A 115,343-nucleotide genomic window follows, 5' to 3' on the forward strand; every position below is an offset into this window, starting at 1 on the left:
AGCGCATTGCCGAAAAACAACGCGTCCGCGAACAAAAACTCCAGGCAAGAGAAGAAAAGCTCCTGAAATCAAAAAGAGCCAAAGAGAACCGCATCGCGGAAAAACAACGCGTCGGAGAAGAAAAACAGCGCGCCCGCCAGGAAAAAATAGATAACGCTATAGAGCTCAAGAAAGACCGCCTCGCCGAAAAACAACGCGTCAGGGAAGAAAAACAACGAGAACACCAGAAAAAGATAGATGAGGCCAGAAGAGCAAAGGAACAAAAACTCCAGGCAAAGCAGGAGCGCATAGAAGAAAAGCAGCGCCTGAGAGAAGAAAAGCGAAGAGCCAGAGAAGAACGCAATGCCAGAAAAAAAATCGAGCGTCAACAAAAGCTTGATAAAAAGAGGCAGAACGCGAAATGACCAATATAGTATTTAAAAAAATAAAAGTCGCCTGTAAGGTTGTTTTATCGATCCCTTTATGTCTTTTACTGGTAACCGGCAGCGCGTATAGCAGTGGAACGGAAACAGGAGATGATGTTTCCGCTCTTATGCAGGAATTTAAGGAGCTCAAGCAGAAGTTTGGAGAAATGGACGATCTTAAGAAGAGGGTAGGCGAACTTGAGAAAAAGGTCTCCAGTCAGGAAGAGATAATAAAACGCCAGAAGAGGGCATTGGAAAAGGCGGGAGAGATCGCGCCTGCCATAAAAGAAGCAATGATGCCTCCGGAGAAAAAGGTCCTTGTAAAGAGTTTTATATTAGAGGGCGTAAATTTATTTGACGCAAAGGATTTCGAGCCGATCCTTGGCAGGTACCGCAATAAGGAGCTAGGCCTGAGGGATCTAAAAAAGGCAGCGGATGAGATAACTAATTTTTACCGCGGCAAAGGTTATATTACGAGTTTGGCATACGCGCCGAATCAGGAGATATCTGATAATACAGTCGAATTCAGGATCATAGAAGGCCAGGTCGGTGAGATAAAGATCGAGGGCGGCAAGCATTATAAGGAAAAGCCAATAGCATGGAAGTTTAAGGTGGAAGAAGGCCAGATACTGGATTATAACCGGCTTGAAAAGAATGTAAAGCGCCTGAATAAACAGCCTGACAGGACTGTAAAAACAGTACTTTTGCCCGGCAAGGAACAGGGGACCTCGGATATAGTGGTAAAGATGCAGGAAGAAAGCTCACCCCAGCATGTTTATCTGGAATACAAAAACAGCGGAACAAAGGTTACAGGCAAGAACCGTTTTGCCATGGGCTATGTTAATAATAATTTATTAGGACACGAGGATATGTTTTCTATAAAAGGCCAGGTAGGTCAGAATTATGATAAGGTAAACGCGGTAGTAATGGATTATAACTTTCCTATAAACACTTATGACACGCGTGTTGGTGCATACGGACTTTACAGCCACGCTGATATAGGCGGGCAGTTCCAGATCATCAGTCCTGAAGGAGAGGCAGCTGCGTTCGGACCTTATATAACACATCCTCTTTTTGATAAGAATCTTTCTGATCCTGTCGCAATGAATGTAAGCGGTAATATTACAGCTGGATTTGACTGGGTAAGCGTGCGCAATAAGATACTAGGTAATGAAACCAGCCACGACGAATTACGCGTTCCCAAGATCGGCTTAGGCATCGATGAAAAAGACAGCAGGGGAAGGACATTCCTTTCAAACGAGGTTCGTTTCGGCATGGATAATTTTATGGGGTCGCTTGACGAATATGATGAGAGCGCGAGCCGGCTTAACGCGGGAGGCGAGTTCGTGAAATACACAGCTTCATTGAGCAGGATCACCAAGCTCCCGTTTTCAAGCATGCTGATCTCATCTTTTAAACTTCAGCTCACTGATAATCCTCTGGTTAATTCAGAACAGTTGAGCCTTGGCGGAGTAAATAGCATAAGGGGCTTTCCTGAAAACGACTACCTGGCTGATTACGGCTGGTTCTCAAATATAGAGTTTAGGACGCCGGCGTTTTTCTTTCCTTCAGCGCTTAAGGTGCCGTATGATAAAAAAGCTACTTCTTTAAAAGACGCTGTCCAGCTGGTATATTTTGTCGACTTTGGAAAAGGAAACCTTAAATTCGATAGGGCCGGAGAACAAAGAAATGATATCATGATCGGGGCAGGTATTGGCCTGAGATTTGATTTATATAAACATTTAAAAGGCAGGATCGACTGGGGATTTCCTGTAGGTAATGAAGAACCTAGCGACAATTCCTCGAATACTGTATACATGAGTATTCAGTGCGATTTGTGGTAATTTATAACGTGTATTGACTGAGGTCCCTGAGCTGTACCTCATTGAAAATAGTTTAATAGCCATATATTCTCAGGGAATATATGGCTATTAAAATATATAATATAGGCTAGATATAAAAGAAAGAGGGGAAAACATGAAAAAGATCATTATGAAATCCTTCCGTGGCATTTTAATCTTTACATTAACAGGAATGATGACTTTTTTTAATGTGCCGATCCCCGCGATGGCAGGAGATCTGCCCTCTGATCCGGATGTCCAGATCGGAAATCCTATTATCACGGTCGATCAGAACGAAATGACTGTTGACGCGGGCCAGTTTGATAAGACCTGGATAGACTGGATGGGCGGGTTTAATATAGGCGCTGAGAATATAGTCAATAATCTGGGCCCTTCCGCGGCCGCCGCGATATTACATAATGATCTAAGCGGCGCTATATCTAATATACAGGGTATATTAAACGGTAATTGTCAGGTATTCCTTATGAATCCTAACGGAATACTCTTTTCTCCTACCGCGCAGGTCAATGTAAACGGTTTTGTCGCGTCTACTCTTCAGATGGCTCAGAATGATTTTATAAATGATAGCTATATACTTCAGACAGGCGCGCTTCATGATCCAGCGCTTATCATAAACCAGGGCGAGATCAACGCGCTTAACAGAGGCAGTGTTACACTGGCAGCCGGGGCGGTCAGGAATACAGGAACTATCAATGCCAATCTTGGCACAATAAACCTGGTATCAGGAGACAAGGTAACGCTGAATATAGCAGGCGATGGGAGCATACAGGCGGCAGTGAGTGAAGGCGTATTGGATAATGTATATGACCATAATGGAAGTAAGGTGGATATAGGCGTTGATAACGTTGGAGCGCTCAATGCTAATGGCGGCACAATATACATAGAAACAGATGCTGTAAATGATGTATTTGATACACTCATCAACCAGGAAGGTATCGCGCGCGCGGGTTCTATGGTAGAGCGCGATGGGAAGATCGTATTAGTTTCCGATAGTGACGGTATAGTGCAGAATACAGGGACTATTGATGTATCGGGTATAGAGGACGGCGCGTCAGGTGGTGATATAGAAGTTACAGGCGATATGGTCGGCCAGTTTGGTGAAGTTTATGCTGATGCAATGGGTGACGCGGATGCGGGAAATATAGATATATGGGCGAGCGATGTTGTGGCGTTAAGTTCTGACAGTTTAACCACTGCTAATGCGGATGTAAACGGTGATGGCGGCGAGATAATAGTATTTTCACCTGATACGGCAGTAATTTGGGACGGGGCAAGACTTGAGGCAAAAGGCGGCGTAAATGGCGGTGATGGCGGATTTATCGAGACTTCAGGCAAAGAGCGTTTAATCGTAGGAGATGTATATGTTTCTACAGCTGCTCCAGCGGGAAATTCAGGTCAGTGGTTACTTGACCCGTGGGATGTTACTATAAGCGACTCCGCAACTGGTGCCAATATAGCAGGAGACCCTGCTTGGGTTCCTACCGGCGCTGACGCTAATATCAATATAGCAGCCATAGAAGCTGTCCTTGATAACAATGCCGGCGCTGTAACTGTTACTACCGGAGTAACTGGCGTGGAAGATGGCGATATTACTATAAGCGATCCAATCGATGTCCATCTGGAAACTCACGGAGGAGCTACAACTTCTTCCCTTACTTTAACTGCTGCTGAAGAGATCATGTTTATGGGTGATGGAAATGTTACTGTAACCGGTGATAATGCAGGTGATCAGTTCACTCTTGATCTGAATGCTGGAACTACGGTTACTGTTAATACAGATATTACCGCGTCAACAGGCATATTAGTATTTGACAGCACAAGCAGCGGCACTTTCGCAGTGTCTTCAACAGGAACTATAGTGACTAATGGCGGCAGTGTTACCATAGTCGCTGATGATAGAGTTCAGCTTAATGCCGCGAGCGCGATCAGTTCCGGCGCGGGTAATATAAATATTACTTGCGCTTCAGGATATCTTGATGTCATAAATTCCGGAATCGTCACTACATCAGGCAATGTAGATATTGACCTTACAAGCGGTTACATTGAATCTGTTGAAGTGTCTGACGCTACCTCTAATATTACGACAACAGGAGGTTCTATCACATTGGAAGCCAGTACTGGAATTTATGATTCAGCGCATAACGCTGGTTTAGATATAGACTCCGCAAGCGGAGCTGTTAACCTTACCAATGATGGCACAGGTGCCGTAGAAGTAGATTATGTATCAGCGGATGCTGATACAGTGACATTGACGATGTCTCAAACAGGCGCGGGCAATATTACCTATGACAGTTTGTCAACCGGAATATTAACGCTTGCCGCATCTGCATCAGCTAATGGCACTTTTGTAATTAGTAATGACGCAGGTATAAGCGTCTCAGGAGTATTAAATACCAGTGCCGGCGCAACAGATCATTTACTTTTAGAAGCCCTGACAGGGAATATAGCTTTAGGAAATGTGGATAATATTATAACAGCAGGTACTGGCGAGGTTACTGTAAGCGCGCTCGCGGGCAATATTACGGTAGCTGATGCCGCGGCTCAAGATGAGATTGTAACTACAGGTACAGTTGTTCTTACAGGCGCGGCTATAGGCGCTACAAATTCGCTTTCTTTAAATGGAGCGACAGCTCTTACCATTACAGATCTGGATGGCGCAGGAAGTCATATTCAAATCGAAGAATTAACAGGAAGCACCATTGCCGCGACTACTATAACAGCACCTACAGCTACTTCAGGCAATATTGACATAAACTATTCCGGGGCCAATGTTGTTGATATCAATAATGGCCATGTTTTAAATAGCGTAGATCTTTCCAACGCTACGAAATCAACTTTTACTTATACAGCTACAGTGGGGAGCATAAATGCTGTTTCAGTTGATACTGACACCGAGGATACTACGCTTACGGCCGCAGGCAATATTACGACCGGCGCGAGTGGTTCTATAACCGCTGATACGTTGACTTTGGTAACAACTGGCGCCGCATCCAGCATCGGTACAGTATCGGCAACACCACTTACTACTGTGCCGCTTCTTATAGACGCGGTGACAGTTAATGCTACGACGAATTTGGGGCACATAAGTATTAAAGATACAGCCGATGGTATTGCCGTAGGCGCTATAACGACAGCTGGAATTAAAGATGGTTCTGACGCGACACGTATAATTTTAGAAGCTGTAGGTGGGGATATTACTGATTCTGTAAGTGATACTACAGTTGACATTAATGCCTGGACCGCAAATCTTATTACTAGTGAAAATACAGGTAGTTCAATTTACGGTGGGGCTATTGGAGCTACCGGAACTGCTGCTTCAATAGATACTGATGTAAGTGTTTTAAATGCTACTGCTGATAATGGCGGTATTTATATTTATCAACCTGACGATGATGTTGATATTATTCTGGGTAACATTACTGCACAATCAGAAGGTAGGACTCCTTATAAAAATGATAATGGATATATTGTAATAGCAACAACAGGCACTACTACAAGTGATTTTGATATTGAGATTGTTGCCGACGGAGATGTTTTTATGGGTGGCTTAGTTACCTCTCCTGATTCTCTTTCGTTAACTGCAGCAGATAGTATTTCTGATAGTCATGACGGTAATGATTTTGTTGCTGATACATTAAATTTAGTTGCAGGAGGCGGTGGAAGTATAGGTATTGGTCAGAGTGCTAATCCTCTTGAAACAACAGTAGAAACTATAAATGCTACATCGAGCAGTGATGGTGTGTATATTACTGAGGGCATAGGTACTACAGTTGGATTGATAACCGCTAGCGGGTCTAATAATGACGTAACTATTGTTGCAAGTACTGGTAATCTTGTACTTGGACAGATTGACGCCGATGCTATTACTGATGCGGTAGTGACAGTTGAAAGCACGCACGGAGCCATAACTGATAACAATGCCGCCACTGCAAATATTCTTACTGATGGTTCAGCTGGCACGGCAATATTTATCGCCGCGGATGGCATAGGCACTAGCGCTGCTGATGCTGATGTTGATACAACAGTAGCAATTCTTTCGGCAACAACTTCTACAGCAGATACCGCGGGAATCTACATTGATGAGACAGATGCTTTGACTTCCATTACTGTTGAAACAAATAGTAGCGATGTAGGTATTAATTATGATCCTGGAGTGGCTAGAACTGTAAGTTTTGATAGCCAGGAAGATTTATCTCTTTCTTCTGCTGACACTGGAGTGACAACTTTTAGTTTTGAGAATACAGGAGGATTAATTGATTTAGAAGGTATAGGAATTAATACAGGAAGTGGAGTAATAACTCTTACTGCTTCTACTGCAATAACTCAAGCATCTGGCGTTCTTTCTGCGAATGCGGCTACTCTAACCGCGGGGACAAATATTGGTGCGACTGGAGCTGATGCAATAGATACAACTCTTACTACTCTAACATCAGCGGTTACAACCGCTGGTGGAGTGTTTATTAATGATACGGCAAGTGACCTTGCGGTAACTACTGTAACAGCCGGAGGCGATAGCAGCGATGTTGAAATTACAAGTGCGAATAATATTGCTCTTGGAGCAGTTACAGCAACAGGTGATGACGTTACACTTACCGCTACTGATGACGCTATTACAGATGGTAACAGTGATACAGTTAATATTACTTCCGGTACATTGACTGTGGCTGCCGGAAGTTTTGGCGCGACCGACAACGAAATAGAGACAGATGTTTCTACAATGGCCAGTATAATTACAACCGCTAATGCTGGCGGAGTATTTATCAGCGATACAGCAGGCGATGTTACGATCACTACCATAACAGCTGGTGGTACCGGAAGCGATGTTGAATTTACAAGCGTAGGCGATGTTACGCTGGGAGCGGTTACGGCAACGGATGAGGTTACACTTACTGCTACCAGAAAGGACATTACGGATGGCAACGCCGACGTTGCTGGCGATAACGTTACCGCCGTCACTTTGAACGTAGCTGCCGGAAGTTTTGGCGCCTCGGGTAATAAAATAGAAACAGATGTTACTACACTTTCTAGTGTAGTAACATCTAATGGTGGTGTATATATTGATGAAAATGACGGTGTTACGATCACTACTGTGACAGCCGGCGGTAATGGTGATGTTGATATTTTAAGCGGAGGGACTATTTTGCTGGGAGCAATCACAGCATCAGGCGATGATGTTACGCTCAAGACAACAAGTGGCAATATTACAGATAATAATGCCGGTAGCACAAACGTTACTGCAGACACTTTAACTATATCTGCAAGTGGTACTATAGGAGTAGATGGTGATGGTATACTAGAACTTGATGTTGGCCAAATTGTTGGCGATGGTTCTGGAGGAGGTGTTAATGCAGCCGTTAGCGGTAAGCTAGCACTTTCAACAAATTCTTTTCAAGGAGTCACATCAGCAGTAGTCCTTTCGGCTGATGATATAACCATACTTGATGGCACTACCCCTACAATGGGCGCTGGCGGCTCCATAGACCTGACAGCAAACTATGGAAACATTGTTTTTATTGATAAAACCGACACCATTAATTCAAATGGCGGAACAATTATTCTGACAGCAAATTATACTGGTACTCCACCTGATGAGACCATAGATAATGTTTTACCCGGCCGCATTACAATAGGAAATTTGACTTCGGGTGGCGGAACTATAACGCTCCAAGCTTATTCTGATATTACTATTGGGCATTTAAATGCGACAGCTGGAACTGTAAATGTTACAGCAACTAATGGACTTATTCTAGATGGTAATACTGGAACTACTAATATTACAGCTGGTATAGCAAACTTGACAGCGAAAATGCATACAGCTGCGGCAACTGAGCTGGACCGAGAAAACGCCATAGCGGATTATTCCGCGAGCGTAGCGGAGGCAAATGCCAAAGAGTCGCTTAAAAATACATGGGATAGTAACTACACAACTCTTGCTGCTCTTGTAGCGGATACGTTAACGACAAAAAATGCAAGTCAATCTGCTTATGATTCCGCGGTTGCTACTAACACTACAGAGGGCAATCTATATTCCAGCTATTTGTCGACAAGTACTACATATCATGCTGTTAGTACGGCGGCTCAAATAGTTAAGGATATTGCGTCATTTCCTTCGGCTGTTGCTCAAGGTGTACCTCTTACAGGTGATGGCGGAGCGGCATCAGTATTCGCCGGCATTGATTTGGCGTTTTCCGTAGCTGATGCTGCCGCACAGGCTTACGATGCAGTTTTTTTAGACCCTCAAAGTCTAGTCGCGACTACAGCCGAGATTGATCTTAGTACGGCAAACTCGAATCTGGAGTCAGCCACTTTGGATTATAACAATGCGGTAGACATTGCTAACGCGGCCAATGGTTCGCTCAGCATTGCTACGGCTGATTACAATGCCGCTGTTATTGCCCGTGACCATGCTCAGGAGATAAGAACTCAAGCTCTCGCGTCTTTTAATGCGGGCGAGGCTATTTCCGAGCTTGAAATAATCGCCGGGACAGTTAACTTGACGACATCAGGCGAGGCTACCGGAGCCGCGAATGTGACCCTTACCGGTGCGACTGCTGTAGGATTAAACACCATTGGAGATATATCTATAACTAATGCCGCTAGCGCACATGCGACATTAGACCTGGTTACTAGTGATGGAGATATTACCTATACACAAACAGGTGCTGATTACGATGTATTGATAGATGTAGTTACAGCTGATACTACAGATGATACAGTAACTATTACTTCAGCCGGCGCAATCCATGATGATGTCAATGATGGTACTGTAGATATCACAGCAGCAACGATTACTTTAAGCGCTGGATCAGACGGCGTAGGCCAGACAAACGGTTCTCTTGATATAAATGCGACAACAGCATTGAATGTATCTATCTCAGGCGCTGGTAATGGAAGCATAACAATAAATGATACTGCCGGCGACTTACCAATAGGCACGATTACGGCTGGCTCAGGTACAGTTGCCTTGACAAGCGCCGGCACCATTGATGATGCTACTTCTGACACTACTGCTGACATTACTGCAGCTAATTTAGCTTTGACTGCTGCAACTGGCATTGGTGCCGGAGAGGGAATTGAAACGGTAGTGTCAATATATGCGGCAACAACAACAGCTGGCGACATGAGCGTTGATAATGCAGGAACACTTTCAGTAGGCACTGTTGCTGGTGTTACTGGGGCAAGAATTACCGCGGGTGGTACGAGTGATGATATCTTTATAATGACAGCGAGTCCTTTAACAGTAGATGACGCGGTGCTTAATGATGGCGGCGGAAATATTACTCTTATAGCGGATGGTACGGCCGCGTCGGATAAGCTTACCATTGATAACACTATAACTGCTTCCGGTGGCAACGGAAACATTACTCTTTACGCAGGTGAGGATATCGCGCAGGGCGCTTTCGCGATTACAGCCGCGGGTTCAGGTACCATTAATTACTACGCCGGCGTGGATTACAATAGCGGCACGCCTCAAGCAGGGCTTTCTACAGGTTTGAGTGACATAACCATGAATGGAACTCCAGCTACAGCGGTTTCTACCAGCGGGAATATTACAATGACTGCTCCAAGGAACATCGTGCTCGGCATAGTATCAACGTCGGGTAATGTATCAATGACAGCTGATGATTCTACCTATATTGCTTCTGATTCCAGTGGCGGGATCTCAGAAGTTACAGCTGACGGTACAGCGAATATTACCGCTGCTACTGCAACACTCCGCGCCGCAACAGGAATAGGCTCAGGTGATGATATTGAAACGAATATTACTACACTTGATGTTCTAAATTCAATTTCTGGTAACATAGATATAGCTGAGCTGGCTGCCGGCGGGGCATTAGGTATTAATCGGGCAACCCAAAGCGCGCTTGGCAACATAACGATTCAAACACTTGATGGAACACTCACAGTGACAGCGGGGCAAAGTGGTGTAAGCTTAACTACTGGGGCTTTACTTCTTAATGCCGGAGATTCCGGCGCAAGCGGTAATGATAATTTGGCTGTGAACGCGGCAATTGCTTCAACAACAGGCAAAGTAAATCTCGATGCTACCAATGATGTGATATTTGGCGCTGCCGGAGACGTAACTACTACCAGTGGTGAGATCGAAGTCGCTGCTACTGACGCGATCACTATGGTGGATGGGACAGTTCTTGATGCCGGAAATGATCTGATCGACTTAGATGCCGACGAGAATATCGCGCTTGGCAGTTTAGTAACAATTAATGATACAGCAACAGCCATAGATATTAATACCGCAAATGGCGCGGTTACAGACGCAAACAGTACATCAGTAAATATCACTTCTGCTTCCGGTGAGGCAACGATCAAGGCTCAAACCGGCGTAGACACAGACACAACGCTTGGAACTATAGATGTTATAAACGATGCTTCCGGAACAATAAACATAAATGAAACAGACGGCCTTTTGATCAATAGAATCGTACAGACTTTAGATGGCCCGATTGTTGTAACAACAGCAGGAGCGACAACTGTGGTTGCTGCCGGAGGAGGCGTAACAACAGATGCTTCAGGTGCTACTGGTGACAGTATCAGCATTACAGTAGCCGGAGATAGCAGCTTAACCGTTAACGATGCTGTCCTCGCTGATAATGGCACGATTACCTTGGTTGCGGATGATGACGTTATCTTTAGCGCTGATGGTGATGTAGATGCAGGTGTTGGCGCGGCGGGAACAGACGGTGATACCGTCACAATTACCGCGGATAATGACAGCGATGCTAGTGGGACCGGTGGCGCCGTGACATTGGTCGATGGCACACTTATTGATGCAGGTGATGGAACAATTGATGTAAATGCAGATGAGAATATCGCGCTTGGAGGTTTAGTAACAACCAATGCCGCGGGTTCAGCCGTAACTATTACCTCGACTTCTGGCGCGGTAACCGATGCCGGTAATACTCACACGGATATTGACGCTGATGAAGTTGGCGCGTTAGTGACGATTGACGCGGTAACCGGTGTTGGTAATGGCAATGCCCTTGAAACCGAAGTAGCTACGATTGATATAGATAATGACCCCGGAGTAAGCTCAACGAGCGTAACAGCAAATATTGAGATTGTTGAGCTGCTTGCCGGCGGCGGTTTGATCGTAAAAAAAGCAGTTCAAGGTGATATTGGAGTTGATGCTAAAAATTCAGGCGACATAAATATTAGCACTCAAGACGGCACTCTTACAGTAATCGGCAGTGGTACCGGAATAACCGCGCGTGATGGCGGTACAATTACGTTAATTGCGGCGAATACAGGAGCGGCAGCGGATTATGACGTAGTAATAGGAAAGGCAGTTACTTCTTCTGTCGGGCTCAAAGACGTTGGCGTTGATGTAGTTTACGCTGGAAATATTACACTTACTGCTGATAATGATGTAGATGTAGATGCCAAGGTAAGCACTGCTAACGCCAACGCGGACTATACCGCAAACGGAGATATAGATTTGACTGCTACTAATGGCGATGCCTTGATTGACGCGGAGATAGAGGTCGTTGGTTCAGGCAATATTACTATTGACGCAGCTAATGACGCGTTATTCGGAGCTGATGGTGATATTACGGCTGTTACCGGCAATGTTACAGTAACCGCGGATTCTGATGGTGGTGGAGCTGCTAGTGGCGCTTTGACCATGAATGATGGTGCGTTGATAAATGCGGGCAGCGGCACAATAGCTTTGAATGCTGATGAAGCTATTACTCTTGGAGGGCTATTGACCACAAACTCAACCAATACAGCTGTGGTATTGACCAGTACTGAAGGCGGGGTAGTTGATGGCGGCGCGACATTTGTTGATGTGGTAGCGACATTAGGCCGTTTGGTGATAGACGCGGTGACTGGCGTGGGTTCCGGCGGAAATATTGATACTACGGTAGCTTCAATAGACATAGACAATACTACTTCAGGTAATATAGATATAAATGAGACTAACGCGATCAGCGTAAATCAGATCGACCAGGATGGAACAGGTACGGTTAATCTTGATGCCGCCGGTATAATCACTGTTACAGCCGGCACTGGTTTGGGCGTGACCGCGACGAGCGGTACGGTTGAACTGGACGCGAATGGTACTGCCAGCGATGTGATAGTAAACGAGCAGGTCATAACAACTACAGGCACGGTAAATGTGCTTGCCGACAATGATGTTACCTTTGGAGTGGACGGGGACGTAACCTCCGGCGGCGCGGGCAATATCGCGGTAACGGCGGATGCGGATAGTGTTGCCGATGGCAGTAGTGGCGCGATCACCATGGCTGATGCGAGCAGCGACTCAGCTATAATATCTGCCGGAACAGGAACGATTACCCTGCTTGCCGATGAAGACATTACTTTAGGCGGTTTAACTACAAATAATATTGCTAATTCATCGATCATAATCACGTCCGGCAATGGAGCAATAGTTGACGGCGGTGATACAGCAGTTGACATTGACGCTAATACTACAGCTGATACCTCAGGCGCCAGGATTACCGCGGAAACAGGCATTGGAACAGACGCTGATTCGCTTGAGACAACTATCGAGACCTTGTCGGCGACCACGGTAACAGGTGATATCCATGTAGTCAATACCGGTGATCTGCAGATCATTAACAGCACAGTTAATGGCGCTCAGATCACAGGTGGAAGTTCAAGTGATAATATTACGATCCTCGCGTCGAGTCCGTTAACAGTCGCGGCGGATGTCGTAGACGCGGGCGGAGGCAGCATTATTCTGGCGGCGGAAGGCACTACAGCGGGGGATGACTTAACGATCAATGATGTCATAACAGCCTCTGGTGGTAATGGAAATATAACTCTTTACGCGGGAAATACCATTACTCATAATGGTGTTGCTGTTACGGCCGCGGGTTCAGGAACTGTTAATTATTACGCTGGCGTGGATTATAATAGCGGCACACCTCAAGCGGGACTTTCTACAGGCTTGAGTGACATAACTATGGCAGCTGCAGCTACAGCGGTTTCCGGCAGTGGAAATATTACAATGACCGCTCCAGGGAGTATCGCGCTTAGCGCGATATCAACGACAGGCAATGCGACGGTAACAGCTGATGATACCACTTATATCGTTTCCAATTCTATCGGCGCGATCACTGAAAGCGCGGCTGAGGGCACAGCGAATATAACTGCCGCTACAGCGACGCTGCGCGCCGCGACAGGAGTAGGCTCAGCCGATGATATCGAAACAAACATCACTGCTTTAGATGTTTTAAACTCGATTTCCAGCAATATAAACATAACTGAACTGGCTGCCGGCGGGGCATTAGGTATTAATCGGGCAACCCAAAGCGCTCTTGGCGACATAACGATTCAAACACTTGATGGAACACTCACAGTGACAGCGGGGCAAAATGGTGTAAGCTTGACTACAGGGGCCTTACTTCTTAATGCCGCAGACGCTGGCGCAAGCGGTGATGATAATTTAGCGGTAAACGCGGCAGTTACCTCAACTACAGGCAAGGTAAATCTGGATGCCAGCAATGACGTAACATTTGGCGCTGCGGGAGACGTGACTACTACCAGCGGTGAGATCGAAGTCGCTGCTACTGACGCGATCACTATGACAGACGGGGCAGTTCTTGATGCGGGAGATGATCAGATTGATATGGACGCGGATGAGGATATTACACTTGGCGGCTTGACAACAGTGCATACCGCGGATGACGCGATAGCGGTTACATCAGTTTCCGGCGGTATAGTGGATGGCGGCGATACAGATGTTGATATAGTCGCTAATACCGCTTCCGCGACAGTCGATCTGGATGCCGCGACGGGAATCGGCTCTGCCAATGCCCTTGAGACAACGATCTATAATCTTGAGGCAAACAATACGACATCCGGTGATATAAAGATCAATGAAACAGACGCGATCAATCTGGTCGAGGTATTGGACAATATCACGGGCGGGGATATCGAGCTTGAGTCAGGCGGAGATATTACCTCGACGACTGTAACAGCGGGCAACGGTGTAACGCTTTATGCTAACGGCGGCAATATATATGATACTGCCGGAGGGCTTATAACAGCTGGAGCAAGTTCAAGCTTGAAGGCAACAGGTATTATAGGTACTGCCCTTGTGCCGTATAATCCCGTAGATGTTGATATAACAGGAGATCTCTGGGTAGGCGCTGGAGAAGAACAAAATGGTATCTCAGTGATCCTCCAGGGCGCGGTCAGATCACCTACGCATACTGAAAGGGTCGAGATATACAGTGATCCTATTGTTCCTCCCGGGATCGTCATGTTGAATAATCATTTAATGGGAGGCTCTAATTACGGAAGCGGCAGCGCTAATGGAAGCATATTGAGCGTGGGTTATGGGGCCTTACAACAGAGCGTAAATGATACTGTTGGTTTCTATAACTCGAAAAATCTTCAGCCATGGGGTTATCAGAATAGTTCACCCTGGATCAACAGCATGATGCCTGTCATAGACAATAATTTCCTGAACGGGCCCATGGTTATCGTCGATGGTTCACAGGTGGGAGTCATCGTAGTGCCTGAAGCTTTACGTATTCTTCCGCCAAGATTTTCGCCCGATAGTTATTATGTGATCCGAAGCAGTAAAAAGTAGGCAGGGTTTCCTTTTTCAGAAAAACCTTGACAGAATAGTTGAAACGAATGTATAATTTCTACATATTGTGAAAAACGGGACAGAAAATAATTCCAGCCTATATAAAAAGCCGGTCCTTACTACTAAGGAAGCCGCGAAGTTATTGAAGGTCGGCGTCCAAACCATTAAGAATTACATCTACCAGGGAAAAATCAAATCTTTTAAGACTCCGGGCGGTCATCACCGCATTCTTCGCTCTGATCTGCCTGCCCAGCTCGAAGAGACTTTTATGGCAGAGCTGAAAAACGGAACAGAGCAACTCATCAGGACCAATGGCGCTAAAGCAGCCCATGATACTCACGAGAGCTATCTTGTCATTATCAAGGCGCTGGTAAAGGCACTGGAGATGAGAGAGACACGCGATGACTCGCATCTGGATTTCGCGGCAAAGTGTTCTTTAAAAATGGCTCAGCGCCTGGATCTTCCTGAAGAGGAAAAAAAGAATCTTGAACTCGCGGCGCTTTTACGTGACATTGGAAAGATCGGAGTGAGTGAACAGATCCTTGGAAAACCGGGAAAACTCACTGAACAGGAATTCATGGTTATAAAGGAACACCCGAAGATCGCGGAACGAATAGTGAGTGACATAGAATTTTTAGAAAAGACAAAACCTTTAGTAAGGCATCATCATGAAAGAATGGATGGCAGTGGATATCCTGATGGACTTAGCGGAAAAAATATTCCTTTAGGCGCGCGCATAATCGCGATAACAGGGGTGTATCAGGCATTAATATCTGACCGGCCTTACAGAAAGGCATACAGCGAAGAAGACGCAAAGGCCATAATAAAGAAAAGTTCTGGATCCCAGTTTGATCCAAAACTGGTTGATCTGTTCTTTGAAGTAACATAAAAGAGAATTTTTTTTGAACAAATACCGTCTAAAACCGATAGTTTCGATAAGAAGCGACATAATTGTGCAAGTAAGTAAATCGTATAAAATCGATAATGCCCAAAAAGAAACATTTAAAAAATAGTTGACACCCAGAGCAACCAGTGCTAATATCAGAAACACAATACGTAACATTAAACAATTCGGATTTCATGAACCTACTATCTAAATATATTTGGACAGTAAACTATAAGGCGAAGATTTCTCTAAAGGAATCTCCGCCTTTTTTATTTATAAAAACAGAAAGCGTTTACAAGTGATTCAAAAGGAGAATACCATGAAGAAATTATTCGCAATTATGCTTACAGTATCAATTAGCTTATTTCAAATAATGCCGGTTCTAGCTGAACCGGTTTTTTTATCTGATAAGGACATGGATAGTGTAGTGGCAGGCTACATTGAAGAAAACACCCTGACCATGACAGATGATAGCCAGCGCGATTTAAAAGCTCTTAGCAATGTAAATGATGTTGACTCAGCAGTAGCAGCGCAGTCAAACGTCACGTTTGGCGGATTTGATGTGGAAAGTTACAACAGCGCCGCAGTAGAAAATAATGATGCGGATCCAGGCATAACATTATTAGAAAGTATAGAATCTAATAATTCCCTTAGCCTAACTGATTTTGCGCAGGCTGAACTCCTTGCGCTCAGCAATGTAAACTCTGTTGACTCTGCAAACGCGGTCCAGTCCAATATCACAGTGTGCTCACAGTTTCCTTTGAGCGAAAATAAAGCAGACGTAGTTAACATAGATGCTGATAGCGAAGAAGAGATAGACGCCATTAACACCCTTTCACTCTCAGGCAGTGCTCAGACTTCACTGCATGCCCTTAGCAACCTTAACTCAGTAGACTCAGCAGTGGCAGTACAGTCGAATGCGAATTTCTGCGGAGAGAGCGTAGTAAATTCTAACATCGCTTGTGTAGATAATTTTAATGGTGATGCGGGTGATGTAGATACCTTGGATGATAACCCGCATTCACTCTCGATCATAGACAATGCACAGGAAAACCTGGCAGCATTCAGTAATGTCAATGCAGTTGACTCAGCTGTGTGCGTACAGCTCAATACCTCTATTAATATAAGAGAGGACGCCACTAACACAAATGACGGCTATGCCACGAATAACTCCACGCATCAGGCCAACTACATGGATCGCGACAATGACCTTTATATAGCTGGCAATGGCCAGGCAGGCACAAGCGGCATTGTAAGCATAAACGCGGTAGACTCCGCGGAACTCGCGCAGGTAAACATTACAGTCTTCAGCGGCACAATAGGCGTGATGGACACAAACATCGTGCGCATAGTTTTAAATGATGACGGCGTTACATCAGGAACAGACTGGGATACTGACACCAACACCATGACGCTCACTGGCAATGCTCAGCAGGGCCTTATAGCGCTCCACAATGAAAACCTCGTGGACTCAGCAGCCACCATAGAAGGAAACTACGGCGCGTTTGGCTACAATGACTTTAGATTCAACGAGGCCTATCTTATTAATAAAGACAAGGACTCCTATATATACGCGTCAGTCAATAGAATGGATCTTTCAGAAAATGCCCAAAAGGATGTCCAGGTCGTAAGTAACCTGAACGCAGTAGACTCTGCGCCTGGCGTACAGACAAACATTACTTATGATGCGCACTGGGCCATTGGCGAAAACTATGCTGAGGCTACTAATAATGACGGCACATCCAGCTATTGGACTGATACAGATAATTCGCTTACCATGTCTGGCAGCGCACAGGAAGACTTAACAGCGCTCACAAGCACAAACTCAGTTGACTCTGCGTCTATGGTGCAGACAAACCTATTTGCCTTAACTGCCAGTATGTCAACCGCTGTGAATGAAGCAACTATCCTAAATACAGACGGCAGTGCCAATGGCGACTCCTGGGGCATAACCTATAATGTACTGGATCTCTCAGGAGATTCCCAGAGAGGCCTTGTAGCACAGAGTAATCTTAATGAAGTAGATTCAGCTACCTTGGTCCAAACCAATATTACTGCTGAAGAGGAGCAGGGTACACTTTCTGTAATAAGCTCCTCAAATACAGCAGACGTGGATAATCTTGATATAGTAACTGAGGATCAAAATGGCTTGCGTTCCTATAATAAGCTTACCATGACTGATAATACCCAGAGATCTTTACATGCCTTGAGCAATATAAATAGCGTTGATTCTGCTAGTGCTGTGCAGTCTAATCTAACAGTTAATAGCTCCCTGCCACCTATTGACTCAGAGCTAGTAGGGCTCGAGCTTACTGGTTATGCGCCTCTAGCGCCTATCCAGACTGAGATAGTAGCGCTTGAACTAGCTGGTTTTACTCCTGGCGATGATATTGAGATCGCCTTTCCTATGATCACAGGTATTGAGCTAAGTGATTATACAGAAATAGGAGACGACATAACCTCTACTAACATTGCTACAGTAGACAATATTGATGGTACAGCATACTGGATGGATGTGCCTGAAGGCGAGATAATGAATCTTTTGAAACTCTCAGGCAATAGCCAGAGGAATCTCAGCGCGCTCTCAAATCTCAACACAGTTGATTCAGCCAATGCAGTCCAGATCAACATCGTATACGGAAATGGCGCAGGTATCGCGTCAAGCAACACTGCTACAGTAAAGAATGACGATGGCTCTACTAATTTTATGGGTTCACTAGAAGACGGCGGCGTGAGTGATGACACAAATAGGCTTAGACTTGTAGATAATGTACAGAGAAAACTCGAGGCATTAAGCAATGCCAATACAGTAGATTCAGCTACAGCAGTGCAGGCAAATCTCGCTGTAGGCGTATCAAGCTCTACGCAGACCAATACCGCGGATGTCTTAAATCAGGGTAGAGATATCCTGGGAGAAGACATGACAGACCCGAAGAATCGCTTGACCTTAAAAGACAATGCACAGAGAGGACTAACTGCGCTAAGTAACCTTAACTCAGTTGACTCTGCTAACACAGTCCAGTCCAATATTACTATAAACAATACTGAAGGAGAAGCAGGAGGCATTACAAATGTGAGCGTGAACAAGACATATGCAGCGTTTGATATAGACTGCAGGATATCTCGCGAAAGACGTCATGCACCTGATATTGAACCTTGCGTTGACATCTCTTGCTGCCCTATATGGTATCTTGGAATAGAGTCAGAGCCTGGCACAAGAAACTATGGTAATGATGCAAAGAATACACTTAAGCTTGAAGGTGAGGCCCAGATGAAACTTACCGCGCTCAGTAACCTCAATGCTGTTTCCAGCGCCAGCGCAGTGCAGTCAAATATCACTGCGAATAAGATAGGTACAGTCACAGGCCCGATTGAAAATTTCAGCCTGAACATAGCTTCTGTTGAGAATATAACTGAAGATGGAGATAATACACTTAAGCTGCAAAACAAGGCCCAGAAAGACCTGTTAGCGCTCAGTAATGCTAATAGCGTTGACTCTGCCAATGCAGTGCAGTCGAATATCAGTATCAATGGCTCAGAAAATATCAGCATAAACAAGGCTGATGTGTATAATTCCAGCGGGGACAATCTCTGGCCAGAGAAGAAAACTGATAAGCTCACTATCAAAAACCACGCCCAGGAGGATCTAACTGCGCTCAGTAACCTTAATACAGTCTCATCAGCTAATGCAGTACAGTCTAACATTACCGCGAATAATGTTACAGGCAGCGCCCTTAATGTAAGCGTGAACATTGCGCAGGTAAAAAATGCTCGCGGCACAGGTGAAAATAAACTCATACTTAAAAACAAGGCGCAAAGAGGACTCACAGCTCTCAGCAACGTAAACTCTGTAGAAAGCGCAAATGCTGTGCAGTCCAACATCAGTGTCACCTCAACTGAGGATGTAGAAGCATGCGTTTCCAATATCAGCGCGAACTTCGCGAATGTCGAGAATAAAGATGAGGACGAAAATGAAGCGGATAAGCTCAATACCTTGAGCCTATCTAACCATGCGCAGCAGAATCTCATGGCACTCAGCAACTTAAATACAGTAAGCAGCGCAACAGCTGTGCAGTCCAACGCCGCGGTATCAAACGCTGCAGGTATAAATATCAGCATGAACAATGCCCGAGTAGTTAACTCAGGCAGTTTTAACAACATAAGCGATTAATCGTAGACCCCTGTCATTGCGAGGCCCAGCCTTGTGTCATTGCGAGCGAAGCGAAGCAATCTCAATAACAGGACGTAAACTCCCTATACCAGGCCTAAAAAGGTGGCCTTTAACCACCAACATGGGAGAGAGGCCTTAAAATAGATCGGTGAAACATGGTGAAGTTAAAAACAAGGAGGAGAAAGTAATGAGAAAGTTAGTATCGATTATCGCAGCTTTAAGTATCATTTTCTCAGGCGCTATTTCTCCAGTATTAGCAGCTGAAGTCCTGACAGACGAAGGCTTGGACTCTATTGTTGCAGGCGACCTTCCAGTCGGCGCTACTTTAGAGAACAATACCTTAGATCTAAAAGAACAATCTCAGAGGTTCTTCAAAGGTCTAAGCAATGCAAATACTGTAGATTCAGCAAATGCAGTACAGTCAAACGTTACTATGACAGGTGGCGGTCTGGCTGTAAGTATGAACGCAGCTGATGTTGACAACTTGGACGGTTTGAATGATGATTATTATGGCAGAGAGCAGAACAATGATCTGAAATTAAAAGATGATGCACAGAGCGGTTCATCAGGGTATCCACCAGCTGATGTTGGACAGGATTTCTTCGCAGCTTTGAGCAATCTCAACACTGTTGACTCTGCTAATGCTATCCAGTCAAACATCACTGCTGGTAATGATGACAAATTCAGCGGCAACAATGCTGATGTATTGAATGATGATGGTACGACTACTTGTCACGTAGAGACTAACAATCTGATGATACTCAAAGACCAGGCACAGAATAGGCTTTGGGCACTCAGCAATGTTAACACAGTTGATTCAGCAAATGCTGTCCAGTCAAACATCACTGTGAATACAGGTGTTACTGGTGATAATGTAGCTGATGCTACAAGTCGTAACTGTGCTATAGTAGAGAATGCAGATGGCACATCAGTTGCAGAACCACTGCCAGAAACTGAACCTGCAAAACTGGTTAACAACAAGCTGGTCATAGACAATACTGCTCAGGCAGAACTCATGGCACTAAGCAACTTAAACACAGTTGATTCTGCTAATGCAGTTCAGTCAAACATCAGTATTCATGGCGCAGATAATAACAATCAAAACCAGGCAGAGGTGCTTAATGAAGATGGTATAGCACCAACTGGTCAGAAGATTTTGAACAACACCTTAAAGATCAAGGATCAGGCACAGCATGATTTAATTGCACTCTCGAACTTGAATGCAGTTGATTCAGCAAGTGCTGTTCAGTCTAACATTACCTATGCTCATTGTAAAAACATCAATACTAACAAGGCTGATGTTGAGAACAATGATGGTGGAGTTGGAGTGGGTGTAGTAGATTCAAGCGGCAACCCAATGGATCCAGTAGTAGATAACAATGACGCACTTTCTCTTGGGACAAATGTCCAGGGTGGCCTTACTGCGCTTAGCAATATCAATTCAGTTGATTCTGCTAATGCAGTTCAGTCAAATATCACTGTTAATGACAGTGATTATGAAGGAACAGCAGGGCCAACAAAGGTGTTGAATATTAACAAGAACATAGCTGGTGTTTTAAACACTGATGCTGATCCAGAGACAGATGGTGGAAATAATTCCATACTGCTCGGAGGCTTAGCTCAGAGCGGACTTATGGCACTCAGCAATATTAATACCATTGATTCTGCTAACACAGTCCAGTCCAATGTCACTGTAAATAATACAGTTGGCGATGTTGGAGAGATTCACAACATAAGTAAGAATGAGGCCTTTGCATCATTTGACCTTTACTACCATGGTGGTTGCTGTGGCGGAAATGGTATAGATGATGGCGGATGTGTTGACATTAACTGTCCACCAATAAGTTGCATAGGTATAATTTCTGAACCTTGCACAAAGAACTATGCAGGTGATGGGAATAATATCCTTACACTTGAGGGTAGTGCACAGATTGGCTTAATGGCACTAAGTAACCTCACAGCTGTTTCCAGTGCAAGCGTTATACAATCCAACATTACTGCCAATGGTATTGGTAAGGAAGATGATGGATCTGGAACAATGGTTGGAAGCGCAAATAATGTCAGAAACTTCAGTGAGAACATAGCTTCTGTTTGGAATTCTAGTGGAACAGGAGACAATACTCTTGAGTTAATGGACAATGCACAGCAAGGTCTTTGTGCGCTCAGCAATGTTAACACAGTTGATTCAGCAAATGTTGTTCAGTCAAATATTACTGTAACAGCAGATGATGTGAATCTTTGTGCTGAAGTTGGCTGGAATGTGGACTTTGATCGGCTTGTTTTAGGTCTTTGCCCGCAGGGCGACTCATTACTTGCTATTCAGTATCCTGATCTAGGAGAAATAGGACCAGATCTCTTAGGTGCTCTTAACAATAACATGTTTACATCTGCCACTATCAATGGTTTTGCACCTGATACAGAAAGCTGGATTTTCTTCAGGAGTTCATTAGGCAATCCGTCATGGGTCAATTGCTTAAAGCATATGTTTAAAGGTAAAGCGCTTTTAAACTACAGCATGAACGCAGCTGATGTCTATGATGCAAGCGGTGACTCTCCGGAAGACAGTACAACTGATTTACTTACCATTGAAGTCAGCGCTCAGAAAAATCTAAGCGCATTGAGCAATCTCAACACAGTTGGTTCTGCAAATGCAGTTCAGTCAAATATAACTGTAAACTGGGTTGGCGGTGAGCTTAACAATGGACTTGTCAGCATCAATGCAAATCTTGCTAAAGTCCAAAATGCTGCTGGTATTGGAGAAAATAAGATGAAGCTAGCAGGCAGTGCCCAGGAAGAGCTAACAGCATTGAGTAATCTTAACACGGTTGAAAGCGCAAATGCAGTTCAGTCCAACGTCACACTTACCAGGGCATCAGGCGCAAGCGAAACATGCTTTGGTTGTGAAGGTGCTGCAATGGCATGTACTTTCAATTTGAATTCTGCTGAGGTTAGAAATTATGATAAGGTTAGAGATGTTGTTCAAGAAACTCCTATAGATGTACCTGATAGGGTTAATTCTTTGAAACTATCTGGTATGGCACAGCAAAACCTTATCGCATTAAGTAACCTTAATGCAGTAAATTCAGCAACAGCTGTTCAGTCAAACATAACAGTGAGCAGCGGCATAGGCATGAATGTTAGTGTCAATACCGCATGCGTATCAAACGTAGGTAGAAGTTTTGCAGATTAATTAGCACCTAAAGTAACATTGTGTAGGGCAGGTTTAAACCTGCCCTACACAAGCACACATAACTTTACATTTGAAGCAAGACCTTAAATGTAAAGTTAAACATTGAAATAGAGGTGAATTGACATGAAGAAGTTAGTAGCATTAACAATTAGCCTATTAGTAGTTGCGATGGCTATACCTTGTTTTGCTGGAAGCGCTCGTATCCTCAGTGATGAGGAGCTTGATATGGTTTCAGCTAAAGGTGTTGATCAGCCAGAGGTGATTTGGGAGATCCTCCCTATGGTCTCAGGCAACATGGAAGATTTCTTTGCTAATGGCGTACCGTATGACCTTGGTAGTGGTAACACAGTTTTTACCATGGGCGGGAACGCGCAGCAGAATCTACAAGCCTTAAGCAATATAACTGCGGTTAATAGCGCAGTCGGAGTCTTGATAAATATCACTGTTGTTAACGGCAATCTTACTGGGACAGTTAATCAGACCAACAACGCCCAGATAACCAACTTCGTATTCTAGTAGGCCAGGTTTAAACCTGGCCTACGTGGCACCAGGTGGAATATTATGAGAAAGCATAACAGTATATTTATATTTGTCTTTATTTTAGCGATGTCTTTAGTAGCAGAGCCTTGCTTTGCTGCTAGTATTGGCATTGCAGGCAGGATAAACAAGAACGTAAAGAGTCTCAAAGAGATACGTCATCAGAATATTGAAGCTCAGAGTCTGGATTACTCCTGTGGTCCGGCGTCTCTAGCTACTCTTCTGAGCTATTACTTCGGCGATAAAGTCACCGAAGTAGACGTACTCGAGACGCTCCTTACGACCTGCGACATTGAAAAGGTAAAGGCAAAGAAGGGCTTTTCGCTCTTAGACCTGAAACGTTTTGCCCAGTCCCGCGGCTACGATGTAGTCGGCTATAAGATGGACCTGGAGTTTCTCGTTGAGCTCGATAAGCCAGTCTTGATCCCCGTGAGTATAAAGGACTACTCGCATTTTGTTATATTCCGGGGGCTAGAGGGCGATCGCGTGTTCATAGCTGACCCAGTACTGGGCAACATGACCATGCGCTACGAGAAGTTCGAGAGGATCTGGGAAGGCGGCATAGGCCTGGTGCTTAATGGCAGAGACGATGAGAAACTAAAAGACTCTCCTTTAAGGATAAGCGGCCAAGAAGAGGCAGTTTTCGCGGACGCTACGACTGTACGAAGGCTATTCGGAGTAAATTCCCTAGGCACCATCTTCGCGGATGGCGAGTTCTAAACTTTACACTTTAAGTGTAAAGTAGGCCAGGTTTAAACCTGGCCTACAGTTACTGTTGTAATGGATTCCCGCTTTCGCGGGAATGACAAAGTTAACGGTTGACATATACCTATAATTTGTGGTATAAAGTCTATAGCCATGAGACATTTGATGGTATTTTTTATTCTCTGGAGTAGTATGTTTCTTGCTGCACCCATCAGCATAGGCGCTAGCCTGGCTGAAGAGCAAAGGGAAATAGAGGGGGTAGTAGTAGGGTATTACTCTGCCAAGATCAGCTGGGCAACAGATGAGCCAGCTACTTCACAGGTAGACTATGGCACATCAGGGTTTATATATGAACAGAGTTCCCCAGAGCGCAACAGCCTATTAATCAATCACGAGATAATCCTGAGCAACCTCAAGCCATCTACCCTATATCATTACAGGATAAGGAGTAAGGACGCTTTTGGCAATGAGGGTGTGAGCCAGGACCTTACATTTAAGACTCTGGATTTCTCCATAGCTGATAATAAAGCACCCACTATATCTAATATAAAGGTAGCCTCTCTTGCAGGCGTAAAAGAGCCTACCTATTTATCAGATGAGGAGGCAGCTGCTATTATAGGTGCAGGCCCGGCAGCGCCTAAAGGCAATTTCCCGGGTGGTAAGATAATTGCAGTAGCAAAGGCAAAACCAAAAGCAGAACCAAAGGCAGAGACAAGGCATATACAGGAGGGATCTGAGCCTGCAGCTTCAGGCATGATCCATTCAGCAGGTCAGCTTACTAAGCACGAAGCGCCAGTGGAAAAGACGCTTGTGCAAAAGGGCGGATTACTCATGCCTAAAGGCACATGGCAGTATGAGCCAAGTTTTGCCTATGCTCATACATCAGCAAATCGTATTGCCATAAGCGGATTTACAGTGCTGCCGGTTCTAATAATAGGAAGCATTTCCGTAGACGAAGTAAAAAGGGACATACTTATACAAACCAATACCTTTCGCTATGGGTTATTTAATAATTTCCAGGTAGAAGTAAAGGTCCCATCCCATATAGGTATCAATACGAGCGTATAACCACAGCAGACAATATAGAAACTACAGATAATCTGTCTGGACTTGGTGATATTGAGGCAGGATTATATAAGCAGATAGCGTTTGAGCATGGATGGGTACCAGATCTAATAGCTGGGGTCAGTGTAAAGTCAGACAGCGCCGATAAAAGCCCTTATGAGAATCCAGGAGATATTGGCTTAGGAACAGGGCACTGGGCAGTAAAAGGGAGCCTGGTGTGGGTAAAGTCAAGCGACCCGGCGATTGTCTTTGGTGGATTGAACTATACATGGAATATGGAAGATGATATTACAAATTACGGCAAGATAAATCCTGGAAATACTATTGGATATTCTCTTGGAATGACCTTTGCCTTGAATTACCAGGTAGCATTAAACCTGGGCGTGGACCAGAGCGTTACCGAAAAGATGAAAATAGATGACACTCCAGTAAATGGCTCATTTACTAATGTAGCCAGTTTTAAATACGGTTTTGTCTGGTCTGTAAACAAGAACTTTTCCTGTGATGTATCCGCAACACACGGCCTAACAGAAGACTCACCTGACATGGTCCTGGAAGTCCGCTTCCCGTATACCTTCTAAACCCAACAAAAAAAGCCGAGGCTGGACCTCGGCCATTGGCCGAGGTCCAGCCTCGAAAGTTTAAACCCGGGCTACAGCTTTACACTCGTGCAAGTAGGCCAGGTTTAAACCTGGCCTACTTGTTTTGCTTTGTTTCGTTAAGTTTTAAAAAATATTAAAAAAGTATTTGACAAGACAGCGTTTACATGGTATACTTTCGTTCAATACCGTATAAAACCGTAGTAACTAAACGAGAGGTGGTTCATGAAGAAAGTATGTAAAATTGTATTAAGTTTGTGCTTTTTGGCTTCCATTCTTGTAATTAACTCCACATTATATGCTGCAGAAGGATTAAAGATAGGCGATGCAGAGATCATCCCTTGGGGTGAAGTGCGACTTCAGTATGATGACAACATATTCCTGGATTCTGATGATGAAAAGGATGACATTATAGTCACGCTTGTGCCAGGTGTATCTCTTGAATGGCCATTCAGTGATAATCTTCTAAAGCTTGACTATCACGCGGAGATCACAGAGTTTATGGATTATGGCTCAAATGATGCCACGAACCATTATTTCTCCGGAGACCTGGAGGTAGAATTGCAGGACCTTACCTTTAATATATATGATGACTATAAGCATGTATATGAAAGGGCGTCCACAGAGGATACCTTAAGGATCAAGAGGGAAGACAATACTATAGGTATCAGGGCTGGCCTGGAAAAGGATCGGCTTGGTGTACAGCTTGGTTATGAGCATTTTACTCGTGATTACAAAGACGAAGATACTTATGATATTTATGACAGAAAAGAGGATATTTATTCCGCGGTCCTTACCCACCAGACATTCGCAAAGACAAAACTTCTGGCAGAATATGATTTCGGGCAGATCAGGTATGATAGTTCCACCCGTTCAGACTCAGACTACCACCAGTTTCTTGTTGGCGCAATAGGCGAACTGACTCCAAAAACTACAGCTACTGTAAAAGCAGGTTATCAGTTCAGGGAGTACGATGATAGCACCCAACCTGATTTTGATACAGGAGTGCTTTACGCGGATCTGACACACGAATTTTCAGAAAAAGATGCTCTTAAGCTTTCACTGACCAGGACAGCTTACGAGTCCACTTATGATATAAATAATTATTACACTGTAGAGAATGTAACCGCGATATACGACCACTATTTCACTGCAAAACTACTTGGTTTTGTAAACGGCATATACCAGGTCAATTCCTATCCTCGAGAGACTACAGAAGGGACTGAGACACACAAGAGAGAAGACAGGTATGCTTCTTTGGGCGCTGGTTTCAGGTATTATATGCAAGAATGGCTGACATTTACTATGCAGCTCGAGCATATAGACAGGGATTCTAATTTTGATACATTTGATTACGAACAGAATCTAGCCACACTTACTGCAAAGGCGGTATTCTAACTTGCGATATTTAACCTTTCTATTAGCGCTAACTCTAGTACTGAATCCTTTCACACTCCTTGCTGAAGAGTACAAGGTCGATACAGGGGATGTGCTTCTTATCACTGTGTATGAGCAGGCAGACCTTACTACTAAGGTGCGCGTTAGCTCAAAAGGCGAGATCACCTTTCCTCTGATTGGTACTGTAAATGTAAAGGACCTCACAGTGGAAGAGATAGAGAAAAAGATAATGGTCTCACTTAAAAAAGACTACCTCGTAGACCCTCAGGTCAATGTCTTTATAGAAAAATATACAGAGAAGAAGGTATTTGTAATGGGTTTTGTAAATAGGCCAGGCGAATATGAGCTTTTTAAAGACCGTCCTACCACAGTGCTTGAGGCAATTACTATGGCAGGCGGTTTTAAAGAAGGCGCAGCTCAGAACGGAACCAAGGTACTGCGCGTAGATAATGGCCAAGAACTCACCATAGCTATAAAAGTAACAGACATCACGAAAAAGGGCGATAAAGAAAAGGACATCCCTGTAAAACCAGGAGATATTGTTGTCGTGCCAGAGAGTTTCTTTTGAACACAGATGATCGCAGATGAAAGGATATAGATGATCACAGATGTAACTAAGAACATACATATGCGTGATTACCTTAATATAATAAGTCGCAGGAAATGGCTCGTCATAAGCTTTTTCCTGATCACTGTTACGCTCGTGACAGTGACATCTTTCATGCAGAAAAAGGTCTACAGGGCCACTGCCACAGTAATAGTGGATGTGGAAGGCCCGAGTGTCCTGGCGGTAAAGGATGTTGTTAAGCTCGGTGAGACCAATTATTTTGCATACCGCGATTACATAGAGACCCAGCAGGAGATAATAAGGGGCAGGCGCACTGCCTACCGTGTCATGAAGAACCTGGGATTGATCAAAAAAGAAGAGTTTAGCGAATCCAAAGACCCTATACAGACACTTCTGGAAAAGGTAAAGGTAGAGCTATTGCGTGATACAAGGATCATCAATGTACGCGCAGAAGATAACGATCCTAATCTGGCCAGCCGCATCGCGAATGAGTTTGCCAAGGTCTATGTTGATTCCAACATAGCTATGAAGATGAAGATGTCGCAGGATGCTCAGGATTGGTTAGGAAAAGAGGTTGATATCCAGAAGAAAAAGGTAAGAGAAGCAGAACTGAAACTTCAGGCTTACAAGGAACAAAATAGTATTGTTTCCATAGAGAACCAGGAGGCCATGATCGATGATGGCCTGGCTAAACTGAATTCCAGTTATCTGGCAGCGCAGGAGCGAAGGATAGGCGCAGAGACTACCTATAATAGCCTTATTGATAGCAGTGGAAATGTGGCCATGGAAAATCTGCCATCGCTTTTAACAGACAATAAGTCCTTACAGTTATTAAAGGACGATTACCTGAAGCAAGAGGCGCTTTTAGTCGAATATAAGAAGATCTACAAGTATAAGCATCCTAAGATGATAAAGCTCTCAGAGAATATAGATTATCTTAAATCTCGCCTGAAGAGCGAGATAGGGAATGAATATAATAGCGCAGTCGCGGAGGAAAAAAAGTTTAAGATGGCTCTTGCCGAACAAAAGAAAGAGGCCCTGGGATTAGAGCGTAAGATCATAGAGTACAGTGCCTTAGATAGAGAAGTAGAGACCAATGACCGTATTTTAGAGATCGTACTCAATAGACTCAAAGAGACATCTATCTCCAGCCAGATACAGGCGAATAATGTACGAGTGCAGGATCTGGCAGAGCCTCCCATAAAACCAATAAAACCAAAGAAAAGAATAAATATCATACTTTCCATGATCGTGGGTTTGATGGGCGGCATAGTCCTCGCGTTTTTCAGGGATTATATGGACATCAGTTTAAAAAATCCCAATGAGATAGCCAGTGTGCTTCAGATACCTTTACTAGGGTCTGTGCCTAAGGTTAAATTAGACGGGAATCGTATCAGGAAAAAGGCTGATATCGACCGTGTTGTTGAAAAGGATTCGGCTTCACTGGCTTCAGAGGCCTACCGTTCAATAAGGACAAATCTTTTATTCTCGCTAAACCATTCAGGCTCTTCAAAGAGTATAGTTGTAACAAGTTCTGTACCCAAAGAAGGAAAAAGCATTACTGCGGTGAATCTCGCGCTCATGATAGCTAATAGTGGAGAAAGAGTGCTTTTAGTAGACGCTGACATGAGAAGGCCAAGACTTCATACAGTATTTAATGATGATAATTCAATAGGCCTTACGCAGTTTTTATCAAAAGAAGCGGACTTTGAAAGTGTAGTCAAACCTTCCGGCATAGATAATCTAAGCATAGTCACTTCAGGAGGCACTATTGGCAGTTCCGCGGAATTGATCTCTTCAGAACAGATGAAAATTTTCATAGAAAAGGCATCATCTGGATTTTCAAAGATCATCTTTGATACACCACCTATAGCCTTAGTTACAGACGCGGCATTGCTCTCGAGTATCTGTACAGGGGTGCTCCTGATAGCTGAAGGCGGCAGGGCAACAAAGGATTTATTGATAAAATCCAAAGGACTCTTAGAAAAGGTAGACGCGAAGATCTTAGGCGTCATAGTCAATAATATATCTCTTACCAGCGATAGTTCCTACCAGCAGTATTACTACGGAAAGACTTACGGTAAAACTTAATTTCTGATTTTTGCATTAGAGAACAAGGGGGATCGTCTTAGCATGAAGCGATTAAAAAAACATAAAATCAATTAAAATCGAAAGCATAATGGATTCCCGCTTTCCCCGTACCATTCGCTTCGCTCAGGTACGGGGCACGCGCGGGAATGACAGCAACAATAGTAGCCCAGGTTTAAACCTGGGCTACCAAAAAGGAGAAAAATCATGAAAAAGAAATTCGAAGGAGATGTTTATTTTACACCAAAGCAGGCTGCAGAGTATTTTAATCTGAGTCTGTCTACTATTAAGAATTACATCTATGCGGGCAAGCTTAGGACGCTAAAGACGCCAGGGGGCCATCACAGGATCAGCAAGGCTGAACTCTTTGCTACCCTGGATCACGGGGTCGCATCCAGCGACTCGCTTTCTTCAGCTATATTCCTGTCCAACATCACCATGGCCTTATTCAATGCGATCGGCCCTGCAGGAAAATCCCTATCCCTGCATGTGCAGAATGTCTCTGAGCTATGCAGTCAGATAGCAAAGAAGCTGGGCTTAAGCGATCTAGATCTAAATCGCATAAAAATAGCAGGCCTTGTCCATGACATAGGGCATATAGGCATAGACAAGAGCATACTTTTAAAATCAGGGCCATTGAGCGCCCAGGAATATGAATTAATAAAGAAACACCCGACACTGGGCCACCAGACATTGAGTTCGATAAAAGAATTGAACGGCATCGCGGACCTTGTGATCCAGCATCATGAGAGGATAGACGGGACTGGTTACCCAAAAGGCCTTAAAGGAAGTGACATCCATGTGGGCGCGCGCATTATAGCTATTGCAGAGGCGTATGATTCAATGGTCTCAGAGCATTCGTATAAGACGCCTGTTTCAAAGAACAAGGCCATAGCTGAGCTTATGCAGCATAAGGGCACGCAGTTTGATAAAGATATCGTGGAGATCTTTACTAAGATCATATGATGAAACTTTTCTTGATCTTAATCCTGGCATTCGCACCTATAGCAAGAGGAGCGGCTCGTGTATGGGCATTTGCGCCTATACAGATCTTTACGCTCGCTGTGCTTTTATATTCTATATTCAAGATGAGTGTAAATAGAGAGATCAGGATAAAAAGGACTCCCTTAGATATCCCTATAGTATTATTCTTATTTGTTTTTATAGTATCATGTTTTAATTCCAGCTATGCCTATGCCTCAATAATGGAATTTACGAAACTATTTACCCTGGCCTCTATCTTTTACCTGACAATTAATTTTGTAAAGACAAAAGAGGATATAAAGAAAGTATTAAACGCGGTTTTGATCGTAGCGACAGCCATTGCCTTATTTGGCATATTACAGTATATAGGCGCAGTAGACAGGTCCTGGTGGGCCAAGGAAAACTTTTTATCAGCCACCTATGTAAATCATAACCATTTTGCCGGGCTGTTGGAACTGACCATACCCCTTTCAATAGGCATGTTTTTATCGGAAAGGACATTAGGCAAAAAGTCTTTATACGTATACTCGACCCTGATCCTTTGCGTCGCGTTTTTACTTTCTATGTCAAGGGGAGGGTGGCTGTCTTTATCGATCTCTATGCTTTTTATGATCATGTGTATTTCAATAAGCGGAAGATTACGGCTTACGAAAAAAACAGGCATCGCTATTTTATTGCTAATGATAGGTGTCGGCGTATTTGCGTTAAAGGCAGCTGGTAAGGATGCTTTAGTGGGCAGGGTATCCAGCTATAGATACTTGGATTTTTCAGGAAGGCTTGACATATGGAAGGCTTCCTTAAGCATGATAAAAGATAACTGGTTCTTAGGGACAGGGCCAGGCACATTTATATATAGTTTCCCGAAATACAGGCTGGCAGGCATGAACATGCTTGTCAATTACGCGCACAATGACTATCTTCATGTCTTATCTGAACTGGGTGTATTCGCTTTAGGCATTATGGTCTTCACCATCTTTACCATAGTCAAAAAGGCTATAAGGACATACAGAGTGGCTAATTCATCTTTTAAGATGTGGATCTCTCTTGCCCTTGCTACAGGCATCTTAAGCATTGCCATACACGGTATCGGAGATTTTAATTTTTATATGCCGGCAAATGCTATTTTATTTACTGTGTTTTCCGCATTTATCTTTAATCTATCTTCCAGGAAGGAGAAGAAGATCGAGCCCCTGGTCATAAAACACGGCCCTGTTTTTAAACCTCTTGTATTGACAGCAGTTATTGCCTTGATCATTTTTATAACTAGCTCTCTTGCGGCAGATGTGTGCCGGTTGAGCTCTCAAAAGGCGCTATCCAACAATGAATTGAATAAGGCAGAATACATGATGTTTTTGGCAACCAGGATATGCCCTTTAAATTACAAATATCATTATGAGCTCGCCAAGATCTACGATAAGAAAACTGATGTAAAAAGATCAGCGCAGTCCTACGAACGCTCCATAGCCTTAAATCCCCTGGACGCGTGGTCGTGGATGGGCCTTGCTGATAATTATTACAGGCGCAATATTGGCCTGGCAGATTCGGCGTACAGAAAGGCCGTGGAATTAGACCCGTTAAATTCATATTATCTTAAGAAATTTGGCAAGTTTTTGGTAGAGACAGGCGATTCAGGGCTTTCAAGCAGTATATATAAAAAGGCATCTTACGCGGAGTCTAAGTCTGAGACGCTTTCGATTCTGCCAACAGACTTTGCAGATGGAGAGACTTATCAGGAAAAGGCGGCCCTTTCATTTTCCGCGCAGAATATAAACAAGGCCCTTGTATTTTATGAGATGGCAGAGAATCTTCTTGAAGAGACTGACAAGGCAAAGCTGGGCCAGGTAAAGTGTTACCTGAAGATGTCTTTGTTAGGTGAGGCACTTAATAGATTTAGAGAGATACAGCCTTCTATATCAGCCAAGAGCACATTGTTTGCCTGCATGGGAGATTATTATTTAAGAAAGGGATCCATTGATACAGCAAATAGGTTTTTAGAAAAATCAATAACATTAGATCCTGAAAACCCGGAACCCTACCAGGTACGTTATAAGATTTCAAAGGCAAAGGAAGATAGCTCCAAGATATTGAGTTTTAACAGTCTTCTTACCTCAACAGAGCTGGGTGAAGATGGCCTTGAGATAACATTCGAACTCAAAAAACAATTTGCCTCTGAGGGAAGATTGAGTGTAGATCTCATCCTGCCAGCAGGCATATATGAATTTAATGTCAAGGCAAGGGGCAAAGATGCGCTGGATATCTGGCCTCACATGGAGGTGTGGTTTAATAATAAAAAATCACTGGATACTCATGTGACAAATATATATTGGAATTTCTATCCAGGGATCGTAGTGGTGGATTACCCGGTGAACAGGATGGATATAATATTCGATAATGATTATTATGACGAAAATACGCTGGAAGATCGTAATCTCTGCGTACACAGCATAAGTTTAAAAGCCCTTTAATCGGAGTGTTTATGTCTTTAAAACTATTATTTACACCAGAAACGATAATTTTATTAGGGGTAGTATTTACAGGGATGATCTTTTTGTTTCTTCTGGTGAATAAGAATTTTGTTATGGGCATATATCTGTGGTTTTTAATAGACCTGTTTTTAAAATATCAGAAGTTAAATTTCGCGGGCTCTATAATGCCGGCCATATCTATGGAAAGGATATTATTCGCGTTCCTGATAGGGATCTTCATCATAGAGGTCTTTTCAGGGAAGCTAAAGATTTCCAGGTTTACAGGCATAGAGTATGTGATGCTTCTATTTTGCCTCTTTGCCCTGATCTCGATGTTTTGGACAGGCTCTCTTATCAGGGCTGGCGGAAAACTGAACATAGGGCAGTTATTGACCGGATATATATTTCCATTTTCCATGTTTTTTATAAGCAAAAATGTCTACGATAACGCGAAAAAAAGAGAAGGGTTTATAAAGTTTGTTATGCTGATAGGACTGTATCTGGTATGTACGGCATTTTTAGAGCATTTTCATATAAACAGACTGATCTGGCCCAGGTATATATTAGATCCTTCCTTTGGGATACATTTTGAAAGGGCAAGAGGGCCATTTGTCCAGGGAGCAGTCAATGGTACAGTGCTCGGATTTGTGCTCGTAAGCTCGTTCTACTTCCTCCTTCATCGCAATAAGAGGGACTTGTGGAGGACCTGTTCACGGGTTCTATTGATATTGTCTCCTATCGCTATATTTTTTACATATACCAGGGCTGCGTGGGTAGGCGCTCTGGCAGGTTTTTCACTGATCCTTTTATTTATTCTTAAGCAGGGAAAAAAGATGTCCACTCTAGTCATAATTATCTTATGCATAGGTATTTTTATAGGACTGGGATTTTTCCTGGACGATAGCGTAGTCTCTCTTTCGTCCGAGAGGGCTTTTGACGAGAGCCCTGTTCACGATAGATTAAATCTGTATATAGCCATGATAAATATGTTCAAAGAGCACCCTATTTTAGGCGTAGGCTTTGGTAAATTTACAGAATTTTCAAAGAATTATTTTAAGAACGTAGATGGTATACATTTTCAGGCAGTGGGCCTGAGCGGACATGATAGTTTCGCGGGCGTATTAGCGGAGATGGGAATTCTGGGTTTTTCGTTAATAGCCTCTGTGTATCTTCTGATCCTGCGCAGCAGCATCAGATTATATAAAAATTTAAAGAAGGACGCAAAGGATACGCAGCTGGTAATAGTCTTTTGGGCATTTATGATCGTATTTATAGTCAATTCGGTTTTTATAGAGATGAAGTTTTTTGAATTCGTAAGCAGCATGTTTTTTGTATTTGCAGGTATCATATGCGCATGGGAGAGGAATTATGCAGCAGCGCGAGCTTGATAGAAAAAATGTTATAAGGGATACGTCTTTCTTTTCAGGGAGTGTCTATATCTCCCAGGCGATGTTTTTTATACGCGGGTTCCTGAACGCGAAGATACTCGGGCCGGAACTTTACGGGGTTTGGTCTTTCTTGAATATAATCCTGCGATATAGCGTATTTGCTCATCTCGGCAGTTTTAATGCCATGGCCAGGGAGATCCCTTATGAAAACGGCAAGCGCTCAAATAAAGGCATGGATAGAGTCAGGAATGTGGTTTTTACATTCTCACTCTGCACCATCTCCATATTCGCGCTCGGGGTGATAATAGTGGCGATTTTATTGTGGAAGAGACTTCTTCTGTATGAGGCAGTGGGCCTTATAGTGATAGCCGCCCTTGCTGTTTCAATGGCATTGTATGAATTCTGTCAGACCTCTCTGATAGGAGTAAAAAGGTTTGTGCTGATAAGCAAGGCGAATGTGCTATTTCCGATCTTAAGCGTGCTTCTTACATTGCTTTTTGTCCCCAGGCTTAAGATATACGGAGTTTATATTGTCGCGCTAGTAATACCCATATTGACAGTCACATATCTTTACATGAAGGAAAGCTTTAAGCTGAAGTTATGTTTTGACCTTAAAGAAATATACAGGCTCCTTAAGATAGGATTTCCAATAATGTCCAGCGGGTTTTTGCAGGGCACTATCACGAATATCGCGGGGATAATGACACTCAGCTTTTTAGGAAAGACGAATATGGGATATTATTCTGTGGCAGCGCTCGCGACTAATTTTCTGATGTATTTTCCTATGAGCATACACCGCTCTTTTGAACCGCATATCTATCAGCGTTACGGGGAGACGCATGATATAGGTTCGCTCAAGAAGTATCTCTTTAAGCCGATGCTGGTAATGTCTCTGTTATTTCCAGTGGCGCTCGCGTTTTATTATACAGGCGTGACATTTTTCATACGACATTTCCTGTCGAAGTATACTGTGGCTATTTATCCTTTTTCTATCATATTGATAGCGAGGTTTTTTCTCGCGTTTTCTCCAACAGCTGTCGCGATTATAACAGTTTTGAACAAGCAGAGGTTTCTCGTACCGGTCTATCTATCGGGTATTGCTATTGCGTTTGTCTCAGGCCTTGTATTTATAAATCAGGGTTTTGGTATAGTAGCTGTCGCGCTGGGGCTTTTATTATCATTTTTCTTCGTAGGGACCGTTATATTTATATATTCTATGAAGCAATACATAAAAAGCCCGCTTACATGCATAGGTTATTTAGTAACTATGTCTATCCCGCTTGTGTATATGATTGGAGTGATATTTTTTAATGAGATCATGATACCTGTTTCTGTGGAGATCCTTCCGGATATCTTTGTTCTTGTCATGAGGCTCCTGACAGTGGCAGGTTTTTCTATACCTTTAATATATATCGCGCACAGGAAGACAGGGATATTGCATGATGTGGCAGGGTTTATAAGGAGAAAAAGATGAAGTTAGTAATAATAAGCCCATACCCGCTGGACAATGATACCGATAACATACATGGCGGGGTCGAGGCAGTGGCAGTTAATCTACTGAAAGGACTTTTAAGGTTTAAAGACCTTGATATACATGTCCTTACTGTAAGTCACGTTATAGACAAGGACAGGGATTTTAAGTCCAATGGTCTTACCATACACGCTGTAGCCGCAGACAAGAGATTTGGAAATATTACGCTTTACTCAAAAACAAGAAAGAGGATATGCAGAAAGATAAATGATATAAAACCTGACCTGATACATTCGCACATGCTTGGATATCATACGTTAGCAGCATTAGAGAGTGGTCATCCAAAGGTAGTTATAAGCACTCATGGCATAACTGAAGGCAACTGGGGAGTATCCTGCACGCTTATGGATAAGATGAGGCGATATCTTCAGGACTTGATACGCGAGAAATGCTTAAAGAGGGCTAAAAACATTATAGTAAATAGCCGGTTTTCAGAGGATTTTCTGAAGAGCTATAAGATCAGAAATCTTTACAGATTAAACAATCCGATCTCTGACCCATTTTTTAATATAGACGCGGATAAGGAAGAAGAAAACAGGATCTTATTCGCGGGGAATATCTCTGAGGCAAAAGGCGTAGGTACGCTTATAGAGGCAGTGAGGATTTTAAAGGGTTCGTTTAAGGATATAAGGGTCATGGTAGCCGGACCTGTAAGCGACAGTAGTTTTTACGCGAAGTTAGAAGGATTTATCAGGGAAAATAATCTGACCGGAGCTGTTAATTTTTTAGGCCATCTAAATGAGAATAAGCTGAGGGAGGAGTACGCAAAGGCCTCTATATTTGTTTTTCCTTCACAGCAGGATGTGGCCCCGCTCGCGCTTTTACAGGCAATGGCCTGCGGCAAGGCCATAGTCAGCACCAGGGTAGGAGGTATACCTTATATCGTGGATGACAGCGTAAACGGATTTTTGGTCAATAGCAAAAACCCTAATGCCCTGGCAGACATGGTAGCGGTATTATTAATGGACAAATCTCTACGTAAGGATCTGGGAGATAACGCGAAAAAAAAGATCTCCAAGGGCCACAGGATAGATTCTGTGGCAGAAGAGCTTTACGCGATATATAGAAGGTTTGAGGATAATTAATATGTTAAACATAAAGCAAGTTTCTAATCATGGGGAGTTCGAAGGCTATAAAGGCATGTGGAATGGCTTGCTAGAGAAGAGCAATATAGACAATGTCTTTATGACCTACGAGTGGGTCGATACATATATAAGGCATTTCTGCGTCTCTCAAAGATTATTGATACTGAATATCTTTGAAGGCGATAGATTAATAGGCATAGCGCCCCTAATGATAAGAAAATATAAATATCTTGGCTTACCTGTGAGGGCCGTTTCCTTTATAGGCGCAGGCGCGTCAGACAGGATGGATTTTATACTAACAGGCGACAAGGAAAAGGCCATATACCTGGTATTAGATCATCTGATGGGAATAAGCTCAGAATGGGATCTCATAGACCTTGAGGAGATAACAGAAAAGAGCGCTACCGTAGAGATCATTGAAAAGTGGCTACAGGAAAGGAATATCCTGAATTTTTCAGGGCCCCAAAAGAGATCGTTCCTTATACAGTTCGATGGTAATAGAAAGTCTCTTGTGGAAAAATTTTCCGGAAAGCTCAAAAAAAGACTGACGAAGCTGGACAATAAGAATATACAAGTGAACCTGGACTTTAAAAGATACAGGGTAAGGGCCAGCGAGGTAGAAGCCATCTTTTCAGATATATGCGATATAGAGGATCGCAGCTGGCAGGGAAAAAAGCAGAAGGGCATCTTTACAAAAAACCCCAGTAGGGATTTTCACAAGGAGATATTTGATAGATTTTCAAGAAATGGACAGTTGGATATCTCGGTCCTGATGTTAGAAAAAAAGCCAATAGCTTATATCTATAATTATCTGTATGGCGGGCGTTCCTATAATTACAATGTCGCTTTTGATAACGCGCATAAAAACCTTTCTGCCGGGACCATGCTTATGTTCTGGATGCTGAAGGATTCTGCTGTAGGCGATATTTCAGAGTTTGATTTTATGAGGGGCGAAGAACCATGGAAGAAGAGATTGACAAGTTCTTTTAAACTCCACAATCGCGTGAGGATCTTTAAAGGCAGTTTTTATTCCAGGAGCCTGTATGTACTACAGTCAAAGATCATGCCTTATTTTAGAAAGAAAAACGCGCTTCGCAAAATATGGATAACTATCAAGGAGAAACTGGGATGGTATTGAGAAGATCTTTTAAAGACATGGCAAAAGATTTATATTGTCGGCTGGGAATACCAGGGTCTTTATTGCGCCTGGCAGGTCTTTCAAGGCGGCCAAGACTTTTTATATTTACATATCACAGGGTATGCGATGCCTCAGGGAGCGCCTCATATCTTGCAGTGCCAAGCAGTGTATTTGAAAGTCATATGAGATTTATAAAGAATAATTTTAAAATAGTATCTCTCTTGGAAGGTGTAGAGATCTTATCTAAGGATACATCAGGCGGTATGTACGCTGCCATAACCTTTGACGATGGTTATATGGATAATTATCTTAACGCATTTCCCATACTGAAGAAACATAACGTACCTGCCACTATATTTCTTACAACAGATTTTATTGGCAAGGATAGTCTTTTCTGGTGGGACAGGATTTTTAATGTAGTGTCACAATTTCAATTGAATGGCAAGACAAGAGAAGAGATGGCAGATGACATAAATAGCACTCTATTAAGAAAAAAAGAGTCTGAGATAGAATCCCTTGTCAGTGGCTTAGAGGCAAGGCACCTTAATAATAAAGATATAAGACCCTGCGCCATGCTTGGCTGGGATGAGGCCAGAGAGATGCGCGATAATGGGCTTATAGATTTCGGATCACATACAAAGACACATCAAAATCTCTGCCTGCTTAATGACACTGAGGCGTTAGAGGAACTAAGAGGTTCCAAAAAGAAGATAGAACAGGAGTTGGACATAGAGGTCAATGTATTCTGCTATCCCTACGGGTTGTTTGATAAAAGGGTCAAGGATCTTATCTCTCAGGCTGGTTTTAAATGCGCCAGGAGCGCGTCGCAGGGATCCAATAGCAGAGAAACAGACAGGTTCTCATTGAACTATATCGGCGTAGGATCTCTTTTAAGGACAGATTTTCTCGCGGCACGAGTTTCGTCAAATTTATTTAAGACCAGAAATGGAGTCACAGCGTGAATATCTTTACTACTCGATTTTACATAAATAGCCCGTTATGGATGCAGGAGTGTATGGTTTCTCTGCGCGGCCTGAAGTTTAAATTACTCAGGGAAGGCAGGATGTTCCAGAGGCTGGTCTCTGAACTGGAAAAGAGCCAGTACTATTCAGAAGAGGAGCTCAGGAACCTGCAGAATGAAAAGTTCAGGATCATCATAAAGCATTCGTATGAAAATGTGCCATATTACAGGAGGCTCTTTAAGAAGCTGAATCTAAAGCCGGAGGATTTTAAGGATATCTCCGATATCTCTAAGCTCCCGATGATCAGTAAGCCTGATGTAAGAGTGAATCCAGATGATTTTCTGGCAAAAAACATAAATAGGCTCTTTACAAGGACTGTTTTTAGCAGCGGGACAACAGGCTCACCCTTAAAGATATTTAGAGATATGTACTTGATCAATTTTGAAAATGCCATACTCACCAGGCAATACAGGTGGGCAGGGTTTAATCCCGGGGATAAAAAGGTGATCATACGCTCCAGCCCAATAGTGCCTTCGCGTGTAAAGAGGCCGCCTTTCTGGAGGCACGATGTCTTTCAGAATAGTTTATGCGCCTCATCATACCATCTTTCAAAAGAGAATGTAGATTCTTACGCAAGGGAGATCTCCAGATATAGCTCAGATGTCCTGGAGACAGTGCCATCACAGGGTTATATATTTGCCAAGCTCGCTTTTCTTAAAGGCATAGACCTGAATTTTAAGAGTATATTTACCTCTTCAGAGGTCATGATGCCAGAGAAGAAATTATTTATAGAAAAACAATTGAAAGGCAAGGTTTTTGATCATTACGGGACAGCTGAACGCGTTTCTGCTATAGGTACATGCGAAAGAGGGACTTATCATGTGTATCCTGAGTATGCGATAACAGAGTTTTTGCCTGTTCCCGGCAAAAAAGGCCAATTCGAGATCGTAGGAAGTACTTTAAATAGTTTTGCTATGCCGCTTTTTAGATACAAAACAGGGGATATTGTGACCCTGTCTTCTAAAGTATGTTCCTGCGGAAGAAATTTCCCGATCGTTGAATCAATAGAGGGCAGAAACACAGACCAGTTTTTCATAACAAAGGACGGCCGCATGATATCGCTTTTTTGCTCGATCTTTTCAGCAGATCTAAAGGATGTCATCGAGGCGCAATTTATTCAGGAAGACATGAATATGCTTAAGGTAAAACTGGTAGCTGGTGACAAATATGACTCGTCAGACGAGGAGCTAATAAAGACTAATATAAAAAACTATCTCGGAGAAGATGTAACAGTAGACATAGAGAAGGTCGATTTTGTACCAAGGACAAACACAGGCAAGTTCAAACAGTTTATTTCAAAACTAAAAGAAAAGGAGCTCTAAGATGAAAAAACTAAATTCTGATCATGAGGCAATGCTGTACAAGAAACTATCAGATGATAGGGTCCAGTGCAGTTTATGCCCGAGAAGGTGCGTGATAGCTGAAGGCGAGAGAGGATTCTGTAAAGTAAGAGAGAATAAAAAGGGCACGCTTTACGCTATCAGCTATGGCAAGGCAGTGCATATAGCGGAAGAGCTCATGGAGACTGAGGCAGTGTTTCATTTTGAACCTGGAAGCCGCATACTCTCTCTTGGAAATGTAGGCTGTAATCTTTCTTGCCTGTATTGTCAGAACTGGAGATTTTCTCAGATAGAACATCTGGATGAAAACGTCATATTTGACTATACGCCTGAGCAGGTCGTTAAGACCGCGCTGGAAAAGGGCATAAAGGTGCTTTCATGGACCTATAACGATCCTGTTATATGGTTTGAATTTGTCATGGATACAGCCAGGCTTGCTAAGAAACACGGCATTATTAACCTCTTTAAGTCAGCCATGTTTATAAACCCAGAGGCCCTAGAGCAGTTGATGGATGTGATAGATATCTTTAGCATCTCTGTAAAGAGCCTGAACTCTGAATTTTACAAAGAGTTTACCGGGGGCTGGATAGATCCAGTGCTTAAGGCTGTTAAGCAGGTTTTCGATGCAGGCAGGCATCACATAGAGATAAGCAATCTCGTAGTCACTGGCGCAAATGACAGTGAAAAGGATTATTTACAATTTATTAATTGGGTAAAGAAGGATCTTTCCGCGGATATCCCGATTCATTTTGTGCGTTTTCATCCGAATTATAAATATACACACGTTGCCCGCCCTTCCATAGATACCCTTGAGAAGGCAGAGAGATTAGCAAAGGCCTCTGGCATAAAACACTGCTATCTCGGCAATGTATTTATGCACGAAGGCGCGAATACATACTGTAGTCATTGCAGCAATCTGCTGGTTGAAAGAAGGGGCTTAAACGCAGATGCGGTTGGCTTAAAGGCCTCTAACAGCGGCTATATATGCAGTAAATGTAAGTCGAGTACACCGATAAAGATGATAAATATAAAGGAGGGCACTCATGAAATCACTAAGGCATAAATGGGATAAGGATATTTGGCTCCTGCATCTTGAAGCAGATAATAATAACGGAGGCACTAAATCTATTGTCTATTCTCGTGTTATATGGAATGGCAATGGCGGCTTAAACGGGCCTAAGACCAGTGTCCCTGTAAAATCCGGGGAGAGTTACAGGTTTATACTGTCCAAAAACAGCATGGATGAGGTAGGCGTGGATATCAGATTTGAAAAAGGGCTTGCAGTAAAGATCTTCAGGCTCCAGGACAGGGCTTATCTGCCAGGGGATTCTGATATAGTCTTTTCAAGTGAGGGGACATTAAATTGAAAAAGATAGCTTTTCTTAATTCAACTTTAAATATTGGCGGCGCTGAAAAACTGGGCTACGAGATAATGCGGGACCTCGATAAGGCCAGGTTTACGGTCAAGTCATTCTGTCTTTATGGGCCTGGCGTTATTGGGAAAAGGCTCACTTCAGAAGGCATAGACCTTACGCACAGCCTTATGCGCAATAAATACGATTTTTTAGTAATATTCAGATTGATAAAGGCGCTAAAGGCTGAAGAAATAGACATACTGTATCTTGAGAGTTCGCCGCTGGTTCTATTTTGGGGATTTATATGCGGAAGGATAGCCAGGATCCCATATATTTATACAACGATCCATACCATGAGAAAGCCAGAGGCGTGGAAGAGATATAAATCAGGCATTATAAATAGATTAATATTGCGCAGGTTAGACAGAGTGGGTGTACCTTCAAGGATCAAATACGATTCCCTTATAAAAGAATATGGTCTTGATTCAAAAAAGCTCGAGCTGATCCAAAACGGCATAGACATAAAGAAGTTTGATAGGCTGAAAAAGGCCAATGGGTTAAAAAAAGAATTAGGCATCTCACGCGATCAGAAGATCATAGGTATAGTAGGAAGATTAGTAAATGAAAAGGCGCATGATGTTTTTTTAAAGGCAGCGCAGCATATTATCGGATCCGAGCCGAATGTCAAATTTTTGATCATAGGAGATGGCGAAGAAAAGAAGAATCTCAAGGCCCTGGCAGATGGTCTGGGCATTTCAAAGAACGTGATATTTATTGATAAAGGCAAGGATACAGAGAACATCCCAGGGCTTATTTCTATATTTGATGTAGCAGTGCTTTCCTCAAGAATGGAATTATTCCCTCTGGTGTTATTAGAATACATGGCAGCATCCAAGCCTATAGTAGCGACAAGGGTGGGCGGAAATCCGGAGATCATCGTGCATGGCGAATCAGGGATCATTGTTCCGCCTGAGGATCCAAAGGCCCTTGCAGAAAATGTCATAGCGATATTAAAAGACAAGGACATGGGCAGCAGTATGGCGGCCCTGGCAAGAAAAAGGGTCAAGAAAGAATTTTCTCTGGAGCGGATGGTAGAGAGAACAGAGAGATTCTTTCTGAATCCAGCGCCAAGATATTTTAAAACCCACATAATCCTGGCAGGCCCTGGCCTTTCAGTAAAAGGCGGGATATCGTCTTTTGCGAGAAATTATCTGAGCTCGCGATCGCCGGAAGGATCGAAGATAACATATCACGCGACAACAATAGACGGCAGTAAGATACTCAAGACCTTTTTCTTCTTAAAAAGTTTTTTACTTTTTGCCGCTAAATTAGTTTTTGATAGGACCATAAAGATAGTACATGTCTGCAGTTCCTCAAAAGGCAGTTTTTACAGAAAAGCGATGATATTGATCCTGTCCAGGCTTTTTAAAAAGGCCACTATTTTTCATATACATGGTGGAGGTTTTCACCTGTTTCATGATAGAGGAACTATATTGCGGAAGTTTTTCATAAGAAAGGTATTAGATATAACTGATTCAATAATAGTCCTGTCAGAGTCATGCCTTTTAGATATCAAGGGAATCACAAAAAACAGGAATATAAAAGTGATACCTAATCCTATAGATACCTCTGATTTTATATCAATTAGAGGCAGTAGAGATAATTCTAGTCTGAATGTCTTTACCGCGGGCAGGCTTTACTGGCTTAAAGGCACATATGACATATTGGATATAATTCCGCGCATCTTAAAAGAGATACCAGGCGTGAAGTTTCACCTGGCAGGTGATGGAGATGTGGAAAAGGTCAGAGAGATCGTCAGGAATAAGGGAATAGAAAAGAACGTATTTTTACCAGGCTGGCTCGATAAGCATGGATTAATAAAAAATCTTAAAGACGCCGGTATATTTTTACTGCCTTCATATACTGAGGGGCTTCCAGTAGCCATGCTCGAGGCAATGGCATCGGGTTTACCTGTTGTCTCTACAAGAGTAGGCGGTATACCTGAGCTGGTAGAGGACGGGGTCAATGGATTTTTAGTAGAACCCGGGGAAAAGCAGAAGCTGGGAAACAGGATCATAAAACTGCTTAAGGACGCGGATCTAAGAAACAGGATGGGCAAGAATAACATCGATAAGATAGACAGGTTCTTCAGGCTGGATCGTATCGTAGGTAAATTCTACAAGGAGTACGAGCGTTTGGTCGAGGTTTCGCCTCGACCAGGCAGGTTAAGATGGTATATCAAGAGGCTATCCTGTATGTCTACCCTGGAGATTATTCACAGGATGGGCAGTATGGTACAGGCTGAGGTAAAAAGGTTTTCCAGGGGCAATGTAGATATAGACAGGCTCTTGAAGAAGAAGATCGCGCCGCGGACATTTTATTTTAAGGATAATGCAATAAAGGAATTTTCAAGGCTCTTCCCTGGCAGATCAAAGGATATCCTCAGAGAGGCTGATGAGATCTCCGCTCACAGGTTTAAGATCTTTGATCTGGATTGGGATGCCGGTAAAGACATAGACTGGCATAAAGATATTCTTACAGGCAAAACATGGCCTTTAGTATATCAGGCCGATATAGATTTTAAAAATAACCACGATTCCAAGGAGATAAGGTTTATATGGGAATTGAACAGACATCAGCATCTTGTAACATTGGCCAAGGCATATTTTTTAACAAAAGACAAAAGATATAAAGAAGAGGCAAGGGGTCAGATCCTTTCATGGATAGAACAAAATCCTCCTTATAAGGGGGTTAATTGGACAAGCGCGCTTGAGGTAAGCCTGAGATTAATATCGTGGTGCTGGGCCTATAAGTTTATAGGGATAGATGAAGACAGGGATGAGTTTTTGAGATCTGTATACCTGCAGACTAAATTTATAGAGCGTAATCTTTCTAAATATTCATCCGCGAATAATCATCTGATCGGCGAGGCGTGCGGCTTAATAATCACAGCGTTGAGTTTTCCAGAATTCAAGGATTCTGACAGGTGGCTATATAAAGGTAAATCTATCCTGTTCAGGGAGATCCTCCGGCAGGTACATCCTGATGGAGTCACAAAGGAACAGGCATTCCATTATCAGGGATTTATTATGGAACTTTTTGTGCTCGCAGCGGAGCTTCTTATAAAGAACAACATAAAAATCCCCAGGAAAGTCATGGACAGGTTCTTTTCCATGTCTGAATTCGTAATGAATATCATTGATTCTAAAGGCAAGGCGCCTCTTGTCGGAGATTCTGATGATGGAAGGGCTATAAGATTATCCAATAGTGAAGATTTTAGCCTGTTTAAGTCTATTTTGACAAGCGCATGTATTTTATCGCAGAGGGGTGATTTTAAAAGTAAAGGCGGTACCTTTAGCGAAGAGCATTTTTGGATATTCGGGCTTAAAGGATATAAGGCTTATCGATCTATCAGGACTAAAAGGCCCGCGCTGGGTTCAAGGCTTTTTAAAAAAGGCGGCTATGCTGTTTTTAGAAATGGCAAAGATGAAGTGCTTTTAATGGACTGCGGGAAACTGGGTTATGGGTCAATAGCAGCTCATGGCCATGCAGATCTTTTGAGCGTAACGCTGGTTGCAAATGGCGCGGAACTCTTAGTGGATCCCGGAACTTATTTATATCATACAGGAGGCGTATGGAGGGACTATTTTAGAGGCACAAGAGCTCATAATACAGTTACGCTGGACGACAATAATCAATCAGAGATAACAGGCCCTTTTATGTGGGGCAAAAGGCCTTTACCCAGGATAGAAAAGTGGAAAAGCTCCAAAGACATGGATTATATATCTGCCGCGTATAAAAATTCCAGGATCAGCCACAGGAGGACCATCTATTTTGATAAAAAGAAAGGGCTGTGGCGCATAGAGGATTTCTTGAATACAGCCAGGCAGAGCACAGTAAGACAGTATTTTCACTTGTCTCCAGCAGTAAAGATCAGGCTGTTGGATCCCAATGTGATCGAGGTAGAGAATCAGGGGATATATTTATATATAACATTGGATAGCCGTTTAACAGTTGATGTAAAAAAGGGTAGGTTGGATCCTATTTTGGGCTGGAGCTCAGATATATTTGGCACAAAGGTAGAGAGTCCAACGCTTGTCAATACAGCTGTTATAGGCAGTTCAAGGAAATTCACAACGTTTTTGCGTGTCTCAAATAGAAAACTGTCGAGGATAGAAGTATGAAGAAAAAAAAGACTTTAAGTATATTTGGACTTGGATATGTAGGCGTGGTCACAGCAGCCTGTCTTGCTGAACAGGGCTATCACATCATAGGTGTCGATGTCAGCAGGAAAAAGCTGGACCTTATAAACAAAGGCAAGAGTCCTATTGTCGAGAAAGGCATTGATGACCTTGTATCCAAGACAGTCAAGAGAAAGAGGTTTTGCGTAACTGACTCTGCGATGTACGCGATATCAAATAGCGAAGTTTCAATAGTGTGCGTTGGTACACCTTCCATGGAAAACGGCGCAATAGACCTTTCGCATCTTAAGAATGTCTCAAGAGAGATAGGGGCTAGCCTAAAGGGACTGCGAAGATACCATATTATAGTCATAAGAAGCACTATGATGCCGGGCACAACAGAAGATGTCGTTATCCCTATTATAGAAAAGGCCTCGTCCAAAAAGGCGTTTAAGGATTTTGGCGTGCTGGTCAATCCGGAATTTATGAGAGAGGGTAATTCCATAGAGGATTTTTACGCACCGGCAAAGGTGATAATCGGGAGTAGAAAAAAGCAAGATGAAAAGGTGTTGCGTTCGATATATGGATTCATCAAGGCGCCTTTTATTTCAACAGATTTTAAGACAGCGGAATTTTCAAAATATTTGGACAATGTTTTCCACGGCCTAAAGATAGTATTTGCCAATGAGATAGGGGCTTTTTCCAAGAGATTTGGCCTGGATGGAAAAAAGGCAATGGAGATCCTGTGCATGGATAAAAAGTCCAATATATCAGGCATGTATCTTAAGCCCGGGTTTGCCTTTGGAGGATCATGTCTTCCAAAGGATCTAAAGGCAGTCCTGCATAAGACAAAGATAGGGGAATTGGATCTGCCGCTTCTGGGGTCTATCGTAAAGAGTAATGACCTGGCTATTAGAAGGGCATTCGAGGCGATTAAAAAGACAGGTAAGAAAAAGATTACAATGCTGGGCCTGAGCTTTAAACCAGGGACAGATGATCTAAGAGAGAGTCAGATGGTCAGGCTGGCAGAGCTTTTGATCGGTAAGGGCTATAAGTTAAAGATATACGATAAGAATGTATCTCTCGCGGCATTGATGGGCGCTAACAGGACTTACATAGAAAATGAGATACCGCATATAGCGTCACTTTTATGCGGATCCATTAATGAGGCAATAAAGACTTCAGAGGTGATCGTGGTAGGGCATTCCGCAAAGGAATTTAAGAAGGCTATAAAGAAAATAAAAAAGAACCAGGTTTTAATAGATCTAACCTAAAGGGCATATTATGAACGCAAAGGTCGCGATTTATAAACAGCATAGTTTACATTATTCAAATAGGGCGCCGTATTTTCCGCCGGCAATATTTGCAGAATATCCCTTTGCGAATAAGACAGTTGATACAGGGAATGAGGCCTATTTTTCATTAAGGGAATTGTTTAAGATGCTTGATCTTGATTCTAAGAATTTTGGAAAAAATAACTGGAATCCTCTTTCTTTTCTTGTATCGCCAGGCCAGACAGTGCTTTTAAAGCCGAACCTTATGAGGCACTTTGCTGACAAGGGATCTACAGATAAGCTGATTACTCATGGCTCTGTGATCAGGGCGATCGCAGATTATGTCTATATTGCTCTGAATGGCAAAGGCAGGATCATTATTGCTGATGGCCCAATGGATGATGGTGATTTTGGAAAGATATGCAGGATCACGGGCCTGGACGAGATAAAGAGATTCTATAAGAAAAATGCCGGCTTTGATATCGAGATATATGACTTGAGGCAGGAACAGGTATTTAAAAAGGGCAATGAGATCATCCGCAGACTAAAGCTATCCGGTGATCCTATGGGCTATACAGCTATTGATTTATTCAAACACAGTGAATTCAAAAAAGACTCCTTGGACTATACGACATTCAAGGGGAGCGAATGTATAAGTTCTATCATGAATGCCCATCACAATGATAAGAAGAACGAATATCTTGTATCCAATACACTGCTTAACGCGGATGTGGTCATTAATATTCCTAAACTCAAGACACACAACAAGGCTGGCGTTACGCTATCTCTTAAAAATATGGTAGGCATTACAGGTGACAGGAACTGGCTGCCTCATTTTAAAGGGGTTTCATCAAAGTGCAATAGGATCAATAAGAGGGGCAGCAAGGTTTCATGTGTTTTGAATAAAGGGATCATCAAATATCTTAAGGATAAAGTAAAGGAACTAAGAGGCCTCAGGGATTCTGATATAAAAAAGGGCAACTGGCATGGAAATAATATTATCTGGAGGATGATCTTAGACCTATCGCGAATAGTCATGTACGCGGATAAAAAAGGTAAGCTTCAGAAAGAGGTGCAGCGCAAGAATTTCTTTATTATAGACGGCATAGTCGGAGGAGAAGGGGATGGCCCTATGAATCCTGATCCAAAGCCGTGCGGCGTCTTAATGGCGGGTTTTGATAGCCTATGCGTAGACATGGCCGCGGCCAGGCTTATGGGGTTTGATCCTAAGCGTATCCCGCAATTTAAAAACTTCTCCAATAGTATATACAAGGATATCAAGGTTGTATCTAATTTACGCGATTGGGATAGATCTTTATCTCAGTTTAAAGGCAGGTGCCTGGGTTTTAAGCCGTTTTATGGATGGAGACATCATATAGAGGTAAAAGATGAAAAATAAAAGCGTTTTGATAATAGTAGAAAATCTATCCGTACCTTTTGACAGGCGCGTGTGGCTGGAGGCAAGGGCGTTAAAAGAGAACGGCTATGGTGTCAGCGTTATTTGCCCTAGATCTGGAAAAGATAAAGGTTTTGAAGTCCTTGAAGGCATAAATATATACAGGTATAAGCCCGCCCCTAATACAAAAGGCGTTTTAAGCTACGTGTTTGAATTTTCGTATTGTTTTATCATGACATTTTTATTGAGCATATGGATAGCATTGAGACACAGCTTTGACATAATCCACGCGTGCAATCCACCAGATACATTTTTTGCCATAGGACTGTTCTATAAATTATTTGGCAAGAAGTTCTATTTTGACCAGCATGATCTTTGCCCGGAGGTATATCTCGCGAAATACGGCATGAATAAAAAGGACTTTCTTTATAAGGCCCTTCTCGCGCTTGAATTCCTGACATATAAAACAGCGGATAAGGTCATTGTCACGAATGATTCTTACAGGCAGATCGCTATTGCAAGGGGAAAGCTGGATCCTGAAAAGGTCGTTGTAGTCAGGACGTCCCCGGAATTAGAGAGATTTAAAAGGACACCCTCTGACGCGGCGCTTAAACGCGGGAAAAAATTTCTTGTTTCTTATCTTGGCGTCATGGCCCCCCAGGATGGCGTGGATTATCTTTTGGTCGCGATAAACATCATTATAAACAAGTATAAACGCGACGATATAATGTTTACTTTAATAGGGAGCGGGGATTCTATCGAGGATCTAAAGAATCTAAGAGAGGAATTGGGTCTCGATGGAGCGGTCTTATTTACCGGCAGGATCCCTGATGAAGAGCTTTTTAAATATTTGTCCAGTTCTGATGTATGTGTCGCGCCGGATCCAAAGAGCCCTTTAAATGATAAGTCCACCATGAATAAGATCCTGGAATATATGGCAATGGAAAGGCCAATAGTCTCTTTTGATCTAAAGGAATCCAGGTATTCAGCGGGTGACGCGGCGCTTTATGCCAAGCCGAACAATATCGAAGAATTTGCCAAAAATATCATTGAATTGGTAGATGACGCGCGGCGCAGAGAGAAGATGGGAAAGCTTGGTTACCAGCGCCTTAAGGGCGAGCTTTCATGGGAATACAACAAGAAGAGGTTAATAGATGCGTATAGAGGATCTATCTAAGAAAATAATAACTGGAGCGCTTTTAGCTTCGTTTGCATTTTTTCCAGTGAACCTGTTCGAGAAGAAGAGGGAGAATTGGTTCCCGTTCTATATTCCCTGGAATTACTGTCAGGATTCGAGGCTGGATTTTAGTTTCTTGCTGGACGCGCCTGCCGGCAGTCATGGTTTTTTGACTGTAAAGGACGGGCATTTTTATTTTGAAGATGGCAAGAAGGCGAGATTCTGGGGGGTGAATATACATTCTGACACGGCATGTTTTCCCACGCGTAAACAGGCAGAGGATGTTTCAAAGAGACTTGCCCAGCTGGGCTGCAACGCAGTGAGGATGCATTTTCTTGATAATGAAGCACCTCATGGAATAATAGCGTCACATCGCAATGACTCGCAGCATCTTTCAGAATCGCAGATGGATAAATTGGATTATTTTATCTATCAATTGAAACAGAATGGCATATATGTGTGCTTTGATGTATTGGGCCTCGGGGTCAGGAGATTTAAAAAAGACGACATGGTGCCTGAATTAAAAGACATGCCCAGAGGCGCAAGGGGCATCTCATTTTTTAATAAACGCATTATAGAGTTGAGCAAGAAATTCGCGTTTGATTTTTTGAGTCATGTGAATCCGTACACTGGCGTTAGCTATCTGGATGAGCCGGCAATTGCCTTTGTGGAGATGACCAATGAGAATTCTATTTTTTTTAAAAGCTGCAGGAATTTCTCACCTTACTATGAAAACGAGATAGAGGGATTATGGAAAAAGTGGCTTGTTGATAATGATAAGAATCTTGACGGTGACTGGGCTCATTGGAGCGAAGACAGGGAATTTTTATATGAACTTACAGATGGATATCAGAGAGATATGTATGAGTACCTTCGTTCTATAGGCGTGAAGGTCCCCATAGGGGCTTCGAATATACCGTACGACAGTCTGATGCTGTTAGCGGACAGTCACATGGATTTTACTGATATTCACGTGTACTGGGATCTATGTGATTCCATGGATAAGATACACAACAGGCCCCTTGTGAAGCAGGACCATACGAATCCTAAGACAATAGTCAATACGATCAGCATAGCAAAGACCAGTAAAAAACCTTTAATGTCCACTGAATGGGGAAGTAATTGGCCTAATGAATGGAGGTCAATAGACATGCTGACCACCGCGTCTTATGCGAGCTTGAACGATTGGGACGCATTGTTTTTGTATTCCTATAATGGCGGCTACACCTCCAACTGGTATGATCTTGAAAAGAGACTTTATTTTGGCACAGTAGTGTTTAATGATCCGGCAAAGATGGGGCTTTTTTCATTGGCCGCACTTATGTTTTTAAGAGATGATATTGAAAAATCGTCAAAGGTATACACGGTACGTTATCCCGTAGAGTCACTTTTTAAGATGGATGATACCTGGGCCGATAGATTGGGCATGGCAGGCGCAGCATATCTGGCTAGAGTTGAAAAAATATTTTACAGAAATAACGAAGGAGGCCCGGGGACTGAAGTAGACTATCCTGATCTTGAGGGCTTGTCAAATGAGGACGGGACGGTCGTTTCCGATACGGGCCAGATTACCAGGGATCACAAAAAGGGCGTCTTTATGCTGAAGACTCCGAGGGTATTTTCTTTTTCAGGATTTTTGTCCGAGAAACAGGATCAGGAATTTCAGGGCGTAAGATTTTCCACAGAGGAAGACTTCGCCACTTTTACAGTTATTTCTATGGACGATAAGGATATATCCGGATCCAAGCGACTTTTGTTAGCGGTAGTCGGCCGTGTTCAAAATAGAGGTCAGAAACTCGCCCCGCATATCACTAAGAGTTCAGACGATCTTCGCAGGGATGTGTATATCTTAAATGAGGGGGAAGAGCCGATAATGGTAGAAGATATAGAAGGGAATATTTTTATAGAAAAGACTGAAAACGATAATGGATTAATGGTGTTTTCTTTGGATGAAAAAGGGCACAGGAAAGAGACTGTTCCTGTAAAGCGTGTGCGTGATGGTTATAGCTTTGATGTGTCAGGCAGTTATCAGACTATCTATTACGAGATCATAAGGATGTAGGCATGTTAAAAGAAAAGGACCAACTTTTTAGAAAATTATTAATACTGTCAGATGTGGCCACTATCTGCGTCTCATTCTTTATTGCTTATGCATTGAGACAGAATATAGAGGTGCTTGGAGAACTCTATTCTCCGTCTAAATATCTGAATATACTGGCCCTGGTCTTATTTTCATGGATGTTCGCATTGCGTTCCACAGGCCTATATGAATCTTTAAGGAGAGAGAATCTATTCGGGATAACGAGTCGTATAATAAAAAGCGCCTTTTTTGTTATGGTGATATCTATAGGCGCGATATTTATTTTTAAGATGGAATTTGTGAGCAGGACCTTTATATTAAGCCTGCTTCTTGTGACGAGTTTATTTTTGATATTCGAGCGATGGATCGTAATATCCTCTTTGAGATTTTTTAGGAAAAAGGGTTATAATTTTAGAAATATTTTAGTAGTGGGCACAGGGCCCAGGGCAAAGAATTTTATAGAACTTGTTCACAGGCATGATGAGTGGGGTCTGAGGATCATAGGTATAATAGACGCTGAGAAAAAGATGCTGGGAAAGACTGTAGCCGGGGAAAAGGTAATAGGACTTCTAAAGGATATACCAAAGATACTTATTGAAAATGTAGTAGATGAGGCGATGTTTGTAATACCCAGGAAGTGGATACCTATTATAGAAGAAAGTCTTTTGGCCTGTGAGTTGCAGGGCGTTAAGACCAATCTTGCCGCTGATTTTTTTAACATGAAGATATCAAGCTGGAGCTCCGGCGAGGTCGGAGGCGTACCTACTCTGGGCTTTCAGACAACAGTTGGTGAAGAATGGCAATTGTTAGTTAAAAGGTTATCTGATATACTATTATCGTTAGCAGGTATGGCGATCACCCTGCCTATTTTGATAGGAGTAGGTATCGCTATAAAGATTTTTTCGCGAGGGCCTGCGATATTTAAGCAAATAAGAAGCGGCCTTAATGGCAGAAAGTTTGTGATGTATAAATTCAGGACTATGGTGGATGGCGCAGAAAATGGGATAGACGCGCTTCGCGCCAATAATGAAATGGCCGGGCCTGTATTTAAGATGCGCAAAGATCCACGTGTCACAAGATTTGGCGAATTTTTACGCAGGTCTAGTCTGGATGAACTACCACAGCTTTTTAATGTATTGAAGGGCGAGATGTCTATAGTAGGCCCGAGACCTCCTATACCTAGAGAAGTGGAGAAATACCAGATCTGGCAGAGAAGGCGTCTTAGCATGAAACCAGGACTTACGTGTTTGTGGCAGATAAATGGACGCAATAATGTAGACTTTGACGAATGGATGAAGCTGGATTTAGAATATATAGATAATTGGTCATTGAGATTGGATCTGAAGATCTTATTAAAAACAGTACCCGCGGTGATTTTTTCAGTAGGCGCGAGGTAACGGAGGTAGGTATGAAAATGATATTTTCTGTTTTGCTGGTTTCATGTTTTATACTATCAGGTTGTTCATGTCCTGTTAGCGGCGGGGGTAAGAAGACAGTGGCGCAGGCAGGCAAATACAAGATGAGCGTAGAGGACCTGAAGTACGAGTTAAAGAGTGTGCCTCATGACGAAACAGCGCTTCTGGATACAGCAGCAGGCAGGGCGCAGTATATAGATAGATTGCTGGAGAAAGAGCTTCTTCTTCAAGAAGCACAGCGTCAGGGTCTGGACAGGGAAGGGGATTTCATGAAGAGTATTGAGAGCTACTGGGAGCAGGCGCTTTTAAGACTTTTGCTTGAGAAAAAGAGCAAGGAGATCTCAGGTCTGATCCATGTCTATGATAATGAGGTGGAGGAGCATTACAGGGACTCCGGAGAAGACTTGCCTCTTCCAACGGTTCGGGCTGATATAAGAAGGGCTATTAGGCAAGGAAAAGAGACAGAGGCAATGAGGGCATGGATAAAGGAATTAAGGAAAAAATCATATATAAAGATAAATAAGAAACTTCTGGAAGAAGTACTTTCGAATCGTTAATTACATGTGTCATTGCGAGCCTCAATTTGTAGGCCAGGTTTAAACCTGGCCTACAAATTGGGCAATGACAGGCATAGGAGGGGATCATGGCAAAGTACAAGCGCAGGAATTATTTCATAAACAAGGGTTTTCAGACAGAGTTTATATTGAAGTTTTGCGTATTGGCGGCTATTGGATGCGTGTTCTTTGGGATAATTTTATACGCCTTTTCTAGTCGTACGCTTACCACATCTTTCGAGAACTCGAGGCTGGTAGTAAAAAGCACAGCTGATTACATATTACCTGGTTTGTTATTTGGCGGGCTTATAGTGGGACTTTTATTGGCAATAGCAGCGAGTATTGTAGTGCTTTTCATGACGCATCGGCTCGCGGGACCTATGTACAGGTTTGAAAAATATGCCCAGAAGGTCGGTAATGGCGAGCTCGCGCCTGATTTAAAGATAAGAAAGAAAGACCAGTTTCAGAATCTGGTCAGCGCCTTTAATAACATGACCCAGGGACTAAACGTGGGACTTTTAAAGGTGGTCGGTGTTTCAGAAAAGCTGGACGGCTTAATAGATGAGCTTACAGACAGCTCGAACCAGGAATTGCTGCTCAAAGAGGACATAAAGAAGATAGTCTCTGAGTTAAAAAAGGATAAAAAGGACCTTAATAACGCACTTTCGTATTTCAAAATAAGCAGGTAGCGTACCAAAGGTTACCTGTCCAACTTCGTAGGTCGGATTTAAATCCGACCTACGAAGTTGGACAGGTCTAAGCCCTATGATTAAAGTTAGAGCTGCTATTATTTTAATTATTGCGTGTTTAGCACTTAATATTGCGGATTTTGCGCATTCGCAAGACAGGGAATGGAATATATTCTCGACGAGGTTTTGTACCGTGTTCTATGAAAAGGATGTGAATTTGAAGATAGTCAACAGGCGCATCAATCTAAGATTTTCTGATTTTTACAGCGCCAGGGCATACAGGAAAAAGGCGGATATGTCAATGGAGGAGATAGTCTCAGACAAACTTGACGCTATATTCATGAAGGTCGAGGACATACTGGACATGTTTCCTTCCAAGGTACACGTTGCCATTAATATCTATAAGACAAAACATGGCCTGAACGAGGCATACGAAGACATATTTAACCAGCCAAATACAGCAGTTTCTTTTTATGTTTACAAGACCAATACCATTTACACCACAGAACGCGCCATAAGACAAGGCCTTCTTGCCCACGAGATGGCCCATTGCATAATAGACCACTACTTCGTCATTTTACCGCCTAAAAAAATCCAGGAAATGCTCGCGATCTACGCAGATGTACATCTAAAAGATTAATAAGATTTTGCTTGCAAAAGCAGGGCATATCTGGTATACTTATATAAGTATTTAAAAAGTATTTTAAGGAGGAGCATATGAGAAAGATAGTATCTATAATAATAGTAGTTAGCATGTTAACGATCGCGTCTGCCATGGCTAAGCAGGATGCAGATGTGTGCCGGACCAGATGCAGGCTTGATGAGGGAGTTATCTGTCTTGAGAGAGACCCTTGCGCGCCTGAAAATGAGTATTTATTAAAGGCTGCAAAGAATTGCAGAGAAGAAGCTGTTGCCAAATATATGCCTATTACGAAGCTGTTGTTCGTAGATATCCTGTCGCAGGTGATACGGCTGGATAAGGAATTTGCCCAGAATGTATATAGACTGAGCGATGAAGAGAGATATATTTTAAAGGCAGAACTCCTGGATCGTAAAGGCATAGATATGTTTGTCGGTACCAAGCCTTTATCTCCTCTTACAAGAGAAGAGCTGGCTACAGTATTAAAGAATATAACTGTAGAAAAGTATTTAGGCCTTTCAAGCGGCCTGCCAGGTCAGATGTTTGACCTGAAGAACGCCGAATTTATTGTGTATGATGTCGAAGTATACGTAGATGAAGGAAAAGGGTTTGAAGTGTGGGAAAGGAAGAAGACCTTTGAAGAGAGTAAATCCAACGCAGAAGACTATGTTGCAAAGCTTGATTCCTGCGATGACGCAATGGTAGTGTTTGGTGACAATGAAAAGGGCAGGATTCCTGAAGCAGGTTCAAGATTAAAGACAATATATAAGTTTTTTGGCAGGGATGACGAGATGGTTACAGAATGCGAGATAGCAATGCTTCTGTCTGATCCAGATGTGACAAGGGCATTGAAACAGAAATACAATCCATCAAGGTTACTTACAAGGGCAAATTTCGTAGACCTTCTTGTAAAGACAAGGCACATAGAAAACCAGCTGCCAAGGCATTATGCTGTTCTTACTGAGAACGAGATATATAGACTTCAGACTGAGATACTCCGGAAGCACGGCATTGATATATTTGTAGGCACTGATCCAAGTGAGTTATTGACTCGCGAAGAGCTTGCCAGGGTGTTGTATGATTCTCCTGTGCAGGAGATCATAGGCATAAGTAATGGTAGTCAAGGCCAGAGTTTTGAGCTCAAGAACGCGGGTTTTGTCATATACGATTTACACGCATATGTAGATGAAGAATCCGGGTATGAAGAGTGGTACAAGAAAAAGAGTTTCTTCGAGAGCTCTTTAGCGAGTAAAGATTACGTAGTCAAGCTCGACTCAGGAAATTACGCGAGTGTTTATTTTGGAGATGATAAAAAAGGCAAGATCCCAGTAGCAAATTCCCCTATAAGGGTGACTTATAGACTTTATGCGCCTGTTGCGATGATTACAGAGGATGATATTATCTGCGTATTGGGCAGGATAGTCCCTGTAGCCGAGACATATATCCCACCTATGCCCCCTCCTGAATTTCCGCCGCCCACTAACGGATACGATGATCCTGCTTCACACTTATGAGGAGAGCGCGGTTAATTCAGAATATTTGTATATCCTTTCTTAGTTTAGCGATATTTTTTTCGCTAGGCGAAATCATTACAAGAAAAATCGTTGGCTCCCCATTATTGACAAAGCCGGATAATGTTTTATTCTGGAGATACAAGAAGGGCCAGATTGGCTGCCAGAAACTATATTCGCCTGTTTCACGAGTTGACAAGAATGGTTTTCGTTATTCAGGCAAGGAGTATGACCCGGCTTTACCGTCGATTTATGTAGGAGGGGATTCCTATGCCTGGGGAGAAGGCGTTCTGGACAGAGAGACATTTGCAGCCAGTCTTCAGGATTTACTGGATTCGCGCGGCATGCATTATAATGTCCTTAACGGAGGCGTACCCGGCTATGGTATTGAACAGATCGCTAACAGGATGGAAATAGAGAGCGAAAAATATAATTGTAAATATGCTATATTTTTATGGGTAGAAGAGGATATAAATAGGCTGAGGGATATTTCTCCTGAAAGAAAGAAAAGATTTCTCAGGGATTACAGGCTGCGTTCGATGTTTCGTTACTCCGCTTTTTTAAAAATGATAAAAGAGCGGGTGTTTGATAAGTTTTTGCAGAAAGATATAGGCTTTGGTTATTATGGCGATGAAAATCTGGAATACGCAAAGGCTAATTCATTCGATGAAAAGATCAAGGGCCTGACTCCTAAAATAAGAGATAATGTTCGTTTTCTTAAAGATAGAAATATAATCCCAATGTGGGCATTTATAACCGTGCCTTCTAAAGAATTTAAAAGCTACCTTAATTTACTGGCGGATGAGCTTTCTGTGAAGTTGATCGATCCAGAGGCAACCTATAGAGGACATTTTCAGGGATTAAAAAATATGGCAACTGAGCACAGTGGACATTTTAAGCCGAAGGTCTATAGATTATTAGCCGGAGAACTTTTTGATAGAGCGTTTCAGGGGAGCGACCAATGACTTTTTGTGAAAGATATTTTCTAGGCTTTGCGAAAAGATTTATTCTAAGGCATGCGTTATTGAAAAGGGCGTGCCTTTTTTTCTTGGTCCAGAAACCCGTGACAAGGCTTCTCAAGCCCCCATTTACAAGGACCTCCAAGATAATCGCCATAGATATCACTTATGTCTGCAATCTAAAATGCAATAATTGTGTTCGCTCCTGTAAGCAGGCCCCGACCAGTCAGCGTATGACTGTCGAGCAAATAAAAAAGTTTATCAAGGAGAGTATTGAAAATAATAACAGATGGGAAAGAATACGACTGATGGGAGGGGAACCAACGCTTCACCCTGACCTTCTTAAGATCGTACAGTTATTACTGGAGTACAAAAAGAAATATTCTCCTGAGGCTGTGATAGAAGTCGTAACTAATGGCCATGGGAAGACAGTAAATAATATCTTGTCCAAACTTCCAAAAGACATTGAGATCTCTAATTCAGCAAAGGATTCTCCTATGCAGGAGCATTTTCTTGCCTTTAATATAGCCCCGCGGGACCTTAAACATTATAGATTTGCAGATTATTCAGTGGGCTGCAGGGGCATGACTGTGAGCGGCATGGGCCTGACTCCATATGGCTATTATCCCTGCGCGGTATCTGGCGGCATTGACAGGATCTTTGGTTTTAATATCGGCAGAAAGAAATTGCCATTGGATGACGATTCCATGAAGGATCAGAGAGAAAAGTTCTGTCAATATTGTGGAAGATTCAGAGGTATGGGCGGATGGGTAAAAGAAGAAGTCATGTCTCCTACCTGGAAAAATGCCTATGCCAGTTATAAGTCAAAAAAGCCTACCTTGTCGTTGTATTAATCCTTTCAATTTATTCAACCCTTGAACTCCATAATCTCGTGTGATACAATCTCCCTATGCGAATAAGTAGAAAGATCGGGATTAGTTTTTTTATAACCTTTCTTCTTGTTATAGTTCTTGGCGCACTTTCCATCTATAGTCTAAGGCATACATATAGAGGCTTGAGTCAGGTCTTTGCAAGGGATCTGCCTGCATCCAGGGCTACCTACCAGATAGCCATTTCAATGGAAGGGCTTTTTGCAGAGCTCAATAATTTTCTAATAACAGGCAATGAGAATTTTAAGATAAGTTATGAAAAGGCCCACAAAGGGATAGAGCGGGATATATCAGCCCTTGAGAGATTTATATCTGAAGAGGAAGAGACAGGGCTTTTTGACGAGGCAGAGGATTTAATAGCCCGGATAGACGGAGCTGCGCAGGACATATTTAAGAACAAAAAAGATATAGACGCTCTATACAAGGATCTCAGGGCAATAGAGATCACATTCACAAAGAAACTGGACAGCCTTTTTGATTTTGAAGAAAAAAAGATGCAGGATGAGAAGGATTTTTTGTTGGTACAGACGCAATATCTCCCTGCATCAGACCTAATAACAGAAGCGCGCTTGAGGTTTTCAAAAGCACTCTCAGACCTTAATGAAGAAGATGTCCTGATCCTGGAAAAATCCTTAAGGGATTACAAGAATTACTACGGGTATTCTATTTCTGATAAAGAACGCAGCCTCGCGACTGAACTTATAGAATCCTCCACTGAAATCAAATCAATTGTCAGCTCGATCAATGATCTTAAGGCTAAGGCAGGCAGTCATGTGGAGTTACTCTTGGCTAAAGGCAAGGATTTTATGGAGGCGCTGGATAAGATAATCGCGCTTAAGAAAAGTGGCATTTCTTCAAAACTGGGAGTAGGCGCTGCGCTTACAGAGGATATACCAGCCATACATAATATTTCCAAGATAGAAAAGGATCTGGCAGAGTCGTGGAGGGCAAGCAGTAGATATATATTGACTGGTGATGAAACATATATAGCCCACTATCATCAGCTTAGACAGAATATAGATAAGGCTCTTAAGGATTATGGCCGTCATGCGCGGCTTAGGGGTACAGAGAGATTTTTAGATGATATCCTGGAATCAGATAACGCTATTTTAAAGCTTATAGATTCTAACACGGCACTCTTTGACAAGAAACAGGATAGCCTTTCAGAGTTTTTGTCTATAGCTTCAGAGATCGAGAGCAAGATAGATGGGCTCTTGGCTGAAAAGGATTCTTTGATAAAAGAGGCAGAGGACCCGCAGGATATTTTAGAGAAACATGTGCCTGCGAGGTGGATGTTGATGCGTCTTAAGGATGAGCTTGCGGGCGCGTCCAGGCTTATCATGGATTATTTAGATGAACAGGAATTAAAGTACAAGGACCAGTATTCAGAATCATATTTTGATATGAAAAAATACATGAATAGATACAGGAATCTTTCTAAGGGGCGCGCTGATTCTGTGTTTATAAAAGAGATAGAGCTAAAGCTGGACAGCTTTAATAGCGCTGTCTTGGGTGTTATTGATAGTCACGATAGCATTATGAAGGAGCGCGGGTGGACCCTTATAGAATTACAGGATGATCTAAAGGATAGTTTAGCCAAGGCAGTGGAGGCAGAGATCAGTCAGATCGAGAAGAATAAAAAAGACCTTACGAATAGGATAAGGACTATCAACATCGTGATATTTATCATAATAGGCGTAGTGGCCTTTATAGCAGTGTTTGTTATTTTCTACACCACGAGCTCCATAACAAATCCTATTCAGGCGCTTTACAGCGGCGCTGGCATCATAGGTAAGGGCAATCTGGACCATCGATTGAACATAAAAACAGGTGATGAGATACAGGATCTTGCAGAAGGATTTAACACAATGGCAGGGGAGCTCAAGGAGCTCTATACAAATTTAGAGAACAAGGTAAAGGAGAGGACCGCTCAGCTGGGAGAGGCAAACAAGACCCTTGTTTTCAAGAAAGATGAATTAGAGAAGATCAATTCTAAGCTTAAAGATCTGGACAGGATGAAGTCAGACTTTGTGGCAAACGTAGTGCATGAATTAAGGACGCCGCTTACCCTGATAACAGGCAATTTAGATAATATTGATAAAGGTTTTGCAGGGAAAGTCCAACCAAAACAACAGGAGATATTGGGTGACGTGTTCAGAGTCGTAAACAGGCTTGCGAGGCTTGTGAATAACCTTCTGGATCTATCCAAGATCGAATCAGGCAAAATGTCACTCAAAAAGGAAACCCTGGACGTGGTAAAACTGGCAAAAGGAGTCCTTAAAGAATTTGATAGTGTAGCCAGGAAAAAGAATGTGGACCTAAAACGAGAATTTCCTGATAAGGCCGTTAGCATCAAGGCAGACGAGGATAAATTGACACAGGTCTTCGTGAATCTTGTAGGGAATGCCCTGAAGTTCACTGACAAGGGAGGCGTTACTGTAAAGATCGCCGAATTGCAGGATGAGGTGCAGGTGGAGATCCAGGACACTGGCCCGGGCATGACAAAAGAAGAGTGCGAGAAGATTTTTGATAAATTCGTAAGAGTTGTCGCAGAGAAAAAAGAGGGCACAGGTCTTGGCCTTCCAATAGCAAAGGACATAGTAATGCTTCACAAAGGCCGCATGAGAGTAGAAAGCGCTCCAGGTAAAGGTTCAACCTTCATCTTCAACCTACCAAAGTAATGAAACAGAACCTTTTAATACTAAACGCGTCTTTATCAGGATCAAATAGATTTCTATTTGAATCCCTGAAGAAACGCGGCTGGAATCTTATTGTCAAAGATGTCCCGATTCCTGCAAGATATAAATTATGGAGCCTTTTAAAGACCTTTAATTTCAATAAGTCTAAATGGGGCAATGCGTATCGTGACTATTTAGGACGATATACAATAACACCCAGTGTTTTTCGCGAAAGGAGCAGGATCTGCGAAAGATATTTAGCCAGTCACAGTCATGAGTATGATCTGATTTTACAGATCGGGTCTTTATTCGCGCCCAGCCTTAAGTCAATAAATAAAAAATACGTTATCTTCTCTGACTATACAACAAGGCTTGCTGAAAAGCATTTTCCTGAATGGGCGCCTTTGTCTTCCAAGCGCCAGAGCGATGAGTTGCTCGAATTACAGAAAGGCCTTTATCAAAGGGCCGCCATGGTCTTTACGACCAGCAATAATACGCGCAGATCCATGATCAGCGATTATGGCGTAAGAGAAGAAAGATCGATGACTGTGGGTTATGGATTGCCTTTTAGCGTATTTCCACACGCAGAGAAAAAGCAATACGATAGGAAGACCATACTTTTTATAGGCAATAATTTTAAAAGAAAAGGGGGATTTACATTATTAGAGGCTTTTAAGAATGTAAGGAATAAAATAAAGGATGTACGCCTGATCATAATAGGTCCAAACCAGGTTTTGGCAGAAGTAGAAGGCGTTGAATGGAAAGGCCACATAAAGGATAGAGATATGATCGGGGATTTTCTTAATAAGTCTTCAATATTCGCTATGCCATCTTTCTGTGAACCATTTGGCCTGGTTTTTTTAGAGGCCATGTCCTACAGGCTTCCCTGCATAGGCTCTAGAGTAGATGCCATGCCAGAGATAGTAGAGGAGGGAAAGACAGGATTTTTGGTTAATGCGGGGGATGCTGATGATTTAGGGCGCAAGATAACACTTCTTTTGGAGGATAAAAAATTAATGGAGACTATGGGTGAAGCTGGAGCTAAAAGAGTGAAAGAGCGCTTTACATGGGATAAAGTCGCAGAAAAGATAATGGAGGCAAAATATGTCTAATGTAACCAAAGTCGAACTAAAATTTCGAAAACTCCCCAATAACCCCGACATGTTCGAGTTCACAGTAAGCTCGCCATTACTAAGGTCCCAATTCTGCGTACCTAGGGCTATCGTCAATCAGCTGCGCGTAGATCTGGAAAAGGCATTGACGAGATAGGAAATTTTACCTATCTACTTGTAATCATTATAGATATATCAAAAATTTTACTTGCAATCTAGTATATTTTGTGCTATACTTAATATGACCTTATAAATAGGGAAAAGGCTATTTTTTTGGCTAAATTATGTTAAAGTTTAATAAAGCTCTCAATTTAAAGATAATCTTAATAACAGCGGGTTTTTTATTTATACTTAGCCCCCCCTCTATGCTATGCTTTTTTTAATGGCAAAACATTGCGAATCCCACTTGAAGGCTATAGGCGCGCTGCAAATAAACTAAAACAGGAAAAAAGCAATAAAACATCTTCCTTCCAAAGAGAGAACTTCAAAGCTATATTGAGAGACGAAGGTTTGGTCGGGTTTGTCAGAGATGAATACTGTCTGAGGTTATTAAGGAGGTATGGAGATCAAAAAAGTTTTTACCTAACCGCAACATCGAAACTTATCAAAAGTACAGGTTTCGCAAGAGAATACTTTCTGAATACTTCGGATAAACTAGGTTTAAGAATAGTAGACTCTAAAAACGCTTCAACAAAGCGTATGTCCGTAAGATTAATAGATAAATGGCTTGCAGAAAAACGAGAAAATGAAAAGTTGATTCTAAAAGATTCTATAATTAATAAACCCAGGGAATGGGAAGCAGTAAATGAATACCTTAAAAAGTTTGTTTATCAATCTTTAGGCATAGCCAGAGCGAAAGATGAAAAAGTAAAATTAGAACTGATGAACCTGTGTTATCAGACACTTTATAAAGGAAATGAGAACTCTCACATAGGTCGACTTAATGAAATTATGGATGGAATAGGAAAAAGTAAAAATGTAACTAATTTAAGAATAAATAGTATTTTAAAAGACGAATTTATAGCTTTTTTAAATTCCCACATAGAGGATATGAAAAAACAGGCGATTCTGACCGTAAAGAGAAAATCAGAAAAGATAACATTTAAAGGAAAGACAAGATTTTCGGGGCGTAATAATGTTTCGGAAAAAGAAGGCCCAAAAGAAGACCCATTGGTGATGGCCATACTGGAAGAAAAAGAAGCTCTTTTAGTGAAACAGCAAGCACCCGGACGCAAAGGTGAAAGCTTAACAAAAGGTGCAATAGTAGAACATCCTACTTTTGGCAGGGGGATTGTTAGTAAAATAGATTCCGCAGGACAGAAGATCACAGTTAAGTTTGATAAAGTGGGAGTCAAAAAACTTGCTATTCAACATGCGAATTTAAAGGTTGTTGTAGATAATGATGATATGTCCATTCCTAAGAATACTAATGGCCATTGGTCCATAATAAACAAAGAGTACCCGCCTCTATTGCATAATAATGGATTAATGAAAGACCAAATAGACTTAAAGGCCTTGCCAACAGCCTCACTTGTATATATGACTGATATAGACAGTCAGGATGTTTATATTATAGAAGTTATTGATGATGGCCGCGTAAAATTATGGCTTAATTATAACCTTGGTTGTGCGGTTGGAAAAGCAGAATTGATTTCGACTAACTTTGGAAAAGGGGTATTGAATAAAGGAGAGAGGATAGCATTGCCGATACCATTGTCTAATTTAGACGGAGATGGTGAAGTGTTGGATTTTTATGAAATTTCAGGCAGATGGAGCATCAATGAATTCTCATATTTTGATGTTTTGTATCCCGAGGATTCTAAGGTAATATCTGATAATATCGATCTAAGGTCTTCACTTTAATATATAATGTAGAGTAGCAGTAGCAGTAGGCCAGGTTTAAACCTGGCCTACTGCTACTGCTTAGTGTTGACCTCTGTCCCCACGCCCCCAAAGTTCTATACAAATTTTTCACAAAATTTGAAACTTTGCCCTATTTAGGCTATAATTAGGGCAAAGGGAGATGCCATGGAGATGGATTCTACTCAGAATACAAAAAAGAAGAAGATAATAGCTGCAGTGATTTTATTGGCAATTTTTATAGGTGCCGGCTATTTTTTATTTACTAGCGGGACAGCAGTTAAGCTATACAAACATGCTAAGTTTATAATGCAGAAGAAATTATATGCGACTGAGGAAATCCTAGAATACGACTACAAAGATAAGGTAGCACTGCATTTTAGAGATGGAAGCACAATGATAGGGGGGCTGGCAGGTATAACAAAAGACGCGTATCATATTGATTGGAAAGGTGAGGAGATCATTGTCTATCTTGATATGGTAGATCGTATAACCCCTCCTAAGGAGGCCCTGAAAGAAAAAACCTTGCTTTCAGACGAAGAGATCTCAGAACATTGGCCTTTTAAGAATGATGTTGTAATAAGACTGAATAACAGGAGTATCCTGGACGCCAAGATCGATCGAGTAGATCCAGATAAACTCTATTTATCGTATGCTACAGAAGGAGGGGGAAGCATTGAACAGGATATTGAGCGCTCAGAGATCCAATATCTTATTTTTAAGCCAGTAGATAATGAAGAGAGCAGGAATACAGAGGATTCACTTAAAAGGCTTTTTCCAGAGATGGAGTTTTACAAAGATGGGAATTTTACTATTGTAACTGATTCATATATTACATGGGTTAAAAGATGCAGGAAGGTTTTAAGAAAGACATATACAGATATCTATTTAGAGTTTTTTGATATCTTTAAAGACAGGGAGCCGAAACTTCAGAATTTTGTAGTAATATTTGATGACTATGTTGATTTTGTTGAATATGCCGTGTCAGATGGCGTGCCAGGATGGGCAGCCGCAGGTTATTTTACGCCAGAGGACAAGGTGCTTTACCTTTTTAATGTATTAGGAGACAGATTTGCAGAGCTGTTGTTTGAAGGTATAGTCGGGGAAAGCGGAAGGCAGATTAATCAGATAGTGGATGCGATCGAGACCCGCGTAGATAAGAGATATCATATCTATGTCGAAGGCCGAGCAAAGAAGATTAAAAACAAGTTCTGGAAAGTATACAACTATTACGAGAATATGTTCATAAATATGACGATGTCTACATTGAGGCATGAATTTACTCACGAACTCTTTCATAACTGGGGCCTGCAAAACATAACTCTTTCAAGGTTTAAAGGGCCCGACAAAGAGCTTATAAAAAGGAAAAAGGCATTTCTGGAGGAAAAGGATTACAAAAAAAAGGCAAAGGTCTTAAAGAAGCTGCTTGAGCAGAAGAGCGAGGATGTGCCGCTTGATATGAAGGCTGCAAATTCATGGCTTTCAGAGGGCATGGCTACATATTGCGAGCCAGATGAACTCGGCGCCCAGAACGATAGGAGGTTATTTATCTACCAGGAGATGACCAGAAAAGGCCCTGTATACCCATTGGAATTTTTAACAGCTTATAAAATGGGAAGTTTCCCAGGGGTCTATTCAAGGGCCATGCGGGACATGTATGCCCAAAGCTGGGCATTTGTCTCTTTTTTGATGAAGAGATATCCGAAAGAATTTATGGAATACCAAAATAGGTTAGCAGGTGAAACTGCTAAATACTCTGAAGATATAAATTGGCTGCTAGAGGCCTTAGGCAAAGATTCAAAGACAATAGAGAGAGAATTTGCAGAATACATGGCTGGCTTTGAAGAATTAGAAGATCCCTTCCTGATCCGTTTTGATGTAATCAACAACGCCTTTAAGTATTGAATTTTGGAGCATCTTGAGTCACCTACAATTGTGAACAGACCCAGAAGGAAGTCAGGTTATATAAACAGATGGGCTACCTAAGTCTAGGAAAGAAGTTATGCATAATAAAGACATAAACCCAGGAAAAGAACCAAGCAATTATCAATATGATGCCTATGATTTTTAAGAATTTATTCATCACTTTAAATTATACCTTAGGGAAAGAGGGTTTGCAAGGGGGAGTGCGAGTAAATAATCCTCCCCTGTATTTTTAAGGATTTTTTGATAAGGAAAAGTTAAAGGTAAAAATACGTTCGTTTGTTTAGTGGGTTATTTTATCCTATTTGACTTTTGAGGTGTACAGGGTATACTTTTGGGAATAAGGAGAGGTTATGGATAAGAAGGATAAAACTTCAGTTAATATATTGAGTATTATTTTCTTAGTGCTTGATACCCTCATTTTAATTGCCACTCCTTTAATACAAGGGAAAATGTATGGTTTATACCAAGAATTTGGGATAAAGTTACCTTCATTTATGCACATAATTTTCTTTCATAAGTATATTTTTATTATCATAGCCCTGATTTTAATAGCAAAAGAGTTTGCAAAAAATAAAATGAATTGCATTATTAACATAGTAACGTTTATTATATTAGGTTTTTTATTAATGGGACCTATTCTCATTGGTTTTTTATCACCACTTTCTAACTTCTGAAAAGGAATTTTAAGAACAAGTAGCCCTAAAGTAGTAGGCCAGTAGTAGGCCAGGTTTAAACCTGGCACCATGCATGTTACATACTACAAATTACGGTTCTATCTTATCAATTTCTGGTATTCCTGAATAATTATTGCCAAAGTAGTAGTTATAACTTGAAAAAGGATACTCATCTGGCGTTGTTGTCAATTTTGCACGGACAGGATTATTATGGATGTATTCTATTTTCTGAAGCAGAACATCATGATTCCTGAGGCCTGTATCATAGAATCTGTCTTGCCAGACTTTTCCTTGCGTTGAGAGCATTTTATTATATTTTCTTGCGAAATTACCTTTAATCATCTTCATGATATATGAAATATTATAGATGCCATAGGTTTGAATTATGAGATGTAAATGGTCGGGCATTAAGCAGTAGGCAAATAGTTTATAGTCCAGAACCAGTTTAAAGAATTCGATTGTGGCCAAGAGGATTTTGCAGTTCCGTTCGTCACGGAAGATAGGCTTTCTATTGAAAGTTGCAGTAGTGATAAGATATGGATATCCCTCTTCGAAATATCTTTTGAGTCTGCCCATGAATTCCTTTCTGTAGTAGGCCGGGTTTAAACCCGGCCTACTGGATCGTAGGCCAGGTTTAAACCTGGCCTACCGGTTAGATTACCAGGATTACCAACTGGTCTTGTCTAGGCTTCTTAGTTGTATGCTTTCAGAGACGTGGTTGGGTTCTATGTTGGATTTTCCCTCCAAGTCTGCAATTGTCCTGGAAATCTTCAGGATCTTGTCGTAGCATCTGGCGCTGAAGCCCATTTCTGTTATTGCTTGCTTTAGGAGACCCTGTGCAGCCTCGTCTAATCTGCAGTATTTTCTGATAAGCTTATGAGGCATCTGGGAGTTTGCGAATATGCCATGGTCTTTGAGTCTAGTCAGCTGGATTTTTCTTGCAGCTTCAACCCTTGCCTTTATTACTTCTGATTTTTCCCCGCAGGCCTCGCCTGAAAGCTCTTTGTATCTGACAGGAGGGACCTCTATGTGGATGTCGATCCTGTCTAAGAGCGGCCCTGAGATCCTGGACATGTATTTCTGTATTCTTGGAGATGTGCAAAGACATTCTTTCTTTGGATCAGTTAAAAAACCACAAGGGCACGGGTTCATCGAGGCCACAAGAGTAAACTTGGACGGGAATCTCAAGGTAGCGCTTACCCTGGAAATAGTTACGTACCCATCTTCAAGAGGCTGCCTCAATGCCTCCAGGACATTCCTGTGAAATTCAGGCAGCTCGTCCATAAAAAGCACACCGTTATGCGCTAGGCTCACCTCGCCTGGCTTTGGCGTGCTTCCACCGCCAACAAGCGATGAGTCAGAAGAGGTGTGATGTGGCGTTCTAAAGGGCCTTGTGTTTATTATTGCCTTTTTTGTTGGGACAAGGCCGCATATGCTGTAAATCTTTGTAGTCTCAATAGCTTCTTCAAGTGTCATATCAGGCATGATCGTGGGCAGCCTCTTAGCGAGCATTGTCTTTCCGCTGCCAGGAGGACCTATCATGATGATATTATGACCTCCTGCTGCAGCGATCTCCATGGCCCTTTTTGCATAGACCTGGCCTTTTACGTCTGAGAAATCAGTTTCATAGTCGCGTTTTTTATTTAGATGGATCTGCGCAGTATAAGGTAAGGGTGAGAGCGAGTTTATGTCGTTTATAAAATCACACACGCTATTGAGCCTGTCTACAGGATAGACCTCCAGGCCTTCTACTACGCTGGCCTCATATGCATTTTCTTCTGGCAGGATCAGTTTTTTACGCGAGTTCTTTAAAGATATTGCAATAGGCAGGACCCCTTTTACAGGCCTTATGCTGCCATTAAGGGCAAGCTCTCCCAGGAATACAAAGTCCTTTATGTTCTTATAATCTATCTGCTCAGATGCAACAAGTATCCCTATTGCCATAGGAAGGTCAAAGCAAGGACCTTCTTTCTTTATGTCGCATGGCGCAAGGTTTACTGTTATCTTTTTAGAAGGATACTTGAACTGGCTGTTTTTTATAGCTGAGCGCACCCTGTCCCTGGACTCTCGTATAGCAGTATCAGGGAGACCTACAATAGCCACTTGCGGCAGCCCGCTCGCTATATCTACCTCGATCTCGATCTCTCTTGCTTCAATGCCAATAGTGGTTGCTGAAAATACCTTTGATAACATATAGACCACCTCCCTTTTAATAGTAGCCCAGGTTTAAATCTGGGCTACTATTATAATAGACACATCTAAGGGGTGGTTTTCTTTCAATTTTTTTAAGGATATCGGGTTTTATGCTGGCTCCCTTGACAATACCTATATTGTAATGTATACTTCATTATAAAATAAACTGAAGTATTATACTTTATTATGAAGAAACTCTGTATTTTATATTCTTTATTGATTACAGCTATATTTGCCAATAGTGGGGTTGCGTTTGCCGCAACTGTAGGTAATTCCCTTGATCTTGATGTGCCAAATGTCTCTGCTATATTGAAACAGGAGGCTGTGAGTAAAGCCCTTGATGGCTATGAACAGATGATAAAGATAAAGGCAGCGCTGGATATGGAATTTCTATTTGATAAAGATCTAAATGGACCTAATGAAGTAGGAGGCGCTGAGCTATCAGGAGAGTCTTATATGGTAAAGCTGGGCGTTACTATTTTTGACAGGGTAGAGCCATATATCAAGATAGGCGCATCAAGGTTAGACGCGAAATGGAGACAGAATAGTGCATTGGACATAGAGGTTGCATCTGATCAGGGTTTTGCATGGGGCGGTGGCATAAAGGGGATTATCTGGGATTTCGATGGTTCGGGTATTCGCCTGACAGGCGATGTTCAATGCAGGATTACAGATCTGGACGTAAGCGATATTGAGCGGGGAGGTACTGTCATAACTGATACAGGCGCAGATTTTAAAGTAGATGAATGGCAGGCATCCATTGCTATGAGTAAGAAGTATGAGCTTCCTTTAAAATGGCAGAATATCTACTTAGTGCCTTATACAGGTTTGACGCTTTCTGATTCAACAGTAGATATAAGCTTTAAAAATCCAGATGATACTACGCAGGATTGGACGCTCTATGACGCGAATAATGATTCCATGTTTGGTTTTTTTCTGGGATGCGACATTATGCCGACCTTGTCAAGCTCGTTTATATACAGCATAGAGGTCAGGCTTATTAATGAGATGGCGCTTACGCTTGGCGGCGCAATGAAGTTTTGAAAGAGGGTATAAAAATGACCTATTCGACACAAACTCAAGGTCATCCTGAGCGACTGAAAGGAGTCGAAGGATGAAAAAAATAATAATAATCTCATTTTTCATAATTTTTAGTGCTTCGTTTGCGCTGGCAGCTACAGTAGGCGGTCCTGATATGAGCGTTCCAGAGGACTCTCTATTCCTAAAGGAACAGGCAATAAAAAAGACCCTTGATAAATTTGAAGAAGAGATGAATATAAAAGTCGGCCTGGACATGGAAATAGTTACCAAAAGAACTCTTTCTTCTGCTACGGATGTCACTGACGCTGAGATGGACGGTTATAATTTCATCCTCAAGGTTTCCAATAATTATAAAGATATGCTCGACTCCTATATAAAAATAGGAACATCCAGTCTTGAAGTCGAGTGGGAGCAAAATGGTGATGCTGTTAAAGTGGAGTCAAATATTGGTCTTTCCTGGGGCGCTGGCCTAAAGGCAAAGTTATGGGAGCTGAAGAATTATGATGTTGATCTTACAATGGATCTACAATATAGGCATAGTGATCTGGGTTTTGACAAGGCAAAGATAAACGGTTCAGAATCAACAGCTTCTCGCACTAACGAGGATTTCACAATAGATGAATGGCAGACGAGTTTATTGGCCAGCAAGAAATTCATTATTCCATTAGGGGTAAATGATTGCTATGTTATTCCGTATGGCGGCCTGACTTATTTAGCGTCAGACATAGATGTGAATTTTATGCGGTCTACTACTGGTCAGCTTTATTCTACATATAATGCGAATGATGAAAATAGCTTTGGTATTGTACTTGGCTGCGATATAATGCCGTTCTATTTGAGCTACTATCTGCTGAACTTTGAGCTCAGACTCCTGAATGAGACTGCCCTGACTCTTGGCGGTACAGTGAAGTTCTAAAGAGTTTCCCATCTTTTCCCTTGCCATAGTTCCTATCTATTATATATAATGTTATACAACTTAATTTTAGGAGGTTAGGGTGGATTTCTTTGTAGACTTAGGGAAGAACCAGGTGTTTTTGACTGCCTCGTTGGCATGGCTTTTAGCGCAGACCATAAAGGTGGCGATCGGTGTGATACGCGAGAAGCGGTTTAATTTTAGATGGTTCGTGGGAGCAGGGGGTATGCCGAGTTCTCATGCCGCTACTGTGACAGCGCTTGCCGCTTCTATTGGATTTACCTTTGGTTTTTCGTCGGCATTTTTTGCATTCGCGTTTTTCATTGCGCTTATCATAATGTTTGATGCCCAGGGTGTGCGGCGGCAAAGCGGCCAGCAGGCAGAGATACTCAATAAGATCATAGAGGATATTTATTTACAAAAGGGCGTTAAACAGGATCGTCTTATAGCGTTATTAGGTCATACGCCTATACAGGTATTTATAGGCGCTGCATTAGGTATTTTAGTCGCGATTTTTTGTTACAGATAAAACATGGAGGATAGAGTGAATAGTAAACTGGTTGGTGCGGGAATTGGTTTGGCGTTGATATTGGTATTGATAATTATTGTATTCAGTCCTAAGAATCAGGCTAAGATAGAGGGGTTATCAGATTTTAGATCTGTAAGGGAATTGATCTCGAAGGACGATCTGGATGAGGCAGAGAAAAAGATAGCTGAGCTAACAGATAAAGATCCTGATTCAGCTGAGGCAGGCAGGGTCTATTTTGATCTCGCAAAATCTTACGAGAAAAAAGAAGAGATCGTTAAGGCAAGGGATGCATATCAGATGATATTGAGTAAATATCAGAATGTCGACAATATACTTCAGATACAGGAAAAACTGGGAGCGCTTAACATAGAGATACTTTTTTCCCCTATTATTACAGATATGGACCTGCTCTATCAGGTGGAGCCAGGCGACAGTCTTACAAAGATCGCAAAGAAATTCAAGACGACGATCGAGCTTATCAAGGCTTCAAATTCACTGGAAAGTAATACCATAATGGCCAATTCAAGACTAAAGGTCTCGACTGCCAGATATAAGATATTGATAGATAAGTCTCAAAATCTTTTAACGATTTTTTCTGGGGATGAGGATACTGTAAAGGTCTATCCGGTTTCAACAGGCAAAAATGGATCTACGCCAGTAGGGACTTTTACTATAATCAATAGAATGGAAGACCCTGTCTGGTATAAAGAAGGTGCAATGGTGCCTGCTGAGAGCCCTGAGAATATTCTTGGTTCGCGCTGGCTTGGACTTTCTGAAAAAGGTTATGGCATTCATGGGACAATAGATCCAGACAGTGTGGGCCAACAGGCTACGCAAGGCTGCGTGAGGATGTTCAATGCCGACGTGGAAGAGTTATACGCTATTATTCCAGTCGGGACACAGGTCACGACAGTAGAGTGAGATAGATTATGGCAGGTGGATTGGATTTTGAAAAACCTATATTGGAACTGGAGCTGAAGATAGCAGAGCTAAAGTCTCTTGCGTCAGATGGCAGCATAAATCTTTCTGCAGAGATAAAGACGCTCGAGGCAAGACTCGAGAAGGTCAAGAAAGAGATTTTTGATTCTCTTACGCCATGGCAGAAGATACAGATCGCCAGGCATCCGAAAAGGCCGTACACCACTGATTACATCCATATGATAATGGTGGATTTTGTTGAGTTGCATGGCGATCGCATGTTTAAGGATGACAAGGCCATGATCGGCGGTTTTGCCAAGATCGACGGGGAAAAAGTCATGGTGATCGGCCATCAAAAAGGCAGGGACACAAAAGAGAATCTCATGAGAAATTTTGGCAGCGCTCATCCAGAAGGGTATCGCAAGGCAATGAGACTGATGAAGCTTGCCGAGAAATTTAATGCACCTATAGTCACTTTTATTGATACACCTGGCGCATATCCTGGCATAGGCGCTGAAGAGCGTGGCCAGGCAAATTCCATTGCGCATAATCTGATGGAGATGATATCTTTAAAGGTGCCAGTGATCGTAGTAGTAATAGGAGAGGGTGGCTCAGGAGGAGCGCTTGGCATAGGTATAGGCGACAGGGTCTATGTAATGGAGAATGCATACTATTCAGTGATATCTCCAGAAGGCTGCGCTGCTATTTTATGGAAAGACAGATTAAAGGCGCCTGAGGCAGCAGAGGTGCTGAAGCTTACTGCCAAGGACCTTATTGAACTCGAGATTATTGATGGTGAGATCCCAGAGCCAATTGGCGGTGCGCACAGGGACCCTGAAAAAACAGCTCAGACCGTGAAGAAGTGCATAAAAAAGGCATTGAAGGAACTCAAAACAGTTCCTGTGGATAAATTACTAAAAAAGCGCTACGAGAAATTCAGAAGCATGGGGGATTAGGTTTAGCCCGTTGACCCGTTACCCGTTTTGCCCGTTAACGGGCAAAACGGGTAAACGGACTAAACGGGTAACGGAAATTGCCGGAGTGGCGGAACTGGCTGACGCGCACGACTCAAAATCGTGTGAGGCAACCCCTCGTGTGGGTTCGACTCCCACCTCCGGCACCATGAACCACTCGCTAAGAATACTACTTTTAGTTGCGTATTCGCTCGGGTTCATGGCAGGCCATCAGATACTGGGGCGTGCCCCGTTCCAAATTGCCCGATTTTAAGAATGGGGCAATTTGGAATGGGGCTGTAGTGAAGCGGGATCACACGACAATGGCATTGTCGCATCACGGGTTCGATTCCCGTCAGCTCCACCAAACTCGCCGAAGGCGAGTTTGATCCTGAGCGAGCAATAAAATCCGATGAATAAGAGGATTTTATGCGAGTCGAAGGACCTTTTTATTATGAGTGAATTTTATCCGTTTAAGAAAATTGAGAAGAAGTGGCAGAAGGCGTGGGAGAAGAAGGGTCTTTTTAAGATGGACCCTAAGTCTTCTAAGGAAAAATACTATTGCCTCATGATGTTTCCGTATCCGTCTGCATCTCTGCATGTAGGACATGGCAGGAACTACATCATAGGTGATGTTGTAGCGCGTTATAAGATCATGCATAAGCTCAATGTCCTGGCGCCAATGGGCTGGGATGCATTTGGCCTTCCTGCAGAAAATGCTGCTATAAAGAGCGGCATCCATCCTAAGACTTCCACATTGAATAATATAAAGACAATGAAAAAGCAACTCGATGCCTGGGGCGTGGGTTATGACTGGGATAGAGAGATTGCTTCGTGCATGCCTGACTATTACAAATGGACACAGTGGATATTTTTAGAGCTCTATAAAAAAGGTCTTGCCTATAAGAAAAAAGCCCAGGTCAACTGGTGTCCTTCCTGCCAAACGGTGCTTGCAAATGAGCAGGTCGTGGATGGCGCGTGCGAGAGATGCTCATCAGAGGTCGAACTGCGCAGCCTGGAGCAATGGTTTTTAAAGATCACTGATTACGCGCAAAGGCTTCTGGATGATCTGAGTCTTTTAAAGGATTGGCCAGAGCGTGTAAGGATCATGCAGAAGAACTGGATAGGCAGGAGCGAGGGCGTTGAGATAGATTTCAAGCTTGAAAAAAGCCGAGGTCCAGCCTCGGCTTTTTTGAGCTGTTTTACCACAAGGGTGGATACGATTTATGGCGCTACATATATGGTGCTTGCTGCAGAGCATCCAATGGTCGAGGAATTAGTAAAGAGTTCCAGTAAAGAAAAAGACATAAAGAAATTCATCGCAGATGTTAAAAAAGAGAGTTTTACAGACAGGGTCTCAGCTACGACTGAGAAAAAAGGCATATTTACAGGCCGCTATGTTATAAATCCTGTGAATAATAAAAAGATCCCGCTCTGGATCTCGAATTATGTACTCATGGAATATGGCACTGGCGCAGTAATGGCAGTGCCTGCGCATGATGAAAGGGATTTTGAATTTGCGAAAAAGTATGATCTAGATATAGTGGTCGTGATCGATGATCCAAAAGAACATCTTGATGTAAAGACTATGAAAGAAGCCTTTGTTGAAGAAGGCGTAATGGTAAATTCTGATCAATTCAATGACCTGCCAAGCCTTAAGGCAATTGAAAAAATCGCAGACTACATGGAAAAAGAAGAGATCGGCAGGAGAAAGATCCATTATAAGCTGCGGGACTGGCTCATCTCCAGGCAGAGATACTGGGGCGCGCCTATACCTATAGTGTATTGTGAAAAATGTGGCATACAGGCAGTGGACGAGAAAGACCTGCCAGTTCTTTTGCCTGAAAAAGTTGAATTCAAGCCTCATGGCGAGTCACCTCTAAAACAAGCCAAGGGTTTTGTCAATGCAAAATGCCCTAAGTGTAAATCAAAAGCTCGACGAGAAATCGATACAATGGACACATTCGTGGACTCGAGCTGGTATTTTCTTAGATTCTTATCGTCAAAAGACAACAAAAGACCTTTTGATAAAGAATTAATCAATAAGTGGCTTCCTGTAGATCAATATATAGGTGGCGTAGAGCATGCTATTCTGCATTTAATGTATTCAAGATTTATTGTAAAGGTACTTTATGATTTGGGTCATGTAGGTTTTAAAGAACCATTCGCCAAACTCTTTACACAGGGCATGATCGTAAAAGATGGCGCAAAGATGTCCAAGTCAAAAGGCAATGTAGTAAGTCCTGACGCGCTCATAGAAAAATACGGCGCAGACACAGTGAGACTTTATACATTGTTCATTGGTCCACCTGAGAAGGATGCAGAGTGGAATGACCGAGGAGTAGAGGGAGCGTGGAGATTTCTTAATCGGGTGTGGAGGCTTGTGGAAGGGACAAGGGACAAGGGACCCCATACGAGAATCAAAGATTTCGTACGGGGCAGGCAAGGGACAAGGGATGAAGGCTTAAGACGAAGAACTCATCTTACTATTAAAAAAGTTACAGAAGATATGGAAGGGTCGTTTCATTTTAATACAGCGCTCAGTGCGATAATGGAGTTAGTGAATGAGATCTATAAAGTCAGGGACAAGGGACCCCATACGAGAATCAAAGATTTCGTACGGGGCAGGCAAGGGACAAGAGACAAGGGGTATGGACTTGCCGTAGAGACTGTGATAATTCTTCTTGCGCCATTCGTGCCGCATGTTGCTGAAGAGATGTGGGAGAGGTTGGGGAATAAGAAAAGCGTGTTTGAAGCAGAGTGGCCAGGATATGACGAGGCTGCGCTTGCTCAGGACAAGATTACTATGCCAGTGCAGATAAATGGCAGGGTGCGCTCAAAAATAGAAGTAGCATCAAGCGCAGGTGATGAAGATATTAAAAGAATTGTGCTTGAAGATCCTGGAATAAATAAATGGACTCAAGGTAAAGCGCCCAAGAAGATTATTGTTGTAAAAGGGAGATTAGTGAATCTTGTGGTATAATTGTTCTATGTTAAGAAAAATAGTTATTGTTATAATTGTTTCATTGTTATCCTCGAATACCCTCCTGTACGCAGATACTATACATCTAAAAAACGGCAGTAAGGTCGAGGGTATTATCACAAAAGAAGACGAGGAGTCTGTCCAGATAAAGATAAATATCGGGGCCACGGTCGCATTTTCAAAAGAAGACATAAAAAGCATAGAAAGAGATTCTGGCGACGCGCATTCTGAAATGAAAAAATCCTGGGAGGATGAGAAGGCAGAAAGAAAAATCGTAGACGTTGATATAGAAAGAAATATAGAGAAAGGCCTTGTTGAATATGAAGGCAAGTGGATCACGCCCGAGAAAAAAGAAAGACTCCAGGCGGCGGATATAGCCGGAGGCGTAAAAAAGGAAGAAAAAAAGAGAAGATTTTCATTTAACGAAGATAATGAAAAGAGGTCAGATTTCGCGACAAAGCTTCTTAAGAAAGGAAAATGGTTTCTTAAAGAAACAGAGCATTTTTCAATATTCTATACAGACCTGGCCCAGGCAAAGATAGTGAGCGACAAGGCGGAATACTATTTTGAGAAGATAGCGTATGATTTAGGTTACGAGGGCCAGATAAAGTGGAAGACAAAATGCCAGGTATATATCGTCGAGAGCGTTGATAAATGGAAACCCTTTTTAAAAAAGATAGGGTTTAATCCAGAGTTAGTCGGAGGCTTTGTCCCAAATTATAAAGAAAGAGAAATGTTTCTCTGTGTGCTTTCAGATGGATATCTCGCTGTTACATTTCCGCATGAATTGACTCATCTTATATTCAGGGACATAGCTGGTAAGAGCACTATCCCATTATGGCTAAATGAGGGGTTGGCGAATTATGAGGCCAGTGTTACCAGTGTTTCCAACGATCTTCTAGTGAAATACATAAAAGAAGGGACCCATATACTGCTTGGTGATTTATTGCGCATTGGAACTTATCCTGAAGGAAAAAAGATGAGAGAGCTTTTTTATGCCCAGTCAGAAAAATTAGTGGAATTTCTCATCACTCAGCATGGCAGAAAGAAATTCAGAAAATTCTGCGATCTTATATTAAAGGACAAGTCCTTTAAGGATTCGCTTTTTAGCCCTTATAAGGGGGACTTTGAAGACCTGGAGGATTTTAATATACAACTTGTGGAGTATATTGTAAAGTAATCGCCCCGAACCACTCACTTCGTTCGGGTACGGGGCACGCGGAACTTACGCGGAAGAAAAGGAGGAAAATATGTTTATAAGATTAATTTTATTGGTAGGAGTTGTTTTAATCTTTGCAGGCTGTGCGGATGTAAAAACGCCTACGGCGCAATACGCATTGACACATCCCCTTAGCACAAAGACAATGGTCGTCTCTGGTACGAGCAAGGAAGAGGTGATCGAGAAGTGGGGAGAGCCCAATGACGTAATAGACATGGGATTCGATGACACAGGACTCAAGAAAGAGGCATGGATATATGAGGCGTGGTTCCCGAACATGCCGCTTGACCACAGGCATTTCTCGAGAAGGAAGAAGATCTATTTTATAGGAGATCATGTTACAGGATATGAAGATATAGAAGACGTAAATGAGAAGGAGAAAGAATGAAGAAGCTATTATTGATAGTTTTAGTTTGTTTTTTTATTATTCCAACAGTAGTATCTGCTAAGGAATCACAGGAGGAACTTAAGACATATTTAACTCAAATGCACAGGATAGTTATGGAGGTAGAGGCAGCAATACGGATGATCAGCCTTAATCCCTTAGTAAGTGAATCTGTGACAGGGCAGATATCCAGATCTATAGAGAAGTTTGAAAACCTGAAATCACCTGTGGTTTTTTCAACAGATCATAATTCCATGCTTACTTCATTTAAACTCATAAGAGACGGACTAACGTTTATATTAAAACCTAACAAGAAACAAGAATCAGTGGATCTTGTAAAAAAAGGGGCAGATCTTCTAAGGAAGGCAGCTATGAATATAAAGACAAGGGCCGAGCAAGAAGGCCTTATACCCGAGAAGACGACTTCCACGACGTCTAAAAAAACTAGCTTACCTTCGCAGGCTCCATCAATGATCGCAGGTACACCGCCTATGCCTTCACCTCATATTGCTTCTCCTCAGATAGAGACTATACTGACAACTACTACGATTAAGCCTTCTGCCAGTATTAGTGTGTCAGATACTGCAGGTGTATCTGCTATCCCAGCTATTAAAGTAGATTCACAGGGGGGTTCGGATCAGCCTGCTGTCTTGGCTGCGATTGGTGAAATAGCATCTGTGAAGTCGCAGGAAGATTATTTTATTGTAGAAATTTTGGATAATAATGGAAATAGCTTAGAAGTTGATATCACGCCAGGGCAGTCTACTATATTAAAAAATCATATCAGCGCAAATCCTCTTGATATCACAACAGGGTCTTCTGTTCACGTGCTTTATACCCAAAAAGACAATAGAAATCTTGCAGGATTTGTCAATATTTTGGGATCTACTGATTAGATGCTGGATATTTCAAGAACCGAGAGATCTATTATTTTGGCATTTCTTGTCATGGGCCTGCTTTATGCAGGCCTTTCTTATTATGTAAAGACAAAGACTAACTCTGAGATTAAGACAGTTCACATTGACGAATCCCGCTTTTTAATCAATATCAACACAGCTGATAAATTTGAGTTAGAACGCCTTCCTGGCATAGGCCCGGTCATGGCAGGAGATATTGTAGCGTATAGAGAGACAATAGGGGAATTTACAGGCATAGAACAGCTCAAGGACATAAAAGGCATAGGTGATAAGAAGTTCGAGAAGATGAAGGAGATAGTAACTATAAATGAATAAAGGAGTTATAGATACCTTTCCTCGATGAAAAATTATTGACAAAAAGGTTTTTTTGTAGTATATTATAAATAGATTATAAATATAATTAAGAATAGTCTTGCTGCTACAGGATGAGGAGGAAAATCGTGTATAAAAAGCTAAATAAAATCATAGCTGTAATGATCTTGGCAATGTTTGTTTTTACCAACACAAGTTCTGCAGCCCTAAATGCTGGTACTCTAAGGATTCCTCTGGAGCTAAAGAGAGAAGAATTAAAACCCGATCTTGATTCTCAAACTACATATTTTCTTAATATCCTCACGGCCATAGAAAAAGTTATTGATAAGAACTCTTTCCTAAAAAAAACCATACCTGGTAATTTTATTGAGACAATAAAAAGTAATGCACAGCAGCAATCTTTTACCATTAATATGCTCAGTTTATATGTACAAAAGTATGACTGGATAATAAATGATTATATTAAACGCAAAGGGGTGGACAAACAAGTGGTACTTAATGAAGTACAAAATGATATATATAAACCAATAATCGGATGTTTAGTTAAAATATCCAAACGTATACAAAATGACGATCTCGTGCCTAATGCAGTAAGCGGGTTAAATTTATCTATGAAGGATAATTTCGAACCCGCAGTTAACATAAAGAGGGAAGCAAGACTTGAATTATTGGGTATGAAGGGTGATCCCTGGCATGATGGACATGTGTGGATGATACTGAATCTATTGGCTGATGGCGCTGATTTTGTGTCAGTTATGTTAGATAACAGCGATCCGGAACGTAAAGTTAATTTAACAGGGTTGCCTATAAGAGAAGCGGATTTCAAAGCCCTATTAAATGCAATGCAACCATTTGTCGGATATACTACTGTACAACGCGAAGATAAAAACTTATTCGCTGCTGATGCAGAAACCATATTTCCTGGATTGATCTATTTAAGGCGTAAAATTGCAGAGCTCATTAGAAATGGCTATAATGCAGGATTTGACCATTTTAACTGGTTAAACACTAAGCATGAATATGTTCAACTCGATGTCCCATCCAAACTATGTCATGTCGTAACTAAACTTTTCAATTTGGGAATTAATGCAAAAATTAATGTTAGATTTCATCATCGCGAAGGCGATAAAGTGGATGATCCTGAAATTATGGGAAAAGATAGAATTTTTGCAATGGAGGCAACAGCCAATAGAAACATTATAGAATTTTTATCTGAATCTGCAGGAAAATTAGTCGAAGAAAAAATAGGTAAGGGAAAAGATGTGGCGTCATGGCAAAAGATATCTGAAGAAGTTAATTCATGGAAGGAGAGAAAGATAAAAGATCTGGAAAGTTCTTTGAATGTGTTACAAGAAAAATATTATAAAGAATGGTTTATGCAAGGGAGAGAATTACTTTCGGATCCGTCTAGAAGTCCAGATCTAAAAACATGGCTAGATAGACTTGATTTATCAATGGATTCGATGAAAGGCATGAATTCACTACAGACTCTTTTGGATTCTAAAACAGAGTCTATGCAGCAAGAGGTAATCAATGCCCTTAATCACCACATAAAGGCTCTACACATGAGCTTCGAAGTAGTTGATCAGCCAATGGATGCTTCTTCTACAGGGGTAAGAGAACGTGGCGAGAATTATGCAGTGCCGCTATCTATTGTGCCTACATTAGAAGCGTTACAACGTTATCCTGCTTATATTAAATCTGAAACAGTGGAGACTGATAAGAAAATAACAACTGATATATTGGCAGATCTGATTGATCTTGACATTTTAAGTCTTGATAGTAGCAAAGGGATAAGAAAAGGAGAAATAATAGCTCATCTTGGCAAGAGCTTACCAGATTATGTTGATATTGATGTTTTGTTGAATAAACTTAACGAGCGCCTATCAAAAGGTCAAGACAAAAGCGCATTTTTATTTGTCACAAACACAGCATATGATACTGCTTTAGAGAAGTTTCAACGTTTATTAAGTTCTGCATACGGAAATGCCCTGCATGCAGTAGATAGTTATATAGTTAAATGTATGAATGATAAAAAATTTACAGATGAATTTGCAGCAGCTCGTGAAATTCCATCAGTAGATCTGGCTATAGATAAGCTCGATTCATTACGCGATCTTCTCATTAAAAATAGAGCTGATGAAATCTGCGTAACAGCTCGTAAATCATGGAATCCTACTTCACTCATTGAGAGAGTTAAGAATATCAAAAAATCTGGAAACGAAATAGGCAATAAGATATAATAGAGGGTGTGAATAAGCGTCCGCTTGCTGTAATTGCGATTTTCTTTGCATTAGGTATTGTCATTGCTAAGTTTTTGCCTGATTCTGTTCTATTTCCGCATGTATTCGTAGTTAGTTTAATCTTCATTTTATCGTCTTTACTTCTCACTCTACGTAGGCCAGGTTTAAACCTGGCCTACGGTGTAGATGGGGCGAGAAGAAAAGCCTCAAATATCCTTTTACTTTTATCAATAGCTTCATTCGCGATGCTTCTGTATATCAATTCAAATATCTTTCCGAATAATCACATCAGCAATTTCTTAGGAGAGGAAAAACTCAAAACAGAGATAGTCGGCACTATCAAAAGCCCTGCATTGACGCGGAAGCCGTATTATGGGAAAATTAACTCGACGTATATATTCGACTTAGAAGCCATGCTGGTGAACGGTGAACGGTTTACGGTTAACGGATTAAGTCAGATAAGGATACAGACGGAAAAAGACTATCAATATGGCGATAGATTGCTTGTTAGAGGGACGATAAAAAGACCGTTCAATAGTGTCATTGCGAGCGAAGCGAAGCAATCTCAAGAAAAAGAGATTGCTTCGGCTGCTTCGCCCCGTTCCAAATCAGAGATTTGGAACGGGGCTTCGCAGCCTCGCAATGACAAGAGGAGTTTTGATTACCGAGGATTTCTCGAACGACAAAACATCTTTGCCCTTATAAACACAAGAGAGAATAATATTACTGTCCTATCTCACGATTACAAATCAAATCCTATCCTGAGATATGCGTATTTACTCCGCGACAAACTGAAAAATCAAATCATTGATAAGATGCCTTTGGATAGCGGCGCTTTTTTAAGGGCGATTCTTCTGGGAGATCGCTCAGAATTGCCAAAACATGTTCGGGATTCATTTAAAAACTCAGGTACTATACATGTCCTGGCAATAAGCGGTCTGCATATTGGGATTATTGCGCTTATGATCCTTTATCTTTTTAGGCTCTTGAGGGTCAGGAGGGAATTTTCTTACGGATTAACAATAATATTTTTGATATTTTTTGCGCTTCTTACGCTTTCAAGGCCATCAGTAGTAAGGGCAGTGGTTATGGCATCTATATTTCTTATAGGTATGCTTTTGGGGAAAAAGGTGGATGTGTATAATTCTTTGGGCGCAGCAGCGCTTTTTATATTGGTCAGGAATCCTAAGGATATTTCCAATATCGGGTTCCAGCTTTCTTTTGCGGCCGTTCTTTCTATATTGTTCTTTACGCCCAAATTCATGAGGCTTGTGAAGGAGGGGACGAATTTCTATATAAAGAGATTCTTGTATACACCTCTGGCAGTCTCAATATCAGCGTGGGCTGCAACAGCTCCTTTAATATGGTATTACTTCAAGATCACGACACCCATTGCCATTATCGCTAATCTCTTTATAATACCTGGCCTTTTTGCATTATTGATAGGCGGTCTGAGTTTTCTATTGCTGGGCTGGGTACCATTTATAGGAGATCTTCTGGCAGGCCTTAATGATTTTCTGTGTCAGGTGATCTTTTTTCTCACAACCTTCTTTGCATCCTTTTAAACAGTAGGCCAGGTTTAAACCTGGCCTACACTACACTACTGAACAGGTCTAAGTTGACATTGATATTGAGGTGTGGTAAGATTTAACACATGAAGAGACTAAGTATTATAGCTTTAATATTGCTTATATATCATATATTAGTGGCGCCGGCGTTTGCCTTCTGGGTGTGGACGCCTGAGAGCGGCAAGTGGGAGAACCCTAAGTACGCGGCCAAGGATACGCCTGAGGAGCAGCTGCAGCATGCCATAGGTTTCTACGAGGTCAAGAATTACAAGCTAGCCCTAAAGGAGTTCAAGAAGTTAATAAAGTATTACTCTCTTGCTAAAGAGGCACCCTCTGCGCAGTATTATGTAGGCCGCATCATGGAAGACCTGGATAAGCCATACGATGCATTTAAGGCATATCAAAAGGTAATAGACCTTTACCCTTATACAGATTTTGTGGATGAAGTTATCGAGAGACAATTTAAGATAGGTAATATGTTTTTGGCTGGCAAAAAAGTACAGATCCTGGGACCTCTAAAGATGCCGGCCAAGGATAAGGCAATAGAGATATTCAAGGCAGTGGCTGATACTTCTCCATATGGAAAGTACGCGGACCAGGCAGTGTTTAAGACGGGGCAGGCATATAAAGACATAGCTGATTATGACAGCGCTATAATGAGCTTCAAAGAGGTCATAGATAAATATCCTAATTCTGAACTTGTTGATACAGCGAGATATCAGCTGGCAGAGTGCTCAAAGTTATTGTCGTTAAGGCCTGAATATGATCAAACGCCTACAATAGCTGCCAGGGAGGAGTTCGAAGAGTTCATAGAGAAATATCCTGAAAGTGAGATGTCAGAGGATGCCAGGGAGATAGTTGATAAACTTAGAAATAGAGAGGCAGAGAACGGGTATAAGGTAGCGCAATTTTATGAATCAAGGCGCATGAATGAGAGCGCGGTTATATATTATGAGGATATAATTAGAAGTTATCCTGATACGCAGTGGGCCAAAAAAGCCCAGGAGAGATTAAATGAGATTAAGAAGTAGTTTTTATCTCTTGTCCCTTGTCCCATGTCTCTTGTCCCTAACAAGCTGTGGCTACACCACGAAAACCACCCTTCCGAACGATATAAAAACAATTCAGGTCGCTATATTCAAAAACAAGATCGATATAACAAAAGAGGTAAGCGCAAAGGATAAGTATGAGGTCTACAGGCCAAATCTCGAAGTGGATCTCAGGGACGAGATCGTAAATAGAGTGTTTCTGGATGGACATTTAAAGGTGGCCTCAGGGAATGTCGCAAATGCTATTCTCTCAGGCGAGATCACGCAATACAGAAAAGACCCATTGAGATATCAAAATGAAGAAGTGCGTGAATACAGGATAAGCCTGGTATGTGATTTTAAATTAATAGATTCCAGGAATGGAGAAGTGTTGATAGAGGAAGATAGTATTACAGGAGATACGACTTATTTTACCACTGGCACGCTTCAGAAGAGCGAGACAGCTGCCTTAACCGATGCAATGCAGGATCTCGCTAGAAGAGTAGTTAATAGAGTAGTTGAGAACTGGTAATAAAAAATGCCCACCAAAATATTCCCCGCGTATCTTTTTCTTGGCGAAGAGGGTTTTTTAAAGCAAGAGGCGATCGAGAAACTGAAGTCGACTCTTTTGGATAAAAACACCCAGGATCTTAACTACAATACATTTTACGCTAAGGACAAGAATTTTAACGTCAGTCAGATGCTTGACGATCTTGATACCATGCCGTTTTTATCAAAGAGGAGGCTGGTGATATTAAAGGAGGCTGATTCTGTAACCGTATCCGCAAAGACATCGATCCTTTCTTATCTGGAGAGTCCGAGGGAAAGCTCTGTTTTTGTTATTGAAAGCGATCTGCCTGCAATAAAGGGTGATTTTCTTTTAAAGGCCTCAAAGGCCGCGCACCTGATCTATCACAGGAAGCTGACAGACTCTAGCATCAATACATGGCTTGTTAAAAGAGCAGGCCTTGCCGGCAAAAAGATCTCCACAGAGGCCATTGACGCAATAAAAGAAAACCTGCCGAATGATCTCAGGGTGATCTCTTCCAATATGGATAACATAATCCTCTATGTTGGCAAGAGGCCATTGATAAAAAAGCAGGATATTGAGAATATTGTAGGAGTGAGCCCTTCGCATACTGCCTTTGATCTTATAGATGCTATAGGAGAGAAGGATGCTAAAAGAGCGCTGCGTATATTTTCTACTCTTAAGAGAGACAAGAAAAGGGAAACAGAGCTTTTAGGGCTTTTGGCATGGAATGCGAGGATGCTTTTAAGGATAAAGGAGCTTTTCAGGATCAAGAATAATATGGAGATGCGTCAGGATCTTGACCTGAGCCCAAGGGTATTTGAGAGGATCCTGCGTCACGCGTCTATGCTGAAGAAAAAAGAGATCCTCGCGCTGCTGGACGAGATACTCCGCTCAGACCTTGCTATAAAAACAGGCACTTCTCCTGGCGCTGTGATAGAGAGATTAATCGTAAGGATGTGTATCTAACTTTACTTGGCAAGGCTGGACCTCGGCTTTTTTTAAAAAAAGCCGAGGTCCAGCCTTGCCAAGTAAAGTTAAGCGGTTTTTAGCTTTTTTGAGAGACGGGCAATTTTGCGCGAGGCAGTGTTCTTGTGGATAATGCCTTTTGAACTTGCCCTGTCGAGCGTTGAGATGAGGACATTGAGCTGTTTCTTTGCCTCATCCAGTTTTTTTGCAGACACAAGATCTATAAATTTCTTTGTCTCAGTCTTTAAAAGAGACTTTATAGACAGATTCCGCGCGGTCCTTCTTTTGGTTACCTTGATACTCTTGTAAGCAGCATGTAGTATTGGCATCATTTCTCCTTTTTAGTGTAAGATAAGATAACATAATAGGACGCATATGTCAACGAAAAAGCATATACTTAAATCAGCCGGGATCATAGGGTTTGCTACTGTGGTGAGCCGCGTGCTGGGGTTTGCGCGCGATATCTTGATCGCGCGATTCTTTGGCACCGGTAAATTTGCTCAAGCCTTTGTGGTGGCATTCCGCATACCAAATATGCTGAGGGATCTCATAGGCGAGGGAGCGACTAACGCGGCTGTAGTTCCGGTCTTGAGTGAGTATTCTGAGACAAAAAAGAAAGAGGAATTCTGGCATCTGGCCAATGTATTGCTGAACGTGGTCTTGATCGTGCTGACAGGTGTGACTTTGGCAGGTATTGTCTTTGCGCCAGTGATCGTGCGTCTTATAGCGCCTGGTTTTATAAGCGATCCTGAGAAGTTAAGGCTTACAGTGTATCTGACGCGTTTCATGTTTCCCTATGTATTACTCGTGGGACTCCTGGCTTACGGTATGGGCATACTTAATTCCTTGAAGCATTTCTCAGCGCCAGCGTTTGCGCCGGCGATATTGAACCTGACGATAATAATATGTGTGCTCGTGAGACAGGGAAGTGTTTCAGCGCTTGCAACAGGTGTTTTAATAGGCGGTGTTGTGCAGATGGCTGTGCAGATACCTGTTTTATTTGCCAAAGGATTCCGTTTTAATTTTAGGAGCGGCTTTCATCACCAGGCTGTAAGAAAGATAGGCGCGCTTCTGGCTCCCAGGATACTCGGCTCGTGTGTATATCAGATAAATATTTTTGTCAATACAATGCTCGCGTCACTTTCGTCTATAGTAGGGCAGGGAGGCGTGGCAGCGCTTTATTATGCGAACAGGATCTTTCAGTTTCCGCTCGCAATATTTGGGATAGCTATTGCGCAGGCAGCATTGCCTACCATGTCCAGGGAGGCGCTTGAGCAGGGTCTTGAAAAGCTTAAAGATACACTTTCCTTTTCGCTCAGGGCAGTGAATTTTATAATGCTGCCTGCCTCTTTTGGCCTGATAGTGCTTGCCAGGCCCATAACCAGTGTATTGTTTCAAAGAGGCATGTTTGGACAATATTCAACATCCATAACTGCGGGCGCGCTCGCGTTTTATTCAATAGGACTTTTTAGTTACGCGGGGATCAAGATACTGGTGTCGTGTTTTTATTCGCTGAAGGATACATTTACGCCTGTAAAGATCGCGAGTGTATCTTTGGTGTTAAATGTCGTGCTGGGAGTAATGCTTATGTTTTTTTTAAAGATAAGCGGCCTTGCGCTCGCCACTGCTATATCGGGGATATTTAATTTCTTCCTGCTGTTTTTTGCCTTAAGAAAAAAGATCGGCGCGTTTGATGATTCGAAGATAGTGACTTCATTTCTGAAGATGTTTGCATCGAGCGCAGTGATGGCAGGGTTGATATATTTTAGCGCGTTCCGGATGGGGCTGAATCTTTTTATTGTCATATTAATAGGTATAGTGAGTTATATGTTAGCCGCGTTTGTATTTCGCGTGAAAGAGACAAGGGAGTTTTTGAAATGGGCCTTAAGGAGAAATTAAAAAAGATACCGCGCTCGCCTGGTATTTACATGATGAAGGATGCCGGGGGTGAGGTGCTCTATATAGGTAAGGCAAAGGATCTTTCGAAAAGGGTCGCAAGTTATTTTCAGAAGAATCGGCCTGTGACTGCGAGGCGGATGCATTTATTGGAACGCGTGAAGGACCTGGATTATATAACTACGACTTCTGAAGAAGAGGCGCTTATCTATGAGTCGAATCTCATAAAGGAGAAAAAGCCGAAGTATAATGTGGACCTCAAGGACGACAAGAGTTTTCCTTTTTTGAAATTGACATCGGGTGAGCGGTTTCCGCGACTTGTTATTACGCGGAAAAAGAGTGACGATGGCTCGAGATATTTTGGGCCGTACACGCGCGTGAAGCTTTTGCGCAAGGCGATTGCGGTAATGAAGGCCATCTTCCCTCTACGCACGTGCAAGAAGATGCCGGATCACGTGTGCCTGTCATATCATATTGGCCAGTGCGCAGGACCGTGCGTTAAAAAAGTCAGCGAAAAGGAGTATGGCGAGATCGTGAGGCAGCTTGTATTGTTTCTAGAAGGAAAAAAGGCGACACTTTTAAGAGAATTGGAGCAAAGAATGGGGGACGCAGCAAAGAATGAGAGATTCGAGGATGCGTGCATGATCCGCGACAGGATCGCAGCGCTTTCAGAGGTGCCTGGAAAAAAGTTCAGGGAATATAGCGGGTATGGCGATGTCGCGGTAAAGCTAAAAAGGCTTTTGCGGCTGCCGAGACTGCCTTTAAAGGTCGAGGCGTTTGACGTGTCAAATATATCAGGCCAGGAGGCCACAGGGTCGATGGTATATTTCAAGAATGGCAAGCCTGATAAATCAAATTACAGGAAATTCAAGATAAAAAGCGTAAAGGACATAGACGACTATGCAATGATCCAGGAAATCGTGAGACGCAGGTACAAGCGGCTCAAGGAGGAAGACAAGGAGTTTCCCGATCTTATCATAATAGACGGGGGCAAGGGTCATTTACAGGCGGCATACAGGGAGCTCATGAAGCTGAATCTCAGGTATGTACCTATAATATCCATTGCAAAGAAACAGGAAAAGATATACACGCTTGGCGCTAAAAGCCCGTTGGATGTGAACAGGGACTCGCAGATCGTGCACTTTATCCAGCAGATCCGTGACGAAGCCCACCGCTTCGCGCTCAAGTATCACCACAAGCTGCGGGATAGGAAAGCAAGCCTCTAACTTTACACTTTTGTGATACACAGAAAAGTGTAAAGTAGTAAAGTAGGCCAGGTTTAAACCTGGCCTACTGCTACTGCTCGGGGTGGTTAGGTGATATGAAAGCGTTGACTTTGTTCGAGAAAAAGGTATATACTGTTGTGAAAAGAAAATATCAGACATAGAATATGATAGCAGAGATAAAAGAAAAATTAAAAAAATTAGATAAGAAACTTTCAGAGCTAAAGGCATACCTTGCGATTGACAAGAACGAAGTCTCGCTAAAAAAGCTCGAGGCAAAGATGACTGAGCAGGGGTTCTGGGATAACCAGGAAAAGGCGCGCCCGGTGATCCAGGAACTTAAGAAGGTGCGGGCGATCGTCGATCCCTATTTTGAATGCAGGAAAGAATTTGATGAATTGAGCGAATTGATAGTGCTGGTGGATAGCGACGATAAGAACTCTATTAATGAAATAAAGGAGTCGCTGGCCAAGCTGGAAAGAGACATTGATAAACTGGAATTCAAGTCTCTTATGAGCGGGCCGCACGATAGTAGCAACGCGATCCTTAGCATACACGCTGGCGCAGGCGGCACAGAATCATGCGACTGGGCGAACATGCTTCTTAGGATGTATTCGATGTGGGCCGAGGCAAACAAATACAAGACGCAGATAATTGACATGCTGTCTGGAGAAGAAGCAGGTGTTAAGAGCGCGGTGATGATCGTCTCGGGTCTTCATGCATTTGGTTACCTTAAATCAGAAAGAGGTGTGCACAGGCTTGTGAGGATCTCGCCATTTGACGCAAATAAAAGACGGCATACATCTTTTGCATCCGTAGATGTTATAGCTGAGCTCGAGGACGATATAGAGGTAGATATAAAGGAGTCAGAACTCAGGATCGATACATATCGTTCGAGCGGCGCAGGCGGCCAGCATGTGAATGTAACTGACTCCGCGGTTAGGATCACGCATTTACCAACGAATATTGTAGTGCAATGCCAGAACGAGCGCTCGCAGCACAAGAACAAGGCCATGGCCATGAAGGTCTTGAAGTCCAGGATCTATGAGGTAAAATTAGAAGAAAAGAAAAAAGAAATGGAAAAGGAGTATTCCAAGAAGCAGAAGATAGAATGGGGCAGTCAGATCAGATCGTACGTGATGCATCCATATTCAATGGTCAAGGATCACAGGACTGCTCACGAAACATCGAATGTCAATGCAGTGATGAACGGCAAGCTGGATGGCTTTATCGAAGCGTTCCTGAAATGGAGAGCTAAAAAGTAATATGGCTAACTGGATATTAAATAAAATCATCGGGTCGCAAAATCAGCGGGAGATCAAGAAGCTGCAGCCGCTCGTGGATAAGATAAATTCTTTAGAGCCAGAGGTGCAGAAGCTTAGCGACGCTGAACTGCGCCAAAAAACAGACGAGTTTCGAAATCGCGTTTCAAACGGCGCAAAACTCGACGAGATCCTACCTGAGGCATTTGCAGTAGTGCGCGAGGTCAGTCAGCGCACCATAGGCATGCGGCATTTTGATGTGCAGCTTATGGGTGGCGTAGCGCTTCATCAGGGAAAGATCGCTGAGATGACAACAGGTGAAGGAAAAACTCTTGTCGCGACATTGCCAGCATATCTGAACGCGCTGAGCGGCAAAGGCGTCCACATCATCACTGTGAATGATTATCTTGCCCGTCGCGACAGAGAATGGATGGGGCCAGTGTATGAGTTTCTTGGGCTTAGCGTAGGCGTTATCCAGCACGACATGGACCCTGAGGCAAAACAGATCTCTTACAGAAGTGACATCGCCTATGGCACGAACAATGAATTTGGTTTTGATTATCTCAGGGATAACATGGTTGCGCGCGCTGAAAACATGGTGCAGGGTGAGCTAAATTACGCGATCGTCGACGAGGTGGATAGCATCCTAATAGATGAGGCGCGCACCCCGCTTATCATCTCAGGCCCGTCAGAAGAATCCACAGATAAATATTATACCTGCAATAAAATAGTGCCGAGTCTAAAAGGCCGCATAATCCTGGAAAAAGACGAGATCGACGCGAAATTCAAAGGCATAGACCTTTCAACAGGCTATGACTATATCGTGGACGAAAAGGCGCACACCGCGCATCTTACAGAAGATGGCGAGGCAAAGGTCGCTGAGATGCTCGGCATAACCAACATGCACGATATGTCCACCATGGAATACCGTCACCACATAATCCAGGCATTAAAGGCGCATAATCTTTTTGAAAAAGACGTGGACTATGTAGTGAAAGAAGGAGGGGTGCTCATAGTCGACGAATTTACTGGCAGGCTTATGCCTGGCAGGCGCTGGTCAGATGGCCTGCACCAGGCAGTAGAGGCAAAAGAGGGCCTGAAGATAGAAAGAGAAAACCAGACACTCGCCACCATTACATTTCAAAATTATTTCAGGATGTACAAAAAGCTCGCTGGCATGACTGGCACCGCGATGACAGAGGCGCAGGAATTCAGCCACATCTATAAATTAGACACAATAGCAGTGCCTACGAATAAGACATTGATAAGGACGCATTATCCAGATGTCATCTATAAAACAGAAAAAGAAAAATTCAACGCAGTCTGCAATGAGATCGAAGAACTTTACAAAAAAGGCCGCCCGATCCTCGTCGGTACTATTTCAATAGAAAAGTCAGAACGCCTGGGCTCGATGCTCAAGCGCCGCAACATCCCGCATAATGTCCTGAATGCGAAATATCACGAGATGGAGGCAGTCATTATCGCGCAGGCAGGCAGGCTCAGGGCAGTCACGATCGCCACAAACATGGCTGGCCGCGGCACAGATATTTTGCTCGGCGGCAATCCTGAATCCACGGTGAGTGACTGGCTAAAGGCAAAAGGCCTGGGCCCGAAGAATGTGACTGAGGATGAAGTAAAAGGTATGCTGAGCGAGGCAAAAGAAAAGGTAAAGAAAGAACATGAAGAGGTTGTCTCACTTGACGGCCTGCATATAATCGGTACAGAACGCCACGAATCCCGTCGCGTAGATAATCAGTTGCGCGGACGTTCAGGCAGGCAGGGCGATCCTGGCTCGTCGAAGTTTTACATATCTTTAGAGGATGACCTGATGCGGCTCTTTGGCTCTGGCAGGATCTCAGCTATATATGAGAAGCTCGGCATAGAAGAGGGTCAGGATATACAGCACCCTCTTGTCTCACGCGCCATCGAGGTCGCGCAGAAAAGAGTGGAACAGCATAACTTTGACATACGAAAACACGTGCTCGAATATGACAATGTGATGAATAAGCAAAGAGAGGTCATATACGAGGAGCGGCGCAAGGTCTTAGCAGGTGAAAATATAAAACAGCATCTCCATGAGATCATAAAGGAAGTCATTGATAGCGCAATGGGCCTTTATTTCAATGCTGAGGCGCATAAGAGTGACTGGCAGTATGCTGAGTTTTGCGAATGGTTCCGGTCAAAGTTTAATATCAGACTTCAGAATATAGAAGACATGGTCGAAGGCAAAGATAGCGACACAATTCTTAATGAACTGAGCACAATGGTAAAATCCGCGTACGAAGAAAAAGAAAAAAAGATGGCGCCAGGGCTCTTGAGACATATCGAAAAGATGCTCATGCTCCAGGTCATTGATACAAAATGGAAAGATCATCTTCATGCAATGGATAATCTGCGAGAAGGGATCGGCTTGCGCGCATATGGACAGCGTGATCCATTAGTGGAATATCAGCATGAAGGGTATGATATGTTTATGAGCATGATAGATTCTATCAAGGATGAGACATTGGAATTTTTGTTCAAGGTCCAGGCTGTGCGCGAAGATACTTCTTCGCGAGGTGTGTTCCAGTCGCTCCCACAGCAGTTCGTACATGATGAGATCGCTCCTATGTCAGGGCCTCCTCCTTCACAGCCACCGCGAGATCTACCAGAGCCGCCTACTCAGCATAAAAGAGAAGAGCCTAAGGTCGGCAGAAATGACCCATGCCCATGCCATAGCGGCAGGAAGTATAAGAAGTGTTGTGGGAAATGAGGTATAGTTGTGAGTTATGGGGGTGTGTTGTGAGTTATGTGTCGAGTTATGAGTTGTGGGTTGTGAGTAAAAAAACACACAACTCATCCCCACAACCCGACCCACAACCCATAACCCATCCTCACTCTCACAACAACTAGTTATATGCTACTCACCATCATCTCTGCCATACTACTAATACTCGCCTTCCCAAACTTTAATCAGAGTTATTTTGTTTTTATAGGTTTTGTCCCGCTCCTTTTTGCAATACAGAAAAAGTCGGCAAAAAAGGCATTTTGGAATTCGTACCTGTGCGGGTTTTTATTTTACCTCGGTGTCTTATACTGGCTTTACCATGTGACAGGTGTTGGACTTATTATTCTTTGTCTCTATCTTGCGCTGTATTTCGGGATCTTTGGATTTTTATTCAATCGCGCCACCTATTATACTTCAGGTTTCAGCCTTTTATTTATACCGCTAATATGGATTTTTCTTGAATATGTACAGTCTCATCTTTTTTCAGGTTTTGGCTGGGCCTTGCTGGGCTATTCGCAATACAAGAAGCTGCATCTAATCCAGATCGCGGATTTTGCAGGAGTCTATGGTGTTTCATTTCTTGTGATGATGGTGAATGTCGCAGTCTATAAGTTTTTCAAGAGATCAGCAAAACATCTTGTGATATCTGCTTTGGTTCTGGCAATGGTATTTTGGTATGGGAAAATGAGGGAGAATGAGGGGGAATGGGGGGATGGTCTTAAAGTATCAGTTATACAGGGAAACATTCCGCAGGAGATTAAATGGGATCCTTTTGCGAGTGACGAGATAATGAAGTCATATTTTAATCTAACCAGGCTCGCAGCATTTGACGAACCTGATTTAATAATCTGGCCTGAGACGTCTTTCCCTGGATTTTTTATAAGCGATGAGGAAAAAACCAAACAGGTCCTTGATCTGGCAAGAAAGATACAGATCCCGCTTTTAATAGGAGCAAATACTGTAGATGGTTTGGATATTTTAAATAGCGCAGTGCTTATCTCAAAAAAAGGCGAAGTGATAGACAAATACGATAAGCTCCACCTTGTGCCTTTTGGCGAATTCGTGCCATTTGGAGACAAAATCCCTTTTTTGCATAGACTGGTGCTCGGCGAACTGGGTCATTTTACAGCAGGAGAAGAGTACAGGATATTTAAGATCGAATACCCTTCTCCGCAGAAAATCTTTGATTTTAGTACAGGCGAACAGCAAGCCGCAAACATCGAGCATAGATTTGCTACGCTGATCTGCTTCGAGGACATCTTTCCTGGCATTGCCAAGCGGTTTGTCCAGAAAGGCGCGCAGTTTCTAGTGGTAATCACGAACGATGCCTGGTATGGCAAAAGCGGCGCACCTTATCAACACACAGCCTGCTCAGTCTTCCGCGCAATCGAGAACCGCGTCCCAATCGTACGCTGCGCCAACACAGGCTTTTCCTGCTTCATAGACCCCTACGGCCGCATCCACGACCCCATAGAAGATATATTTACCTCTAAACACAAAACCTCCACTGTTAAACTGAGATAACTTGACACTTTTCTATGTGTCACAAAAGTGTAAAGTAGGCCAGGTTTAAACCTGGCCTACCGAGGGTCACAAAAGTGTAAAGTTACTTTGACAAGGAAGGGGCTTTTTGGTATAATGGTAAGAAGTATTTAAAAGTCTTTAATTGATGATCATGAAAAAAGTAATATTGATTTTAATAATATTGTCCCTCCTGACTCAAGGGCAGAGTTTTGCCTTGAGGCCGCGTTTGCGTTTTAATGAGCCAGAAATACTTAATTCAAATAAAGAAATTAATCCTGAAGACTATGCCACAGGTGAAGAGATATCAATTACAAGTGGGCAGGTTATACCTATGCCAGACACAGACGGTATTTATGTGGTAGATTATCTACTAGAAAGATACGTTGATTCCGACGAGGCCAAGACAAGACTTTTTGCCATAGTCGAGAAAGAAGGAAAAGATATTATTGCCAAAATAATCTCCAAAGAAGATAATGGCACAATAAAACTTTGGGAAAAACATAAATTCATCAAAGGAAAATTTAAAAGTAAATACGGCAAATATGTTAGCGGCAAATGGAAACTTGTTTTCGTTAACATGGAAGCTTATATCACAGCTGAAGAAATGCCTCTTGTAAATAGATTTCCTACGTTTATTCCAAGAACCAATCAGGTACACTTACCGGATTACCTGATGAGATTATATCCCAACATCAAGAGGATGATAGTAAAAGAAAAAGGCAATATTATTACTAAAATATTCTCTAGAGAAGATGGTAAAGTGATAGTCTGGGAAAGGTATAGGTTCATTCCATGTGGGATTATAACGAGAGGCGGTGCATATTTTATTGGTAAATGGAAGCGCATTTTTTATCTAGAAAATTATACTGTCTCCAGAGAAATGCCTATTGCAGTAGTATCCCCGCGGTTGATACCAGAGGGAGAAAATAGACTCTATATACCACGTTATCTAATGGAAACCTATGTTAATCCTAACAAAGCCAAAACAAGACTTTTTGCTATGTTAAAAAAAGAAGAAGGCTATATTAACTGTAAAATAATTTCCAGAGAATCTGATGGAATAGTAAAATACTGGGGAAATCATAAGTTCATACTAGCCAAAATTAAAAAGCAGGGCGTAGAATTCGCTGGTAAATGGAAATTCGAATGGAGTAAAAGTTTTGTTGCTAAAAAGCCAAAAAGGGAAGTCGGTAAAAAAGAAGTCTCTAGAGAAAACTCTTCTAAAAAAATCTCTTTTTACCGCGAGCTCAAGAGGCAGTTGAAGATGGGAAATAAAATAAAAGACTATTACAAGAGGTTAGGGCTAGGCATATATGCCACTACTGACGAGATAAAAAGGGCATATCGCATGTTAGTAATGCAGTTTCATCCTGATCAGGGTAAAGATTCAGATGCAAAGGTCTTTAAATTGATCAAAGAGGCATATGAAGTTTTAAAGGATCCCAAAAAAAGACAAAGTTATGACCGTTTCATGAGAAATAGTTTCAAACCTACAGAGTTAAAGAAAATAAACAGTTACCTTGAGCGACCTGAGAATATAGGAGTAATTTTTCATTTTGACAAAAGGACGGGCAAGAGAGTATTCCTTATTCCGCGTAAGGTTGTAGCTAAAGCTGTAAAGATAGATGTTGATCTAATCGACTGGGCTATTGAGAAACATAACTATCAACAACATAGAAAAACTGGAGGATATTTCACCCCATTCTCCTTTCCACCTGAAAAGATGCTGAATAGTATATTAGAAACAGCAGACGCAGCACGGACAGATAATTAAAATCACACCTTAAGTCCCACCCCCGTACCAGTCGCTTCGCTCCGGTACGGGGCAAACCTATTTCTATTGACACTATAATACATATAGGATATAATTGCCCAGAAGGAAGGGGTGTATTTTTATGCAGGATGTGAATGAGTTTGTAAAGCAGCGCATTGATAAGCTTAATGCCTTGAAAGAGATAGGTGTTGAAGTATATGGCAGGCATTTTAATAAGGCGCAGGGTATTGACGAGCTTGTTAAGGGGTTTAAAGAAGGGGATAAAGTCGAGACTGCTGGTCGCATTACTGCGCTTCGGGAGCACGGGAAGAGTGCTTTTATGGATTTAAGGGATGCCAGCGGAAGAGTGCAAATCTATGTAAAAGCGAACATAATCGGAGTCGAGACATTTAATAGTATATTTAAGAAATTAGATATAGGTGATATATTAGGGGTAAAAGGCGAGTTTTTTAAGACGCGCACTGAAGAGGTTACAATAAATGCCAGTGAGATAACTGTTCTTGCTAAGGGGCTGAGGCCGCTTCCTGAGAAATGGCATGGTCTAAAGGATGTTGAGATCAGGTATCGCCAGAGATATGTAGATCTGATAGTCAATGAAGATGTGCGCAAGGTCTTTCAGCTTCGCAGTAAGATCATATCAAAGATCAGGGAGCTTCTGGATAAAAAAGGATTCTTAGAAGTAGAGACTCCTATGATGCATTCGCTCGCAGGCGGCGCAGCAGGTGAGCCATTTAAGACGCACCATAAGGCTTTGGATACTGATTTATATTTGAGACTGGCGCCGGAATTACATTTAAAGAGATTGCTGGTGGGCGGTTTTGATAAGGTCTATGAACTCAATAGAAACTTCAGGAACGAGGGCATCTCTATCAGGCACAATCCTGAGTTTACAATGGTTGAGATCTACCAGGCTTATTCTGACTGCGAAGGCATGATGCGGCTTACAGAAGAGATATTGAGCTTTGCCGCAAAAGAGGCTTTGGGGAGTCTAAAGATTAAATTTAAAGATCAGGAGATCGATCTATCGACGCCATGGCCCAGGTGGTCTTTTGCCAGCGAGATCAAAAAGAAGTTTGATATAAATCCTGATGATCCTGCTGAAGAATGGATCAAGAAGCTCAAGAAAAAAGGCATGAATTTCAAGGGAAAGGATGTTACTCGCTCGCAGATCGTAAATATAATTTCAGAGATGCTCGAGCCCGAGACAAAGGATAAGCCGATGTTTGTCGTGGATCTATTTGCTGAGCTGTGCCCATTGGCAAAGAAGCAAAAGGATAATCCGTTACTGACTGACAGGTTTGAGCTTTTTATGGGCGGCATGGAAATAGCGAATGCATATTCAGAGCTGAATGACCCGATCGAACAGGAAAAGAGATTCAAGGAACAGCTTGTGGGACAGGAAGGCACTAAGAAGATCGACGAGGACTTTGTCAGGGCCTTGGAATACGGCATGCCGCCAGCAGGCGGCCTGGGCATAGGCATAGACAGGCTCGTGATGTTACTCGCGAACCAGCCGTCGATCAGGGATGTCATATTGTTTCCGCAACTTAAGCCGGAGAAATAACTTGGTAGAAGCGTGGATCAGTTTTAGATATTTGGTTTCAAAGCGCAGGGAGAAGTTTATCTCCATTATTAGTCTTATCTCGATAATGGGTGTGGCTGTTGGTGTGATGGCGCTTATTGTGGTGCTGGCTGTTATGAGCGGGTTTGACAATGATCTGCGCGAGAAGATCGTGGGCACGAATTCGCATATTGTAATAGAGAAAGACGGCGGGATCGCGAATTATAACCAACTTGTAGATGAAATAAACAAGATGCCGCATGTAGTAGCTAGCGCGCCTTTTGTAAATGGCCAGGCGCTTATCAGGCAAAAAGATAAAGTCACTGGTGTGATCTTTAGAGGCATAGACCCTGAGAGAGAAAAACATGTAACTAATATAGGAAAGTATTTAGTCGTAGGTACGCTTGAGTTAGATAAAGACAGTGTAGTAATTGGCAGGGAGCTTGCGTGGAGATTAAACTTAAGTATAGGCGATGAGATTTCTCTTGTTTCAGCTGCTACGCCAAAGCCGACACCTTTTAAAATAGCAGGCATATTTAACTCAGGCATGTTTGACTATGACATGAATCTGGTTTTTACAAGCATTGAAGGCGCTCAGGAGTTTTACGCAGTTGAAGGATTGGCAGGCGGCATAGGCGTAAAGGTTGATGATCTACACAAGGCTGATGCGATACGAGACCAGATCCAGGAAGCGATCGGGTTTGGCTATTGGGCAAGGAGCTGGTCAGATCTAAACAAGAATCTTTTCAGCGCATTGAAGCTAGAAAAGATAACCATGTTTATAATACTTGCATTAATCGTGCTTGTCGCGTGTTTTAATATAATAAGCACTCTCATCATGATGGTAATGGAGAAGACAAAAGACATTGGCATATTAAAATCCATAGGCGCAACAAATGCCAAGATAAGAAACATCTTTATGCTGAATGGATTTTTCATAGGATTTACAGGCACAGCACTTGGCGCAGCAGGTGGATTTATCCTGTGTTATTTGCTTAAGACGTACGAGTTTGTAAAATTACCAAGAGACATTTACTATATAGATAAGCTTCCTGTGAATTTAAATTTAGCGGACGCAGGGACTGTGATCATAGCAGCAATTGCAATAAGCCTGATCTCCACCTTGTACCCTGCATGGCAGGCAGCGAGGATGGAACCAGTAGAGGCGCTTAGGTACGAGTAATCCGAAAAAAAGCCGAGGCTGGACCTCGGCTTTTTCTGATATGTTGCGAGCTGAAAAGATTCAAAAAATATATAGAAACGGGAAGAAGGGCCTGCGGGTTTTGCAGGATGTTGATCTGGAGATCAAGAAGGGCGAGGCCTTGGCAATAGTAGGGCCGTCAGGCGCTGGCAAGTCAACGCTCTTGCATATATTAGGAGGCATAGACAGGCCCAGCTCAGGCAAGGTGGTTTTTGAAAATCAGGATTTATATGCATTGCCAGACAATAAGAGAGCTGAGATCAGAAATAAGAAAATAGGATTCGTATTTCAGTTTTATCACTTGTTGCCGGAATTTACGGCGCTTGAGAATGTGTTGATGCCGACCTTGCTGACGGGCCAACGGGCCAACGGGCCAACGGGCAACGATAAGACAAAGAAGTTATTGCAAGAGTTGGGGCTTGGTGAGAGAATGCGTCACAGGCCGAGTGAGCTTTCTGGGGGCGAACAGCAGCGCGTAGCAATTGGCCGGGCGCTCATAAATGATCCAGATATACTTCTCTGTGACGAGCCCACAGGAAACCTGGATTCAAAGATGGGCGAAGAGATACTTGATATTTTACTTGGACTTAATAAAAAGAATCGCACGACAATTGTCATTGTCACACATGATAAAGAAATCGCAAAAAGGGCAGATAGAATAATTAAAATTCAAGACGGGAGGATATTATGACAAAGGTCTATATCAATGGCGAGTATTTTGACAAGAAGGATGCGAAGATCTCTGTTTTTGACCATGGTCTCTTATACGGGGATGGTGTGTTTGAGGGTATTCGCTCCTATAACAGACTGGTTTTTAGATTAAACGAGCATATTGACAGACTCTACGAGTCTGCCCATGGGATCATGATGAAGATAAATCTTTCAAAGAAAGACATGACAAAGGCGGTCATTGATACATTGAAGCTTAACTCGCTTGATGACGCCTACATCAGACTTATTGTCACAAGGGGCGTTGGCGACTTGGGTCTTGATCCAAGAAAGTGCAAAAATGCTTCGATCATTATTATCACAGACAAGATCCAGCTTTATCCAGAGAAGCTATATAAAGAGGGTTTGAAGATCATTACAGTGTCTACTCCCAGAAATATACCAGAGGCATTGAATCCGCAGATAAAATCATTAAACTATCTTAATAACATCCTGGCTAAGATAGAGGCGGTGAATAACGGCTACGAAGAAGCGCTTATGTTTACTGCATCAGGCTATGTGGCAGAGTGTACAGGGGACAATATTTTTATCGTAAAAGGCGATTCTCTTATTACGCCTCCTGCATATCTTGGGATCTTAAAAGGTATTACGCGGGACGCGGTAATGGGTATCGCAAAGAAACTCGGCTTTGACGCAAGAGAGGATGTGCTTACAAGGCACAATCTTTTTACCGCAGACGAGTGTTTCCTAACAGGCACAGCAGCTGAGATCATACCTGTTGTGAGTATTGAGAAGAGGACCATTGGCGCAGGAAAACCAGGGAAGATGACATTGAAGCTAATGAAAGAGTTTAGAGAGCTGACGAAGAAAGACGGAGTGAAATATTAATCGGAGGTTTACTCATGTTATGTGATACATGCAAAAAGTCTCAGGCAACAGTGCATTTGACAGAGATCATAGACGATCAGATGACAGAGCTTCATCTGTGCGAGGAATGCGCGCAGAAAAAAGGCGCGCAGATGGAGAGTCACTTTGGCCTGGCAGATCTTTTAGCCGGCCTTGCAGACTTAGGTAGCGGCCAGTTTACCAAGGCAAAGAGTGAGACGCAGGTCAAGTGCCCGCGATGCGGCCTTACCTATGAGGATTTTAAAAAAGTAGGAAGATTAGGCTGCGGTGAATGTTATTCCGCGTTCAAAGAGGCGCTTATGCCTCTTCTAAAAAGGATACACGGCTCTACGCAGCATTATGGCAAGTCTCCGAAAAAGATGACAAAGACAACAAAGTCAGTAAAGAGCAAAAATGAATTACAGGAACTAAAAGATAAGCTGCAAAAGGCAATACAGGTGGAGGAGTTTGAGGAAGCAGTTAAGGTGCGAGATAAAATCCGTGATATAGAGAAACGCAGGAAGAAATGACCAATGCCCAATTACCAATGACCAATAAATTCCCAATTACCCAATTTCCAATTGGTCATTGGACATTGGTCATTTATTGGTAATTGGGAATTGGTAATTGGAAATTTTAAGGGGGTTTTACACATGAAAATAGATGATTTAGTAGGTAACCAAGGCGAGTGGCTGAGGAGTACCGGGCCGAATTCTGACATCGTGATGTCTTCGCGCATACGGCTGGCAAGGAATCTGGCAAAATATCCTTTTGCGCACTGGGCGAGCAAAAAAGAACAGCAAGAAATATGGCAGACTGCAAGGGACACGATAAAAACTTCAAAGAAAGTCAAGGGGTCCCTGTGCCTGGATATAGGAAAGATAGATTCTACAGACAGACAGTTTCTAGTGGAAAGACATCTGATGAGCAAGGAACATACTGTTGACGCAGAGAACAAGGGCCTTTGCGTGAGCGACAGGGAAATCGTAAGCATAATGGTGAATGAGGAAGATCATTTGCGCATCCAGGTCATGAAATCAGGTTTTGACCTTAGAGATGCCTGGCACATAATCAATGATATTGATAATGAACTCGGCACTTCTTTAAATTACGCGTATTCTATGGATTTCGGATACTTGACAGCATGCCCGACAAATACCGGCACAGGCATGCGCGCGTCAGTGATGCTGCATCTTCCGTCGCTGGTGATGACAAAGCAGATCGCCAAGGTCTTACAGGCGATCACTAAACTCAGTCTTACCGCGAGAGGCCTGTACGGAGAAGGCACAGAGGCAAGTGGAAATTTTTTCCAGATATCGAATCAGGTCTCGCTGGGCCACGCGGAAGAGGATATCATTGATAATATAGAAAGAATCATCAAGCAGATCATAGGCCATGAGCAGAGCGCAAGGGAATCGCTTGTTTCACAAAATAAAAATGCCCTTGCAGACAGGGTCTGGCGGGCGTATGGGACATTGAAAAACGCGTATATCATATCGAGCAACGAGACTATCGATCTTCTCTCGCTTGTGAGGTTAGGCGTTGACCTTGATTTAATAAAGGAAGTGGATCGCGCGCTTATAAATGAATTATTTATAATAATACAACCCGCGCATCTTCAAAAGTTAGAGAAGAAAAAACTAAATCCAAATGAGAGGGATGTCAGGCGAGCGCAGTTGATCAGGGAGAAACTGGGAAAATAAGGAGGGTACGCAAGATGTTTAACAGATTCACGGAACGGGCACGCAAGGTGATCTTACTTGCAAAGGAAGAAGCAAAGAGATTCAATCATGATTACATTGGCACTGAACATATTCTGCTTGGGCTTGTCAGAGAAGGCGAGGGTGTGGCCGCGGTGGTGCTCCAGAAGATGGGGCTCAGCCTTCAGCAGATACGCCTTGAGATAGAAAAGCTTGTAAAGCCAGGACCGAGCACAGTTATATCAGGCGATATACCTTTTACGCCAAAGGCAAAAAAGGCAGTAGAGTTTTCCGGCGAAGAGGCGCGCGCGCTTGGCCATAATTACATTGGCACAGAGCATCTTTTGTTAGGGCTTATACGAGAAGGAGAGGGTGTTGCTTCTCAGGTGCTTTTAAATATGGGAGTGGATCTTGATAAAGTAAGAGGCGAGGTGGTCGAGCTTTTAGGCTCTGCAACGCCAGGTTTTAGCGCTGGACCGCAGCAGCAGAAGGGTCCTGGAGGCCGCGCACCAGGCGCAAAATCAAGTTCAAAGACGCCTGCGCTTGACGCATTTGGCAGAAACCTTTCGCAGCTCGCGCGTGATGATAAATTAGATCCTGTAATCGGAAGACAGAATGAGATCGAAAGGGTGATCCAGATACTTTCAAGGCGCACAAAGAATAATCCAGTACTGCTCGGCGAGGCAGGCGTGGGCAAGACTGCTATTGTGGAGGGCCTTGCGCAGAAGATAATAAAAGGAGATATCCCGGAGCTATTGAAGAATAAAAAGGTTATTATCCTGGATCTTGCGCTCATGGTCGCTGGTACTAAATACAGAGGCCAGTTTGAAGAAAGAATAAAGGCGATCATGGATGAGATAAAGCGCTCGAACGATATAATCATCTTTATAGATGAGCTTCATACATTGGTAGGAGCAGGCGGCGCGGAAGGCGCTATAGACGCGTCAAATATCTTGAAGCCAGCGCTTTCACGAGGTGAGATTCAATGCATTGGAGCTACCACCCTGGATGAATACCGTAAGCACATAGAAAAGGACGCGGCGCTTGAACGTAGATTCCAGACAATAATGGTGGATCCGCCAACAGTGGCTGAGACCATAGAAATACTCAAGGGCTTAAGGGATAGATACGAGGCGCATCATAAAGTGGAGATCACAGATGATGCAGTCGAGGCAGCAAGTAAGTTTTCAGACAGATATATTGCTGGCAGGTTCCTGCCAGATAAGGCAATCGACCTTATAGATGAGGCTGGCGCAAAGGCAAGGCTCTCTATCATGACTGCTACTCCTGAGATAAAGGAGTTAGAGGAAAAGGCAGAGGAGATAAAAAAAGAAAAAGACGCCGCTATAAAGGACCAGGATTTTGAAAAGGCAGCGGGTCTAAGGGATAAAGAAAAAGAGAGCCGTAAAAAACTCGATAAGACCAAACAACAATGGAAAAAGGCCAGGATGGAGGCAAGACCAAAGGTCGACGAGGAACTAATAGCGGATATTGTTTCGAAATGGACAGGCATTCCTGTAGCGAGGATGGAGCAAAAAGAGGGTGAGAGGCTCTTGAGGATGGAAGACGAGCTTCACAAGAATATCATCGGACAGGATGAGGCAATAATTGCTATTGCCCGCGCAGTGAGGCGTTCACGCGCAGGCATAAAAAATCCCAAAAGGCCCATAGGCTCTTTTGTATTTCTCGGGCCGACTGGAGTGGGAAAGACGCATCTTGGAAGGGTCCTGGCAGAATTTATGTTCGGGGACGAGAACGCGCTTATACAGATTGACATGTCAGAGTACATGGAGAAGTTCAATGTCTCGCGTCTTATAGGCGCGCCTCCTGGATACGTTGGATACGAGGAGGGCGGGCAGCTTACTGAGAAGGTAAGGCGCAGGCCTTATTCTGTGGTGCTCCTGGATGAGATAGAAAAGGCGCATCCTGATGTATTTAATCTCCTTCTTCAGGTGCTGGAAGACGGGAGACTCACAGACAGCTTTGGAAGAAAAGTAGATTTTAGGAATACGATACTCATCATGACTTCGAACGTGGGCGCTGAGATCTTCAGACGACAGGGCTCCATTGGTTTTAAGTCAGAGAAAAAGGAAATGACCTATAATGATACAAAGGAAAAGCTGCTTGAAGAAGTAAAAAAGACCTTCAAGCCTGAGTTTTTAAACAGGATCGACGATATTATCGTGTTCCATGGCCTTACCAAACAGGATCTCTATAAGATCGTAGAGATAGAATTAAAGGAAGTCAAGGACAGGCTGAAGGAACAGGATATTGAGGTAGAATTAGATAAGTCTGCAAAGGAAATATTAGTGGAAAAGGGATTTGATCCGATCTTTGGCGCGCGGCCTCTTAAACGCACGATACAGAGACTGCTGGAAGATCCTCTGGCAGAGGAGATCATTGCCAAAAACTTTGACAGGTCTAAACCTATCAAGATCAGCGCTAAGAACGGGAAATTAGTATTCAAATAATGCGCTATGTTATTGCAAGGCATAAATTCAGGGCGGTCCTGTTATTAATTTTATTAGGCCTGTCCATCGTCTCTATCGCACCTTGGGTTTATGAAAAGATATTCATACAGGAGGAGCCGTTCGGTAACATCGCGCATTATTTGCCGTTGGTGCCTGAGGATATAGAAACAAATAGCGGCACTTTTCTTGATGTAGATTTTTTGAACGATGGTTATGTATTTTCTAGATTTAGATTAGAGGATCTTAAGATAAAGGATTTAGTAGTTTCAGCTACTGTTGTTACAAAGGGACAGATCATTAAGGATGAAAACGGAGAGGATGCTGGTTTTTCAGGAAAGCTTTCTTCCCGAGATATAACATTGGATTCAAATGAATTGCTGCCGCTTGATGTGTTTTATGAGATCAAGGGAGATGTATTAGAGATCAAAGAGCTGCGCCTGGGTAATTCATGTCGATTAAAAGGCACGATAGGCCTGGCAGAACCTTTTAAGACAGATCTACACCTTGACGTAATCAGGGCAGACATGAGAAGGATCTCTAAGTTCACGAAGATAAAAGGACATGGTCTTTCGCTTGGTATTGTGAGCGCCAGCTTTGATATTAAAGGAGATATGGCTGGTAATATCTTTTCAGAAGGGATAATTGAGAGCAGAAATGGAAAGATAGGGTCTATAGGATATAACTTTGTGACGCTTAAATTAGAGGGCTTTGGACCTGTGATAAATATAGTTGATTCCAGCCTGCATCAGGATAGCAGCAGCCTGACCATGGAAGGTTATATAGATCTGAGAAATATTGCGAAAGGCGGACTGCTTGACGGACTCAGAATCAAGTCAGACATGAAGACGATAGCCTGGGATGGCTGGGATATAAGCAAGGATGGCACAGATGAGCTTACCATGTCAAAGGATGTTGGCGAAAATGTCCGCGTGGGGTTTAAGACAATGCGCAGGGAACCGATCACCACATATCAGGATAGAGAAAATCCAGAAGAGATGAGTCTGGAATATAAGATGGGACTGCAGAATCTAAAGATGAAACTCAAGGAAGACGAGGAATTTCTTGGAGTAGAGCATAGCGTGAAGTTTTGATGGAGACGATATGAAGAAAATGATAAAACGGCTCGGTCACAATACAGTGAACTTTTTCATATACATAGGCGGGGTGTTTCATCTTTTGGTCTCTACGCTCTTTCATTTATTCAGGCCGCCTTTTAGGAGGAAAGAGATATTCGAACACATGTACAATATAGGTGTGCTGAGTTTTCCGATCGTGTTTCTAGTCTCTCTTTTTACTGGTATGGTGCTGGCGCTTCAAAGCGCGTACCAGCTTACCAAGATGGACGCGCAGATGTATATATCGAGCCTTGTGGCGCTTTCAGTAGTGAGGGAGCTGGGTCCGGTTTTGACAGCACTTGTGATCGCGGGCAGGGTCGGCGCGAGCATTACAGCTGAGCTTGGCACAATGAAGGTGACCGAGCAGATCGATGCGCTCGAGACACTTGCGGCAAATCCTGTGAAATATCTTGTTGTGCCGCGATTTCTGGCGCTCTGTATTATGCTGCCTATATTGACGATATATTCAGATTTTATAGGTATAGCGGGCGGATATCTTATAGGTGTGTATAAGCTGCTGATAGGCCCTACTATTTATGTAAAAATGACATTTGATCCGCTTATGTTTAAGGATGTGTTTTCAGGCCTTTTTAAGTCGCTGGTATTTGCGGTTATTATATGCATAATTTCGTGTTACGAGGGTTTTAGGACAGAGGGTGGCGCTGAAGGCGTGGGTAAATCCACGACGCTTTCTGTTGTCACGTCATTCATTTTAATAATAGCAGCGGATTGCTTGTTTACAGCGCTGTTTTATTTCATGTTCCCATGATAGAGATAATTAATTTAACAAAATCATTCGGCGGAAATAGAGTCCTTGATAATCTGAATCTTATTATCAAGTCTGGCGAGACCATGGTTATTATAGGCCGTTCTGGCTGCGGTAAGAGTGTTCTCTTAAAGCACATGATAGGGATCCTTAAGCCCGAGTTTGGGCAGGTTATTATAGACGATAGTGATGTTTGCAAGATGGAAGCAAAGGAACTGGACAAGTTAAGGATGGATTTCGGTATGCTCTTTCAGGGCGCAGCGCTTTTTGATTCAATGACTGTGGGCGGGAATGTGGGCTTTGCCCTCAGGGAACACACTGACATGCCTGAGTATCAGGTGCGCGAAAAGGTTGCAAAGGCATTGCATTTAGTGGGCCTTTCCGGCATAGAGAATCTCATGCCTGCTGAGCTGAGCGGCGGCATGAAAAAACGTGTGGGCCTTGCAAGGGCTATATGCAATGAGCCTAAGATTATTCTATATGACGAACCTACAACGGGTCTGGATCCAGTAATGGCCGATGCCATAAATAATCTTATTATAGATCTGACCAATAAATTAAAGGTGACCTCTATCGTGGTCACTCATGACATGGTTAGCGCTTATAAGGTAGGGACCAGGGTCGCTATGTTATATCACGGAAAGATCGTTGAGGTAGGAACGCCTAAGGAGATTAAAAATACAAAAGATCCATTGGTAAAACAATTTATAACAGGCGCTTCAAAAGGGCCAATTACAGACGGAAGATAATAAGGAGGTGGCGATGTTCACTCGATCAAATTTTGAATTAAAGGTCGGTATATTTATTTTTATCGGAATAGTCATATTATCGATCATAGTATTTTCAATAGGTAATTTTTACAGCATCAAACGCGGCTATACCATAGATATAGTTTTTAGTTTTGCCAATGGCATAAGCGTGGGCGCGCCTGTCAGGTATGCAGGCGTAGAGGTCGGCGAGGTGCAGGATATAGAGGTATATTATGACGAGATAGAGCAGAGTCCTATGGTAAAGGTCTTTGTGTGGGTGTCGCAGAATACCTGGATAAACGAGGATGCAAAGGCAGCCATAAATACGTTAGGCCTGTTAGGTGAGAAGTATCTTGAGATAGTACCAGGTTCAAAGGATAAAAGGCTTTTGAAAAAGGGAGATACATTAAGGGGGCAGGATCCTGTATCTACGGAGGAGCTTGCAAGGGATACCAAGGAACTGGTTGCAAAGATGGAGATCATGATAAAATCAATAGGAGAGGTCGTAGGTGACGAAGAATTTCAGAGTTCTGTAAAAAATACAGTCTCTAACCTGGAGGCCCTTACAGCGGACATGAGAGATTTTATTACTAAGGCAAAAGAAGGCGACGGAACCATAGGCCGCTTTATGTCAGACGACAGCTTGTATAAAAATATGGACGAGATGATCCTGGACATAAAGAAACATCCATGGAAACTTTTATACAGGCCGAAAGAGAGTAGGAGGAAGAAGAAATGACTTTAATTTTCATACGCGTATTTTTCATGTTACTAAGTATCATAGTTGGTTTTCAAGTTGGTTCTTTTGTGCAGGCAGGTGAAATGGATTTTGCGCTTATTGGCGCAGCGATTGGTTTTATTGTAGCGGTATCGATAATCGCGTTCGAATTTGTAACGAGAAAGGCGTCTATAAGGGGACTCTCGTCTGCTGTATTCGGCCTTATATTCGGACTTATAATGGCAAAGCTTGTCTCTGATACGCTTTCGCTCATACCGCTTAACCCAACAGTCCTTTATTCTTCAAAGGTAATACTTACCCTGATCTTTTGTTACCTGGGTATGATAGTCGCTGTGCGCGGCAGGGATGAGTTCAATATTATCGTGCCATACGTCAAGTTTTCACGGCAGGATCAGAAGGATGAACTCATTATCCTTGATACAAGTGTTATCATAGACGGCCGCATAGCAGATATTTGCAAGAGCAGATTCATGGAAGGCAAGTTTATTGTGCCGCGTTTTGTGCTAAAGGAACTGCAGGCCATAGCTGATTCCAGTGATTCATTGAAGCGGGCTCGCGGCAGGAGAGGCATGGATATCCTGAGCAAGCTACAGAAAAATTCAAATATAGACGTGAAGATCCATAATGAGGATTTTCACGACGTAAAGGAAGTAGATGCGAAGATCGTGAGGCTCGCCAAGATCTTGAGCGCAAAGGTCTTTACAAATGATTATAATCTCAATAAGATCGCAGAGATCCAGGGCGTGAAGGTCTTGAATATAAATGAACTGGCAAACGCCTTGAGGCCAGTGGTATTGCCTGGCGAGACAATGGATATACGCCTTGTAAAAGAAGGCAAGGAATACAATCAGGCAGTGGGATATCTTGAGGACGGTACCATGGTGGTCGTGGACAATGGAAGAAGATCAATAGGCCAGAGTGTACGTATAGTAGTGGGCAGTGTGCTCCAGACAGCAGCAGGAAGGATGATATTTGGGAAGTTACCCGAAGACATTAAGAAGAATAAACGTTAGTCAAATGAATGTCGCAGCCATAGTTCCCGCCGCAGGTAAAGGTAGGCGCATAAAATCAAAGATAGCCAAGCCACATATAAAGCTTTGCGGCAAACCAATACTTGCGCATACGCTAGTCAGGCTTTCAAAGAATAAACACATAAAAGAGATCATTGTCAGCGTCGATAAAAAACATATAGCAAGGGTCAAGAGATTCAAGATCAAGAATGTAAAGGTAGTAGCTGGAGGAAGGGAAAGAAAGCACTCCGTGCTTAATGCATTGAAAAAGGTGTCTAGCAACATAGATTATGTATTGATCCACGATGGCGTGAGACCCTTTCTTACTGATAAATTAATAAACGCCTCTTTAAAGGCAGCTCGCTCTTTTGGCGCAAGTGTTGTCGCGGTACCTGTAAAACCTACCTTGAAATGCGCTGGGAGGAGAGGCTGTGTAGCATACACGCCTGATAGGACAAAGTTTTGGGAGGCGCAGACACCTCAGGTATTCAAAAGAGATTTAATAGAGAAGGCATACAGGGCCATTGGCAAGAAAAACATAACAGATGATTCCATGCTGGTCGAGCTCCTGGGCATAAAACCAAAACTAGTCATGGGCTCGTACAGAAATATAAAGATCACGACAGAAGAAGATTTGAAACTGGCAAAGATGTTGTGTAGTTTACCTCCTCTGTAGGCCAGGTTTAAACCTGGCCTACAGAGGAGGAGGGAAATAGGAGGCACATATGCGTGTAGGAATAGGTTATGACATACATAGATTTGTTGATGATAAGCCTCTTATGTTGGGTGGGATCGAGATCCCGCATATCAAAGGGCTTTCCGGGCATTCAGATGGAGATTCACTCCTGCATGCAATATGCGATGCAATACTTGGGGCCGCGGGCATGGACGATATAGGCCATCAGTTCCCTAACAATGATGATAGATACGCTGGTATAGCGAGTAGTGAACTCTTAAAAATGGTTGCGGATAAGATAAATAAAAAAGGCTTTAAAGTCGACTATGTGGATTCTGTGATCATATTGGAGGAACCCAAGATAGCGCCTTTTAAAGATGCCATGAGGCAAGAGATAGCAAAGACACTAGGGATAGCTAAGGAGAGCGTCAATGTCAAGGCAACGACACAAGAGGGTATTGGCGCGCTTGGCAGAGGCGAGGCCATAGCGGCGTATGCCGTAGCTTCTTTAGTGAAATAAAAATGAAGATATATAATACGCTTAAGAGAAAAAAGGAAAGTTTCGAGCCCAAGAGAAAAATCGGTATGTACGTATGCGGCCCAACGGTTTACGACGCGCCTCATATCGGTCACGCGAGAAGCGCTTATGCATTTGATGTGATACGCCGGTATTTTGAATATAAAAAACACAAGGTTACTTTTGTAAGAAATGTCACTGATGTCGACGATAAGATAATCAATAAAGCGAGAGATGAATTTAAGAAAGAGGATTTAAATAGCGCGGTAAAAAAGGTCTCAGATAAATACCTCAAGGTCTATCATAAATACATGGATGATCTGGGTATCAAGCGGCCTGATAAAGAGCCAAAGGCCACAGAGTATATAGGTAAGATGAAGGATTTTATCGCTATATTGATAAAAAAAGGCGTAGCTTATGAATCAGATGGCGATGTGTATTTTAATATTAAAAAGGCAAAGAAATATGGCAAATTGTCAAATCAGAGCATTGAGAACCTGGAGGTTGGGGCGCGAGTTTCTCCAAAAGAACACAAAAAGGACCCACTTGATTTTGCTCTTTGGAAAAAGGCCAAGGATGGTGAGCCTTATTGGGAGAGTCCATGGGGAAAAGGCAGACCTGGCTGGCATATAGAATGCTCGGTGATGAGCTCGGATATTTTAGGAGACGAGTTTGACATACACGGCGGAGGCATAGATCTTATCTTTCCGCACCACGAGAACGAGATTGCGCAATCAGAGGGCGCAGGAAAAAAATTCGCGCGTTTTTGGATACACAACGGACTTTTGACTATCAATAAAGAAAAGATGGCCAAGTCCCTGGGAAATTTTATTACAATAGAAGAGATCCTGAGTAAATATTCAGCAGACGTACTTAAGATATTATTCTTACAGACGCATTATTCTCATCCAGTGGATTTTTCCTGGGAGAGGATGGAAGAGGCGAAGAGGGCGATGGAGAGGTTCAGTATCGTGTTGGGCAGCTCCGATAGCAACAAGCGACAAGCAACAAGGGACAAGGGGGTTGAAGAATTTCGCAAGAGGTTTGAGGAGGCTATGGATGATGATTTTAATACTCCAAGTGCACTTGCGGCGCTGTTCGATTTAGTTACGTATGTTAATAAATTAGGGACAAGGGACAAGGGACAAGGGACAAGGGAGTTGTTGGATTTGGGTAGGGTGTTCGGGTTGTTTGAGAAAAGAAAAGTCCAGAAACTTAAGGTAGAGGTAAAAAAACTCATAGAGGAAAGAAATAAAGCCAGGAAGGAAAAGGATTTCAAGGCAGCGGATAAAATAAGAGAAAAATTAGATAAAATGGGCATTATACTCGAGGATCAAAAAGACGGCACCACCTGGCGAACGACCTAACTTTACTTGGCAAGGCTGGACCTCGGCTTTTTTAAAAAAGCCGAGGTCCAGCCTTGCCAAGTAAAGTTAGGTTAAGGGGATCATGAATAAGCGGGGATTGTTCATCACATTCGAAGGGCCGGAAGGGAGTGGTAAGAGTACACATTCTAAGCTCTTGTGTGATTTTTTGAGGGAAAAAGGTCATAAGGTTTTATATACCAGGGAGCCGGGCGGCACGCTTATCAGTGAAAAGATACGCAAGGTATTGCTGGACCCCAAGAATAAAGGCATGGATGTAGCATGTGAGATGCTTTTATATATTGCCGCGAGGGCGCAGATCATAAAGGAAAAGATCTTACCCGCGTTAAAGAGAGGCGAGATCGTAGTCTGTGATAGATTTACAGATGCTACGCTTGTTTATCAGGGATATGCAGGAGGAATTGATTTAAAGACCATAAAGGACATAAATACGATTGCTACAAAGGGTATATCTCCTGAAGTTACTTTTTTATTGGACATAGAGGCGAAAAAGGGACTTTTACGTTCAGGAAAAAATAAAGACAGGATGGAGAGAAAATCACTCCTCTTTCATAAAAAGGTCAGGCAGGGATATCTGATGATCGCCCGCAAGGAACCGCGCAGGGTAAGGATACTTTCAGCGATAGGGGAGATTTCAGAAACGCAGGAGAAAATTAGAAAAATAGTTTTAAAGTTAATAGGTTAGTTGTGAGGGTGAGGATGAGTTATGGGTTGTGGGTCGAGTTGTGAGGTGTAGGTAGTGAGTAAAAACACACAACCCATCCTCACAACCCGACACATAACTCACAACACACCCACACAACACACAACAAAATAATAGATATGTCATTCGAAAATATAATCGGGCAAGACATAGCGGTTAATTCGCTTAAGGGCATAATCGCGCAGGATACAGCAAGGGGGAGCTATCTATTTTTCGGACCTGACGGCATTGGTAAGCGCACTGCGGCCATTGAGTTCGCAAAGGCCATAAATCACGATGATATAGCGTCCAGAAAAATAGATTCTGGGAATCACCCGGATGTATTTATCGTATATCCAGAAGGAAAGTCCAGTTCTATAAAGATAGAGAAGATAAGAGAGATAATCTATCAGGCGAGCCTGAAGCCGTATGAGGCAAAGAAAAGGATCTTTATCATAAGCGATGCAGAGGCCATGACCCTGGAGGCGCAGAATGCGCTTTTAAAGCTTCTGGAGGAGCCGCCGCAGAATCATATATTGATATTGACCAGCTCTAATGCCGCAGCGCTACTCCCTACGGTTTTATCGAGATGCAAGGTCGTGAAGTTTTATTCTCTTAGCCAGAGTAGAATTCAGGAATTTCTTGAGGCGCGGAACATGGAAGAAAAAGAGGCTGTGCTATTTTCGCATATGGCAATGGGTAGCCTTGGCAGGGCAATGGAGCTCAAGGAAGGGGATATTATTGCGCGACGCGACCAGGTCGTGAATGATTTTTTCTTGAGAAAGAGCGCGCTTTTAAAAGAAAATGTTTTATCAGGGGATTTGCTAAAGAATATCGGCCAGTCTCTATATATGCTTTTGTGCTGGTACAGGGATCTATTGGTGTCAAAATTTACACAGGCACCTGACGAATTATTAAATGCGGATCGTTCACGCGAGATCTTTTCGTACGCGTCCAGGTTTTCAAGAGAGAAATTACAGAAAGATGTCTTGGCCATAATGAAGACAATAGGCCATGTGAGAGCGAATGTAAATCCAAAAATAGCGCTTTTCAATTTAGCAGTGGAACTGAAACGAGGTTAACGTGAAGGAAGTGATTCAAGTCAGATTAAGAGAGGCAGGTATTACCTTATATTATGAACCCAATGATATGAAGCCGAAGGTGGGGGACTATGTGATCGTCGGAGTTGAAAGGGGTCAGGATTATGCTCAGGTGATAAGCGTGCCAGAGAGCATTTCAGAGGACAAGCTTAAAAAACCATTGAAGAAAATTGTGCGCATAGCTACAAAGGATGATATGGAGCGCATAAATGAAAACAAGAAGCGGATCAAGTACGCGTCCCAGACATGCACCAGAAAGATCCAGGAACGCAAGCTTGATATGAAGCTGATCAATGTGGAATATTCCTTTGACAGGACAAAGCTTATTTTTTATTTTACCTCTGAAGGCAGGGTGGATTTCAGGGAGCTTGTAAAGGACCTGGCCCATATATTTAAGGTAAGGATAGAGTTGAGGCAGGTAGGCGTCAGGGATGAGGCAAGGATGCTGGGCGGGTTCGGGCATTGCGGCCGGCCTCTGTGCTGCTCTAGTTTTTTAAAGGGTTTTGAGCCAGTGACGATAAGGATGGCAAAGGAACAGAATCTTCCGCTCAATCCTTCAAAGATCTCAGGCTGTTGCGGCAGGCTCATGTGTTGCCTGGGATATGAATATCAGAATTATAAGAAGTATCTAAAAGGACTCCCAAAAGAAGGCGAAAAGATAAAGACAAAGCATGGCAAGGGCAGGGTAGTAAGTGTAAACGCCTTAAGGCGCAAGGTAACTGTTGAACTGGAGGAAGGAAAGCATATAGAGTTAGATTACAATAAATGAAATCCCAAATCCAAATACTACCAAATCCCAAATAAATCCCAATTTCAAAATCCCAAAATTGGGATTTGGGATTTTGGATTTATTTGGTAGTATTGGTATTATTGGTAGTATTGGGATTTATTAAAATTATGAGAAAATTTTATATCACCACCCCCCTATATTACGTAAACGGTAATCCGCACATCGGGCATTCCTATACTAACATTGCCTGTGATGTGCTTGCCAGGTTCAGACGACTGCAAGGCGACGAAGTATTATTTGCCACAGGTACTGATGAGCATGGTCAGAAGATACAGGACTCAGCCAGTGAAAAAGGCATGGAGCCGAGGGCGTTTGTGGATAGCGTGGTGCCAAGGTTCAAGGATCTGTGGAAGCAGCTTAATATCTCATACGATGATTTTATCCGGACTACAGAGCCCAGACACGAAGAGGTGGTCAAAAAGATACTCGAGATGTTGCATAAGAATGGGGATCTCTATGAAGGCGAGTACAGCGGGTGGTATTGCACCCCGTGCGAAAGTTTTTGGACAGGGGCGCAGCTCATAGAGGAGAAGTGCCCTGACTGCAAGCGTCAGGTAGAACACATAAAAGAGAAGAATTTCTTTTTCAAGCTCTCCAAGTATCAGGGTTGGCTCGTAGATTACATTAATTCGCACGAAGATTTTATATTACCTGTTATAAGACGCAATGAGGTCTTAAGTTTTTTAAAAAACCCTTTGAATGACCTGTGTGTCTCAAGGCCAAAATCAAGGCTTTCATGGGGAGTGGCAATGCCTTTTAGCGAAGACCATGTCACATATGTGTGGTTTGACGCGCTCATAAATT

The 115,343-nt window shown here is 42.6% G+C and carries 83 protein-coding genes and 2 tRNA genes (1 of these 85 running past the window's edge); 82 read left to right on the forward strand and 3 right to left on the reverse strand.

Features of this window, described 5'->3' with window-relative positions; genetic code table 11:
• The 40 genes from P9L93_05695 to P9L93_05890 all read left to right on the forward strand — a co-directional run.
• On the forward strand, window positions 1–404 hold a 404-nt coding region (locus tag P9L93_05695), incomplete at its 5' end, for a hypothetical protein (GenBank protein ID MDP8230579.1).
• On the forward strand, window positions 401–2,248 hold the full coding sequence (locus P9L93_05700; GenBank protein ID MDP8230580.1) for a ShlB/FhaC/HecB family hemolysin secretion/activation protein: 1,848 nt from the start codon (window positions 401–403) through the stop codon (window positions 2,246–2,248). The genes P9L93_05695 and P9L93_05700, both read left to right, overlap by 4 nt.
• Before the next feature lie 133 nt (window positions 2,249–2,381).
• Window positions 2,382–14,846, forward strand: coding sequence for a filamentous hemagglutinin N-terminal domain-containing protein (locus tag P9L93_05705; GenBank protein MDP8230581.1), 12,465 nt, complete (start codon window positions 2,382–2,384; stop codon window positions 14,844–14,846).
• Between the two features lie 67 nt (window positions 14,847–14,913).
• Window positions 14,914–15,735: an HD domain-containing phosphohydrolase gene (locus tag P9L93_05710; GenBank protein MDP8230582.1), complete on the forward strand. Its 822-nt coding sequence runs from the start codon at window positions 14,914–14,916 to the stop codon at window positions 15,733–15,735.
• A gap of 316 nt (window positions 15,736–16,051) precedes the next feature.
• Window positions 16,052–19,903: a hypothetical protein gene (locus P9L93_05715; GenBank protein MDP8230583.1), complete on the forward strand. Its 3,852-nt coding sequence runs from the start codon at window positions 16,052–16,054 to the stop codon at window positions 19,901–19,903.
• 187 nt (window positions 19,904–20,090) lie between these two features.
• Window positions 20,091–23,093, forward strand: a complete 3,003-nt coding sequence (locus tag P9L93_05720; GenBank protein ID MDP8230584.1) for a hypothetical protein — start codon at window positions 20,091–20,093, stop codon at window positions 23,091–23,093.
• A 123-nt stretch (window positions 23,094–23,216) separates the two neighbouring features.
• Window positions 23,217–23,609, forward strand: a complete 393-nt coding sequence (locus P9L93_05725) for a hypothetical protein (protein ID MDP8230585.1) — start codon at window positions 23,217–23,219, stop codon at window positions 23,607–23,609.
• A 45-nt stretch (window positions 23,610–23,654) separates the two neighbouring features.
• On the forward strand, window positions 23,655–24,350 hold the full coding sequence (locus P9L93_05730) for a C39 family peptidase (protein ID MDP8230586.1): 696 nt from the start codon (window positions 23,655–23,657) through the stop codon (window positions 24,348–24,350).
• A gap of 150 nt (window positions 24,351–24,500) precedes the next feature.
• Window positions 24,501–25,403 carry a fibronectin type III domain-containing protein gene (locus P9L93_05735; GenBank protein MDP8230587.1) on the forward strand — a complete coding sequence of 301 codons (903 nt, stop codon included), beginning with the start codon at window positions 24,501–24,503 and terminating at the stop codon, window positions 25,401–25,403.
• A gap of 14 nt (window positions 25,404–25,417) precedes the next feature.
• Complete coding sequence (locus P9L93_05740) at window positions 25,418–25,981, forward strand: transporter (GenBank protein MDP8230588.1); 564 nt, start codon at window positions 25,418–25,420, stop codon at window positions 25,979–25,981.
• Window positions 25,982–26,224: 243 nt separating this feature from the next.
• Window positions 26,225–27,397, forward strand: a complete 1,173-nt coding sequence (locus tag P9L93_05745; GenBank protein ID MDP8230589.1) for an outer membrane beta-barrel protein — start codon at window positions 26,225–26,227, stop codon at window positions 27,395–27,397.
• A gap of 1 nt (window position 27,398) precedes the next feature.
• A complete protein-coding gene (locus tag P9L93_05750) occupies window positions 27,399–27,965 on the forward strand; it encodes a polysaccharide biosynthesis/export family protein (GenBank protein MDP8230590.1) in 567 nt (188 codons plus the stop codon).
• A 30-nt stretch (window positions 27,966–27,995) separates the two neighbouring features.
• Window positions 27,996–30,056: a polysaccharide biosynthesis tyrosine autokinase gene (locus tag P9L93_05755; protein ID MDP8230591.1), complete on the forward strand. Its 2,061-nt coding sequence runs from the start codon at window positions 27,996–27,998 to the stop codon at window positions 30,054–30,056.
• A 204-nt stretch (window positions 30,057–30,260) separates the two neighbouring features.
• The gene (locus P9L93_05760) at window positions 30,261–31,019 is read left to right on the forward strand and encodes an HD domain-containing phosphohydrolase (GenBank protein ID MDP8230592.1); all 759 of its coding nucleotides are present in this window, start codon (window positions 30,261–30,263) and stop codon (window positions 31,017–31,019) included.
• Window positions 31,016–33,502, forward strand: a complete 2,487-nt coding sequence (locus P9L93_05765) for an O-antigen ligase family protein (GenBank protein ID MDP8230593.1) — start codon at window positions 31,016–31,018, stop codon at window positions 33,500–33,502. The genes P9L93_05760 and P9L93_05765 overlap by 4 nt, the downstream gene beginning before the upstream one ends.
• Window positions 33,503–33,513: 11 nt before the next feature.
• Window positions 33,514–34,890, forward strand: a complete 1,377-nt coding sequence (locus P9L93_05770) for an O-antigen ligase family protein (GenBank protein MDP8230594.1) — start codon at window positions 33,514–33,516, stop codon at window positions 34,888–34,890.
• Window positions 34,871–36,364, forward strand: a complete 1,494-nt coding sequence (locus P9L93_05775) for an oligosaccharide flippase family protein (protein ID MDP8230595.1) — start codon at window positions 34,871–34,873, stop codon at window positions 36,362–36,364. Before P9L93_05770 ends, P9L93_05775 begins: the two co-directional genes overlap by 20 nt.
• Window positions 36,361–37,506: a glycosyltransferase family 4 protein gene (locus P9L93_05780; GenBank protein ID MDP8230596.1), complete on the forward strand. Its 1,146-nt coding sequence runs from the start codon at window positions 36,361–36,363 to the stop codon at window positions 37,504–37,506. Before P9L93_05775 ends, P9L93_05780 begins: the two co-directional genes overlap by 4 nt.
• 1 nt (window position 37,507) lies before the next feature.
• Window positions 37,508–38,644 (forward strand): GNAT family N-acetyltransferase, encoded by a 1,137-nt coding sequence (locus P9L93_05785; GenBank protein MDP8230597.1) that lies wholly within the window; start codon window positions 37,508–37,510, stop codon window positions 38,642–38,644.
• A complete protein-coding gene (locus tag P9L93_05790) occupies window positions 38,635–39,606 on the forward strand; it encodes a polysaccharide deacetylase family protein (protein MDP8230598.1) in 972 nt (323 codons plus the stop codon). Before P9L93_05785 ends, P9L93_05790 begins: the two co-directional genes overlap by 10 nt.
• A gap of 53 nt (window positions 39,607–39,659) precedes the next feature.
• Window positions 39,660–40,988 (forward strand): hypothetical protein, encoded by a 1,329-nt coding sequence (locus tag P9L93_05795; protein MDP8230599.1) that lies wholly within the window; start codon window positions 39,660–39,662, stop codon window positions 40,986–40,988.
• A gap of 1 nt (window position 40,989) precedes the next feature.
• Window positions 40,990–42,069: an AmmeMemoRadiSam system radical SAM enzyme gene (amrS, locus tag P9L93_05800; GenBank protein MDP8230600.1), complete on the forward strand. Its 1,080-nt coding sequence runs from the start codon at window positions 40,990–40,992 to the stop codon at window positions 42,067–42,069.
• Window positions 42,050–42,373 (forward strand): hypothetical protein, encoded by a 324-nt coding sequence (locus tag P9L93_05805; GenBank protein MDP8230601.1) that lies wholly within the window; start codon window positions 42,050–42,052, stop codon window positions 42,371–42,373. The genes amrS and P9L93_05805 overlap by 20 nt, the downstream gene beginning before the upstream one ends.
• On the forward strand, window positions 42,370–46,545 hold the full coding sequence (locus tag P9L93_05810; protein ID MDP8230602.1) for a glycosyltransferase: 4,176 nt from the start codon (window positions 42,370–42,372) through the stop codon (window positions 46,543–46,545). The genes P9L93_05805 and P9L93_05810 overlap by 4 nt, the downstream gene beginning before the upstream one ends.
• The gene (locus P9L93_05815; GenBank protein MDP8230603.1) at window positions 46,542–47,816 is read left to right on the forward strand and encodes a nucleotide sugar dehydrogenase; all 1,275 of its coding nucleotides are present in this window, start codon (window positions 46,542–46,544) and stop codon (window positions 47,814–47,816) included. The genes P9L93_05810 and P9L93_05815 overlap by 4 nt, the downstream gene beginning before the upstream one ends.
• Window positions 47,817–47,826: 10 nt before the next feature.
• Window positions 47,827–49,215, forward strand: coding sequence for a DUF362 domain-containing protein (locus P9L93_05820; GenBank protein ID MDP8230604.1), 1,389 nt, complete (start codon window positions 47,827–47,829; stop codon window positions 49,213–49,215).
• Window positions 49,205–50,389 (forward strand): glycosyltransferase family 4 protein, encoded by a 1,185-nt coding sequence (locus tag P9L93_05825; protein MDP8230605.1) that lies wholly within the window; start codon window positions 49,205–49,207, stop codon window positions 50,387–50,389. The genes P9L93_05820 and P9L93_05825 overlap by 11 nt, the downstream gene beginning before the upstream one ends.
• The gene (locus P9L93_05830) at window positions 50,367–52,451 is read left to right on the forward strand and encodes a hypothetical protein (GenBank protein MDP8230606.1); all 2,085 of its coding nucleotides are present in this window, start codon (window positions 50,367–50,369) and stop codon (window positions 52,449–52,451) included. Before P9L93_05825 ends, P9L93_05830 begins: the two co-directional genes overlap by 23 nt.
• Before the next feature lie 2 nt (window positions 52,452–52,453).
• Entirely contained in the window at window positions 52,454–53,866 is a 1,413-nt protein-coding gene (locus P9L93_05835) for a sugar transferase (protein ID MDP8230607.1), read from the forward strand.
• Window positions 53,867–53,877: 11 nt separating this feature from the next.
• Complete coding sequence (locus tag P9L93_05840) at window positions 53,878–54,441, forward strand: SurA N-terminal domain-containing protein (GenBank protein MDP8230608.1); 564 nt, start codon at window positions 53,878–53,880, stop codon at window positions 54,439–54,441.
• 86 nt (window positions 54,442–54,527) lie between these two features.
• Entirely contained in the window at window positions 54,528–55,127 is a 600-nt protein-coding gene (locus P9L93_05845; protein ID MDP8230609.1) for a methyl-accepting chemotaxis protein, read from the forward strand.
• A 76-nt stretch (window positions 55,128–55,203) separates the two neighbouring features.
• Window positions 55,204–55,767, forward strand: a complete 564-nt coding sequence (locus P9L93_05850; protein ID MDP8230610.1) for a hypothetical protein — start codon at window positions 55,204–55,206, stop codon at window positions 55,765–55,767.
• A 77-nt stretch (window positions 55,768–55,844) separates the two neighbouring features.
• On the forward strand, window positions 55,845–57,281 hold the full coding sequence (locus P9L93_05855; GenBank protein ID MDP8230611.1) for a hypothetical protein: 1,437 nt from the start codon (window positions 55,845–55,847) through the stop codon (window positions 57,279–57,281).
• A 104-nt stretch (window positions 57,282–57,385) separates the two neighbouring features.
• Complete coding sequence (locus tag P9L93_05860; GenBank protein MDP8230612.1) at window positions 57,386–58,243, forward strand: hypothetical protein; 858 nt, start codon at window positions 57,386–57,388, stop codon at window positions 58,241–58,243.
• A complete protein-coding gene (locus P9L93_05865) occupies window positions 58,240–59,091 on the forward strand; it encodes a radical SAM protein (protein MDP8230613.1) in 852 nt (283 codons plus the stop codon). Before P9L93_05860 ends, P9L93_05865 begins: the two co-directional genes overlap by 4 nt.
• Window positions 59,092–59,147: 56 nt before the next feature.
• On the forward strand, window positions 59,148–61,808 hold the full coding sequence (locus P9L93_05870) for an ATP-binding protein (GenBank protein MDP8230614.1): 2,661 nt from the start codon (window positions 59,148–59,150) through the stop codon (window positions 61,806–61,808).
• Window positions 61,808–62,917, forward strand: a complete 1,110-nt coding sequence (locus P9L93_05875) for a glycosyltransferase family 4 protein (GenBank protein MDP8230615.1) — start codon at window positions 61,808–61,810, stop codon at window positions 62,915–62,917. Before P9L93_05870 ends, P9L93_05875 begins: the two co-directional genes overlap by 1 nt.
• A 393-nt stretch (window positions 62,918–63,310) precedes the next feature.
• Window positions 63,311–64,780, forward strand: coding sequence for a hypothetical protein (locus tag P9L93_05880; GenBank protein ID MDP8230616.1), 1,470 nt, complete (start codon window positions 63,311–63,313; stop codon window positions 64,778–64,780).
• A 165-nt stretch (window positions 64,781–64,945) separates the two neighbouring features.
• Window positions 64,946–66,682, forward strand: a complete 1,737-nt coding sequence (locus P9L93_05885) for a DUF1570 domain-containing protein (protein MDP8230617.1) — start codon at window positions 64,946–64,948, stop codon at window positions 66,680–66,682.
• A 371-nt stretch (window positions 66,683–67,053) separates the two neighbouring features.
• Window positions 67,054–67,377 (forward strand): hypothetical protein, encoded by a 324-nt coding sequence (locus P9L93_05890; GenBank protein ID MDP8230618.1) that lies wholly within the window; start codon window positions 67,054–67,056, stop codon window positions 67,375–67,377.
• 90 nt (window positions 67,378–67,467) lie between these two features.
• Here P9L93_05890 and P9L93_05895 read toward each other — a convergent pair whose 3' ends face one another.
• Both P9L93_05895 and P9L93_05900 read right to left on the reverse strand, forming a co-directional pair.
• The gene (locus P9L93_05895) at window positions 67,468–67,953 is read right to left on the reverse strand and encodes a transposase (protein ID MDP8230619.1); all 486 of its coding nucleotides are present in this window, start codon (window positions 67,951–67,953) and stop codon (window positions 67,468–67,470) included.
• Between the two features lie 90 nt (window positions 67,954–68,043).
• A complete protein-coding gene (locus P9L93_05900; protein MDP8230620.1) occupies window positions 68,044–69,570 on the reverse strand; it encodes a YifB family Mg chelatase-like AAA ATPase in 1,527 nt (508 codons plus the stop codon).
• A 186-nt stretch (window positions 69,571–69,756) separates the two neighbouring features.
• Between P9L93_05900 and P9L93_05905 the strand changes: the two genes are divergently transcribed.
• The 17 genes from P9L93_05905 (at window position 69,757) to holA (ending at window position 86,077) form a co-directional block, all read left to right on the forward strand.
• Window positions 69,757–70,614, forward strand: a complete 858-nt coding sequence (locus P9L93_05905) for a hypothetical protein (GenBank protein ID MDP8230621.1) — start codon at window positions 69,757–69,759, stop codon at window positions 70,612–70,614.
• A 70-nt stretch (window positions 70,615–70,684) separates the two neighbouring features.
• Window positions 70,685–71,527 carry a hypothetical protein gene (locus tag P9L93_05910; protein MDP8230622.1) on the forward strand — a complete coding sequence of 281 codons (843 nt, stop codon included), beginning with the start codon at window positions 70,685–70,687 and terminating at the stop codon, window positions 71,525–71,527.
• A 79-nt stretch (window positions 71,528–71,606) separates the two neighbouring features.
• Window positions 71,607–72,053, forward strand: a complete 447-nt coding sequence (locus tag P9L93_05915; protein ID MDP8230623.1) for a divergent PAP2 family protein — start codon at window positions 71,607–71,609, stop codon at window positions 72,051–72,053.
• Between the two features lie 15 nt (window positions 72,054–72,068).
• Window positions 72,069–72,974, forward strand: a complete 906-nt coding sequence (locus tag P9L93_05920) for a L,D-transpeptidase family protein (GenBank protein ID MDP8230624.1) — start codon at window positions 72,069–72,071, stop codon at window positions 72,972–72,974.
• A gap of 8 nt (window positions 72,975–72,982) precedes the next feature.
• Window positions 72,983–73,927, forward strand: coding sequence for an acetyl-CoA carboxylase carboxyltransferase subunit alpha (locus tag P9L93_05925; GenBank protein MDP8230625.1), 945 nt, complete (start codon window positions 72,983–72,985; stop codon window positions 73,925–73,927).
• A gap of 79 nt (window positions 73,928–74,006) precedes the next feature.
• A tRNA-Leu gene (locus P9L93_05930) sits at window positions 74,007–74,094 on the forward strand.
• A gap of 123 nt (window positions 74,095–74,217) precedes the next feature.
• Window positions 74,218–74,291 (forward strand) — tRNA-Ala (locus P9L93_05935).
• Between the two features lie 87 nt (window positions 74,292–74,378).
• Window positions 74,379–76,907: a leucine--tRNA ligase gene (leuS, locus tag P9L93_05940; protein MDP8230626.1), complete on the forward strand. Its 2,529-nt coding sequence runs from the start codon at window positions 74,379–74,381 to the stop codon at window positions 76,905–76,907.
• Window positions 76,908–76,914: 7 nt separating this feature from the next.
• Window positions 76,915–78,087: a hypothetical protein gene (locus tag P9L93_05945; GenBank protein MDP8230627.1), complete on the forward strand. Its 1,173-nt coding sequence runs from the start codon at window positions 76,915–76,917 to the stop codon at window positions 78,085–78,087.
• A gap of 70 nt (window positions 78,088–78,157) precedes the next feature.
• Entirely contained in the window at window positions 78,158–78,514 is a 357-nt protein-coding gene (locus P9L93_05950) for a hypothetical protein (protein ID MDP8230628.1), read from the forward strand.
• Window positions 78,511–79,407 carry a hypothetical protein gene (locus P9L93_05955; GenBank protein MDP8230629.1) on the forward strand — a complete coding sequence of 299 codons (897 nt, stop codon included), beginning with the start codon at window positions 78,511–78,513 and terminating at the stop codon, window positions 79,405–79,407. The genes P9L93_05950 and P9L93_05955 overlap by 4 nt, the downstream gene beginning before the upstream one ends.
• A complete protein-coding gene (locus P9L93_05960; GenBank protein MDP8230630.1) occupies window positions 79,408–79,743 on the forward strand; it encodes a helix-hairpin-helix domain-containing protein in 336 nt (111 codons plus the stop codon).
• Between the two features lie 125 nt (window positions 79,744–79,868).
• Window positions 79,869–81,983, forward strand: a complete 2,115-nt coding sequence (locus P9L93_05965) for a hypothetical protein (protein MDP8230631.1) — start codon at window positions 79,869–79,871, stop codon at window positions 81,981–81,983.
• 8 nt (window positions 81,984–81,991) lie between these two features.
• Window positions 81,992–83,548, forward strand: coding sequence for a ComEC/Rec2 family competence protein (locus P9L93_05970; GenBank protein MDP8230632.1), 1,557 nt, complete (start codon window positions 81,992–81,994; stop codon window positions 83,546–83,548).
• A gap of 89 nt (window positions 83,549–83,637) precedes the next feature.
• Complete coding sequence (gene bamD, locus P9L93_05975; protein MDP8230633.1) at window positions 83,638–84,582, forward strand: outer membrane protein assembly factor BamD; 945 nt, start codon at window positions 83,638–83,640, stop codon at window positions 84,580–84,582.
• Complete coding sequence (gene lptE, locus P9L93_05980; protein MDP8230634.1) at window positions 84,566–85,111, forward strand: LPS assembly lipoprotein LptE; 546 nt, start codon at window positions 84,566–84,568, stop codon at window positions 85,109–85,111. The genes bamD and lptE overlap by 17 nt, the downstream gene beginning before the upstream one ends.
• A gap of 6 nt (window positions 85,112–85,117) precedes the next feature.
• Complete coding sequence (gene holA / locus P9L93_05985; protein ID MDP8230635.1) at window positions 85,118–86,077, forward strand: DNA polymerase III subunit delta; 960 nt, start codon at window positions 85,118–85,120, stop codon at window positions 86,075–86,077.
• Between the two features lie 68 nt (window positions 86,078–86,145).
• On the opposite strand, the gene rpsT is transcribed toward holA, so the two are convergent.
• Window positions 86,146–86,409, reverse strand: coding sequence for a 30S ribosomal protein S20 (rpsT, locus tag P9L93_05990; GenBank protein ID MDP8230636.1), 264 nt, complete (start codon window positions 86,407–86,409; stop codon window positions 86,146–86,148).
• A gap of 43 nt (window positions 86,410–86,452) precedes the next feature.
• Here rpsT and murJ point away from each other — a divergent pair, with 43 nt between their 5' ends.
• The 25 genes from murJ to metG form a co-directional block, all read left to right on the forward strand.
• Window positions 86,453–87,976 (forward strand): murein biosynthesis integral membrane protein MurJ, encoded by a 1,524-nt coding sequence (gene murJ / locus P9L93_05995; GenBank protein ID MDP8230637.1) that lies wholly within the window; start codon window positions 86,453–86,455, stop codon window positions 87,974–87,976.
• Window positions 87,955–89,199 carry an excinuclease ABC subunit UvrC gene (gene uvrC / locus P9L93_06000; GenBank protein ID MDP8230638.1) on the forward strand — a complete coding sequence of 415 codons (1,245 nt, stop codon included), beginning with the start codon at window positions 87,955–87,957 and terminating at the stop codon, window positions 89,197–89,199. The genes murJ and uvrC overlap by 22 nt, the downstream gene beginning before the upstream one ends.
• Window positions 89,200–89,363: 164 nt before the next feature.
• Window positions 89,364–90,461, forward strand: a complete 1,098-nt coding sequence (gene prfB / locus P9L93_06005) for a peptide chain release factor 2 (GenBank protein MDP8230639.1) — start codon at window positions 89,364–89,366, stop codon at window positions 90,459–90,461.
• Between the two features lies 1 nt (window position 90,462).
• A complete protein-coding gene (gene secA / locus P9L93_06010; GenBank protein ID MDP8230640.1) occupies window positions 90,463–93,210 on the forward strand; it encodes a preprotein translocase subunit SecA in 2,748 nt (915 codons plus the stop codon).
• A 144-nt stretch (window positions 93,211–93,354) separates the two neighbouring features.
• Window positions 93,355–94,749: an apolipoprotein N-acyltransferase gene (gene lnt / locus P9L93_06015; protein ID MDP8230641.1), complete on the forward strand. Its 1,395-nt coding sequence runs from the start codon at window positions 93,355–93,357 to the stop codon at window positions 94,747–94,749.
• Between the two features lie 151 nt (window positions 94,750–94,900).
• Window positions 94,901–96,523, forward strand: a complete 1,623-nt coding sequence (locus tag P9L93_06020) for a DnaJ domain-containing protein (protein MDP8230642.1) — start codon at window positions 94,901–94,903, stop codon at window positions 96,521–96,523.
• Window positions 96,524–96,644: 121 nt separating this feature from the next.
• On the forward strand, window positions 96,645–98,087 hold the full coding sequence (lysS, locus tag P9L93_06025; GenBank protein ID MDP8230643.1) for a lysine--tRNA ligase: 1,443 nt from the start codon (window positions 96,645–96,647) through the stop codon (window positions 98,085–98,087).
• Window position 98,088: 1 nt separating this feature from the next.
• The gene (locus tag P9L93_06030) at window positions 98,089–99,267 is read left to right on the forward strand and encodes a lipoprotein-releasing ABC transporter permease subunit (GenBank protein MDP8230644.1); all 1,179 of its coding nucleotides are present in this window, start codon (window positions 98,089–98,091) and stop codon (window positions 99,265–99,267) included.
• A gap of 40 nt (window positions 99,268–99,307) precedes the next feature.
• Window positions 99,308–99,976, forward strand: a complete 669-nt coding sequence (locus P9L93_06035; GenBank protein ID MDP8230645.1) for an ABC transporter ATP-binding protein — start codon at window positions 99,308–99,310, stop codon at window positions 99,974–99,976.
• On the forward strand, window positions 99,970–100,842 hold the full coding sequence (ilvE, locus tag P9L93_06040) for a branched-chain-amino-acid transaminase (protein ID MDP8230646.1): 873 nt from the start codon (window positions 99,970–99,972) through the stop codon (window positions 100,840–100,842). Before P9L93_06035 ends, ilvE begins: the two co-directional genes overlap by 7 nt.
• Window positions 100,843–100,856: 14 nt before the next feature.
• Entirely contained in the window at window positions 100,857–101,369 is a 513-nt protein-coding gene (locus tag P9L93_06045; GenBank protein ID MDP8230647.1) for a UvrB/UvrC motif-containing protein, read from the forward strand.
• A gap of 123 nt (window positions 101,370–101,492) precedes the next feature.
• On the forward strand, window positions 101,493–102,542 hold the full coding sequence (locus tag P9L93_06050; GenBank protein ID MDP8230648.1) for a protein arginine kinase: 1,050 nt from the start codon (window positions 101,493–101,495) through the stop codon (window positions 102,540–102,542).
• Window positions 102,543–102,556: 14 nt separating this feature from the next.
• Window positions 102,557–105,010, forward strand: a complete 2,454-nt coding sequence (locus P9L93_06055) for an ATP-dependent Clp protease ATP-binding subunit (GenBank protein MDP8230649.1) — start codon at window positions 102,557–102,559, stop codon at window positions 105,008–105,010.
• Window positions 105,010–106,101, forward strand: coding sequence for a hypothetical protein (locus P9L93_06060; protein MDP8230650.1), 1,092 nt, complete (start codon window positions 105,010–105,012; stop codon window positions 106,099–106,101). Before P9L93_06055 ends, P9L93_06060 begins: the two co-directional genes overlap by 1 nt.
• 10 nt (window positions 106,102–106,111) lie before the next feature.
• Window positions 106,112–106,894, forward strand: coding sequence for an ABC transporter permease (locus tag P9L93_06065; protein MDP8230651.1), 783 nt, complete (start codon window positions 106,112–106,114; stop codon window positions 106,892–106,894).
• Window positions 106,891–107,640, forward strand: coding sequence for an ABC transporter ATP-binding protein (locus P9L93_06070; protein MDP8230652.1), 750 nt, complete (start codon window positions 106,891–106,893; stop codon window positions 107,638–107,640). The genes P9L93_06065 and P9L93_06070 overlap by 4 nt, the downstream gene beginning before the upstream one ends.
• A gap of 13 nt (window positions 107,641–107,653) precedes the next feature.
• Window positions 107,654–108,379 (forward strand): MlaD family protein, encoded by a 726-nt coding sequence (locus tag P9L93_06075; GenBank protein ID MDP8230653.1) that lies wholly within the window; start codon window positions 107,654–107,656, stop codon window positions 108,377–108,379.
• Window positions 108,376–109,392, forward strand: a complete 1,017-nt coding sequence (locus P9L93_06080) for a PIN domain-containing protein (GenBank protein ID MDP8230654.1) — start codon at window positions 108,376–108,378, stop codon at window positions 109,390–109,392. The genes P9L93_06075 and P9L93_06080 overlap by 4 nt, the downstream gene beginning before the upstream one ends.
• Before the next feature lie 4 nt (window positions 109,393–109,396).
• Window positions 109,397–110,065: a 2-C-methyl-D-erythritol 4-phosphate cytidylyltransferase gene (gene ispD / locus P9L93_06085; protein ID MDP8230655.1), complete on the forward strand. Its 669-nt coding sequence runs from the start codon at window positions 109,397–109,399 to the stop codon at window positions 110,063–110,065.
• Between the two features lie 49 nt (window positions 110,066–110,114).
• Window positions 110,115–110,585 carry a 2-C-methyl-D-erythritol 2,4-cyclodiphosphate synthase gene (gene ispF, locus P9L93_06090; protein ID MDP8230656.1) on the forward strand — a complete coding sequence of 157 codons (471 nt, stop codon included), beginning with the start codon at window positions 110,115–110,117 and terminating at the stop codon, window positions 110,583–110,585.
• A gap of 2 nt (window positions 110,586–110,587) precedes the next feature.
• The gene (gene cysS / locus P9L93_06095) at window positions 110,588–111,949 is read left to right on the forward strand and encodes a cysteine--tRNA ligase (protein MDP8230657.1); all 1,362 of its coding nucleotides are present in this window, start codon (window positions 110,588–110,590) and stop codon (window positions 111,947–111,949) included.
• 82 nt (window positions 111,950–112,031) lie between these two features.
• Window positions 112,032–112,652 carry a dTMP kinase gene (gene tmk / locus P9L93_06100; GenBank protein ID MDP8230658.1) on the forward strand — a complete coding sequence of 207 codons (621 nt, stop codon included), beginning with the start codon at window positions 112,032–112,034 and terminating at the stop codon, window positions 112,650–112,652.
• Window positions 112,653–112,789: 137 nt separating this feature from the next.
• Window positions 112,790–113,731 carry a DNA polymerase III subunit gene (locus P9L93_06105; protein ID MDP8230659.1) on the forward strand — a complete coding sequence of 314 codons (942 nt, stop codon included), beginning with the start codon at window positions 112,790–112,792 and terminating at the stop codon, window positions 113,729–113,731.
• 1 nt (window position 113,732) lies between these two features.
• The gene (locus P9L93_06110) at window positions 113,733–114,518 is read left to right on the forward strand and encodes a stage 0 sporulation family protein (protein ID MDP8230660.1); all 786 of its coding nucleotides are present in this window, start codon (window positions 113,733–113,735) and stop codon (window positions 114,516–114,518) included.
• A 128-nt stretch (window positions 114,519–114,646) separates the two neighbouring features.
• A protein-coding gene (gene metG / locus P9L93_06115) for a methionine--tRNA ligase (protein ID MDP8230661.1) crosses the window boundary here: on the forward strand, window positions 114,647–115,343 show its start. The gene runs 788 nt beyond the window's last position; the window shows 697 of its 1,485 coding nt (coding positions 1–697); it begins with the start codon at window positions 114,647–114,649; the stop codon falls past the right edge of the window.

Origin of the sequence: Candidatus Gorgyraea atricola, assembly GCA_030765235.1 — a bacterium.
GTDB lineage: Bacteria > Omnitrophota > Gorgyraeia > Gorgyraeales > Gorgyraeaceae > Gorgyraea > Gorgyraea atricola.

Excerpts from the sequence above, each read along its gene's own strand:
- P9L93_05700 (MDP8230580.1), top strand. The coding sequence starts at position 401 with ATGACCAATATAGTATTTAAAAAAATAAAAGTCGCCTGTAAGGTTGTT.
- P9L93_05705 (MDP8230581.1), top strand. The coding sequence starts at position 2,382 with ATGAAAAAGATCATTATGAAATCCTTCCGTGGCATTTTAATCTTTACA.
- P9L93_05715 (MDP8230583.1), top strand. The coding sequence starts at position 16,052 with ATGAAGAAATTATTCGCAATTATGCTTACAGTATCAATTAGCTTATTT.
- P9L93_05720 (MDP8230584.1), top strand. The coding sequence starts at position 20,091 with ATGAGAAAGTTAGTATCGATTATCGCAGCTTTAAGTATCATTTTCTCA.
- P9L93_05725 (MDP8230585.1), top strand. The coding sequence starts at position 23,217 with ATGAAGAAGTTAGTAGCATTAACAATTAGCCTATTAGTAGTTGCGATG.
- P9L93_05730 (MDP8230586.1), top strand. The coding sequence starts at position 23,655 with ATGAGAAAGCATAACAGTATATTTATATTTGTCTTTATTTTAGCGATG.
- P9L93_05735 (MDP8230587.1), top strand. The coding sequence starts at position 24,501 with ATGGTATTTTTTATTCTCTGGAGTAGTATGTTTCTTGCTGCACCCATC.
- P9L93_05745 (MDP8230589.1), top strand. The coding sequence starts at position 26,225 with ATGAAGAAAGTATGTAAAATTGTATTAAGTTTGTGCTTTTTGGCTTCC.
- P9L93_05755 (MDP8230591.1), top strand. The coding sequence starts at position 27,996 with ATGATCACAGATGTAACTAAGAACATACATATGCGTGATTACCTTAAT.
- P9L93_05760 (MDP8230592.1), top strand. The coding sequence starts at position 30,261 with ATGAAAAAGAAATTCGAAGGAGATGTTTATTTTACACCAAAGCAGGCT.
- P9L93_05765 (MDP8230593.1), top strand. The coding sequence starts at position 31,016 with ATGATGAAACTTTTCTTGATCTTAATCCTGGCATTCGCACCTATAGCA.
- P9L93_05770 (MDP8230594.1), top strand. The coding sequence starts at position 33,514 with ATGTCTTTAAAACTATTATTTACACCAGAAACGATAATTTTATTAGGG.
- P9L93_05775 (MDP8230595.1), top strand. The coding sequence starts at position 34,871 with ATGCAGCAGCGCGAGCTTGATAGAAAAAATGTTATAAGGGATACGTCT.
- P9L93_05780 (MDP8230596.1), top strand. The coding sequence starts at position 36,361 with ATGAAGTTAGTAATAATAAGCCCATACCCGCTGGACAATGATACCGAT.
- P9L93_05785 (MDP8230597.1), top strand. The coding sequence starts at position 37,508 with ATGTTAAACATAAAGCAAGTTTCTAATCATGGGGAGTTCGAAGGCTAT.
- P9L93_05790 (MDP8230598.1), top strand. The coding sequence starts at position 38,635 with ATGGTATTGAGAAGATCTTTTAAAGACATGGCAAAAGATTTATATTGT.
- P9L93_05795 (MDP8230599.1), top strand. The coding sequence starts at position 39,660 with ATGGTTTCTCTGCGCGGCCTGAAGTTTAAATTACTCAGGGAAGGCAGG.
- amrS (MDP8230600.1), top strand. The coding sequence starts at position 40,990 with ATGAAAAAACTAAATTCTGATCATGAGGCAATGCTGTACAAGAAACTA.
- P9L93_05805 (MDP8230601.1), top strand. The coding sequence starts at position 42,050 with ATGAAATCACTAAGGCATAAATGGGATAAGGATATTTGGCTCCTGCAT.
- P9L93_05815 (MDP8230603.1), top strand. The coding sequence starts at position 46,542 with ATGAAGAAAAAAAAGACTTTAAGTATATTTGGACTTGGATATGTAGGC.
- P9L93_05820 (MDP8230604.1), top strand. The coding sequence starts at position 47,827 with ATGAACGCAAAGGTCGCGATTTATAAACAGCATAGTTTACATTATTCA.
- P9L93_05825 (MDP8230605.1), top strand. The coding sequence starts at position 49,205 with ATGAAAAATAAAAGCGTTTTGATAATAGTAGAAAATCTATCCGTACCT.
- P9L93_05830 (MDP8230606.1), top strand. The coding sequence starts at position 50,367 with ATGCGTATAGAGGATCTATCTAAGAAAATAATAACTGGAGCGCTTTTA.
- P9L93_05835 (MDP8230607.1), top strand. The coding sequence starts at position 52,454 with ATGTTAAAAGAAAAGGACCAACTTTTTAGAAAATTATTAATACTGTCA.
- P9L93_05840 (MDP8230608.1), top strand. The coding sequence starts at position 53,878 with ATGAAAATGATATTTTCTGTTTTGCTGGTTTCATGTTTTATACTATCA.
- P9L93_05845 (MDP8230609.1), top strand. The coding sequence starts at position 54,528 with ATGGCAAAGTACAAGCGCAGGAATTATTTCATAAACAAGGGTTTTCAG.
- P9L93_05850 (MDP8230610.1), top strand. The coding sequence starts at position 55,204 with ATGATTAAAGTTAGAGCTGCTATTATTTTAATTATTGCGTGTTTAGCA.
- P9L93_05855 (MDP8230611.1), top strand. The coding sequence starts at position 55,845 with ATGAGAAAGATAGTATCTATAATAATAGTAGTTAGCATGTTAACGATC.
- P9L93_05865 (MDP8230613.1), top strand. The coding sequence starts at position 58,240 with ATGACTTTTTGTGAAAGATATTTTCTAGGCTTTGCGAAAAGATTTATT.
- P9L93_05870 (MDP8230614.1), top strand. The coding sequence starts at position 59,148 with ATGCGAATAAGTAGAAAGATCGGGATTAGTTTTTTTATAACCTTTCTT.
- P9L93_05875 (MDP8230615.1), top strand. The coding sequence starts at position 61,808 with ATGAAACAGAACCTTTTAATACTAAACGCGTCTTTATCAGGATCAAAT.
- P9L93_05885 (MDP8230617.1), top strand. The coding sequence starts at position 64,946 with ATGGAGATGGATTCTACTCAGAATACAAAAAAGAAGAAGATAATAGCT.
- P9L93_05890 (MDP8230618.1), top strand. The coding sequence starts at position 67,054 with ATGGATAAGAAGGATAAAACTTCAGTTAATATATTGAGTATTATTTTC.
- P9L93_05895 (MDP8230619.1), bottom strand. The coding sequence starts at position 67,953 with ATGGGCAGACTCAAAAGATATTTCGAAGAGGGATATCCATATCTTATC.
- P9L93_05900 (MDP8230620.1), bottom strand. The coding sequence starts at position 69,570 with ATGTTATCAAAGGTATTTTCAGCAACCACTATTGGCATTGAAGCAAGA.
- P9L93_05905 (MDP8230621.1), top strand. The coding sequence starts at position 69,757 with ATGAAGAAACTCTGTATTTTATATTCTTTATTGATTACAGCTATATTT.
- P9L93_05910 (MDP8230622.1), top strand. The coding sequence starts at position 70,685 with ATGAAAAAAATAATAATAATCTCATTTTTCATAATTTTTAGTGCTTCG.
- P9L93_05925 (MDP8230625.1), top strand. The coding sequence starts at position 72,983 with ATGGCAGGTGGATTGGATTTTGAAAAACCTATATTGGAACTGGAGCTG.
- leuS (MDP8230626.1), top strand. The coding sequence starts at position 74,379 with ATGAGTGAATTTTATCCGTTTAAGAAAATTGAGAAGAAGTGGCAGAAG.
- P9L93_05945 (MDP8230627.1), top strand. The coding sequence starts at position 76,915 with ATGTTAAGAAAAATAGTTATTGTTATAATTGTTTCATTGTTATCCTCG.
- P9L93_05950 (MDP8230628.1), top strand. The coding sequence starts at position 78,158 with ATGTTTATAAGATTAATTTTATTGGTAGGAGTTGTTTTAATCTTTGCA.
- P9L93_05955 (MDP8230629.1), top strand. The coding sequence starts at position 78,511 with ATGAAGAAGCTATTATTGATAGTTTTAGTTTGTTTTTTTATTATTCCA.
- P9L93_05960 (MDP8230630.1), top strand. The coding sequence starts at position 79,408 with ATGCTGGATATTTCAAGAACCGAGAGATCTATTATTTTGGCATTTCTT.
- bamD (MDP8230633.1), top strand. The coding sequence starts at position 83,638 with ATGAAGAGACTAAGTATTATAGCTTTAATATTGCTTATATATCATATA.
- lptE (MDP8230634.1), top strand. The coding sequence starts at position 84,566 with ATGAGATTAAGAAGTAGTTTTTATCTCTTGTCCCTTGTCCCATGTCTC.
- holA (MDP8230635.1), top strand. The coding sequence starts at position 85,118 with ATGCCCACCAAAATATTCCCCGCGTATCTTTTTCTTGGCGAAGAGGGT.
- rpsT (MDP8230636.1), bottom strand. The coding sequence starts at position 86,409 with ATGATGCCAATACTACATGCTGCTTACAAGAGTATCAAGGTAACCAAA.
- murJ (MDP8230637.1), top strand. The coding sequence starts at position 86,453 with ATGTCAACGAAAAAGCATATACTTAAATCAGCCGGGATCATAGGGTTT.
- uvrC (MDP8230638.1), top strand. The coding sequence starts at position 87,955 with ATGGGCCTTAAGGAGAAATTAAAAAAGATACCGCGCTCGCCTGGTATT.
- prfB (MDP8230639.1), top strand. The coding sequence starts at position 89,364 with ATGATAGCAGAGATAAAAGAAAAATTAAAAAAATTAGATAAGAAACTT.
- secA (MDP8230640.1), top strand. The coding sequence starts at position 90,463 with ATGGCTAACTGGATATTAAATAAAATCATCGGGTCGCAAAATCAGCGG.
- lnt (MDP8230641.1), top strand. The coding sequence starts at position 93,355 with ATGCTACTCACCATCATCTCTGCCATACTACTAATACTCGCCTTCCCA.
- P9L93_06020 (MDP8230642.1), top strand. The coding sequence starts at position 94,901 with ATGAAAAAAGTAATATTGATTTTAATAATATTGTCCCTCCTGACTCAA.
- lysS (MDP8230643.1), top strand. The coding sequence starts at position 96,645 with ATGCAGGATGTGAATGAGTTTGTAAAGCAGCGCATTGATAAGCTTAAT.
- P9L93_06035 (MDP8230645.1), top strand. The coding sequence starts at position 99,308 with ATGTTGCGAGCTGAAAAGATTCAAAAAATATATAGAAACGGGAAGAAG.
- P9L93_06045 (MDP8230647.1), top strand. The coding sequence starts at position 100,857 with ATGTTATGTGATACATGCAAAAAGTCTCAGGCAACAGTGCATTTGACA.
- P9L93_06050 (MDP8230648.1), top strand. The coding sequence starts at position 101,493 with ATGAAAATAGATGATTTAGTAGGTAACCAAGGCGAGTGGCTGAGGAGT.
- P9L93_06055 (MDP8230649.1), top strand. The coding sequence starts at position 102,557 with ATGTTTAACAGATTCACGGAACGGGCACGCAAGGTGATCTTACTTGCA.
- P9L93_06060 (MDP8230650.1), top strand. The coding sequence starts at position 105,010 with ATGCGCTATGTTATTGCAAGGCATAAATTCAGGGCGGTCCTGTTATTA.
- P9L93_06065 (MDP8230651.1), top strand. The coding sequence starts at position 106,112 with ATGAAGAAAATGATAAAACGGCTCGGTCACAATACAGTGAACTTTTTC.
- P9L93_06070 (MDP8230652.1), top strand. The coding sequence starts at position 106,891 with ATGATAGAGATAATTAATTTAACAAAATCATTCGGCGGAAATAGAGTC.
- P9L93_06075 (MDP8230653.1), top strand. The coding sequence starts at position 107,654 with ATGTTCACTCGATCAAATTTTGAATTAAAGGTCGGTATATTTATTTTT.
- P9L93_06080 (MDP8230654.1), top strand. The coding sequence starts at position 108,376 with ATGACTTTAATTTTCATACGCGTATTTTTCATGTTACTAAGTATCATA.
- ispD (MDP8230655.1), top strand. The coding sequence starts at position 109,397 with ATGAATGTCGCAGCCATAGTTCCCGCCGCAGGTAAAGGTAGGCGCATA.
- ispF (MDP8230656.1), top strand. The coding sequence starts at position 110,115 with ATGCGTGTAGGAATAGGTTATGACATACATAGATTTGTTGATGATAAG.
- cysS (MDP8230657.1), top strand. The coding sequence starts at position 110,588 with ATGAAGATATATAATACGCTTAAGAGAAAAAAGGAAAGTTTCGAGCCC.
- tmk (MDP8230658.1), top strand. The coding sequence starts at position 112,032 with ATGAATAAGCGGGGATTGTTCATCACATTCGAAGGGCCGGAAGGGAGT.
- P9L93_06105 (MDP8230659.1), top strand. The coding sequence starts at position 112,790 with ATGTCATTCGAAAATATAATCGGGCAAGACATAGCGGTTAATTCGCTT.